The organism is Thalassobellus citreus, from assembly GCF_044385915.1.
Classification (GTDB): Bacteria; Bacteroidota; Bacteroidia; order Flavobacteriales; family Flavobacteriaceae; genus Thalassobellus; species Thalassobellus citreus.
Genome location: NZ_JBISCC010000126.1, coordinates 115,343 through 230,685, shown reverse-complemented (window position 1 = coordinate 230,685; position 115,343 = coordinate 115,343). Strand labels below are relative to the sequence as shown.

109 protein-coding genes and 1 tRNA gene (2 of these 110 running past the window's edge) are annotated in these 115,343 nt (G+C 30.4%); 33 read left to right on the top strand and 77 right to left on the bottom strand.

What is annotated here, in order from left to right; translation table 11 throughout:
* The 6 genes from hemE to hemB form a co-directional block, all read left to right on the top strand.
* Positions 1-482, top strand: the 3' portion of a protein-coding gene (gene hemE, locus ACH5TX_RS13475; protein ID WP_439340020.1) for a uroporphyrinogen decarboxylase. The gene continues 553 nt to the left of window position 1, outside the view; only the last 482 of its 1,035 coding nucleotides appear in the window; the start codon falls outside the window, past its left edge; its stop codon occupies positions 480-482.
* Positions 483-597: 115 nt separating this feature from the next.
* Positions 598-1,356 carry an EI24 domain-containing protein gene (locus ACH5TX_RS13470; RefSeq protein WP_439340019.1) on the top strand — a complete coding sequence of 253 codons (759 nt, stop codon included), beginning with the start codon at positions 598-600 and terminating at the stop codon, positions 1,354-1,356.
* Positions 1,346-1,888, top strand: coding sequence for a GNAT family N-acetyltransferase (locus ACH5TX_RS13465; RefSeq protein WP_439340018.1), 543 nt, complete (start codon positions 1,346-1,348; stop codon positions 1,886-1,888). Before ACH5TX_RS13470 ends, ACH5TX_RS13465 begins: the two co-directional genes overlap by 11 nt.
* A 6-nt stretch (positions 1,889-1,894) precedes the next feature.
* The gene (hemF, locus tag ACH5TX_RS13460) at positions 1,895-2,797 is read left to right on the top strand and encodes an oxygen-dependent coproporphyrinogen oxidase (protein ID WP_439340017.1); all 903 of its coding nucleotides are present in this window, start codon (positions 1,895-1,897) and stop codon (positions 2,795-2,797) included.
* A 9-nt stretch (positions 2,798-2,806) separates the two neighbouring features.
* The gene (locus ACH5TX_RS13455) at positions 2,807-3,193 is read left to right on the top strand and encodes a YchJ family protein (RefSeq protein ID WP_439340016.1); all 387 of its coding nucleotides are present in this window, start codon (positions 2,807-2,809) and stop codon (positions 3,191-3,193) included.
* Between the two features lie 94 nt (positions 3,194-3,287).
* Positions 3,288-4,277 carry a porphobilinogen synthase gene (gene hemB, locus ACH5TX_RS13450; protein ID WP_439340015.1) on the top strand — a complete coding sequence of 330 codons (990 nt, stop codon included), beginning with the start codon at positions 3,288-3,290 and terminating at the stop codon, positions 4,275-4,277.
* A gap of 6 nt (positions 4,278-4,283) precedes the next feature.
* Here hemB and ACH5TX_RS13445 read toward each other — a convergent pair whose 3' ends face one another.
* Complete coding sequence (locus ACH5TX_RS13445; protein ID WP_439340014.1) at positions 4,284-7,010, bottom strand: hypothetical protein; 2,727 nt, start codon at positions 7,008-7,010, stop codon at positions 4,284-4,286.
* Positions 7,011-7,149: 139 nt separating this feature from the next.
* Here ACH5TX_RS13445 and ACH5TX_RS13440 point away from each other — a divergent pair, with 139 nt between their 5' ends.
* From ACH5TX_RS13440 to ACH5TX_RS13415, 6 genes are all read left to right on the top strand, one after another.
* A complete protein-coding gene (locus ACH5TX_RS13440; protein ID WP_439340013.1) occupies positions 7,150-8,271 on the top strand; it encodes a CNNM domain-containing protein in 1,122 nt (373 codons plus the stop codon).
* Positions 8,271-8,744 (top strand): methylated-DNA--[protein]-cysteine S-methyltransferase, encoded by a 474-nt coding sequence (locus ACH5TX_RS13435; protein ID WP_439340012.1) that lies wholly within the window; start codon positions 8,271-8,273, stop codon positions 8,742-8,744. The genes ACH5TX_RS13440 and ACH5TX_RS13435 overlap by 1 nt, the downstream gene beginning before the upstream one ends.
* Positions 8,745-8,903: 159 nt before the next feature.
* On the top strand, positions 8,904-9,500 hold the full coding sequence (locus ACH5TX_RS13430; protein ID WP_439340011.1) for a TetR/AcrR family transcriptional regulator: 597 nt from the start codon (positions 8,904-8,906) through the stop codon (positions 9,498-9,500).
* 68 nt (positions 9,501-9,568) lie between these two features.
* Positions 9,569-10,714 carry a serine hydrolase domain-containing protein gene (locus ACH5TX_RS13425; RefSeq protein WP_439340010.1) on the top strand — a complete coding sequence of 382 codons (1,146 nt, stop codon included), beginning with the start codon at positions 9,569-9,571 and terminating at the stop codon, positions 10,712-10,714.
* Positions 10,711-11,430 (top strand): 3'-5' exonuclease, encoded by a 720-nt coding sequence (locus ACH5TX_RS13420; RefSeq protein WP_439340009.1) that lies wholly within the window; start codon positions 10,711-10,713, stop codon positions 11,428-11,430. The genes ACH5TX_RS13425 and ACH5TX_RS13420 overlap by 4 nt, the downstream gene beginning before the upstream one ends.
* Positions 11,427-13,106, top strand: coding sequence for an ABC transporter ATP-binding protein (locus ACH5TX_RS13415; protein WP_439340008.1), 1,680 nt, complete (start codon positions 11,427-11,429; stop codon positions 13,104-13,106). Before ACH5TX_RS13420 ends, ACH5TX_RS13415 begins: the two co-directional genes overlap by 4 nt.
* A gap of 301 nt (positions 13,107-13,407) precedes the next feature.
* Here the strand turns inward: ACH5TX_RS13415 and ACH5TX_RS13410 are convergent, their stop codons facing one another.
* The 8 genes from ACH5TX_RS13410 to trhO all read right to left on the bottom strand — a co-directional run bounded on the left by ACH5TX_RS13410 (position 13,408) and on the right by trhO (position 22,022).
* Positions 13,408-14,061, bottom strand: a complete 654-nt coding sequence (locus ACH5TX_RS13410) for a CoA transferase subunit B (RefSeq protein ID WP_439340007.1) — start codon at positions 14,059-14,061, stop codon at positions 13,408-13,410.
* A 98-nt stretch (positions 14,062-14,159) separates the two neighbouring features.
* Positions 14,160-14,861 (bottom strand): CoA transferase subunit A, encoded by a 702-nt coding sequence (locus ACH5TX_RS13405; RefSeq protein WP_439336393.1) that lies wholly within the window; start codon positions 14,859-14,861, stop codon positions 14,160-14,162.
* Positions 14,862-15,003: 142 nt separating this feature from the next.
* Positions 15,004-17,352 carry a penicillin-binding protein 1A gene (locus tag ACH5TX_RS13400; RefSeq protein WP_439340006.1) on the bottom strand — a complete coding sequence of 783 codons (2,349 nt, stop codon included), beginning with the start codon at positions 17,350-17,352 and terminating at the stop codon, positions 15,004-15,006.
* Between the two features lie 66 nt (positions 17,353-17,418).
* Positions 17,419-17,922: a gliding motility lipoprotein GldH gene (locus tag ACH5TX_RS13395; RefSeq protein WP_439340005.1), complete on the bottom strand. Its 504-nt coding sequence runs from the start codon at positions 17,920-17,922 to the stop codon at positions 17,419-17,421.
* Positions 17,909-19,231: a PSP1 domain-containing protein gene (locus tag ACH5TX_RS13390; protein ID WP_439340004.1), complete on the bottom strand. Its 1,323-nt coding sequence runs from the start codon at positions 19,229-19,231 to the stop codon at positions 17,909-17,911. The genes ACH5TX_RS13395 and ACH5TX_RS13390 overlap by 14 nt, the downstream gene beginning before the upstream one ends.
* Before the next feature lie 232 nt (positions 19,232-19,463).
* The gene (locus ACH5TX_RS13385; protein WP_439340003.1) at positions 19,464-19,694 is read right to left on the bottom strand and encodes a ferredoxin; all 231 of its coding nucleotides are present in this window, start codon (positions 19,692-19,694) and stop codon (positions 19,464-19,466) included.
* Positions 19,694-20,938, bottom strand: coding sequence for a peptidase U32 family protein (locus ACH5TX_RS13380; RefSeq protein ID WP_439340002.1), 1,245 nt, complete (start codon positions 20,936-20,938; stop codon positions 19,694-19,696). Before ACH5TX_RS13380 ends, ACH5TX_RS13385 begins: the two co-directional genes overlap by 1 nt.
* A gap of 1 nt (position 20,939) precedes the next feature.
* The gene (gene trhO, locus ACH5TX_RS13375; protein WP_439340001.1) at positions 20,940-22,022 is read right to left on the bottom strand and encodes an oxygen-dependent tRNA uridine(34) hydroxylase TrhO; all 1,083 of its coding nucleotides are present in this window, start codon (positions 22,020-22,022) and stop codon (positions 20,940-20,942) included.
* A 285-nt stretch (positions 22,023-22,307) separates the two neighbouring features.
* On the opposite strand from trhO, the gene recA reads away from it, so the two are divergent.
* The 4 genes from recA (at position 22,308) to ACH5TX_RS13355 (ending at position 25,885) form a co-directional block, all read left to right on the top strand.
* Complete coding sequence (gene recA / locus ACH5TX_RS13370; RefSeq protein ID WP_439340000.1) at positions 22,308-23,306, top strand: recombinase RecA; 999 nt, start codon at positions 22,308-22,310, stop codon at positions 23,304-23,306.
* 106 nt (positions 23,307-23,412) lie between these two features.
* Positions 23,413-23,820 carry a hypothetical protein gene (locus ACH5TX_RS13365; RefSeq protein ID WP_439339999.1) on the top strand — a complete coding sequence of 136 codons (408 nt, stop codon included), beginning with the start codon at positions 23,413-23,415 and terminating at the stop codon, positions 23,818-23,820.
* Between the two features lie 29 nt (positions 23,821-23,849).
* Positions 23,850-24,392 (top strand): RNA polymerase sigma factor, encoded by a 543-nt coding sequence (locus ACH5TX_RS13360; RefSeq protein WP_439339998.1) that lies wholly within the window; start codon positions 23,850-23,852, stop codon positions 24,390-24,392.
* The gene (locus tag ACH5TX_RS13355) at positions 24,392-25,885 is read left to right on the top strand and encodes a hypothetical protein (RefSeq protein ID WP_439339997.1); all 1,494 of its coding nucleotides are present in this window, start codon (positions 24,392-24,394) and stop codon (positions 25,883-25,885) included. The genes ACH5TX_RS13360 and ACH5TX_RS13355 overlap by 1 nt, the downstream gene beginning before the upstream one ends.
* Before the next feature lie 85 nt (positions 25,886-25,970).
* Here ACH5TX_RS13355 and ACH5TX_RS13350 read toward each other — a convergent pair whose 3' ends face one another.
* Positions 25,971-26,708, bottom strand: a complete 738-nt coding sequence (locus ACH5TX_RS13350) for a lysophospholipid acyltransferase family protein (protein WP_439339996.1) — start codon at positions 26,706-26,708, stop codon at positions 25,971-25,973.
* Between the two features lie 64 nt (positions 26,709-26,772).
* On the opposite strand from ACH5TX_RS13350, the gene ACH5TX_RS13345 reads away from it, so the two are divergent.
* Positions 26,773-27,015, top strand: coding sequence for a GlsB/YeaQ/YmgE family stress response membrane protein (locus tag ACH5TX_RS13345; RefSeq protein ID WP_439339995.1), 243 nt, complete (start codon positions 26,773-26,775; stop codon positions 27,013-27,015).
* A gap of 87 nt (positions 27,016-27,102) precedes the next feature.
* Positions 27,103-28,071, top strand: coding sequence for a tryptophan--tRNA ligase (gene trpS / locus ACH5TX_RS13340; protein WP_439339994.1), 969 nt, complete (start codon positions 27,103-27,105; stop codon positions 28,069-28,071).
* Here the strand turns inward: trpS and dprA are convergent.
* Positions 28,068-29,171, bottom strand: a complete 1,104-nt coding sequence (gene dprA, locus ACH5TX_RS13335) for a DNA-processing protein DprA (RefSeq protein WP_439339993.1) — start codon at positions 29,169-29,171, stop codon at positions 28,068-28,070. The genes trpS and dprA overlap by 4 nt on opposite strands.
* Before the next feature lie 193 nt (positions 29,172-29,364).
* On the opposite strand from dprA, the gene ACH5TX_RS13330 reads away from it, so the two are divergent.
* The 3 genes from ACH5TX_RS13330 (at position 29,365) to ACH5TX_RS13320 (ending at position 31,565) form a co-directional block, all read left to right on the top strand.
* A complete protein-coding gene (locus ACH5TX_RS13330; protein WP_439339992.1) occupies positions 29,365-30,702 on the top strand; it encodes an HU domain-containing protein in 1,338 nt (445 codons plus the stop codon).
* 89 nt (positions 30,703-30,791) lie between these two features.
* Positions 30,792-31,301, top strand: a complete 510-nt coding sequence (locus tag ACH5TX_RS13325; protein WP_439339991.1) for an acyl-CoA thioesterase — start codon at positions 30,792-30,794, stop codon at positions 31,299-31,301.
* Positions 31,302-31,355: 54 nt separating this feature from the next.
* Positions 31,356-31,565, top strand: coding sequence for a DUF6515 family protein (locus tag ACH5TX_RS13320; protein WP_439339990.1), 210 nt, complete (start codon positions 31,356-31,358; stop codon positions 31,563-31,565).
* Between the two features lie 49 nt (positions 31,566-31,614).
* Here ACH5TX_RS13320 and ACH5TX_RS13315 read toward each other — a convergent pair whose 3' ends face one another.
* From ACH5TX_RS13315 to ACH5TX_RS13205, 23 genes are all read right to left on the bottom strand, one after another.
* Positions 31,615-32,844: a murein hydrolase activator EnvC family protein gene (locus ACH5TX_RS13315; protein ID WP_439339989.1), complete on the bottom strand. Its 1,230-nt coding sequence runs from the start codon at positions 32,842-32,844 to the stop codon at positions 31,615-31,617.
* Positions 32,844-33,611, bottom strand: coding sequence for a lipoprotein insertase outer membrane protein LolB1 (lolB1, locus tag ACH5TX_RS13310; protein ID WP_439339988.1), 768 nt, complete (start codon positions 33,609-33,611; stop codon positions 32,844-32,846). Before lolB1 ends, ACH5TX_RS13315 begins: the two co-directional genes overlap by 1 nt.
* Positions 33,611-34,972 carry a tetratricopeptide repeat protein gene (locus ACH5TX_RS13305; RefSeq protein ID WP_439339987.1) on the bottom strand — a complete coding sequence of 454 codons (1,362 nt, stop codon included), beginning with the start codon at positions 34,970-34,972 and terminating at the stop codon, positions 33,611-33,613. Before ACH5TX_RS13305 ends, lolB1 begins: the two co-directional genes overlap by 1 nt.
* A gap of 185 nt (positions 34,973-35,157) precedes the next feature.
* Entirely contained in the window at positions 35,158-36,177 is a 1,020-nt protein-coding gene (locus tag ACH5TX_RS13300) for a sugar nucleotidyltransferase (RefSeq protein ID WP_439339986.1), read from the bottom strand.
* Positions 36,178-36,292: 115 nt separating this feature from the next.
* Positions 36,293-36,727 carry a dUTP diphosphatase gene (dut, locus tag ACH5TX_RS13295; RefSeq protein ID WP_439339985.1) on the bottom strand — a complete coding sequence of 145 codons (435 nt, stop codon included), beginning with the start codon at positions 36,725-36,727 and terminating at the stop codon, positions 36,293-36,295.
* Between the two features lies 1 nt (position 36,728).
* The gene (locus ACH5TX_RS13290; RefSeq protein ID WP_439339984.1) at positions 36,729-38,186 is read right to left on the bottom strand and encodes an oligosaccharide flippase family protein; all 1,458 of its coding nucleotides are present in this window, start codon (positions 38,184-38,186) and stop codon (positions 36,729-36,731) included.
* Positions 38,187-38,244: 58 nt separating this feature from the next.
* Positions 38,245-38,754: a hypothetical protein gene (locus ACH5TX_RS13285; protein ID WP_439339983.1), complete on the bottom strand. Its 510-nt coding sequence runs from the start codon at positions 38,752-38,754 to the stop codon at positions 38,245-38,247.
* 221 nt (positions 38,755-38,975) lie between these two features.
* On the bottom strand, positions 38,976-39,836 hold the full coding sequence (gene atpG, locus ACH5TX_RS13280) for an ATP synthase F1 subunit gamma (RefSeq protein ID WP_439339982.1): 861 nt from the start codon (positions 39,834-39,836) through the stop codon (positions 38,976-38,978).
* A gap of 88 nt (positions 39,837-39,924) precedes the next feature.
* Positions 39,925-41,505, bottom strand: a complete 1,581-nt coding sequence (gene atpA, locus ACH5TX_RS13275; protein WP_439336363.1) for a F0F1 ATP synthase subunit alpha — start codon at positions 41,503-41,505, stop codon at positions 39,925-39,927.
* Positions 41,506-41,532: 27 nt separating this feature from the next.
* Entirely contained in the window at positions 41,533-42,069 is a 537-nt protein-coding gene (gene atpH, locus ACH5TX_RS13270; protein WP_439339981.1) for an ATP synthase F1 subunit delta, read from the bottom strand.
* A 7-nt stretch (positions 42,070-42,076) separates the two neighbouring features.
* Complete coding sequence (locus ACH5TX_RS13265; protein WP_439336361.1) at positions 42,077-42,577, bottom strand: F0F1 ATP synthase subunit B; 501 nt, start codon at positions 42,575-42,577, stop codon at positions 42,077-42,079.
* Between the two features lie 70 nt (positions 42,578-42,647).
* A complete protein-coding gene (gene atpE / locus ACH5TX_RS13260; RefSeq protein WP_439339980.1) occupies positions 42,648-42,842 on the bottom strand; it encodes an ATP synthase F0 subunit C in 195 nt (64 codons plus the stop codon).
* Positions 42,843-42,874: 32 nt separating this feature from the next.
* Positions 42,875-43,981 (bottom strand): F0F1 ATP synthase subunit A, encoded by a 1,107-nt coding sequence (atpB, locus tag ACH5TX_RS13255; protein WP_439339979.1) that lies wholly within the window; start codon positions 43,979-43,981, stop codon positions 42,875-42,877.
* A 93-nt stretch (positions 43,982-44,074) separates the two neighbouring features.
* Positions 44,075-44,479, bottom strand: coding sequence for a DUF6168 family protein (locus tag ACH5TX_RS13250; RefSeq protein ID WP_439339978.1), 405 nt, complete (start codon positions 44,477-44,479; stop codon positions 44,075-44,077).
* Positions 44,476-44,700, bottom strand: coding sequence for an AtpZ/AtpI family protein (locus ACH5TX_RS13245; RefSeq protein WP_439339977.1), 225 nt, complete (start codon positions 44,698-44,700; stop codon positions 44,476-44,478). Before ACH5TX_RS13245 ends, ACH5TX_RS13250 begins: the two co-directional genes overlap by 4 nt.
* Positions 44,666-45,079, bottom strand: coding sequence for a bactofilin family protein (locus ACH5TX_RS13240; protein WP_439339976.1), 414 nt, complete (start codon positions 45,077-45,079; stop codon positions 44,666-44,668). The genes ACH5TX_RS13245 and ACH5TX_RS13240 overlap by 35 nt, the downstream gene beginning before the upstream one ends.
* Positions 45,080-45,092: 13 nt before the next feature.
* Positions 45,093-47,657 carry a type IX secretion system periplasmic lipoprotein PorW/SprE gene (gene porW / locus ACH5TX_RS13235; protein WP_439339975.1) on the bottom strand — a complete coding sequence of 855 codons (2,565 nt, stop codon included), beginning with the start codon at positions 47,655-47,657 and terminating at the stop codon, positions 45,093-45,095.
* 118 nt (positions 47,658-47,775) lie between these two features.
* Positions 47,776-48,471 (bottom strand): ABC transporter ATP-binding protein, encoded by a 696-nt coding sequence (locus tag ACH5TX_RS13230; protein WP_439339974.1) that lies wholly within the window; start codon positions 48,469-48,471, stop codon positions 47,776-47,778.
* A gap of 11 nt (positions 48,472-48,482) precedes the next feature.
* A complete protein-coding gene (locus ACH5TX_RS13225; RefSeq protein WP_439339973.1) occupies positions 48,483-49,961 on the bottom strand; it encodes a DUF5687 family protein in 1,479 nt (492 codons plus the stop codon).
* Between the two features lie 5 nt (positions 49,962-49,966).
* Positions 49,967-50,374, bottom strand: coding sequence for a DUF2059 domain-containing protein (locus tag ACH5TX_RS13220; RefSeq protein WP_439339972.1), 408 nt, complete (start codon positions 50,372-50,374; stop codon positions 49,967-49,969).
* 65 nt (positions 50,375-50,439) lie between these two features.
* On the bottom strand, positions 50,440-51,138 hold the full coding sequence (locus ACH5TX_RS13215) for a hypothetical protein (protein WP_439339971.1): 699 nt from the start codon (positions 51,136-51,138) through the stop codon (positions 50,440-50,442).
* A 1-nt stretch (position 51,139) separates the two neighbouring features.
* Positions 51,140-51,799, bottom strand: coding sequence for a hypothetical protein (locus ACH5TX_RS13210; protein ID WP_439339970.1), 660 nt, complete (start codon positions 51,797-51,799; stop codon positions 51,140-51,142).
* Entirely contained in the window at positions 51,799-52,137 is a 339-nt protein-coding gene (locus tag ACH5TX_RS13205) for a PadR family transcriptional regulator (RefSeq protein ID WP_439339969.1), read from the bottom strand. Before ACH5TX_RS13205 ends, ACH5TX_RS13210 begins: the two co-directional genes overlap by 1 nt.
* 111 nt (positions 52,138-52,248) lie before the next feature.
* Here ACH5TX_RS13205 and ACH5TX_RS13200 point away from each other — a divergent pair, with 111 nt between their 5' ends.
* On the top strand, positions 52,249-53,304 hold the full coding sequence (locus ACH5TX_RS13200) for a 2Fe-2S iron-sulfur cluster-binding protein (RefSeq protein WP_439339968.1): 1,056 nt from the start codon (positions 52,249-52,251) through the stop codon (positions 53,302-53,304).
* Positions 53,305-53,389: 85 nt separating this feature from the next.
* Here the strand turns inward: ACH5TX_RS13200 and ACH5TX_RS13195 are convergent, their stop codons facing one another.
* Together ACH5TX_RS13195 and ACH5TX_RS13190 are read right to left on the bottom strand one after the other, a co-directional pair.
* Entirely contained in the window at positions 53,390-54,409 is a 1,020-nt protein-coding gene (locus ACH5TX_RS13195; RefSeq protein ID WP_439339967.1) for a glycosyltransferase family 9 protein, read from the bottom strand.
* A gap of 62 nt (positions 54,410-54,471) precedes the next feature.
* Entirely contained in the window at positions 54,472-55,077 is a 606-nt protein-coding gene (locus ACH5TX_RS13190; protein ID WP_439339966.1) for a DUF4254 domain-containing protein, read from the bottom strand.
* A gap of 74 nt (positions 55,078-55,151) precedes the next feature.
* Here ACH5TX_RS13190 and upp point away from each other — a divergent pair, with 74 nt between their 5' ends.
* Complete coding sequence (gene upp, locus ACH5TX_RS13185; protein WP_439339965.1) at positions 55,152-55,811, top strand: uracil phosphoribosyltransferase; 660 nt, start codon at positions 55,152-55,154, stop codon at positions 55,809-55,811.
* Here upp and ACH5TX_RS13180 read toward each other — a convergent pair.
* A complete protein-coding gene (locus ACH5TX_RS13180; RefSeq protein ID WP_439339964.1) occupies positions 55,800-56,723 on the bottom strand; it encodes a DUF6427 family protein in 924 nt (307 codons plus the stop codon). The genes upp and ACH5TX_RS13180 overlap by 12 nt on opposite strands.
* Positions 56,724-56,795: 72 nt before the next feature.
* Here ACH5TX_RS13180 and ACH5TX_RS13175 point away from each other — a divergent pair, with 72 nt between their 5' ends.
* Positions 56,796-57,023 (top strand): DUF6341 family protein, encoded by a 228-nt coding sequence (locus ACH5TX_RS13175; protein WP_439339963.1) that lies wholly within the window; start codon positions 56,796-56,798, stop codon positions 57,021-57,023.
* Here the strand turns inward: ACH5TX_RS13175 and purD are convergent.
* Positions 57,018-58,289 carry a phosphoribosylamine--glycine ligase gene (gene purD / locus ACH5TX_RS13170; protein WP_439339962.1) on the bottom strand — a complete coding sequence of 424 codons (1,272 nt, stop codon included), beginning with the start codon at positions 58,287-58,289 and terminating at the stop codon, positions 57,018-57,020. The two genes, ACH5TX_RS13175 and purD, sit on opposite strands and share 6 nt — an antisense overlap.
* Positions 58,290-58,420: 131 nt before the next feature.
* On the opposite strand from purD, the gene ACH5TX_RS13165 reads away from it, so the two are divergent.
* A complete protein-coding gene (locus ACH5TX_RS13165; protein ID WP_439339961.1) occupies positions 58,421-59,728 on the top strand; it encodes a phenylacetate--CoA ligase family protein in 1,308 nt (435 codons plus the stop codon).
* On the opposite strand, the gene ACH5TX_RS13160 is transcribed toward ACH5TX_RS13165, so the two are convergent.
* From ACH5TX_RS13160 to ACH5TX_RS13035, 26 genes are all read right to left on the bottom strand, one after another.
* A complete protein-coding gene (locus ACH5TX_RS13160; protein WP_439339960.1) occupies positions 59,712-60,494 on the bottom strand; it encodes a glycosyltransferase family 2 protein in 783 nt (260 codons plus the stop codon). The two genes, ACH5TX_RS13165 and ACH5TX_RS13160, sit on opposite strands and share 17 nt — an antisense overlap.
* A 3-nt stretch (positions 60,495-60,497) precedes the next feature.
* On the bottom strand, positions 60,498-61,907 hold the full coding sequence (locus ACH5TX_RS13155; RefSeq protein ID WP_439339959.1) for an exopolysaccharide biosynthesis polyprenyl glycosylphosphotransferase: 1,410 nt from the start codon (positions 61,905-61,907) through the stop codon (positions 60,498-60,500).
* A gap of 6 nt (positions 61,908-61,913) precedes the next feature.
* The gene (locus tag ACH5TX_RS13150) at positions 61,914-62,900 is read right to left on the bottom strand and encodes a UDP-glucuronic acid decarboxylase family protein (RefSeq protein WP_439339958.1); all 987 of its coding nucleotides are present in this window, start codon (positions 62,898-62,900) and stop codon (positions 61,914-61,916) included.
* Positions 62,901-63,005: 105 nt separating this feature from the next.
* Positions 63,006-64,049 carry an MraY family glycosyltransferase gene (locus ACH5TX_RS13145; protein WP_439339957.1) on the bottom strand — a complete coding sequence of 348 codons (1,044 nt, stop codon included), beginning with the start codon at positions 64,047-64,049 and terminating at the stop codon, positions 63,006-63,008.
* 168 nt (positions 64,050-64,217) lie between these two features.
* Positions 64,218-65,411 carry a glycosyltransferase family 4 protein gene (locus tag ACH5TX_RS13140; protein WP_439339956.1) on the bottom strand — a complete coding sequence of 398 codons (1,194 nt, stop codon included), beginning with the start codon at positions 65,409-65,411 and terminating at the stop codon, positions 64,218-64,220.
* Positions 65,408-66,982, bottom strand: a complete 1,575-nt coding sequence (locus ACH5TX_RS13135) for a heparinase II/III domain-containing protein (RefSeq protein ID WP_439339955.1) — start codon at positions 66,980-66,982, stop codon at positions 65,408-65,410. The genes ACH5TX_RS13140 and ACH5TX_RS13135 overlap by 4 nt, the downstream gene beginning before the upstream one ends.
* Before the next feature lie 6 nt (positions 66,983-66,988).
* On the bottom strand, positions 66,989-68,245 hold the full coding sequence (locus tag ACH5TX_RS13130) for an O-antigen ligase family protein (protein ID WP_439339954.1): 1,257 nt from the start codon (positions 68,243-68,245) through the stop codon (positions 66,989-66,991).
* Entirely contained in the window at positions 68,227-70,347 is a 2,121-nt protein-coding gene (locus ACH5TX_RS13125) for a bi-domain-containing oxidoreductase (protein WP_439339953.1), read from the bottom strand. The genes ACH5TX_RS13130 and ACH5TX_RS13125 overlap by 19 nt, the downstream gene beginning before the upstream one ends.
* Positions 70,348-70,497: 150 nt before the next feature.
* Entirely contained in the window at positions 70,498-71,544 is a 1,047-nt protein-coding gene (locus ACH5TX_RS13120; RefSeq protein WP_439339952.1) for a glycosyltransferase family protein, read from the bottom strand.
* 111 nt (positions 71,545-71,655) lie between these two features.
* Entirely contained in the window at positions 71,656-72,777 is a 1,122-nt protein-coding gene (locus tag ACH5TX_RS13115) for an EpsG family protein (RefSeq protein WP_439339951.1), read from the bottom strand.
* A gap of 37 nt (positions 72,778-72,814) precedes the next feature.
* The gene (locus ACH5TX_RS13110; protein WP_439339950.1) at positions 72,815-73,981 is read right to left on the bottom strand and encodes a glycosyltransferase; all 1,167 of its coding nucleotides are present in this window, start codon (positions 73,979-73,981) and stop codon (positions 72,815-72,817) included.
* Entirely contained in the window at positions 73,981-75,045 is a 1,065-nt protein-coding gene (locus ACH5TX_RS13105) for a glycosyltransferase family 2 protein (protein ID WP_439339949.1), read from the bottom strand. The genes ACH5TX_RS13110 and ACH5TX_RS13105 overlap by 1 nt, the downstream gene beginning before the upstream one ends.
* 6 nt (positions 75,046-75,051) lie before the next feature.
* Positions 75,052-75,954 carry an SDR family oxidoreductase gene (locus ACH5TX_RS13100; RefSeq protein ID WP_439339948.1) on the bottom strand — a complete coding sequence of 301 codons (903 nt, stop codon included), beginning with the start codon at positions 75,952-75,954 and terminating at the stop codon, positions 75,052-75,054.
* A gap of 52 nt (positions 75,955-76,006) precedes the next feature.
* The gene (locus ACH5TX_RS13095; protein ID WP_439339947.1) at positions 76,007-77,263 is read right to left on the bottom strand and encodes an alkaline phosphatase family protein; all 1,257 of its coding nucleotides are present in this window, start codon (positions 77,261-77,263) and stop codon (positions 76,007-76,009) included.
* Complete coding sequence (locus tag ACH5TX_RS13090) at positions 77,260-78,360, bottom strand: hypothetical protein (protein WP_439339946.1); 1,101 nt, start codon at positions 78,358-78,360, stop codon at positions 77,260-77,262. The genes ACH5TX_RS13095 and ACH5TX_RS13090 overlap by 4 nt, the downstream gene beginning before the upstream one ends.
* Positions 78,361-78,363: 3 nt before the next feature.
* Positions 78,364-79,668, bottom strand: a complete 1,305-nt coding sequence (locus tag ACH5TX_RS13085) for an MOP flippase family protein (RefSeq protein ID WP_439339945.1) — start codon at positions 79,666-79,668, stop codon at positions 78,364-78,366.
* A gap of 3 nt (positions 79,669-79,671) precedes the next feature.
* Positions 79,672-80,526: a dTDP-4-dehydrorhamnose reductase gene (gene rfbD / locus ACH5TX_RS13080; protein WP_439339944.1), complete on the bottom strand. Its 855-nt coding sequence runs from the start codon at positions 80,524-80,526 to the stop codon at positions 79,672-79,674.
* The gene (gene rfbC, locus ACH5TX_RS13075; protein WP_439339943.1) at positions 80,523-81,068 is read right to left on the bottom strand and encodes a dTDP-4-dehydrorhamnose 3,5-epimerase; all 546 of its coding nucleotides are present in this window, start codon (positions 81,066-81,068) and stop codon (positions 80,523-80,525) included. The genes rfbD and rfbC overlap by 4 nt, the downstream gene beginning before the upstream one ends.
* On the bottom strand, positions 81,058-81,924 hold the full coding sequence (gene rfbA / locus ACH5TX_RS13070; protein ID WP_439339942.1) for a glucose-1-phosphate thymidylyltransferase RfbA: 867 nt from the start codon (positions 81,922-81,924) through the stop codon (positions 81,058-81,060). The genes rfbC and rfbA overlap by 11 nt, the downstream gene beginning before the upstream one ends.
* Before the next feature lies 1 nt (position 81,925).
* Positions 81,926-82,978, bottom strand: a complete 1,053-nt coding sequence (gene rfbB, locus ACH5TX_RS13065; RefSeq protein WP_439339941.1) for a dTDP-glucose 4,6-dehydratase — start codon at positions 82,976-82,978, stop codon at positions 81,926-81,928.
* Between the two features lie 56 nt (positions 82,979-83,034).
* A complete protein-coding gene (gene wecC / locus ACH5TX_RS13060; protein ID WP_439339940.1) occupies positions 83,035-84,249 on the bottom strand; it encodes a UDP-N-acetyl-D-mannosamine dehydrogenase in 1,215 nt (404 codons plus the stop codon).
* A 3-nt stretch (positions 84,250-84,252) separates the two neighbouring features.
* Positions 84,253-85,380, bottom strand: coding sequence for a non-hydrolyzing UDP-N-acetylglucosamine 2-epimerase (gene wecB, locus ACH5TX_RS13055; RefSeq protein ID WP_439339939.1), 1,128 nt, complete (start codon positions 85,378-85,380; stop codon positions 84,253-84,255).
* A 138-nt stretch (positions 85,381-85,518) separates the two neighbouring features.
* Complete coding sequence (locus ACH5TX_RS13050) at positions 85,519-86,592, bottom strand: hypothetical protein (protein ID WP_439339938.1); 1,074 nt, start codon at positions 86,590-86,592, stop codon at positions 85,519-85,521.
* Between the two features lie 8 nt (positions 86,593-86,600).
* Entirely contained in the window at positions 86,601-88,289 is a 1,689-nt protein-coding gene (locus ACH5TX_RS13045; RefSeq protein ID WP_439339937.1) for a DUF6909 family protein, read from the bottom strand.
* A 36-nt stretch (positions 88,290-88,325) separates the two neighbouring features.
* Positions 88,326-89,819 carry a GH3 auxin-responsive promoter family protein gene (locus ACH5TX_RS13040; RefSeq protein WP_439339936.1) on the bottom strand — a complete coding sequence of 498 codons (1,494 nt, stop codon included), beginning with the start codon at positions 89,817-89,819 and terminating at the stop codon, positions 88,326-88,328.
* On the bottom strand, positions 89,820-90,683 hold the full coding sequence (locus ACH5TX_RS13035) for a M23 family metallopeptidase (RefSeq protein ID WP_439339935.1): 864 nt from the start codon (positions 90,681-90,683) through the stop codon (positions 89,820-89,822). It abuts the gene before it with no gap.
* A 148-nt stretch (positions 90,684-90,831) separates the two neighbouring features.
* Between ACH5TX_RS13035 and ACH5TX_RS13030 the strand changes: the two genes are divergently transcribed.
* On the top strand, positions 90,832-91,020 hold the full coding sequence (locus ACH5TX_RS13030) for a twin-arginine translocase TatA/TatE family subunit (RefSeq protein ID WP_439339934.1): 189 nt from the start codon (positions 90,832-90,834) through the stop codon (positions 91,018-91,020).
* Between the two features lie 91 nt (positions 91,021-91,111).
* Here the strand turns inward: ACH5TX_RS13030 and ACH5TX_RS13025 are convergent, their stop codons facing one another.
* The 3 genes from ACH5TX_RS13025 to ACH5TX_RS13015 all read right to left on the bottom strand — a co-directional run bounded on the left by ACH5TX_RS13025 (position 91,112) and on the right by ACH5TX_RS13015 (position 94,957).
* Positions 91,112-92,101, bottom strand: coding sequence for a DUF4837 family protein (locus ACH5TX_RS13025; protein WP_439339933.1), 990 nt, complete (start codon positions 92,099-92,101; stop codon positions 91,112-91,114).
* 22 nt (positions 92,102-92,123) lie between these two features.
* The gene (locus ACH5TX_RS13020; protein WP_439339932.1) at positions 92,124-93,689 is read right to left on the bottom strand and encodes a LysM peptidoglycan-binding domain-containing protein; all 1,566 of its coding nucleotides are present in this window, start codon (positions 93,687-93,689) and stop codon (positions 92,124-92,126) included.
* An 80-nt stretch (positions 93,690-93,769) separates the two neighbouring features.
* On the bottom strand, positions 93,770-94,957 hold the full coding sequence (locus ACH5TX_RS13015) for a phosphoglycerate kinase (RefSeq protein ID WP_439339931.1): 1,188 nt from the start codon (positions 94,955-94,957) through the stop codon (positions 93,770-93,772).
* 266 nt (positions 94,958-95,223) lie between these two features.
* Between ACH5TX_RS13015 and ACH5TX_RS13010 the strand changes: the two genes are divergently transcribed.
* Positions 95,224-96,378 (top strand): DNA polymerase III subunit, encoded by a 1,155-nt coding sequence (locus tag ACH5TX_RS13010; protein ID WP_439339930.1) that lies wholly within the window; start codon positions 95,224-95,226, stop codon positions 96,376-96,378.
* Between the two features lie 71 nt (positions 96,379-96,449).
* On the opposite strand, the gene ACH5TX_RS13005 is transcribed toward ACH5TX_RS13010, so the two are convergent.
* The 5 genes from ACH5TX_RS13005 to ACH5TX_RS12985 form a co-directional block, all read right to left on the bottom strand.
* Positions 96,450-96,971, bottom strand: a complete 522-nt coding sequence (locus ACH5TX_RS13005) for an OmpH/Skp family outer membrane protein (RefSeq protein WP_439339929.1) — start codon at positions 96,969-96,971, stop codon at positions 96,450-96,452.
* Positions 96,972-97,343: 372 nt separating this feature from the next.
* Complete coding sequence (locus ACH5TX_RS13000) at positions 97,344-98,204, bottom strand: class I SAM-dependent methyltransferase (protein WP_439339928.1); 861 nt, start codon at positions 98,202-98,204, stop codon at positions 97,344-97,346.
* Between the two features lie 134 nt (positions 98,205-98,338).
* A complete protein-coding gene (gene mnmG / locus ACH5TX_RS12995) occupies positions 98,339-100,210 on the bottom strand; it encodes a tRNA uridine-5-carboxymethylaminomethyl(34) synthesis enzyme MnmG (protein WP_439339927.1) in 1,872 nt (623 codons plus the stop codon).
* Between the two features lie 131 nt (positions 100,211-100,341).
* Complete coding sequence (gene ybeY, locus ACH5TX_RS12990) at positions 100,342-100,752, bottom strand: rRNA maturation RNase YbeY (RefSeq protein WP_439336313.1); 411 nt, start codon at positions 100,750-100,752, stop codon at positions 100,342-100,344.
* Positions 100,745-104,188, bottom strand: a complete 3,444-nt coding sequence (locus ACH5TX_RS12985) for a DUF4175 family protein (protein WP_439339926.1) — start codon at positions 104,186-104,188, stop codon at positions 100,745-100,747. The genes ybeY and ACH5TX_RS12985 overlap by 8 nt, the downstream gene beginning before the upstream one ends.
* Before the next feature lie 191 nt (positions 104,189-104,379).
* Between ACH5TX_RS12985 and gltX the strand changes: the two genes are divergently transcribed.
* The 3 genes from gltX (at position 104,380) to ACH5TX_RS12970 (ending at position 108,620) form a co-directional block, all read left to right on the top strand.
* Positions 104,380-105,891, top strand: coding sequence for a glutamate--tRNA ligase (gene gltX / locus ACH5TX_RS12980; protein WP_439339925.1), 1,512 nt, complete (start codon positions 104,380-104,382; stop codon positions 105,889-105,891).
* 130 nt (positions 105,892-106,021) lie between these two features.
* Positions 106,022-107,932, top strand: coding sequence for a hypothetical protein (locus tag ACH5TX_RS12975; protein ID WP_439339924.1), 1,911 nt, complete (start codon positions 106,022-106,024; stop codon positions 107,930-107,932).
* Position 107,933: 1 nt separating this feature from the next.
* Positions 107,934-108,620 (top strand): hypothetical protein, encoded by a 687-nt coding sequence (locus ACH5TX_RS12970; protein WP_439339923.1) that lies wholly within the window; start codon positions 107,934-107,936, stop codon positions 108,618-108,620.
* An 81-nt stretch (positions 108,621-108,701) separates the two neighbouring features.
* Here ACH5TX_RS12970 and ACH5TX_RS12965 read toward each other — a convergent pair whose 3' ends face one another.
* A complete protein-coding gene (locus ACH5TX_RS12965; RefSeq protein WP_439339922.1) occupies positions 108,702-109,385 on the bottom strand; it encodes a hypothetical protein in 684 nt (227 codons plus the stop codon).
* 77 nt (positions 109,386-109,462) lie between these two features.
* Here ACH5TX_RS12965 and ACH5TX_RS12960 point away from each other — a divergent pair, with 77 nt between their 5' ends.
* Entirely contained in the window at positions 109,463-110,386 is a 924-nt protein-coding gene (locus ACH5TX_RS12960) for an SPFH domain-containing protein (protein WP_439339921.1), read from the top strand.
* A gap of 73 nt (positions 110,387-110,459) precedes the next feature.
* On the opposite strand, the gene ACH5TX_RS12955 is transcribed toward ACH5TX_RS12960, so the two are convergent.
* The 3 genes from ACH5TX_RS12955 to ACH5TX_RS12945 form a co-directional block, all read right to left on the bottom strand.
* The gene (locus ACH5TX_RS12955; RefSeq protein ID WP_439339920.1) at positions 110,460-111,623 is read right to left on the bottom strand and encodes a GNAT family N-acetyltransferase; all 1,164 of its coding nucleotides are present in this window, start codon (positions 111,621-111,623) and stop codon (positions 110,460-110,462) included.
* 65 nt (positions 111,624-111,688) lie between these two features.
* Positions 111,689-112,168 carry a DUF1761 domain-containing protein gene (locus ACH5TX_RS12950; RefSeq protein ID WP_439339919.1) on the bottom strand — a complete coding sequence of 160 codons (480 nt, stop codon included), beginning with the start codon at positions 112,166-112,168 and terminating at the stop codon, positions 111,689-111,691.
* 63 nt (positions 112,169-112,231) lie between these two features.
* Positions 112,232-114,229, bottom strand: coding sequence for a glutamine--tRNA ligase/YqeY domain fusion protein (locus ACH5TX_RS12945; protein ID WP_439339918.1), 1,998 nt, complete (start codon positions 114,227-114,229; stop codon positions 112,232-112,234).
* 80 nt (positions 114,230-114,309) lie between these two features.
* Here ACH5TX_RS12945 and folB point away from each other — a divergent pair, with 80 nt between their 5' ends.
* Together folB and ACH5TX_RS12935 are read left to right on the top strand one after the other, a co-directional pair.
* Positions 114,310-114,672, top strand: a complete 363-nt coding sequence (gene folB, locus ACH5TX_RS12940; protein ID WP_439339917.1) for a dihydroneopterin aldolase — start codon at positions 114,310-114,312, stop codon at positions 114,670-114,672.
* A gap of 53 nt (positions 114,673-114,725) precedes the next feature.
* Positions 114,726-114,796 (top strand) — tRNA-Cys (locus tag ACH5TX_RS12935).
* Positions 114,797-114,813: 17 nt separating this feature from the next.
* On the opposite strand, the gene ACH5TX_RS12930 is transcribed toward ACH5TX_RS12935, so the two are convergent.
* On the bottom strand, positions 114,814-115,343 hold the 3' portion of the coding sequence (locus tag ACH5TX_RS12930) for a LysE family translocator (protein WP_439339916.1). Its footprint extends 166 nt past the window's final position; 530 of the gene's 696 nt are visible here — the last part of the coding sequence; the start codon falls outside the window, past its right edge; it ends in the stop codon at positions 114,814-114,816.

Genomic DNA, 115,343 nt, shown 5'->3' with positions numbered 1-115,343 from the left:
ATACTACCATTGCCTATTTAAAAGAAAAAGTAAAAGCAGGTTGTAACGCCGTACAAGTATTCGATTCTTGGGGAGGCATGCTTTCTCCAGTCGATTATCAAGAATTTTCATGGCAATACATTCAGCAAATCATCGATGCTTTAAAAGATGATGCTCCCGTAATTGCTTTTGGTAAAGGTTGTTGGTTTGCTCTAGACGAAATGGCAAAATCTGGCGCTTCGGCTTTGGGTGTAGACTGGACCTGTTCAGCAAGAAACGCACGTTATTTAACTGGCGGAAACATTACGCTTCAAGGTAATTTCGATCCAACACGTTTGTTTTCTCCTCCAGCAGAAATAAAGAAAATGGTTCACCAAATGATTAACGAATTTGGTAAAGACAAATACATTGTAAACCTTGGTCATGGTATTTTACCTAACATCCCGTTAGATCATGCTAAAGCGTTTATTGATGCCGTTAAAGAATATAAAAGCCCCTCTTAATCTCCCCAAAAGGGAGAAACTCTTATAGAGGTATAAAACATTGAAAATATAAATAAATTTAATAGCTTTACGAAACAAATCTCCTCTCCTCTGGAGAGGGCTAGGGAGAGGCTTTATGATTAAAAACATCATTTCAGGAATTAAAGCATACTTCGGTGCTTTCAGTTTAATTTCAAAATTAAAACTCTGGAAGTATTTTGTAATTCCTATGATTATAAGTTTCGTAACAGCACTTCTTATCGGTGTTTCAGCCTATGGATTATCCGATAATATTGGAAGTTTCATTTCTAAAGCATGGCTTTGGAATTGGGGACACGACACATTCGCATCAATTAGTAATTTTATTGGCGGACTCATAGTTGTAATCATTGGCCTCATTCTTTTTAAACACATCATAATGGCTTTATCTGCACCTTTTATGAGCCCCGTTTCCGAAAAAATTGAAGCAGATTTAACAGGCATCACAAATCATAACCATAGAAACACCAGTTTTTCTCAACAGCTTATTCGAGGTATTCGCATTAATGGTAGGAACTTAATTATGGAATTATTTTTAACCATACCGTTACTACTACTTAAATTCATTCCCATAGTCAATATATTTTCAACCTTTCTACTGTTTATGCTACAGGCCTATTATGCAGGTTTTGGTAATATGGATTATACGCTAGAACGTCATTTTAAATACAAGCAAAGCCTACAATTTGTTCGTAAACATCGTGGTTTAGCTATTGGCAATGGTATTGTTTTTATTCTGTTTTTATTAATTCCAATAATTGGTGTAATTTTAGTGCTACCATTATCGGTTACTGCAGCAACATTAAAAACCGTTGATGCCCTTAAACTGAAAAACAATTTACCTAATGCAGCTTAATTTCGACAACTTCTACATAGAACCTATCCAGATTAAAGATGCTTGGAATCTCTGCAACTTTATAGTTTCAAATGAAGACCGATTAAAACGCTATTTTCCAAAAACATTAGAGCAAAATTTAACGCCAACCTTATCTAATCTTTTCGTTCAAAAAAAGGTGAAACAATTCAACTTAAAAGAAGAATTCTTATTCACCATAAAAGAAAACGAAACCAATGAACTGGTAGGCTTAGTCTATATTAAAGAACTAAACTGGACTAAAAAACAAGGGGAATTCGCATATTGTATTGGCTATCCTTATGAAGGCAAAGGCATCACAACAAATGCCATAAAAAAATTATCAGACTATGCTTTTGAAGTCCTTGGATTAAAAACACTTCAAATCATCGTTTATAAAACAAATATAGCAAGTGTAACCGTTGCTAAAAACTGTAATTTTATTTGGAAAAGAACATTAGAAAACGAATTTACGCCATCGGGAGAAAAAGCATTAGACATGGAATTATACGAATTGTATAATGAAATAGAATAAATAAAAATGAAAGACAAATTTTACCAATACATACAAAGTTTACAAGACAGCATTACCTCAAAAATTGAAGAAATTGACGGAAAAGCTACATTTCAAGAAGACCTTTGGAAACGACCAGAAGGCGGCGGCGGACGCACACGTGTGATTGAAAACGGCAACGTTTTTGAAAAAGGCGGTGTTAATATATCAGCGGTTCATGGCAAGTTACCAGATACCATGCAAAAAATGTTTAAAGTAGGCGAAGCCGATTTTTTTGCCTGTGGACTAAGTTTAGTCTTGCACCCTAAAAACCCAATGGTACCAACGGTTCATGCTAATTGGCGCTATTTTGAAATGTATGATGAAAACAAAAACATTATAAACCAATGGTTTGGTGGCGGACAAGATTTAACGCCCTATTATTTATTTGATGAAGATGCAAAACACTTTCATCAAACTTGTAAAACGGCTTGCGATAAGCACAATCCTGAATTCTACCCTAAATACAAAGCTCGTTGCGACGAATATTTTTATAATGCACACCGTAACGAAGGTAGAGGCTTAGGTGGTTTGTTTTTCGATTATTGCAAAGCATCAGAAGACATGACTATGCAGAATTGGTATAACTTTGTTACAGAAGTTGGAGATAGCTTCCTTGAAGCTTACGTACCAATTGTTGAAAAACGAAAAGCGTTACCATATACAGACGAACAACGTAAATGGCAAGAAATACGTCGTGGACGCTATGTTGAATTCAATTTAGTTCATGATAAAGGCACCTTATTTGGATTAAAAACCAACGGACGTATAGAAAGTATTTTAATGAGTTTACCACCGCATGTGCAGTGGGTTTACGATCATCACCCTGAAGCTGGTAGCGAAGAAGAACGTTTAATAAACATATTACAAAACCCTATTGATTGGGTTTAAAAACATAAAATGGATTGTTACTGCGGAAGCTTAAAACCCTTTACTAATTGTTGCGAAAAAGTGCATAAAAATTTAGCTGAAGCAAAAACAGCAGAACAACTCATGCGTTCTAGATATAGCGCATTTGTGGTAGCTAATGGCGATTATTTAATGACGAGTCATCATACCAAAACACGTACTTTAAAAGAGAAAAAATCTATTGTTGCATGGGCAAAATCTGTGCAATGGATAAAATTAGAAATACTAGAAACTAGCAAAGGAAAACAAAACGATTCCGAAGGCACGGTAACTTTTAACGCTTATTTTTATGAACATGGAACTATAGAAGTTATACATGAAAAATCGGCATTTGTAAAAGAAAATAATCACTGGAAATATTTAGGATTAAGCAAATAAATAACAAGTAGGAAACAAACGAAACCTAAAAACACTTTTCAAGTACGAGTTAAAACTTTTTAACTTTATACTTTTAACTTTTTAACTAATAAACATGTATCCAATAAAAAGAAATAGAAGATTAAGAACCAATGAAGCCATTCGTTCTTTAGTTCGAGAAACCATCATAACTCCAAACGATTTTTTAGTGCCACTTTTTGTTGTTGAAGGCAAAGGCATCAAAGATGAAATTGCATCTATGCCAAATTATTTTCGTTATAGTTTAGATTTATTAGAAGGTGAAGTAAAAGAACTTTGGAAACTGGGATTAAAATCTGTTTTATTATTTGTAAAAGTGCCTGATAACCTAAAAGACAATAAAGGTACTGAAGCTTTAAATCCAAACGGATTGATGCAACGCGCCATTAAAACCGTTAAAAATGTGTGCCCAGATATGATTGTTATGACCGACGTGGCTATGGATCCTTATTCTTCATACGGACATGATGGTATTATTGAAAACGGAAAGATTGTAAACGACGATACTGTTGAAGTTTTAACCGAAATGAGCTTATCTCATGCCGAAGCAGGAGCAAACTTTGTAGCACCTAGCGATATGATGGATGGTCGTATTCTATCTATTCGTGAAGCTTTAGAAGACGAAGATTTTACCGATACAGGTATTATGAGCTATTCTGCTAAATACGCATCGGCCTTCTATGGTCCTTTTCGCGATGCTTTAGATTCTGCTCCTGTAGATTTGGTTGATGTTCCAAAAGACAAAAAAACCTATCAAATGGATTATGGAAACCGTTTTGAAGCACTTAGAGAAACCGAATTAGACATTGATGAAGGTGCCGATATTGTTATGGTAAAACCAGGTATTTCATACCTTGATATTTTAAGAGATATTAAAAATGAAGTAGATGTACCTATTGCTGTTTATCAAGTTTCAGGTGAATATGCCATGATAAAAGCCGCTGCCGAAAAAGGCTGGCTAAATCACGATCAAGTGATGATGGAAACAACAACGGCATTTAAACGTGCTGGCGCAGATATTATAGCAAGTTACTTTGCTAAGGATGTTGTGAAATTGATTTCTTAAAACTACTTACCTTTCAAGTTTTTCTTCAACGGTATAAGTCGTTTCTTGATAGCCTATTTTTCCATCTGCTGTGATGGTTTCAATAACTACTAACATATCTCCTATATCGTCAGCATTATAGAATTCAGCAACAGCTTTACCATCTGTATTGGTTTGCAAATTAGCGTTCCAATAAACCAACGATCTTAAATCTGGTATTTTCCAATCTTGAGTTGTTAAGTTTTCGTATTTGGGTGCATAAAATTCTCGAGGTGTTGAAAATACGGGAATGGTCTTTTTTGAAATACCATGTGTTCTTTGTACACTAAACAACCCTTTACCTGCATAAGTGTAAATATTTATAAAAGAAATTGTTGCCATAGGATCTAAAGCCATAGGGTTACCTAACACTTCATTTACATATTTTAATGAATTCTTTGGATTTTTTATTATTTCTACACTTTTAATTTCCTCTGTAGGCAAACTTTCAATTAATGAATAATTCTCAATTTTTACTGGCACCCCATCTATAATAATGAAAGTGAAATTAGCTCCATGAACATTTGCGTATAAAAACCCGCCATTTCTACCGACTCTTCTTACACTCAATTCTCTAGGGTAATTAAAAAGAAGAATACTATATAACCCAAACGACCACTTTTTTATTTTACTCTGCAATTCTTTATCTTCAATTACAACATCTGGTGGCCCGTGTAGTTTCATCATTTTTTCTCGTTGCGGTGTCAATTTATAGCCATCTAATAAAACTTCATCAAGTTCTATGGTTCCTTCTGATTTTCTAAAAGCATCAATAACTTTTTCATGCGCTTTCGCTTTTTCCAAAAAGGCATCAATGATGGTATCTACAACTTCAATCTTTTTTTGAGGATTATACTGGATTTTAGGAACCTTTTTTTTATCCAATCTAATAGTATAATCTTTATTTTTTCCTTTTTTATTCTTAGACTGAATTACAACTTCTAAGTTGTCTTCATACACATCGTCTATATTAAAATTAAATAAGCCTGTACTATCTACTTGTTGTGTATAAAACTCTTTAGCGCCATCACCAAAAGTTATCATTATTAAATCAACTGATTTTTTTGATAGCTTAGTAGCATTTATGACTTCACCTATTCTACCTTTTACAGTAAGTCCTTTTTCTGGTTCATTAATAAATATACTTTTTGGGGTTTTATAATTATACTTTCTCCATCCTTGTGTAAGCATTAAAACATCAAGATCTTCAGATTTATTTTCATCTTTAAAATAATATCCTGAATCTTCAATTTCACCTTTTAATTCTGAAGATAACAAAAAGTAAGACCGTATGTTTTGACGTAATGCCTGCATATCGCCTAATTGATCTTTATTAATAACTAAAACAGATAAATTCCCATTTACAGGGACATCATTAAAATCTTTAATGTCTATGTTAAGCTTAATTTTATCTCGCTGTCCATAAACAGTTTGGTTTGGTTTAACTACAATGTTTAATTGTTCCTTTTTATTAATATTGAAAAATAAACGTTCGCAAACAGGAATTTGATTACTGTTAAAAATGGTAAATTCTATTATACCTTCGGGGAATAAGGCTTTTTCAAATTGTTTGTAAAAGGTCTTACCTTTTATTTTAATATTAGAATAATAATCTGTTACCCCTCTATGTCTTACTCGTAAAGAAATTGATTTATCTTCGAAAGAAGGATTGGAACTGACTAAAACATTTATATGTTTTTCATCTTCAGTAATATTTAATACCATTCCAACCGAAGAAGCCTTAGGGAAAGGATATTTAATAACGGCCCCTTGACTACCAGTTATAGTCCCATAATATTGTTTATTAAGTTGCGGTGTAAACGGCACTTTCCCCATACCTAAATGATTACTTTTAAAGGTAGAAATTATCTGCCCTTCTTCGTCTACGATGTTTCCTGTAACTTCTTTTCCCTTACCAGCATAATCAATAGCTTTAAAGCCTACAACACTTTTTAAGCCACTCACCAATACGCCTCCTTCAGGGAAAAACTGAAGATCTAATTCATCTTCATTTAATGCGATGGTTTTAGAAAAACTATTAAAATTATCCAAATTTAATTGTAAAGTAGCTTGCTTAGTTTCTTCAGGTAAAGGATGGTCAAAATTATAATAGCCTGTTTTATCTTTTTTTACTTCTAAAGAATCTGCTTTTCCATCTAAAGTTAAATAGACTTTAAGTTTTCCCTTGAATTTAGCATCTATCAATGACGGATTTAATTGTGCCGAAAGTTTAAACGTTTCACTATCTGTTTTGGTTAATGTTACTGCTTGTATCGGGTCTGCTTTCTCTTCTAATGTATGAATTTGGATATATTGATTGAATATAAAGTCTTGCTCGAAATTAGTATTCCACTTTGTATAAGCTCTAATTAAATATTGTCCAGATTCATAATTTTGAAGACTGAAAGAAGCGTCTGCTAGTCCATTGTTAAGCTTTAGTAAACGCTTGTCTATAATTTTTTTGTACGGATTAATTAACTCCACATACAATATACCGCTTAAATCGGTTGGTATATGGTTTGATGCTTTTGTAACGATAGCTTTAAACCAAATGGTTTCACTTGATGTATATACAGTTTTATCTAACTGTAAATACACTTTTTCGGCATACGACTCATGAGAAGGAATTATATGAGGATTATCTGGTGAAACCTGTGCATATAGAATGCTTCTAATAAAAAGGAAGAAAACTATATGAAGAAAAAATGGTTTCAAATTAATATTTTATATCTATTTTGTTAAAAGTAAAAAAATACTCACTAATGTAATATAAAAGTAGCAAAAAATCACAAATCACTTCTTCTAACTTTTTATGAAATTGATTTCGTAATTTAGCATAAATTTAAAATCTCTTATGGCATTATTACTTTTCTACGGAATCATTTCAATATTCTTTTCTTTTTTATGTTCCATTCTAGAAGCTGTTCTACTAAGCGTTACACCTACTTTTATAAATGTTAAGAAGAAAGAAAACAAAGGATACGCTACAGATTTAGAAACTTTAAAAAAAGACGTAGACAGACCGCTAATAGCAATTCTTACTCTTAACACTATTGCTCATACTGTTGGAGCGATACTAGTTGGTGTACAAGCAAAAGTGGCATATACAGAACTATACGGGTCTCAAACAACATCGTTTTTAGGTATTGAATTTACCGAAGAAATAATGGTTGGAGTGGTATCGTCAATTATGACGCTTTTAATATTAGTAGCATCAGAAATTATTCCTAAAACCATTGGAGCCACCTATTGGAAAAGCTTTGCGAACTTCACAACAAAAGCTTTAAAAATTTTAATATTCCCTTTAAAATGGACGGGTATTTTATGGCTTTTACAACTTACTACAAAATTAATTGGCGGTAAAGGACATCACGGAAGTGTATTAAGTCGTGAAGATTTTCATGTAATGACCGACATGGCTCATGAAGAAGGTGTGTTTTTAGAAAGCGAAAGTAAAGTAATTAAAAACTTACTAACCTTTAAAGATGTTATGGCTAAAAATGTTATGACACCTAGAACGGTTATGAAAGTTGAAGACGATAACACAACGGTAGAAGACTTTTTTAAAAGAAACCTCAACCTCCGTTTTTCAAGAATTCCTATTTATTCTGATAATCCAGATAATATAAAAGGTCTCGTTTTAAAAGATGAAGTTTTTAAAGAAATGGCACTTGGTAATGGCTCAAAAAAGCTATTAGATTTAAAACGCCATATCATTATAATAAATAGAGACTTACCCATTCCTAAACTGTTTGAACAACTTGTTGAAACAAGAAACCACATGGCTTTAGTTGTTGATGAATACGGAACAGTTAGTGGTTTAGTTACTATGGAAGATGTTATTGAAACATTACTTGGACTTGAAATTATGGACGAAAGTGATAATGTTAGTGATTTACAACACCAAGCAAGGAAAAACTGGGAAGCACGTGCGAAAAAATTAGGCATTATAGAAAATCCTAAAACTGAAGACTAATGGAAACTTGCATCATTAAATCTCCTTTAGGCTTTACTAAAATTCTTGGAGACATTAATGGTATTTCATCAGTTACTGTTCTTAACTCAGAAGAAAAAACTACAGATATAATTCCCATAGAATTAGAAGATTGTGTCATTCAGTTAAATGAATACTTTGAAGGTTCTAGAAAACAATTTGATTTAAATTTAAACCCGCAAGGAACCGATTTTCAAAAAAAAGTGTGGGATGCTTTATTAAATATTCCTTACGGCAAAACCACTTCTTATCTAGGACTTTCTAAACAGTTAGGCGATGTAAAAGCTATTAGAGCTGTTGCTAATGCCAATGGTAAAAACCCCCTTTGGATTATCATTCCCTGTCATCGAGTTATTGGTTCAAACGGTAGTTTAACCGGTTACGCAGGTGGTTTACATCGGAAAAAATGGTTATTAGACCACGAGAGTCCTTTCAAGCAACTATCGTTGTTTTAACGTTCAACAATCTTTTTCACAACTTCAATAAACACACAAAGTCCTTTATTTTCAAGTATTTAAAACCTAAATGCTTTGTTTTTTATTTCATGAGATATTTGTCTCACAAAAATTTTAATCGCTTTTTTGTATATTTATTTTTTATAAGACAAAAATCTCATGAGTGATCTCGCATTAAATTCAGGGCGTAAAGCACAAAAGGAAAAAACAAGACTTAAAATATTAAACACCACACAAGAGCTATTAAAACAAGGCCAAAACTTTAGTCTTGAAGATATAGCTAAAGCTTCTAATATTTCTAGAGCTACTATATATCGTTATTTTTCGAACATCGATATTTTATGTTCTGAGGCGAGTTTAGAAATTCTAACAAAATCTACAGAAAATACATTTCTAGAAACTAAACATCTTCCAATAATAGAACGCATATTATACATTCAAGATTATTTTAATGAATTAGCAATAAATAACGAAGCAGCATTCCGTAAATATTTAAGTATTTACTTAAAAGAAGACGATTCATATAAAACACAACTAACAAAAAGTTCCAAAAGAATGGCAGCATTAAAATTAGCGCTTATTCCTTATAGAAATCAAATTGAAAAGGATGTTTATAATAAACTATTATCTGTTTCAACAGCTTTAATGGGAATAGAATGTATTATTACTTCCAAAGACATTTGCAAATTAAATAATAGAGAAACAAAAGCATCTTTAGCATGGGGGTTAAGAATTATACTAAGCAGTATTTTTTAAAAAAGCATAGATGAATCGTTTCATGTTGGGTTTTATTATTATATTTAATTCAACTAAACATTAAGTAAATGAAATTTCTAAAAAAGTTCTTTAAATGGCTTATTATTACAATTATAGCACTTATAGCTTTACTTTATATTTTTGATTACGGCTACATAATTAGAGGTGCTAAAATTGTTTACTTTACAGGTCATAATACAGCTTTTATTGACGACTATCCTTATTTTGAAAACGACACAATAAAAACAGGAAACAACACGAGTCCTTGGTTAAACCATAAAGATTATAATACTGTAAAAGAAACTGAAAAACTTTCTACAGTTAATAAAGATTGGGGAACCATAGCGTATCTAATCATAAAAAATGACAGTATTTGGTTTGAAAACTACTATGATGAGTTTAATAAAAACTCTAAAACCAATTCGTTTTCTATGGCAAAAAGCATTGTAACGTCTTTACTAGGAAAAGCTATTATGGATGGGTACATTAAAAATTTAGACCAACCTATAAGCGATTTTTACCCACAATATAACTATGCAAAAACTACAGTTGGCGATTTAGCCTCCATGGCTTCTGGCCTCGATTGGGTAGAACATTACACAAGTCCGTTTTCAGTAACAGCAAGAGCTAATTATGATGATGATTTAGCTGAAACTATCTTAAATCAAAAGGTAGTTAAAACCCCAGGTGTAGAATTTGAATATTTAAGCGGAAGCACCCAATTACTTGGAATGATTATTCAAAAAGCAACAAAAAAATCGCTTTCAAATTATCTTTCTGAAAGCTTTTGGCAGCCTATGGGAGCAACCGATGATGCCCTTTGGCAATTAGATGATGAAGACCACAAACTAGCAAAAGCTTTCTGTTGTATTTCTAGTAATGCTAGAGATTTTGCGCGCTTTGGTAAACTATATAAAGACCATGGTAAATGGAATGGTAAACAAATTTTAGACTCTGCATTTGTAGCAAAATCTATAACGCCAAGATTTAAAGAAAGTCCAGAATATGGTTATGGATGGTGGCTAAAAAAAGTTGGAGATAAGCACTTTTTTATGATGCGTGGGCATCTAGGACAATACGTTATAGTAGAGCCTAATGACAATGTTATTATTGTTCGCTTAGGACATAGAAAATCACCAGATGAAGGTGTTGGTGAGTTTACAGATGACATTTCAATTTATATTGAAGAAGCTTATAAAATGTTAAATGAATGATTGCTAAATTACATCTTGAAAACATATTATTTCTAGATATTGAAACCGTACCAGAAGTACAGTATTTCTCTGAATTGGATGAAACCAAACAAGCACTTTGGGAACACAAATCTAAATACCAACGAAAAGATGAATTCACAGCTGAAGAGTTTTATGACAGAGCAGGTATTTGGGCAGAATTTGGTAAAATAGTATGCATATCTGTAGGGTACTTTATCTTTAAAGGTGATTCAAGACAGTTTAGAGTCACCTCCTTTTATGGCGATGAAATTACCATTTTAAAAGACTTTAAAAACCTATTAAGTTCTCATTTTAATCAAACCAAACATTTACTTTGTGCTCATAATGGTAAGGAATTCGACTTTCCATATATAGCACGTCGTATGATAATTCATAATATAGAATTACCATACAAACTAAATCTTTTTGGCAAAAAACCTTGGGAGGTGCCTCATTTAGACACCTTAGAATTATGGAAATTTGGAGATTATAAAAGTTACACCTCACTAAAACTATTAACTCATGTTTTAGGCATTCCATCACCAAAAGACGATATTGATGGTAGCGAAGTCTATCGTGTTTATTACGAAGAAAAGGAAGTGGACAGAATTATTATCTATTGCGAAAAAGATACTATTGCCGTAGCTCAAATATTTTTACGTTTACGAGGTGATGATTTATTAAGTAACGATGAAATTATGCATATATATAAATGACAAAAGAAACTATATTAAACGTTAAAAATTTATCTATTTCATTTGGAAAAAATGAAGTCATTCATAATATTTCATACAAATTAGAAAAGAATGAAATTTTAGGAATTGTTGGAGAGTCTGGTTCTGGAAAATCAGTATCTTCATTAGCTATACTAGGGCTTCTTCCTAAAAATATTTCAAAAATAAATTTTGGTAGCATTACATATAATGAAGAAGAACTAACCAAGATTTCACCAAAATTATTTCAAAAAATTAGAGGTAATAAAATTGCCATGATTTTTCAAGAACCTATGAGTTCTTTAAACCCATCTATGACTTGTGGAAAACAGGTTCAGGAAATATTATTACAACACACAAAACTCACAAAACAAGAAGCCAAAAATGAAACACTTTTACTTTTTGAAAAAGTTAAACTTCCCGAAGTAAAAACAACGTATCATAAATATCCACACGAAATTTCTGGTGGACAAAAGCAACGTGTCATGATTGCTATGGCTATTGCTTGTAAACCCGATATTTTAATAGCAGACGAACCTACTACCGCTCTTGATGTTACCGTACAAAAAGAGATTATTAAACTCATTAAAGATCTACAATCAGAAACCAAAATGAGCGTGATATTTATTACGCACGATTTATCTCTAATTTCTGAAATTGCTAATCGTGTGTTAGTAATGTACAAAGGTAATATTGTTGAAGAAGGAGCTGTAACAAACATTTTTAATAATCCGCAACATAATTACACCAAGGCACTTATAAACTCTCGTCCGTCTTTAGATACCAGACTAAAAACACTACCAACCATTGACGATTATTTAAATAATACGGTTTCAAACACAATTATAACCCCAGAAGAACGTAAACAAAATCACGAAAAATTATATAGTAAAACGCCTTTACTAGAAGTTGTTAATGTTGAAAAAGAATATATAACAAAAGGGAACTGGTTTAACAAAGCAAAGACTTTTAAAGCTGTAAACGATGTTAGTTTTAAATTATATGAAGGGGAAACTTTAGGTTTGGTAGGCGAATCTGGTTGCGGGAAATCAACCTTAGGAAATGCCATACTTCAACTAGATAAAGCGACTGCTGGACAAATTTTATATGATGGCATAGATATTACAAAGCTTTCTAAAACGGAGACTAGAAAACTTAGGAAAGACATTCAAATTATTTTTCAAGACCCTTATTCCTCTTTAAACCCTCGAATTCCTGTTGGTGAAGCCATTATGGAACCTATGAAAGTACATCAACTTTTTAATTCTGATAAAGAACGCAAAGAAAAAGTTATAGATATTTTAAATCGGGTTGGTTTATCTGAAGATTATTTTAACCGGTATCCTCATGAATTTTCTGGCGGACAAAGACAGCGTATTGGTATCGCAAGAACCATTGCACTACAACCTAAATTGATTGTTTGTGACGAATCGGTTTCTGCTTTAGACATATCAGTTCAAGCGCAAGTACTCAATTTATTAAACGAACTTAAAGACACTTTTGGATTTACTTATATATTTATTTCGCACGATCTAGCTGTGGTAAAATACATGAGCGATCAACTATTAGTAATGAATAAAGGTAAAATAGAAGAATTGGACGATGCTGATATTATATATAAGTCGCCTCAAAAAGAGTACACAAAAAAATTAATTCATGCTATCCCAAAAGGATTATAGCATGAATATTTTTTTTGTTAAATAGACTAAGCCTTTAAAAAACCGTAAATTTTCTTTTACAGTTTCTTTGAATTTGCTCTCGTCATTTGTAGGTTGTTCAGGTAGATTTGTTGCAATATTCATAAGCGTAAAATTCATGATAGATTTGGGGCAAATCTATAATTTAACTTGGTTTGTTTGGGAGTACTAATATCAGACATCTTTTTAATAAATCAGCTAAAAAACACAAAAAATCGATGAAATACGTATTTTTTTAACTTTTAATCGATTTCTTATGTTTGATTTATTTTTTTATGAAGCTTTAAAGACTCATTTCAGGAATATCACCTTCAATAATTAAAGTCCCTTCTGTAGCTCTTTTTATAGTTTCAACAGTAACACCTGGAGCACGTTCTAAAAGTTTAAACCCATCACTAGTTACCTCAAGCACTGCCAAATTAGTGACTATTTTTTTCACACAACCAACACCTGTAAGTGGTAATGAGCATTTTTTCAACAACTTAGATTCGCCTCTTTTATTGGTATGCGTCATGGCTACAATAATATTTTCGGCACTAGCTACTAAATCCATGGCACCTCCCATACCTTTTACCATGCGTCCTGGAATCTTCCAATTGGCTATATCGCCATTTTCAGCAACCTCCATGGCTCCTAAAATAGTTAAGTCTACATGTTGTCCACGAATCATAGAAAAGCTCATAGCTGAATCGAAAAAACTAGCACCTGGCAATGTTGTAATAGTTTGCTTTCCTGCGTTAATAACATCGGCATCTTCTTCTCCTTCAAAAGGAAAAGGCCCCATGCCTAAAACACCGTTTTCACTTTGAAATTCTACTTCTATATCGTTACGAACATAATTAGCGACTAAAGTTGGTATGCCAATACCTAGATTAACATAATAACCATCTTGCACTTCTTTTGCTATACGCTTTGCTATTCCTGTTTTATCTAACATCTATCTTTTCTTTTGTCATTCCTGCGAAAGCAGGAATCTTTTTAATTAAACCTTAATTTTTAAAAAGAGTATCCCTGTCTTCGCAGGAATAACAACCTCTATTCTTTTACTCTCACAGTACGTTGTTCAATACGCTTTTCATAGGTTTCTCCTTGAAAAATACGTTGAACAAAAATTCCTGGGATATGTATTTGATTAGGATCTAAAGTTCCTAATGGCACTAATTCTTCAACCTCAGCAACCGTTATTTTAGCTGCTCCACACATATTGGGATTAAAATTTCTAGCGGTTCCTTTAAAAATCAAGTTTCCTGCTGCATCACCTTTCCAAGCTTTTACAAAAGCAAAGTCCGCTTTAAAAGCATGCTCTAATACATACATTTTACCATCAAACTCTCTGGTTTCTTTACCTTCTGCAACTTCTGTTCCGTAACCTGCAGGCGTATAAATGGCTGGAAATCCTGCTTGAGCAGCTCGACAACGTTCGGCCAATGTTCCTTGAGGAATTAATTCTACATCTAATTCTCCCGAAAGCATTTGGCGCTCAAATTCGTCATTCTCACCTACATAAGAAGATACCATTTTTTTTATTTGCTTTTGTTGAAGTAATAATCCTAATCCAAAATCGTCTACACCTGCATTGTTAGAAATACAGGTTAAACCTTTTACGCCAAGTTTTACTAATTGCCCTATAGCATTTTCAGGAATACCACTAAGCCCAAAACCACCAAGCATAAAAGTCATGTTATCTGAAACGCCTTGAAGAGCCAATTCAACATTATTTACTTTTTTATTAATCATTATTATCAATTTTATGCATATAAAATTACGAATAATAGAATTATAATGAGTAATCAATGTCAAACAAAAACCATTCAAAATAAATGGTTTTTGTCTATTTCTATTTTAAAAGAGAATAAATTCTTGTTAGAAGAAGAAAATACTAAAAATCTAAATCGTCTGGCGTATCATCAGAATCATCATCAATAACCGTTGTATCATCATCAACTTTTGAACAATCTACATTTATTGATAGATCAGCAGGTTCTTCAAAATCTTCTTTAGAGATATTCAAAGCTTCATCAGCATAACAACTTTTCATATAAACACCCCAAATAGGTAATGCCATAGCAGCTCCTTGACCGTAAGTAATCGTTTTAAAATGCGCAGCTCTATCTTCGGCTCCAACCCATACACCTGTTACCAAATTAGGCACTATACCCATAAACCAACCATCACTTTGGTTTTGTGTAGTTCCAGTTTTTCCTGCTATAGGATTTGTAAAGTCATAAGGATAGCCTGTAATTATTTCTCTATAATCAACCCTGTAAGCGTCACGACCTTTTCCTCTTAACCTACCACCAGAACCAGATTGAGTAACCCCTTCCATAAGTTTTAAGGTAACATAAGCAGTTTCATCACTTAAAACATCGCGTGTTTCTGGTTTAAACTGATACAAAATAGTACCATTTTTATCTTCAATATTTGTAACCATTACAGGCTTCGTATACACTCCTTTATTAGCAAAAGCTGAATATGCTCCTACCATTTCGTAAACACTTAAATCGGGTGTTCCTAATGCTATAGATGGCACTGGTGGTATTTCAGACTCCACTCCTAGCTTTTCTGCTAAATCAGCTACTGTTTGCGGCCCCACTTTATCAATCAATCTTGCTGTTATAGTATTAACAGAATTCGCTAAAGCATTTTTTAAAGTTCTGTTACCTCCATAATCGTTATCTCCACCTGAATTTTTAGGGCACCACTCTTCAGGATTTCCATATTTATTTGCATCTATACAAAATGGTGTGTCTGGTAACTCATCGCATGGTGACAAATGAAGCTGATCAATCGCCGCAGTATAAACAAATGGCTTAAATGTAGAACCAACTTGACGTTTTCCTTGTTTAACCATATCGTACTGGAAATGGCGATAATTAATACCACCAACCCAAGCTTTCACATGCCCTGTTTGCGGATTCATAGACATCATGCCTGTGCGTAAAAATGACTTATAATAACGCATAGAATCTATAGGTTTCATAATCGTATCAACCTCACTAGCAACTCCTTTTTTCCAAGCAAAAACAGTCATTTTTGTTGGCTTATGAAAAGAAGCTATAATTTCTTTATTTGATTTACCTGCTTTTTTTAATATACGCCAGCGTTCCCCTTGTCTCATAGAACGATTTAATAAATCGTCAATTTCACTTTTATCTAACTCTAAAAACGGTGCTGTTGGATTACGTTTTGGGGTGTTTTGATTAAAGAACTCTGCTTGTAACCTTGACATATGTTGTTGTACAGCATTTTCAGCATATTGCTGCATACGAGAATCAATAGTTGTGTATATTTTTAAACCATCGCTATTAATATTCCATTTTGAGCCATCGGGCTTTGGGTTTTTCTTAATCCAATCCTTCATAAAACCTCTTAAATATTCTCTAAAATAAGTTGCCATACCCTCACGATGTGATTCTGGCGAATAATTTAAATCTAAATCGGTTTTTTGAAGTGAATCTTTTACAGCTTCAGTTATGTATTCATATTTATACATTTGAGCTAAAACAACATTACGCCTATTTTTAACCCCTACAGGATTCCTTCTAGGGTTATACAATGCAGAATTTTTAAACATACCTACTAACATCGCAGACTCTTTTAAATCAAGATCAATAGGTTCCTTACCAAAGTAGATTCTTGCTGCACTACGAATACCATCTGCATTATTTAAAAAATCATATATATTAAAATACTGAGCAATAATTTCTTCTTTGGTATATTGACGTTCTAAGCGAATAGCAATAATCCATTCTTTTATTTTTTGAGTAATTCTACCCAATGTGTTTTTAGATCCTTCACCGTGAAATAACTGTTTTGCAAGTTGTTGAGAAATAGTACTTGCCCCTCCACTACTTCCTAATTTAATGATAGCTCTTAATGTACCTCGAGCATCAATTCCTGAATGTTCTTGAAAACGCGCATCCTCGGTTGCAATTAAAGCATCTACTAAATCTGGTGATAAATCCTCATAGCTTACTGGTGTTCTATTATCATTAAAATAGAATTTACCAAGTGTTTTTCCATCCGAAGAAATAATTTCTGTCGCTAAGTTAGTTTCGGGGTTTTCTAATTGGGTGTGATCTGGCATATCACCAAAAACACCCCAAGATGCTAATAAAAAGATAAGAACCACCGATAGTATTCCTCCTAAAAATAAAATCCAAAACCAACGAATATATTTCGAAAAATCTTGAACTGGTGTTTTTGTGCTTTTTTTTGTTTTTGCCATGTACTTTATTTAATAAATACGTCTTAAAACTATTCTGATTATAATCAGAATAACGCGAAGTGACATTTAATTATTATTTATATGTTCTACTCTAAAACCAATATCTGTAATCCCCTCAAGCTCTGTTACACCATTTACTTTGCCGTTCTCACGCATAGCCTGCTGAATATTAACGGTATATTCTCCTGTTTCATTAAAAACAAATGGTGCATCTTGCCCCTTATACCAAAGTTTGTTTTCTTTAACATCGGTTAATCCAGTACCTAAAAGCTTTCCGCTAGGGTCTGCCATTCTGTATTCTAAAGTATCTTTTATAGTTTTCCCATGCGGATAAACCATTTCAACAATTAAAAACAAATTATTGTATTTGTAAGCATTTGTATTTCTTAAGTTTACAAACAAATTATAGTTTTTTATTGAATCTGGAGGTGTTACTTTAAACCCTATAATGGAATCTTTATGCCATACATTAGGCACTGATTTATATTCATCAAAAACACGATTTGAATCACAAGACACAAATACAAAAGAAAAAATTAAAAAAAATAACAAGACACTATTTCGCAACATTTTTATTGTTTTGAGGTTTAGGTTTTCTTTTATTATTGTTGTTTTTATTTCTATTATTTGGATTGGGCTTATTCTTTGGCGCCGCTTTTTTATTAGGTTGATTTCCTTGGTTACCCTGATTTGATTTTGGTTTGGGCTTCTGGTTAGGTTTCTGATTTCCTTTTTGATTACCTTTCTGATTAGGCTTTCTCCTATTGTTTCTACGTTTATTATTTGGTTTTGGACTATCAAAACGTGTTAAACTATCTTGACCAACAACGTTTTCAAACTCTGTTGCAGCTTCTTCTACAAGCTCTAACGCATATTCTTCAAGGCTTGCAATAGGTTTATTCTTTTTGTTAGCTTCAATAATTTCATTGGCTTGTTGTGTTGTTATTTTATGCCAATTCATCCATTCCCCCTCATAAGCATACCACATGTGTCCTTTAAAAATGTCTGTTTTTTGACAAACAGCCGTTCCTTTTTCAGTTTTAAGTTTAATATCTGTTTTAGGAAAACTTTTTAAAGCATCTAAATAAGAATCTAATTCATAATTTAAACAGCATTTTAACTTACCACATTGTCCAGCTAGTTTTTGAGGATTTAATGATAGTTGTTGGTAACGCGCTGCCGAAGTACTTACCGAACGGAAATCTGTTAACCAAGTAGAACAACATAATTCGCGTCCGCAAGAGCCAATACCTCCAAGCCTTGAAGCTTCTTGACGAAACCCTACTTGTTTCATTTCTATACGTGTTCTAAACTCACGCGCAAATACTTTAATAAGTTCACGAAAATCTACGCGTTCTTCTGCTGTATAGTAAAAGGTTGCTTTACTAGCATCACCTTGAAATTCAATATCTGAAATCTTCATTTGAAGTTTCAAATCAATTGCAAATTGACGCGCTTTAACCTTCATAGGCTCTTCTTTATCGCGTGCCGTTTGCCAAATATCAATATCTTTTTGACTTGCTTTTCTGTATATTTTTAATAATTCTTCTGGAGTTTCAGAAATATTTTTACGCTTCATTTGAACGCGCACCAATTCCCCCGTAAGGGTAACCATACCAATATCATGACCAGATTGTGCTTGTGTAGCAACAATATCGCCAATACTTAAGGTTAAATTTTCGGTGTTTTTATAGTAATTTTTTCTGCCGTTTTTAAAACGAACCTCAACCCAGTCGAATGGCTTTTCTCCATTAGGAAGCGACATGTTTGCTAGCCAATCAAAAACAGTTAATTTATTACAACTATCTGTACCACAAGTACCATTATTTTTGCAGCCTTTTGGAGAGCCGTCTTTAGTTGAGCAACTTGCGCAAGCCATATGTTATTATATATTGAATTCGTTAATAATTAGATTATTACGAATGAAGGTTTATAAATATTTTTAGTTTCCACTTTCACGAAAACAAGCATTAAAAAACAACTTTTTGAAATTAAATTTCTGAAAAAGCCGTTTGGATGTAAAGATAAGATTAAAATACCAACAAATAAAGAATTTCTTAAAACCAAAATTCTTATTTAGATTCCCGTTTTAATGGGAATGACAATTTCATTTAAACACTTTTAACATCTATAATCTTAACAGGACAAGCTTTTGAAGCATTCTCACAATCATCAAGAATAGCTTCTTCATTAGATTTTAATGTAAAAAACCCTTTTTTATCAACTCCATGTAACAAAACTGATTTCCCGTCCTTTTTTGACATTTGAAATTGTTTTGGCGCTAATTCTACGCAATAATTGCAGCCAATACATTTATTGCGCTGTAAAGTAATAACAACCATTATGCTTCTACTTTACTTTCAACAATTTTATACAACTTGTCGGATGGTCTAATTCTAAAACCTAACGGAATGGTTACCATATCGCCTTTTGTGCCTTTGGTACCTTTTTCATCATTCACCATCATTTCACCAACTTCAACTTCTTGAGCTCCGGTTGTTGGTCCTGTAATTAAAATAGTATCTCCAACAGAAATATCATAAGCTTCAATTTTAAACTCGCCAATTTGAGGTTTTGGAAAATAATGTGTTCCCTTTCCTAAATACACTTTCTTTTGAGTGGCGTGAGACCCTGAACCTGTTGCCCATTCACCTAATTTCTGCCCCAGATAATACCCATTCCAAAAACCTCGATTGTATACTTTTTCAAGTTCTTGCATCCAGGTAATTACCTTTTCTTTTTGATAGGTTCCTGCATTTAAACTATCAATAGCATCACGATAACAAGAAATGATTTTGGCAACGTATTCCGGCGCTCTTCCGCGACCTTCAATTTTTAAAACGGTAATACCCGCATTGACAACTTCATCTAAAATATCAATAGTACACAAATCTTTAGGAGACATAATATACTCATTATCAATTTCCATTTCAAAACCTGTTTCTTGCTCGATAACCGTATATTTTTTTCTACAATTTTGCTTGCAAGCTCCTCTATTTGCCGAAGAATTATAAGAATGCAAACTCATATAACATTTACCTGAAACAGCCATACAAAGTGCACCGTGTCCGAAAACTTCAATTTCTACAAGCTTTCCAGAGGGTCCTTTTATTTGGTCTTTTTCAATTTGTTCGGTTATCTTTTTTACCTGCCTTAAACTAAGCTCTCTACTTAACACCATCGTATCAGCAAACATGGCATAAAACTTTACCGTTTCTATATTAGTAATGTTTATTTGAGTAGAAATATGCACTTCCATGCCAATTTCTCTAGCCGCCATAATAACAGCTTGATCCATAGCAATTACAGCAGTAATTTTAGCTTCTTTAGCCTTATTTATTAAGGTCTTTACAATAGATAAATCGTGATCGTAAACAATGGTATTTAAAGTTAAATACGTTCTCACTTGCTTTAACTGACAACGTTTTGCTATTTCTGGTAAATCATCTAAAGTGAAATTAACAGAAGCTCTAGCACGCATATTTAATTGTTCAACACCAAAATACACAGAATCTGCACCATTATCTAAAGCAGCTTGCAAGGACTCAAAATTTCCTGCAGGCGCCATTAATTCTATTTTTTGCATACTAGTTGTTTTTTTGATCTTTAGTTTTGAATGTTTCGAAAATGTTTCTTAAATCTTTTTTATATGGCAAATGATCTGCACGTCCCTTTTTAAAGATATCGTTGCTATTACCTTGCCCTTTTCTTAAGGCTTTTTGCTCTTCGTGAGGCAATCTATTTATTTCCATACAAGTTGAAGAACAGCAATTCTCCATCTCTTCTTTACACTTAGGGCATTGAATAAATAATAAATGACACGCTTCGTTAGCGCAATTAGTATGCACATCGAAAGGATCTCCACATTGATGGCAATTAGCTATAACATCATCACTAATGCGTTCTGCTCGCCTATCATCGAATACAAAATTCTGCCCTAGAAATTTATTTTCTAACTCATTTTCATTTACCTGTCTTGTGTATTCTATAATACCGCCTTCTAATTGATAAACATTTTTAAAACCTTTATGTTTAAAATAAGCACTGGCTTTTTCGCAACGAATACCACCGGTGCAATACATAACCAGGTTTTTATCTTCTTTATGGTCTTTTAAATCTTCTTCAATAATATCTAAAGAATCTCTAAACGTATCTACATCTGGGGTTACGGCATTTTTAAAATGACCTATTTCGCTTTCATAATGATTTCTCATATCAACCAAAACAGTGTTTTCATCTTCAATAAACTGATTAAATTCTTCAGCTTTTAAATGAATACCTTTATTGGTAACATCAAAAGTATCATCGTTTAAACCATCGGCAACAATCTTTTTTCTAACTTTCACTTTAAGCTTTAAAAACGATTTATTGTCTTGTTCTACGGCAATATTTAATCGGATATCTTTTAAAAAATCAATAGAATCTAAATGATTTTTAAACTCATTAAAACGATCGGCAGGTAATGATAATTGCCCATTAATACCTTCGTGAGCTACATAAATTCTACCCAAAACGTCTAATGCGTCCCAAGTAAGAAACAAGTGGTCTCTAAAAATTTGTGGATTGCCAATTTTGGCATATTGATAAAAAGAAAGAGTTAATCGATTTTTTCCTGCTTTATCGATTAATTCCGCTCTTTCTTTTGCGCTTAACTTATTGTACAGTTGCATGCTATACTAATTTTTAAGGTTAAAGATTTTTTTTAAAGCGCAAAAGTACGGTTTTAAAAAAAAGTACCCAATTAAAATAAAAAAGCACCTAATAAATTAGATGCTTTAATAATTAGTTTGAGTTAATCAGCATGTAAAAATGCTCTAGTTAGTCAATTTCATAGCATAAAATCTTCCCACTTTATTTACTAGATGTAAAATGTGTAAAAAGGTTGCGTCATAAAATTGTATGATGATAAAAGATGTACTATTTTAGCATACTACTTCAGAAAAAAATAAATAAAAATGAGCAACGAAAAAGAAGCAAAATTAAAAGCACTTAAACTTACATTAGATAAATTAGATAAAGCTTACGGCAAAGGTACCGTAATGAAAATGAGCGATGCAGCTGTTGTTGATGTAGAATCTATTCCTTCTGGATCATTAGGTTTAGATATTGCTTTAGGCGTTGGTGGTTATCCACGTGGTCGTGTTATTGAAATATACGGACCTGAATCATCAGGTAAAACTACGCTTACACTACATGCTATAGCGGAAGCTCAAAAAGCTGGAGGCATTGCAGCTTTTATTGATGCAGAACATGCTTTTGACAGGTTTTATGCTGAAAATTTAGGCGTTGATATTGATAATTTAATTATCTCTCAACCAGACAATGGTGAACAAGCTTTAGAAATTGCAGATAACTTAATTAGATCGGGAGCAATTGATATTGTTGTAGTAGATTCTGTAGCTGCTTTAACACCAAAAAGCGAGATAGAAGGCGAAATGGGTGACTCTAAAATGGGACTTCACGCACGTTTAATGTCTCAAGCCTTAAGAAAACTTACAGGCTCTATTAGTAAAACCAATTGTACCGTAATATTTATTAACCAATTACGTGAAAAAATTGGTGTTATGTTTGGTAACCCAGAAACAACCACTGGTGGTAATGCCTTAAAATTTTACGCTTCTGTACGATTAGATATTAGACGTTCTACACAAATTAAAAATAGCAATGGCGATGTTTTAGGAAACAAAACCAGAGTAAAAGTGGTTAAAAACAAAGTAGCACCTCCTTTTAAAATGGCAGAATTTGACATTATGTATGGAGAAGGCGTTAGTAAAGTTGGAGAAATACTAGATGTTGCTGTTGAACTTGAAATTGTTAAGAAAAGTGGTTCTTGGTTTAGCTATGAAGAAACCAAACTAGGACAAGGTAGAGATGCTGTTAAAGCCATTATAAAAGATAACCCAGAACTTTTTGATGAACTAGAAGAAAAAATAAAAGTAGCCATTAAAGGCTAAACAATACATTAAAAATCCCGATTATTCGGGATTTTTTAGTTTTATACGCAACCTTTTTATTACAACTGCATCTACTAGATATATGTATTAATAATAAATTTTTGTTATGAAAAGATTACTTGTACTTTGCCTAACACTAATACTAGCCTCATGTAGTGTTGACGGTGATAGTACAAATTATAATTTTGAGGTTTTGCCGGTAGAAAGTGTAGATATTCCTGATGAATTTGTTTTAGGAGAAACATACCCTATAACCATTTCATATTTCAGACCATCTACTTGTCACTCTTTTAAAGAGTTTTACTATCTTAAGGAAAATAATGTCCGTACAGTTGCTCCAATAAACTTTGTTGTTGAAGAGAACAATTGTATAGAACTTCCTGCTGCATTAGTAGAAGAAACTTTTAATTTTACTGTAACAAGTAACGGGTCTTATATATTTAAATTTTGGCAAGGTGAAGATAGTAATGGAGACGATCAATATTTAACTATTGAAGTGCCTGTAATAGATTAATTTTAACTATTAATTAATACGTGTTTAATTTGAGTTTAGATCAACTCATAGAAAATTGTAAAATTGATGATACCAAAGCACAAGGAGAACTATATAAGCTCTTTTCGAGTAAACTGTTCTCTGTATGCTTGAAGTATTCAAAAAACTATGCAGAAGCAGAAGATAATTTGCAAGATGCATTTTTAACAATTTTTAACAAAATTGGGCAATATAAAAACAAAGGCTCTTTTGAAGGTTGGTTAAAACGTATTACTATAAACACTGTTTTACAACGATACAGAACCGAAAAAGTTTTTGATATAGTAAATGAAAATAGTATTGAAGATGTTGTACTAGAAATTGATGAAGACGAAATTTCAATTGATTATCTATTACAAATTATTCAAGAATTACCTGACAGATACAGAATGGTTTTTAACCTATATGTGCTTGACGGTTATTCACACAAAGAAATAGCAGACATGCTAAATATAAATATAGGAACTTCAAAATCTAATCTAGCACGCGCTAGACAAACTCTGAAGCAAACTATTGAAAATTATAAAACGACACAAAGTGCACAATCATTATAATGAAAGAAAAAAAGCATATAGATAGATTATTTCAGGAAGGTCTCAAAGATTTTGAAGCTACTCCAAGTGATGCTGTGTGGAAAAACATTGAGTCTAAACTTACGAAGAAAGAAAAGACTCGAATTATTCCTATTTGGTGGAGGTATGCAGGCGTAGCAGCTTTATTATTGCTTCTTTTAACTGTTGGTGGTTCTTATTTTATGAACACCGATAAACCAGAAACAAATACCATTGTAGATACTGAGACTAAAACAAATAGTGATTCTATTAATTTAAATCCAGATGACTTAAATAAAAACAATAGTGTTATTACAGTTAATCATAAAGAAAACACAGAAAAAAGTTCTCAAAACAAGACTAAACCATTAATTAATAAAATTAATAACTCAACTAATTCATCAATAGCAAAAACAACTGGTTCTAGAAACAGAAATAATAATACTAAATCTTTAAATAAAAAATCAAATATTTCTAATTCAATAATAAAAACAGAATCAGAAACAACAATTGCTTATAATCTTGAAGAAACTAATAAAAAAGAAAAGAATACGACTTTAATTGATGTTAATAGTGCTAAAAACATCATTAACAACAACACAGATAACAATAATACAGTTGCAAAATCTAATAATGAAGAAATAAACGCTTCTTTAGCAAACAACAAAACAACTAAAGAAAACTCGCTTACTATTGAAGAAGCAATAGATCAAACTAAAGATATTATTGAAAAAAAAGAAAAACTAAATAAATGGAGTGTTACTCCAAATGCTGCACCTGTATATTTCAATAGTTTTGGAGAAGGCTCTTCTATAGATCCTCAATTTAATCGTAACTCTAAAACAGGAGAAATTAACATGAGTTATGGTATTGCTACTAGTTATGCTGTAAATAAAAAGTTAAGTATTCGTTCTGGTATTAATAGAGTAAATCTAGGATATAATACAAATGACATTGTTATTTACAATTCTGTTGGAGTAAGTAGTAGTAAACGCTCGCTACAAAATGTAAGTGTTAACAACAACAATAATAACCTTGATGTGTCACCAAATATAAATACTTCGGAAAACTTATCACTTGTAAGTGGTGAAAATTTTGCTTCAAATGAAAGCCCCGAATCATTTGGCGCATCAAATACGTCTATTAATCAGTCTTTAGGATTTATTGAAGTTCCTATAGAAATTCAATATGCCTTATTAAATAAAAAACTAGGTATCAATGTTATTGGTGGCTTTAGCTCCTTCTTTTTAAATAATAATGAAATATCTTCTAAAACAGAAAGTGGTACTAGAATCATTTTGGGAGAAGCTACCAATTTAAATAAAATGAGTTATAGTGCTAATTTTGGTCTTGGATTAAACTATCAGGTTTCAAAAAAAATAGACTTTAATTTAGAGCCTATGTTTAAATATCAAATTAACACGTTTAATAATACATCTGGCGATTTTAAACCCTATTTTATAGGTGTTTATACCGGATTCGCCATTAAATTTTAGGTTTTTGGTTAGATCTATCAGATATTGATTTTCAGTAAGCTCGGAAATCAATATCGAAAAAACTGCTCTCCCCTGGGCAGTTTTTTTATTTATTAAAAGTTTGTAACTGATTCAAAATAATAGTCCTAGAACTTTCATTTAAAGATCGAGTATCTTCAATCGTTAAACTTTCAGTTGATAAAAATTTATGGATTTTAACACGCATCTTACCTGGGCTTCCACTAAAAAACGTATAAGAAAAACGTTTTTTATTATCGGCAAATGTTATGGGTACTATAGGAATGTGGTGATTAATAGCCAATCTAAAAGCGCCATCTTTAAATTCATCTAACTCAATATGCTCTTCTGGCACGCCACCTTCAGGAAAAATACAGATACTAACGCCTGTTTTTAATCGCCTTTGCGCTCTTAAAAAAACAGCCTTTCTACTTTTTGCCGAACTTCGATCTACCAAAATACAAGTACGTTTGTAGAAAAAACCAAATAGCGGAATTTTAGCCAATTCCTTTTTTCCAACAAATACAAAAGGATTTTTCACAGAAACCAACATAAGCATAATGTCTGCCATAGATGTATGGTTAGCAATAAACATATAGCTCTTATCTTTTTCTGGTTTTTGCTGACTTTCAATACGGTAATTAAACCCCATACCAATTAAAATAACTTTTGCCCAAATTCTTGCCATTTTAAAAAAATACGGGTACCAAGATTCCTTTAAAATAGATATTAAAAGAATAGGAAACATTATGAGTATAGGTAGGCCTACAAGAATATAGAACCAAATACGATATAATGTCCAAAAAAAATATTTTATAAATTTCATGCGTTTCAAAAATACTATTATAAATTGATTATCTTTAAAACATAACAACTTTAAATATTTAATTATGAGTTTACTTTATTCTTTACTAATTGGTGGTATTGCTGGTTGGTTAGCAGGCAAATTAATGAAAGGTGGTGGTTTTGGAATACTACTAAACATTGTTATTGGTATTATTGGTGGCATTGTTGGAAACTGGCTTTTTGGAGTATTAGGCATTTCGTTAATGGATGGTGTTATAGGTGATATTTTAACAGGAGCTATAGGCGCTTCGGCCATATTGTTTATTGCAGGATTAATCAAAAAATAATCTTTTTTTTAAATTTTACAAAAGTGGCTCACGCCACTTTTTTTTATTGAGTAACTTATCTTTAAATTTGCAGCTTATATAAAATTTATGGCACGCATACTTACAGGCATACAAAGTACAGGAACTCCACATTTAGGCAATATTTTAGGCGCTATTTTACCAGCTATCAAAATGGCTGAAAACCCAAAAAACGATTCTTTTCTATTTATTGCCAATTTACATACGCTAACTCAAATTAAAGAGGCTAGTGTATTAAGGGAAAATACATATTCTACAGCCGCTACATGGTTAGCTTTTGGTTTAGATATAGAAAAAACCGTATTTTACAGACAAAGTGATATTCCGCAAGTAACAGAATTGTCTTGGTATTTAAGCTGCTTTTTTCCGTACCAACGTTTAACATTGGCACATAGTTTTAAAGATAAAGCCGATAGACTAGAAGATGTAAACTCTGGTTTGTTTACGTACCCTATGCTTATGGCCGCCGACATTTTATTATATGATGCCGAAATTATTCCTGTTGGAAAAGACCAACTACAACATATTGAAATGACTAGAGATGTTGCGTCTCGTTTTCATGCTAAAGTAGGCGATACTTTTGTGATGCCAGAAGGAAAAATACAAGAAAACACCATGCTAATTCCTGGTACCGATGGTGAAAAAATGAGCAAAAGTAGAAATAACACGATTAATATATTTTTAGCCGATAAAAAATTGCGCAAGCAAATCATGTCTATCCAAACAGATAGCACGCCTCTTGAAGAAGCTAAAGACTGGAGTACTTGTAACTGTTTCGCTATTTATAGTTTATTAGCTTCTGAAGCAGACATAGCAACTATGAAAGCTAATTACGAAAACGGTAATTACGGTTACGGACATGCAAAACAGGCTTTATATGAATTAATTGTTGAAAAATTTGCAACCCAACGTGAGCGTTATAACTATTACATGAATAACCTCAACGAAATAGATAAAGCTTTAACACTTGGTGCAGAAAAAGCTGCGTTAGTTGCTAATGATGTTTTAGGAAGAGTTAGAGAAAAGGTTGGGTATTAAACAACCTCAAACAATTTACCTGGTAACGGCCTAATAACGCCTTTTAATTCCATATTTAATAAAATACTAGCTACTTTAAAAATAGGTAGATTACAACTTATTGCTATAATATCTAACTGCTGTTTATTATTATCTTTTAAGTAATTATAAATTACCTTTTCGGTCGCATCTAGCTCTACAAATAATTGTTTTTGGATAGCTGGTTTCTTATTGTCTTCTAATTGCCAATTCAGAATATAAGGCACATCTAATGGTGTAGTAAGTATATGTGCTTTTTGCTGTTTTATTAAATTATTACAGCCTACACTTTGACTATCTGTAGTACGCCCCGGAACTGCAAACACATCACGATTATAGGAGCTTGCTATATCTGCAGTTACTAAACTCCCGCCTTTTTCGGCAGATTCTATAACAATAGTAGCTTCACTTAACCCTGCAATAACTCTATTGCGTTTTAAAAAATTGTTTCTATCAAAATGATCGCTACTCCAAAAATCGGTAAAAAAACCACCATTTTTCTCTACATCAACCATATACTTTTTATGTCCTTTCGGGTAAATCTGATTAAGCCCATGCGCTAAACAACCTATTGTTTGTAAATTATGCTTTATAGCTGCTTTATGAGCTGTAATATCTGTTCCGTAAGCAAACCCAGACACTATAACTGGATTATAAATTGCTAACTTTTCAATTAAATCTTCGCAAAACGCTATACCACTCGTTGTAATTTTTCTAGCACCAACAATGCTAATAATTCGCTGCTCTTTCAAATTAACTTGCCCAGTTTCAAATAATAAAATAGGCCCATCAATGCAATGTTTTAGTTTTTCAGGATAATTATCATCTTCAAAATACGATACTTTAATATCATTTTCATTTATAAAATCTATTTCCTTTTCGGCTTCTTTCAAATGTATGTTTTCAAACAAATGACTTAAAATAGTCGTACCAATACCATCAATTTTAAGAAGATTTTGTTTTTTTTCTTTTAAAACCGCTTCAGCAGAGCCACAATTTGAAATTAATTTTTTGGCTGTTATATCTCCTATATTGGGCACATGTTGCAATGCTAACGTATAAAGCAAATCGTTTTCAGTCATTCTATTCATTTGATTTTGAAACCACAATAAAAAAAGTTACTCAATAATTGAGGTTTAAAATTTAAGTGTATATTTCAAATCTAAACAATTTCTTTCAACTGTTTTATAATCTAAAACAAAAGAATCTATTAGTTGTTAATAAATACTTCATCTTAAATTTTATCTACAAGTATAATTTTTTAACTTTGTTTTCATGCAATTAGAAACCTACATAAGCGACTTATTATATAGATATGAATGTGTTACTATCCCTGAGTTTGGTACATTTTTAACACAACCTGTATCTGCGACGGTAAATAGTAATACCAATGTTTTTTATCCGCCTAAAAAAGTCGTGTCATTTAATGAGCAAATTCAAAAAAATGATGGCTTATTGGCAAATTATATTGCTGATATAGAAAAAATTCCTTTTGAAATTGCAAATGAGAAAATTGCAAAACGTGTTAGCATCTTAAAAGACTTTTTAACACAAGGTGAAACTCTTACTTTTAAAAATATTGGAGAGATTGTTTTTAATACTGAAGGTAAAATTTTATTTGAACCTTCGTATCATTTAAATTATTTAACGGATGCTTTTGGGTTATCTCAATTTGTATCACCTTCAATTACAAGAGAAGATTATAAAGAAGAAGTTGAAGCTATTGAAAAAGTAACCCCGTTAACTATTACGCCTGAAAAACGTAAATCGAGACCTTACCTAAAATATGCAGCAGTTGCATTAATTGCTTTAACAATTGGTGGTTTTGCCGCTTCTAATTATTATGTTAATCAAATTGAAGAGCATAACCAATTAGCACAAGAAGAAGCTACACAACAATTAGACGCTAAAATTCAGCAAGCTACTTTTAATTTAAACCCGTTTCCTGCTATTAAACTTCCTGTTACTAAACAATCTGGAAATTTTCATATTGTTGCTGGTGCATTTAGAATAGAAGAAAACTGCGATAAAAAAATTAAGCAACTTAAAGCTGATGGTTTTAAGGCCAGAAAAATTGGAGTTAATAAATATGGCTTACACCAAGTTGTTTATGCTAGTTACGAAAACAGACTTGACGCTTTAAAAGCGCTGAGAGATATTAAAAAATCGCATAATAAAGATGCTTGGTTACTTGTAAACCATGATACAGAATCTAAAAACACTTTAAGTAAAGGAAATATTGAAAAAACACCTCCTACTCAAACAAAGGTCATTAAAAAGACACTAGCAAACCAACAAGATAGTGTTAGTGATTACGTTTTTGAAGAAAACAGAAACATCATTAAAATAATCCATAATGTTACTACTGTAGAAAGTGGCTATTATTTAATGTTAGGTGCTTTTAAAGATTCCGAAAAAAGAGATGCTTTTTTAAACAACCTAAGTTCTCAAGGACTATCTAACATTGGGTTTTTATTTGATGGAAAAAGTGCCATGTATTTTGTTTACAACAAAGAAAAATTTGACGATTTAGTATCAGCTAATAAATCCTTATCATTAAAAGGAAACCTATCTTATACAGGTAAGATGGCTGTAGTTAAAGTAGAAAATTAGATTTTATATCATCTAATTTATATTTAACTTGAACCTTCAATTTCCTAAAAAGCTTTTTTACCTTTACATCTTTCATTTAAAAAGTTAAGATGCAATCAAAAACACCCGAACAATCTAAAACAACACTTACCGATTTAGTTTTACCTAGTGAAACAAACCCTTTAGGCAATTTATTTGGAGGCGAACTTTTAGCACGTATGGATCGTGCTGCTAGTATTGCAGCGAGACGCCATAGCCGTCGTATTGTTGTAACAGCATCTGTAAATCATGTTGCTTTTAGTAGAGCGGTTCCTTTAGGAAGTGTAGTAACTGTTGAAGCTAAGGTTTCTAGAGCTTTTAAAACCTCAATGGAAGTATTTATTGATGTTTGGATTGAAGATAGAGAATCTGGCGAAAGAGCAAAAGCTAACGAAGCTATTTATACTTTTGTTGCCGTTGATGAAACTGGACGACCTATTGCTGTACCAGTAGTAACTCCTGAAACCGATTTAGAAAAAGAACGTTTTGATGCTGCTTTACGCCGTAAACAATTAAGCTTATTACTTGCCGGAAAAATAAAACCTAATGAAGCTTCTGAGTTAAAGGCTTTGTTTGACTAATTAAACTTTTACAATTTTAAAAAGTCTTATAGTAAAATCAAATCTTAAAAAACTATGAGACCTATTATTCTATTTTGTGTATTTTGTATAATTAGTTTATCATCATGTGCCACTCGTGTCGTTACAAGACCAGCACATGTAACTGTTGTTAAAACAGCACCCAGACATTATAAAACTGTTAAAGTAAAAGGTAAACGCTATTATTTTTGGAATGGAAATCATTACAGAAAAACACGTAATGGTTACGTAATTGCTAGAATTTAATTTTTATAAATTAGAAAACCATATAAAATGTAACGTCTAAAATATGATACTACATTTTATATATCCAATTAGCTGGGTTTTGAGTATTTCCGTTTTTAGAAATATTAAATCTTAAAGTCGTTTCTCCGTTTGACGGATTAGTGAAAACCTCTCCTATTTCTTGATTGGTTTTTACTTTATCTCCCTTTTTAACATAAACTTTTTTAAGATTATTATAAACCGTGAAATAATCACCATGACGAATAATAACGTACAAATTCGCATTTTTTATTTGTGCTATAATAAAAACTTCACCCTCAAAAATAGTTCTAACCTTAGCGCCTTTTGAAGTTGCTATTCTAACACCATTACTTTTAATAGTTAATGATTTATTAATAGGGTGCGGTTGTATGCCGTAACGTAACTTTACCAAACCTTTTTCAACTGGCCAACCTAATTTTCCTTTATTAGCTTCAAAATTTTTAGCTAAAGCTCTACCTGCTGGTGTTAAAGCAAACGTTTTTGAACTTGATGGCTTCCCCGCTTTTTTATTAGACTTTGCAATAGCAGCTCTAATTATATCATTAATCTGCCTGTCTATTCTATCTGCCTCACGTTGTTTCTTATTTATTTGGGCCGTGTATTTACTTAAATTACTTTTAATAGATTGCATTAAAGCTTGATGCTGTTTACGCTCTTGCTCTAACGATTTTTGTACCACTCTATTATCTGCTATCAACTTCTTTTTATCTTCTTGCTGCTTTTGTAAATCAATATTGGTCTTCTGTAATTCTTGCGTTTTAGCCTTTATAGTTTCGCCTTGTTCTTTCTGATGGTCTGAATATTGTTTAATGTACTGTAAGCGCTTATAAGCTTGTTTAAAATCGTCTGAAGACAATAAAAACATAATACGGCTTTGTTCGTTTTTACTTTTATAAGACTTAACAATCATAGCAGCATAATCGTTCTTAAGCTGCTTTAATTCATCTCTAAGACTGGTTATTTTCTTTTGATTGCTATTAATCTCACGGGTTAAAAAATTAGCTTGCTGATTAGTAACTTTAATTAAGTTATTTAATACATTTATCTTATAATTAAAGTCTTCAATTAAGGATAGTTGCGATTTCTGTTTTGATTTATTTTCAATACGTAACTCGTTTATTTTTTGAATTTCTCTGCGTAATTCTTGCCGGCGTGTTTCTAACGCTTTTTGCTTATTATTTTGGGCAAAAGCAAACGTAGTACACATTAAAAAGAGTACTAAAAAAAATGTTTTATATGTTAGGTTATATCCTTTCATTAAAGGGTAATCGCTTTAAACCCTGATGGTATTTTAAACGGAAATCTTAAGTCTTGATTTAAAGACACCGATTTAAACTCTAAATCAATTATAGTTTCTTCATTAGCCTCAACAGCTATTATTTTTAAACGCTCTGGAAGCATTTGTTTATCTACTTCTTGATACGATAAATAATCTATTTGTAAATGTCGTTGTTCTTTTGGTTGAGATATTTGCTGAGATTTCAACTTAAAATAAGAAGGGTCTAACAATAAAAAAAGCTCAAACAACTCACGCTGTTTTTTAGGTTGAAGAATATAAGTACCATCATCAACAGAGGCTTTATAAGAGGACTTTTCTAGATTAAACAATGATTCGCCCAATAATAAATTCTGAACCTTTGTAAAGTCTAATTCCGTACCTAACAACGCACTTAAATAAGCAAAATCACCTTCAAAATACGTATTATCTAACTTATTATAAAAACTAACTTTCTCAGGCGTAATTAATGCTTTTACAATTGAAAACGTAGCACTCATCCAAAGTTTTTCATCTTTTTTAACTCTAAAACTAACCGAATGTGTTTGAGTTTTATCGCCTTGTGTATAACTTATTTTAAGTTTAGACTGAAGTGTTTTAAAATCTGGTGTTTGTTTAGCATTTTCCTTTATAAGCTGCTTTGTAGATAAATTATAATTTGCTTGCCCACTAGTAACTGTTTTTGATGATTTACAATTAAATAGAAATAGCACTAATAAGCTTAATATAATATGTGGAAATTTGTTCATTAATTTTGAGGTTGTAATTGTTTTGCTTTATCACTAAACGTTTTTGCTTTAGCGGTATTGTTTAATAAAGCATAAGCCTTACTTAATTGATTATAAAAGTCGGCTTCCATTTTAAGGTCTTCAATAATATAATCGATGCCCATTTCTAAAGAATCTATAGCTTCTTTCGGCTTATTTAATTCATTTAAAGTCACACCATGTATTAAATATAAAATAGGTTGCGACGGGTACATTTCTAGTGCTTTACTACTTTTTTCTTCTGCTAATTTATACTGTTTTAAGTCTATTTGTAACAATAAAACGTTTCGTAAAATGGCGAAATTATTAGCATTTTGTTTCAATGCTAATTCAAAGTACTCTAAAGCTTTTGCTTTATTATTTTTTGATAAATAATATTGCCCTAATTCAGACAATGATTTTTCATTATCATTGTCGCTAACCATAGAAGTAGCTTCAACTAAATCTGTCTCATATTCAGGATGCGCTTTTACAAAATTCACAAAATCAGATAACACTTTCTGTTTTGCTGCGGGTTTTATTTGCGTGCTTTTAACCACTATTTTCATAGATTCAATAGATTTATCAGCATCATTTTTATCTAAATAAAACTTGTAAAGTGCTAAATGAACCAATTGCGATTCTGGATTTATCTTCAACAATTCTTTAGCCGTTTCAAAAGCCTTTTCCTTTTCATTGTTTTCACTATAACGAAAAATAAGCGCTAAGTAATTCGACTCTTTATCTGGATTACTTTCAACCCGTTCTTGTAAATTTTTAATTTGATCCTTTTTTCTACCCGTAGCCTTATAAATTTTATTACGCATAACATCTCGTGCCACCGAAACACCAAACGCAGCATCCAATTCATCTAAAAGCTCTAAAGCATCATCATACTTTTTGGTTCTAACATATAAAGAAGCTAAATCTTCTTTATAATCTGAATGATATTTAACAAGTTGTTTAACCGTTTTAATAGCCTTATCATAATCATTTTGAGATGCGTAATAACCATAAAGTTCATCTAAAAACCATTCGTTATCAGGATCTAAACTTACCGCCTTTTTTAAAGCATCTTCGGCAGCTCCAAAATTTTTAAGCTTTACATTATTTTTACCTAATTCAAAATATAAAACAGGTACCGAATCATCTAAATCAATACATTTTAAAAGCGCATCAACCGATCGGTCGTAATTCTCAATACCTTTTTGTTTTAAAGCTTCATAAAAGAGCTCTTGAAACTCATCTTCAAAATCACCTAAATCGTCATTTGGTTTTTTATTAAAATCGACTTGAGCATAGTTAATCTGCGGAAAAATTAACATTCCGAAGAGTAAAAAAAATATGTAAAACCTTTGTTTCATAAATTATGTTATGCTTTCAATTTTATTTGGGCGTTACCCCAAGGGTCGGGCTTTCCGCTATATCTTTTTTGCTTTTAATGGCAAAAAAGGATGCCGCATCAATCCCTAACGCAACTAAATCGTTTTCAAATAGTATTCCAAACTCTAATTAACCAGACTCCCTTCTTCAAAGGAATGAATAAAAATTACTCTAATACCGAATAATCACCTATACTTATTGATGTAAAATTGCCATCATATTTTACATGATTACCAATCATAGCATCATCTAAATTAGCATTCTTAATACTAGTATTCGTTTGAATTAAACTGTTCTTAATAGTAGAATTCTCAATAACAGAATCATTTCCAATAGATACAAACGGACCAACAGTACTGTTATTAAGCACCACATTTTCTCCAATAAAACAAGGTTCTATTATTTTAGAATCATTTAATTGCGCTGAAGATGCTACTAGTTGTTCTTCGGCATCTGCCTTTAAAAAGCCTAACATTCTTTGGTTTGTTTCAATAGTAATAGCTTTGTTTCCGCAGTCCATCCACTCATCTACAGTTCCTGTTTTAAACACTTTACCATCTGCCATCATACGTTTAATACCATCATTAATTTGGTATTCGCCGCCATTCATAATATTCTCATCAAGAATTTCTTGTAGTTTATCTTTTAAAACTGCAACATCTTTAAAGTAGTAAATACCAATAACAGCTTGGTCGCTAACAAAGGTTTCTGGTTTTTCTACCAGTTCAACAATTTCTTGATTGTCATTTAATTTTACAACACCGTAAGCTTCTGGGTTCTCAACTTGTTTTGTCCAAATAACACTATCTGCAGTAGGATCTAAATCAAACTCTGCACGAATTAACGTATCGGCATACGCAATAACCGCAGGCCCCGATAAAGATGGCTTAGCACACATAATAGCATGTCCTGTTCCTAATGGTTTATCTTGACGATAAATAGAGGCTTTCGCTCCTAAACTTTCGGCTAAGGCTTCTAAACTAGACACAACCTCGTCTCCAAACCAAGCAGGGTCACCCAATACAAAAGCAATTTCTTCAATAGGTTGTTTTAATACTTTAGCTATATCTTTTACCAGACGGTGTACAATTGGTTGTCCGGCAACAGGAATTAATGGTTTTGGTACGGTTAAACTATGTGGGCGTAAACGAGAACCTCGCCCTGCCATTGGTACTATTATTTTCATGCTTAATGTTTTTGCCATTCCCTCGAAAGAGGGAATCTTTTAATTTAAACTTTTATTTTGTTTTTAGCTGTGTTAATAAAAACACCCCTAAAGTCCCCTCAAGGGGACAATTCTATTATTTTACCCCAGTACTACCAAAACCACCTTCTCCTCTTTCCGTTTCAGAAAGTATTTCTACTTCTTCCCATTCGGCACGTTCGTGTTTAACAATAACTAATTGTGCAATACGCTCGCCGTTTTCTATTATAAAATCTTCGTTAGAAAGGTTTACTAATATCACACCTATTTCACCTCTATAATCGGCATCAACGGTTCCTGGTGCATTTAAAACTGTAACTCCTTTTTTTGCCGCTAATCCACTTCTAGGACGTACTTGCGCTTCAATACCTACTGGCAACTCTATAAACAAACCTGTTTTAACAATAGTTCTTTCTAAAGGCTTTAATGTTATAGCTTCAGAAATATTAGCTCTTAAATCCATGCCTGCCGATGCTATAGTTTCATAATGCGGCAACTCGTGGCTGGATTTGTTTATAATTTTTATATTCATTTTATCTATTTAATATCAGCTTAATTTGTTTTTTTTCAAACATAAATACAACTCCCAAAAATACGATTAACATAGAAATTCCAACAATATAATTCTCTCTAAATTTATAGAAGGATAATACAGATAAGACTACTGATAGAATTAAATATGTTACTATTTTTTTTATATCATAAGGTATTGGATAATATTTCCTTCCGTAATAGTATGATAAAAACATCATTACTCCATATGCAGAAAGTGTAGCTATAGCAGAACCTTTATACCCTATAATAGGAATTAAAACAAAATTTAAAACTAATGTAATTAATGCTCCTAGTAAAGAAATATAAGCCCCATATTTTGTTCTATCTGTAACCTTATACCATACAGATAGATTATGATAAATACCTAAACAAAAATTAGCCATAAGAATAAGAGGTACAATCCACATCGCCTCATAATAAGCTTCACTTCTAATAATGTATGGTTTTAAAATATCAGCAAAAACAACAACTCCTAAAAGTATAACAGACCCAAATGCTATAAAAAACTCTAATATCTTTGCATAATTTTTTTGAGGATCTACAGTTTTAGAATGACTAAAAAAATAAGGTTCAATACCTAATCGAAATGCGGTTGCAAATAATGTCATGAACAAAGCTAGTTTATAACACGCCGAATACATTCCTATTTGTTCATCTGCTATACCTATTGGTAATAATTTTTTTAATAAAATTCTATCAAAAGTTTCATTAACCGAAAAAGCAATACCTGCAATTAATACTGGTATGGCATATGTCATCATTTTTTTCCATAAGAAAGTATCAAAACTAAACTTAATTTTTGCATAAAAAGGAAGCAATAACAACAATGTTACAGCACTAGCAATTAAGCCCGATATGAAAATATAATTAATTTCAAAATTTGGTTTATATAAACCTTCGAAAAAAGAACTACCTCTTGCTAAATCTTTCAAATAAAGTAAAAAGAAAACATTTAAACTTAAATTAATTACAACGTTTAAAATCTTAATAAGAGCATACTTCATTGGTTTTGCTGTAGCCCTTAACCAAGCAAACGGTATAATAACCAAGGCGTCTAACAAAAGAATAATAAAAACTAAATTTAAATACTCTAGTTTTATATTTATTAATTCAGAAATTTGATTTCTAAATAAAAATGCAATTCCTAATATAATTAGTGAGCTAAATATTAATGATAAGGATGATGTACTAGTAACTTTCTCTTGGTTTTCTTCTTTATTAAAAAATCTGAAGAATGCAGTTTCCATGCCATATGCCAAAACAACATTGAATAAAACAAAATAGGCAAAGACAAAAGATACAATTCCGTATTCTGAAACAGAAAGAACATCTGGACTTGTATATAACGGCACTAATATAAAGCTTAACATTCTAGGAAGCACAGTAGCTAATCCATAAAGAAATGTCTGTTTAAAAAGTGTCTTAAGTCCGCTCAATGATAGTATATTTATCTTGCTAAAAATACGTTTTTAGCAAATGCTAACCAAAGATAATCTATTGCTTTCTAGGAGGAGCACTCATAAAATTTTGAGTTTCCTTTTTTATAATTTTATCAATTTTAAAATAATGCGTTTTATTATTTAATTTATAACTAACTACACATTCGTCTTCTTTAAGTTGAAAAGGTGATTTTTTTGGAAGATTTGGAACTTTATTTCCATATTCAGCCAAACGATCGCTACTCATAATTATATCCTCTTTTTGATTTATAGATGTTTTAAAACGTCCAATAAAAATGGAATTATTACGATATTCTAACTTTGCCTCTTTACCTTTAAAAAAGACACTGTCTAGCATAATATTATTTGGATTAGACTCCATTGGAATAAAAATATTAAACCCTGAACCTCCTCCTTTTAAACCTGAAACCCAAGATTGATAATAAACGTCTCCTAAATCTATTGGTAATGATTTATCTAGCTTTTGAGTACCTGCACAGTTTGAAAAAGTTATCGTTATGATAAACATTAGTAATAAGAATAATATATTTTTAAATCTTTTCATTTTTAAAATTTGAATTATATAAAGATACTATTTCAAAATTGATGCCATAAAAAAACCTCACAAAAAGTGAGGTTTAATATTATAATGAATTTCAACTTTCGCAAGAAAGACAAAATCTAATTGTTTAAAGCTTGTAATAATTTAAACTTTTGACTTCGCTAAGCTTCGTCTAATTGTTTAAAGCTTTCGCTTTTTAATAATTTGGCTACTCTAAGTTCCGCCTAATTATTAAGAGCTTCCGCACCACCAACAATTTCTAAAATTTCATTAGTAATTGCAGCTTGACGTGCTTTGTTATATGTTAATTTAAGCTGATCTCTTAATTCAGTTGCATTATCGGTTGCTTTATGCATTGCTGTCATACGCGCTCCGTGTTCGCTTGCAAAAGAATCTCTAATACCTTTATATAATTGCGTTTTTAACGACTTAGGGATTAACTGCTCTACAATTTCTATTTTTGATGGCTCAAAAATATAATCTGCATTATTGGTTGCATCACCTTCAACAGGAACAATAGGTAAAAACTGCTCAGTCATTACTTCTTGAGTCGCAGCATTTTTAAATTTATTGTAAACTATTTCAATTTTATCGAACTCGCCAGCAACAAACTTAGCCATTAATTCTTCAGCTATTTCTGCAACATTTTCAAAGGTTAAATCATCAAAAATGTCACTTTTATTAGCAATTACAATATCTTGTTTACCAAAAGCATCATTAGCTTTTTTACCAACTGCTAAAACAGATACATTTTTTCCAGCATACTCATTACTAATTAAGTGTTGTGTTTGCTTAATAATGTTAGAATTAAAAGCGCCACATAAACCTCTATTAGAGGTAATAGGAACTATTAAAACATTTTTAACGTCACGTTGTGCAGAAAATTTACTTCCAGAATCCTCATCTAAAGTAGCACTTAAGCTTTGTAAAAGCTCTGTTAACTTATCTGCATAAGGACGCATTGCTGTAATAGCATCTTGTGCCTTCTTTAACTTTGCAGCCGATACCATTTTCATGGCACTGGTAATTTGCATCGTTGAAGATACTGATGATATTCTGTTACGTATTTCTTTTAGATTAGCCATAATCTCTTTTTGTCATTCCGAAATTAATACGGAATCTATTTTAATTGAACTTCAAAACATGAGATTCCTGCTTGCGCAGGAATGACAATTATGCTCTATATTTTCCTGATAAATCTTTTGCTACAGCTGTTAATGTATCTGTAACTTCATCAGTTAATTTACCTGCTTTTAATGTTGCTAAAACACCTGCGTGTTTCGCTTTTAAGAACTCTAAAAATTCACCTTCAAATTCTTTTACTTTTTCTACAGGAACATCTCTTAATAAGTTTTTAGATCCTGCATAAATAATAGCAACTTGATCTTCTACTTTAAACGGATCGTTTTGAGCTTGTTTTAAGATCTCAACGTTACGTTTTCCTTTTTCAATTACATTTAAAGTAACAGCATCTAAATCTGATCCAAACTTAGCAAACGCTTCTAATTCACGGAACTGAGCTTGATCTAATTTTAAAGTACCAGATACTTTTTTCATTGATTTAATTTGTGCATTACCACCAACACGAGATACAGAAATACCTACGTTAATTGCTGGACGTACACCAGAGTTAAATAAATCTCCATCTAAGAAGATTTGCCCATCTGTAATAGAAATTACATTTGTTGGGATATATGCAGATACATCACCCGCTTGCGTTTCAATAATTGGTAAAGCAGTTAAAGAACCACCTCCTTTTACTAATGGTTTTAATGAATCTGGAAGATCATTCATATCCTTCGCAATTTCATCATTATTAATAACCTTTGCAGAACGCTCTAATAAACGAGAGTGTAAATAAAATACATCTCCAGGATACGCCTCACGTCCTGGTGGACGACGTAATAATAAAGATACCTCACGGTAAGCAACAGCTTGTTTAGATAAATCATCATAAACAATTAAAGCTGGACGACCAGTATCTCTAAAATATTCTCCAATTGCAGCACCTGCAAATGGCGCATAAACTTGCATTGGAGCAGGATCTGATGCATTTGCTGCAACAATAGTTGTATAAGCTAAAGCGCCTTTTTCTTCTAATGTTTTAGCAATTAAAGCTACTGTTGATGCTTTTTGACCAACGGCAACATATATACAATATACAGGCTCACCTGCATCGTAAAATTCTTTTTGATTTAAGATAGTATCAATACAAACCGCTGTTTTACCAGTTTGACGGTCACCAATAACCAACTCACGTTGACCACGTCCTACAGGAATCATGGCGTCAATAGATTTAATACCAGTTTGTAATGGCTCAGTTACTGGCTCACGGAATACAACACCAGGAGCTTTACGCTCTAAAGGCATTTCGTAAGTTTCACCAGAAATTGGTCCTTTACCATCAATAGGGTTACCTAAAGTATCTACAACACGACCAACAATACCTTCACCTACTTTAATAGATGCAATACGGTTAGTACGTTTTACAATAGAACCTTCTTTAACTCCTACTGAAGCTCCTAAAAGTACAATACCTACATTATCTTCTTCAAGATTAAGTACGATACCTTCTAATCCGCCTTCGAATTCTACTAACTCACCATATTGAGCGTTAGCCAATCCGTAAGCACGTACAATACCATCACCTACTGTTAATACTGTTCCAACTTCATCTAACGAAGCGCTAGCTTCGAAACCTGCTAGTTGTTGTTTTAAGATTGCTGATATTTCAGCTGGTTTTACTTCTGCCATCTTATTATTTATTTAGATCTAAGGATCTTAGTTTAATGTAAATTCTCTTTTTAATTTGCTTAGTTGATTTGCAATACTAGCATTGTATTGTATATCTCCTATGCGAAGGATGAAACCACCTAAAATGCTTTCATCTATAATGTTTTCTACTTCAATATCTTTTCCAGTAATCTCTTTAGCTTTTGCTAAAACTTTCTTTTCTAAATCGTCTGTTAATGCTACTGCTGTTGTTACAGTTGCTAACTCAATACCTTTAGATTGATCGAATAACTGGCTATACTTAAGTGCTACTTCACTTAAAATATTAATTCTGTTATTATTTATTAATACATCTATTAAGCTTAATGTAGCTTTGTCTGATGCTTTAAAAACTTCTAATAACACAGCTTTTTTAACTGTTGAATTAATTACAGGGCTTTGTAGCGTATCTCTTAAATCCTTACTTCCTGCAATAGTATTAGCAATTAGCTTCATATCATTATTTACAGCATCTACTGATTTTTGATCTGTTGCTAAACTTAATACCGCTTTTGCGTAACGTATTGCTGCTCTTGCTCCTGACATACTATTCTTAGTTTAATTTAGCTTCACCTAACATAGACTCAACTAATTCAAGTTGTTTTCCTTTGTCAGCTAATTCACCTCGCACTACTTTTTCAGCAATATCAATAGACAATCCTGCTACGTGATTTTTAAGTTCTGCCATAGCAGCTTTCTTTTCACTTTCAATAGCAGCTTGCGCTTGTTCTATCATTTTATTAGCTTGCTCTTGCGCTTCGCTTTTAGCGTCTTCAACCATTTTATTTTTGATATCACGCGCTTCTTTAAGCATAGTTTCACGCTCAGCTCTTGCTTCTTTTAATAACTTTTGGTTATCAGCTTGAAGGTTTTGCATTTCTAATTTTGCACTTTCAGCAGAATCTAATGCATCTTTAATTCCATCTTCTCTTTTTTCAACAGCTTCAAGAATTGGTTTCCAAGCAAATTTTCTTAAAAGTAATACTAATCCAACAAACAATACTAATTGCCAAAAGAACAATCCTATTGAAAACTCATTTATTAACTTTTCCATCTATATCTATTATTTTATAAATATTTAATTTAAAAAACAGCTTTAACCAACCGTTAAAGCTGTTTTAGTTTTAGTTACCTGCAAATAAAGCAGCAAATCCAATACCTTCAATTAAGGCTGCAGCAATTAACATTGCTGTTTGAATTTTTCCAGAAGCTTCTGGTTGACGTGCAATAGCGTCCATTGCTGAACCACCAATTTTACCGATACCTAAACCAGCACCGATTACGATTAAACCTGCTCCTACAATACTTGGAATTGTCATAATGTATATATATTAAAATTAAACATTCTTGTTTAGTGATCGTCGTGGTGTTCTTCCACAGCAGATCCAAAATACAAAGCAGATAACATAGTAAAGATATATGCTTGTAAAGCGGCTACTAAAAGTTCTAGTAATGATAAAGCGAACGCTAAACCAAATGATAAAGAACTTCCTAACCAGTTTTTAAATATGAACATTAAACCAATAATACTCATTAAAACGATATGTCCTGCAGTAATATTTGCATACAAACGAATCATTAAAGAGAATGGTTTAATTAACGTACCTAGCAACTCAATTGGCGCTAAAACAAATTTCATTGGTGTTGGTACACCTGGCATCCAAAAAATGTGACCCCAGTAATTTTTATTTGCCGTAAATGTTGTTAGCACATATGTAATTAATGCTAAAGCAAATGTTACAGCAATATTATTAGTTACATTAATTCCTAATGGCGTTAAACCTAATAAGTTTATAATCCAGATAAAGAAAAATACCGTTAACAAATATGGCATGTAACGCATGTAGTGCTTTTTACCAATATTAGGAATCGCAATATCATCTCTAATGTATAAGATAATTGGCTCTAAACCGCGCCCAATTCCTTTTGGTAAAGCACTTGTTTTATATTTTTTAGCCATTCTTCTAAAAACAACAAACATTAATAGCGCAATAATAAAAATTGTGAATACGTTTTTAGTAATAGAAAAATCTAAAGGCTTAGTATTTGTTGCATGATGATGTTCATCATGGTGTATTTCACCAGCAGCATCCGTTTTATATATTTTACCGTGATATAATTTGTAGTAATTACCATTAGATTCTGCAACAGCTTCTCCATGGTGTAATTTTGAAGAAGAAAATATTTGTAACCCACCATCCCAAAGAATAACAGGAAGAGGAAACCCAATGTATTTATGTTCTCCAGCTTCAGTTGTATATGAGGTTAAACTAAAATCATGCGAATCTAATAAGTGATGATTTATATATTCTTTTATTTCCTCTTTAACACCTTCATGACCTTCAACTTCAGGTGCAATTTCGTTTAGATGCATTTCTTCTTCTTGCGCTAACGCATTAATAGAAAATAGAATACTTAAAAAAAAGAATAGCAAGCTAGCAATTTGGTTTCTTTGCATGTTAAATGAAAATTATATCCTTAAAAATCGGTGCAAAGGTATGCTTTTATCTGAAAAGCAAAAAACAAAATTTTATATTATTTACAACTTCTATTATAACGAGCTAAAATTATCCAAATCATTGAGAAACTTAGAAAGAATAATCCCTTCTGTAATAAGGCAAACTACATAAGGAATAAAAAAAGTAAAAAACTCCAATCTAGTTAAATTACCGTCTGAATTATATTCAGGATAAAGAAGCAGAAAAAAGAACACAAATTTTAACATACTTGCCCCTAGAAAGACAAAACCTAATTGGTCTTTAAGCTTCTTTTTTAGCAAAAATAGCAGGAGAATAGCGCTACAAGCTAATAGCACATTAATACAGTAAGAGTAGATTAATTGATTTGTTTCTACAGATTGATTAATGGTATTATTTACAAGAAGATGAATAAAAAAAGTTACAGTAGCAACACCAACTACAATAAAACATTTTATAATACTATTTTTTAAAATCAAGGATTTAATTTATTTATCTGTTTTAGTACAGCGTATAAAGAAATGCCAACGCCAAATAACGTGCAAATAATTAAAAAGGCTTTACCTGAACTATTATAATTTGTATCTAACCACTTTCCTAACAATACAAAAAGGTATATAGTTATTCCCATTTGTATAGCTATTCCTGATAAAGCAGCAATTTGCTTAAGCTGTTTTTTCTGTTGATCTTTCTTGCCCACCTTTGCTTATTTCTTTTACTGCACCTTTCATAGCACAAGTAACATTAAATGTAGCTCCTGGTTCTACAGCTAGTTTACCAACAACCACCTCGCCTTCAACATGTGATGACGCCTTTAAAGTAAGCTTGCCAGATAAAGCTAATTTTCCAGAAAACTTACCTTCAAAATAAGCTTCTGCTGCCTGTAAAGTTCCTTTAACAAAACCTGATTTACCAATTACAACTTTACCTGAGGTTTTAATATTACCTTCAATAGCTCCATCAATACTAAAATCGCCTTCACTGTTAAAATCACCAACTATTTTAGTGCCTTGCGCAATGCTATTTAATTTAGATTTGACTTCAACCATTTTTTTGTTTTTTTTATTATCAGAAAACATAAAACTATTAATATTAGTTATTATCTCTATTCAAATAAGCATCCAAATTTTTATGAATTTGAATAATTTGATAATTTGTAGATGACACCGCAAAATAAGGTTCTTTTATTTTTTTCTTATTTTCCTTTGTTAATAATTGATCGAATGTTTGTGCTACTTGCCCGTTTTTTATACCATGAACAATTACAAAGGAAATTTCTGGACTATAAACATCAACCGATGACTTTAATTTATAATACTTAATACTTTTTAAAACGGTATCTAAGTCTTTTTGAAAAGCTAAAAGCGGTTCTTTTTCTGGATTTTTAAATTGAAAAACAACCTTGTAATTACTTACAATACTATCATTTACTTCTACAAAATCTGTACTCGTTAATTTTGGCAACACGTTAGTTTCTATATCTTGAGCACGTTTACCCTCTAGTGTATTAGCATAAGTAACCGCTAAATGGTTAATAGCTTTTTTGTATGGTTCATATCCATAAAGCCTTCCTATGGCTGTGGCTTTTAAAAGTTCTAATTTTGACACAATAGGCTCGCCATCAAACCTATTTATGTAATCTTCACTTTTAGAAATAACATCTGCATATTCCTGATTTTGATGTTGAACATAAAGTGCTTCATATAAACTTTCTGGGCTATTTTCATCTTTATCAGAGACCAATTCAGGGTTCTTTAAAATAACCGCATAACGAGATTCTGGATACTCTTTTATAATCTCATTTTTAGCTATTAAAGCCTCCCCATTTTCACCTAATAATTCATAAATTTTATATAAATTATATTTTGATGGCAATATTAATCGCTCCTCTGGATTGCTATTTAATAAGTCTTGAAACTTATGTTTTGCTAGTTCGTATTCTTTAAATTTCTCCTTATAAATTAAACCTAATTGATAATAAGCATAATTACGATCTTTAGAAATGCTATCAATTTCTTTTGCTTCAGTAGGAATTTTAGAAATATAAAATTGAGGATCGAATTTTTCTTCTTCGGTTGCTGATGCTACAATATCATTATTTGAAACATCGCCAATTGTTCCTGTTTGTCCTTTACTAGACCATCTCCAATCATCACTTAAAGCTCTATCTCCCCATATTTTTACAAATTCATTTTTACCATAAGCAACGGTTGTTGGATTGTAAAAATAAAATGTTGCAGCTTGACCAGGTATTCCTCGCCCACCGTTGTTAACGGCACCTCCAATAGTGTTATTTACTGTTGCTAAACCTTGACTTCGTTCTGCTGCTTCTGCCTTTTCTTTTTCTTCTTCGGCTTTAATTTTTAAGTTTTCAATAAAAGATTCAAAATAAGCTAACCTATCAGCTTCTGGTAAATTAACCAATTTTAAAATACTGTCATTTGCCTTTGCTATAGCTTCGTAGTAAATAACATCTTCTAAATTATCTCGCTTTCTTTTTATAACTCGATAGGGTTTTGAATTAAGCACCAAACTAGTCATGGTACTATCATAATATTGACCCGCTGTACTATAAATAGATTTATCGAAATTCATGTCTCCAAGAATTTCATAATTTTTAGCTTTTAGAAGCTTGTCTCTAGAATCTGTTCGTAACGACTTATTATAATAAGCAGTTGCAAGAGAATCTGATTTATTCATTAAATGATATGTTGCTATTTGATGATAGATTTTATCTAAAAACGGACGGTTTTCTCTGTTTTCTTCTAATTCATTTAGTAATTCTACAAGTTCTAATTTATTACCGTTTTCGTAATCGAAATTTTTAACTTTCTCTAAATACGCACTAATCATATAGATGCGTGGCGTTTTTCTATTAAGCTCTATAACTCTATCAAAAGTAATGTTTGCACTATCCTTTTTTCCTAATTGATTATATAATTGCCCTTGAATAAAACGATAACGACCGCGCTCATCATTGCTTTTTGTGGCATTTGATGCTATTTCTAATTGTGTAATAGCGCTATCTACAGACTTTGTATTTAAATATGCTTGCGCCAACATTGAAGTTGCATCGGCTAAATCTTGACCTTCTAAATCTTCTTGAAATAATAAACGTTTTAAGTTTTTTATAGCCAACTCATCATTATCTAAACGAATATTCGTTTTTTCTCGCCAAATTTTAGCTTGATTAATCTTATCACTCGCTGGATATTTATATAAAATATAATTGAAAGCTTCTAAAGCTGGTACAAATCGTTGATCAAAATATCTTGATTTACCTAAAAGCAAATAAGCTTCATCAATTTGCGGGTTTTTCTCTTTACCCTCAATATTCATACTATGCTTCTGAATCGTTTTTGCTGCTTTTTCTTCGGCTCTAGTAAAATTTTCATTTTTAGATTGACCAGGAAGCACCACCTCATCAAGTATTTGCATACGCTCTATAGGTAAAACATTCCAATAATTATCAAAATAACCATCATTAAGAGTGTTCCTTCCTTCTTCTAAAGCATTATAACCGTTATAAAGCGTATTAAATTCTGCTGTAACAGCATGAAAATTTCGGTTAATAAATTTATCCTTTTTTCTAGAACAACTTACTACCAAAAAAATAGAACAGATAATAAGAAGTATAACTTTAATAGGTGTTTTCAATGCTGGTGTTTTTTAGTCTAAATAATAACTATAAACTCTTGCTATTATTATATATAGACGTAAAAATAAGCATCTTTTTGGATTTAGCTATAAAATTAAAGTCTCTTTTAAAAAACTGTTAACTTGCAAAATGTAACTCCAATTCTTTTAAAGTAGCTTCGCTTGTTTCTAAGTCTTTTACTATTTCGCCTTTTTCAAGCACTACAATACGTTCGCATACATCTGTAACATGCATTAAATCGTGACTAGAAATTAAAACAGTAATACCTTGTTTTTGGGCTAAATCTTTAATAATTCCTTTTAATCGAATTTGAGTAGTAGGATCTAAATTAGCAAAAGGTTCATCTAAAATAATGACTTCAGGGTCACCAATTAAAGCCGCTACAATGCCTGCTTTTTTCTGATTTCCTTTACTTAAATCGCGTAAATACTTTTTTTGACCTAAAATTTCGCCATGAAAAAAGTCTTCAAATTGAGCTACCAATGTATCTACATCGGCTTTATTTTGTCCACGCAATTCGCCAATGAAATAAAAATATTCTTCGGCAGTTAAATAACCAATTAAAAAGCTTTCATCTATAAAAGCAGATGTAAAAGGTTTCCAATCTTCACTTTTATTTACTTGGACGTCATTATTATTAATAAACCCTGTAGTTGGTTGAATTAAATCAAGTAACAAACTAAAATAAGTTGTTTTACCTGCACCATTATTACCCACTAAACCAAAACTTTGCCCTTTAGGAATTTCTAATGATTCTATATTTAAAACTAAATTAGTATTATATTTTTTTGAAAGGTTTGATGTTGTTATCATAATTATATTTATTAATTATCTTGATCGAATGCATCAATCATTTTATACTTTGATTCTAAATATTTAGCTGTAATTATTTTCATTAATTTTTGATGAAATATAATACCTATAACACCTAGGATTGCCAATACTAAACAGGCTATTTCGAAACTAATTAAAAAGTAAAACAATGCAAATAACCCCATTGGTACTAATAACAATGGTATACCTATAAGCCACTGTACTGCTCCTGTGCCCTGATAATTAAACGCTGCCTTTTGACCTAAATCAATCTTTTTCCTATTAAAAGAACCACCATACAACATAACATGCGAATTAACACCTATATTATAAATTGCTGCCGCAAAATGTGCTAATAAAATTTTCCAACCAAAATAAACGTAGGGAATACCAAGCACAAATAAAATAACAACACTTAATGCCATTAAAGTGAATTTTGAATTCAAATATTGCTCATATTTAATATTCTGACTCATAAGCAGCTTATAATAACCGCTGTCCCAGGCCGGAATAAATTGCCCAAAATTGATTAAAAAAATACCTGTTGAAAAAACACCTATAAAAACGAAAAACCATGGCATATTTTGATAAGTAGGTTGCGGGTAGAAAAACAAGCCATAAAGCAAGCCTATTGCTAGCATAAAAACAGAAGACTTAGTTCGTTTATTACGCCAAATCAATTTTAAATCTAATTGCATAAAAGGTGCAATGTCTCCAAAGTTTTTTGTCCAATCTAAGTTTGATGTATTAACCTCTTTTATTTTTGTTTTTAATCCGCTATCTAAAAAAAGTTTTTGTTTTAAAATCTTAAAATTATAAGCATAAAGCAATATCAATATTGTAATTGGCACTAATATGAATAAAGGGTTTTCAGAAATTGATATAATTCCTTTAGAAATAGCTTCAGAGATATTTATAATTTCAAAATAATTTAAAGCATAAAGACCTCCTACTATAAGGATAATTGGTAAAATTGATAGTTCAGTTTCCGCAGATTTACTTTCAATAATAAAATTAAGAAAGTTATTAATTAAGATTAAAATTATAATAGTTACAAACCAAACTAAAACAGTTGTTGAGTTATAACCACCAGAAATGAGTTTAATACAAAAAGGAACAACTGCAAATAATGGCAAGAAATTAATAAATGACATCACCGATTTTCCTAAAACATAATTAACAATCCGTTTCCGTTTTACAGGAAGTGTAAGCAAAGGCATAACACTCATAACTGGAAGTTTTTGGAAAAAAAACCGAATCATTAAATCTCCTAAAATCCAAAAGAAAATGAAACTACTAAAAGCTACAAGCGGATCTAAATTAGGATAAAATTCATTTAAAATTTTATCCATAAAAAAACCCATAGATAAAAACATAACCATAAAATAAAGTGCAAAAAAGCCCATTAGTATTTTTACACCTAGACTTTTCCCAAAACTTGCTGACCTAAAAAAAGCTTTCCACTCTAAACTTAAAAATTGTTTAATCATAATGATTACTTATATTTTTGAGCAATTTGTCCTACTTCCATACCCCAAGATTGACCAAACATCATTGCTTTTTGTGTAAGCCCTAATTGTTTTTCTGCTAATTTTTTTCCTAAATCGGTATGATAAAAAGCTACTAGTTCTTTTATTTCGTCTTGAGTGAATTCTGCCATATACAACTCAGCCATTTTTATATATAAACCATCTAAAGTTCCGTTTGCTTCTTTAGTATACACTTCTTTATTGGCTTCAGAAACCATCGCACCAATTTGTGCTATGGCATTTTCAAAAGCAGCACCTGCGCCTGTAAGCTTAATAAATTCTACAGTTTCTTTTTGAAATTCTGAATTATCTTGTTCTTGAGCTTGTGTAGCAATAGCTACCATAAACATACATACTAGTAAAACTTTTTTCATTTTGATGATTTAATTATTAGGTAAATATTTAATTCTATGTGTTAGTAAGATTTTTATTCTATTTGTTACAAAATTATTGAAATATTATATTCGGGATGTTCTTTGGACATTTTATCTTTTAGTTTAGGAGAAACTACTTTAACAGACACAAAAAACAACAATATATACACAACAAAACATACAGAGAAAGACAACTGAGCTAGCGTATCCCATTGTCTGTCAAAATTTATAATAGGCATATATATGCCTATATTTAATAATTGAAGAAAACCTCCTAATTGACCAATAACACTTTCAAACAACCATTTTTTTCCTGTTTGTTTTTGGGCTTTCTTTATTCTTAAAGATTCTTTTGTTACATAAAATAAATAAAAGCAAAAAGCAGCTACTAGAAGAGAAACTACAACGTATTCTTTATTATCAAACAGTTTGAATATTTTAAAAACAAACCAAACACTAAAAGCGGTTAGTATTATTTTAGGAAGTTTAAAATACTCCTTAAGATATTTCCAAACTTCCTTTCTGTAAAACGACTCTAAGGCATTTGTTTTTTGCTCTACAACATCAGAAAAACCAAATACACCAAATTTTTTAAATTCCTGTTTTAAAGCTTCATCAAATGTTAAGTTGGGGTTTGATTCCCATTGCCCCTCAATACCATTTGCCAAATGATCTACCAACTCCGTTTGTACATCATACCATTCAACGAAATGTCTTTGCGTGAAAGTATAAATTTGCAGTATTTCAGTATCCGTCAATTTCATATTATAAAACCTTTTTATATTTTAACACATACTCATTTTTAAGTTCAAAAGAGATTTTAAGTAATAAAATTAAAACTAATACAAATATTGATGCACCAATTTTAAGCCAAGTTAAATCTAAACTTGTTACTAATTCAATCTTAATAAAACTTGGATTTGCCAAGATATTTATTAGTTGACCTATTACTACAAAATAAAAAGTAATTCGCTCAACTGATGAATAACGTTCCTCCTTTTTTTTAATGAATAAAAAATAAATCATTCCTATAATAATTAACAGAACAAAAGGAGTGTACTTAACAAAATGAAACATAGACTTGTTGTTATCTGTAAATTCATTTATTAGATTAAAACTAAAAAGTGTTAGACAAAAAATAATCATGCCTTGAAATGAAAAAAATTTTTTCAAAAGAATCCTAAATATTTTCTTATCGGAGGCTTTAAAATATTTCTTTCTGTCGTTTAGTAGCTTTCTTTTATTAGCTATCATATAATCTTTAAAAAGATAGTAAAAATCTCTACTGTCTCCATTATTGATTACATTCTCAATTTCTGAAGCTATGTGATCTACCATTTCAATCCTAATATCGGTGAAAATAATATCAGAATTTTTTAAATAAGTGTCTATAAATTGTATGTCTTCTTTTGTTAGCTTTTCCATTACTCTAAACTAAATTTAGGATTCACTAATGCCTGCATTGTAGCAATATATTGCTCTAACTCACTAAGTTTATTCACTGTTTCTTTTGTACCTTCTTCTGTAAGTTTGTAATACTTTCGCAACCTATTGTCAACCTTAGCTATTTCAACATCTAACAACCCTTTGGCTTCTAATTTGTGAAGTGAGGGATAAAGTGCCCCTTCGGTAATCTTAAGTTCTCCTTTCGTAAGTTCTTTTACTTTTTGAGTAATCTCATAACCATACATTTTATCATGCTCATTTAAAAGTTTTAAAATAATAGTGGTTAAACTACCTTTATATAATTTAGAATTTCCCATGTCCAAATATATACATAATTTTCTTATGCATAATAATCTTATGTATGTATTTTTTAAAAAATTATATGTACAAAATGTATTGGCTTCACTATTTTTGTAAAAAACATTCTTATGTCGTCATTTCATAAACTTACAATTCAAAATATTAAAAGAGAAACTAATAAAGCTATTAGTATTACGTTTAATCTTCCAGAAAATTTAAAAGATACTTTTGCTTTTAAAGCTGGACAGTACATTACTTTAAAAACTGAAATTGATGGCCATGAAGTAAGACGAGATTATTCACTTTGTTCTTCTCCAAAAAGTGGCGATTTAAAGGTGGCTGTAAAAGAAGTTACCGATGGAACCTTTTCGTCTTACGCTAACAACTCTTTAAAAGTTGGTGATGTTTTAGAAGTTGCACTTCCAAAAGGGCGTTTTGTTTTTACACCAAACGATTCTAAAACTAAAAACATTGCAGCTTTTACTGCTGGTAGTGGTATTACACCTGTTTTAAGTATTATAAAATGTGCTTTAGAAGAAGAAGTAAATAGCAAAGTCATTTTAGTTTACGGTAACAAAACGACTGAAGACACTATGTTTTTAAATGAAATTTTAGAACTTCAACACCAATATAAAGATAGATTTTCTGTTCAATTTGTATTTAGTCAAAAAGATGAAGACAACGCTATTTTTGGACGTATTGAAAAAAGCACTGTTAATTACGTCGTAAAAAACGAATACAAACATATTGAAGTAGATGCTTTTTATCTTTGCGGACCAGAAGCTATGATACATACTGTAAAAGATGTATTAACAGATCATGGTATTGATGAAGAACGTATTCATTTTGAACTTTTTAAAGCTGCCAAACCTGCCGAAGTTGAAGAAGAAATAACAACAACCGGTAACACAAAAATTACGATTACTGTTGATGATGAAACGACAACTTTTGAAATGGCACAAAAACAGACCATACTCGAAGCGGCTTTAGACGAAGATATTGATGCGCCGTATTCTTGTCAAGGTGGTATTTGTAGCAGTTGTTTAGCACGTATTACTGAAGGTGAAGCGACCATGCGTCAAAATAATATTTTAACCGAAAACGAAGTTGCCGAAGGTTTAATTCTTACTTGTCAAGCACATCCAACAACACCAACTCTTACTGTTGATTTTGATGATGTATAATGTCATTCCTGTGAATCCTGGAATCTCTTAAATTGAAGTAAATTATTAAAATAGATTCCTGCCTACACAGGAATGACAAGCGATACTATAATATCGCTTCAATCTTATCTACAATAATTTTAGGAGTTATACTTCCAGAAGCCTTTTCGTAGCCTTCTGGGTATTTATTACCATAAATAGATGTTGGTATTTTAGGGTATAGATTTCTATCAGGTAATAACGCATATTCTTCGGGCTGATTAAAAGGAGAAAAACCAGCATACGGATACGTAACACCCCAAACAGTCACTACTTTTACTCCCAACATAGCTGCTAAATGCGCATTGCCAGAATCCATAGAAAGCATAACGTCTAAATTAGAAATAACATCTAACTCTTCATCTAAAGAAAGCTTTCCTGCAACAGTAACAACATTGCTAATATCGTTTTCAAAATTATTTAGAATGTCAATTTCTTTTTTACCGCCTCCAAATAAAATAATTTGATGGTTTTTCGAAAGTGTTACAATAACATCTCTCATCAAATCTAATGGGTACATTTTTCCTTCATGGGCAGCAAAAGGAGCAACACCAATACGTTTGCCCTCTTTTTCTCCTAAAAGATTAATACATTTTGAGTTTAATTTTTTAGGTTCTAGAAATAATGGACTCTTTAAATCGATAGGATATCCTAAGGCTTCAAACACATCTGCGTAGCGTTGATGTGTTGTTTTTAATTGTTGAAAGTTTTTGCCTGAAACCAACGCTTTTTTTTCAGCGCGACCTTTATCTATTTGAACAATTTTCTTCCCAATTAAAAAGCACTTTAAAATATTGCTTCTTAATACATTGTGTAAATCGGCAACTGCATCAATTTTTTGTTTTCTAAGCTCTTTTGAAAGTTTATAGAGCCCAAAAACACCTTTATGCTTTCCTTTAACCTCAGCTGAAAAAACTGAAACGTTTGGTAAATCTCTAAAAAACGGAGTAAAAAAAGCACGCGTTAAAACAGTAATTTTTAAATCTGGATATTTTTGATTTAACGCGCTTAAAACAGGCGCCATCATAGCCACGTCTCCCATTGCTGAAAGACGAATAACTAGAATGTGTTTTTTTGGTTTTGACATCAATTTTTAACTATAAATATCATAGTTCTATCCAAAATAAAATTCAGTTTTTAACTGAGTAATTATTTATGCTCTCGTAGAACAGGATTGAGCTCATCGTCATTATACATTTTCATTTGCTTATACACTTTCATGTATTTATCACCATTTTCAATATCACTTAAAAGTGTATCAATTGCAGTAGACAAATCAACACGTTGTTCTAATAAAATATCTAATTTATTTTGGCAAGCAGCTTTATGAGATTCAGATGCATCTTCACGAGTTGCTTCTTCATTCATATGATATACTTTTAATGCTAAAATTGATAATCTATCAACACCCCAAGCAGGACTTTCTGTATTAATTGTAGCTCCTTCTTTAGCTGTTACATTTTTATATTGCTCAAGAAAATAACTATCAATATATTCTACCATATCTGTTCTATCTTGATTAGAAGCATCTATTTGGCGCTTTAATGTTAAAGCGGCAACAGGATCTATTTGTGGATCGCGAATAATATCTTCATAATGCCATTGCACTGTATCTATCCAACATTTTCTATATAATAAATGTTCTAATAAATCGGTTTTAGAATATGGATTTTCAAAAGGCTGATCAACCGTATTAATAATATGGTATTTTTCAATAACGTCTTGAAATATTTTGTTGGCTTTACTTGTAAACATAATGTATTATTTTAAAGTGTAAATATAAGTCTATTTAATTAACTTTACTACTGTAAAAACTCAATATAGACACTATGAATATTCATAATATTTCTGAAAAAAACTCCGTTTTAAATACTTTTATTTCTGAAATTAGAAACGTAACAATCCAAAAAGACAGTATGCGATTCAGAAGAAATATTGAGCGTATAGGTGAAGTTTTAGGTTATGAAATGAGCAAAACATTAAATTACAAAATCAACACTGTTGAAACACCTTTAGGTCATTCCGACATTAATTTAATAGATGATGAGATTGTTTTATGTTCTATTTTAAGAGCAGGCGTTCCGCTTCATAACGGTTTGCTCAACTATTTTGATACTGCCGAAAATGCTTTTATTTCTGCCTACAGACACCATAAACAGAACCCAGAAAATTTTGAAATTATTGTAGAATATTTAGCTTGCCCCAATTTAGAAAACAAAACACTTATTCTAGCAGACCCCATGTTGGCTACCGGACAATCTATGGTTGCCACGTTTGAAGCTTTAAAGCCTTTTGGAACACCAAAAGAGATTCACCTCGTTAGTGTTATTGGCGCGCAAAAAGGTATTGATTTTATTGAAACACATTTTAATATAAATACACATTTATGGATAGCTGCTATTGACGAAAAACTTAATGATAAAGGTTATATCATACCAGGACTGGGTGATGCAGGCGATTTAGCTTTTGGAGAAAAACTACAGAAATAACAAAACAAAAGGCACTAAAATTAAAACAGAAAGAAACACTTCTTTAAACCATTTTTCTTCAATAACCTCAATATAATTTGTAATAATTATTGATAATGGTGCAAACGCAAATAAAAATTCGCTGCCATCTTTTTTAGGTGCTAATATTATAATTACTAACGCAATTAAACCAGCAAAGAGAATGGTGTTAAAAGACGCTCGAAAAGCTTTCATTTTTTGTTTAATGCTCTTTATATAAAATATAGAAGACCAAATACCGAAGGACAAAAGCAATGTGATAGCAACTAAATATTGTGTTGAATTATAACTACTTAAATCATAACTCACCACTGGTAAACTTTTAAATAGACTGAAAAAACTATCATTAAAAATAATAGAAGTCGCTGTTGTTATTAAGAAAACAGTTATTATACCTGTAAAGGGAATAAACCAATGGTTTATTTTAGTTTCAGAATATAATATTAATGAAATAAGAATTAAAACAAAAAACAGAATGGCCCAAAAATAAAATAATGCAGCAATGGCAACCCAAAAAGCGGCGTCAAACAGCTTCTTTTTAACATTAATTTGAGAACGTAAACTTATTATTCTACGCAAGCCTAACATGATAAAAAAGTTAGACAAAATAATATTTACATTACTTGTAGAAGTAGTAATAGTTAACAAAAACAGACTAAACAAAAGAATTTCGTAGTTATTTTTATTCGTTAAATTATTCTTACTAGCAATAAAATTAAGTAGTAAAATAGAAATATAACAAATACCAAATAAGACAAGTTGTTTAAATACAAACAACATGGTAATAGGCATATTTATTAGCCCAATTCTTGCTGTTAAAAAAGCAATAAGCGCAATAAAAAATACAATGATAAAATTTATTGGTCTAGATTTACTAAAAATACTTGTAATCATTAACTGTTTTTGTATTTTTGCCTCGTAAATATACTAACTATCTAATCAGTTAGAAAATAATATATCAAACACATGAAAGATTTCTTTTACGCTATACAAGATTTATTTGTTAATGTACTTTTTTCTCCTTTAGATGCTTTAAGAGCATTAGAATTAGAAAACTGGTGGGCAGCAAATACTTTATCTTGGATTTTTATTGTTATAGGCATAGTTGCTATGGTTTATTGGATGAAGCAACTAAAAATATTTAGTGATAACAACGAAGAGGATAAAAGCATTTCTTCTCATTCATTTTTATAAATCGAATCCAATATCTTTACGATAATTCATCTTATCAAAATGTAGTTTTTCTATATTTTGATAAGATTTTTTTATGGCCTCTTGATACGTATCTCCGTAAGAAGTAATAGCCATAACACGCCCTCCAGAAGTAACTACTTTACCATCTTGTAATTGCGCTCCTGCATGAAAAGGGATAGAATCTTCAATGGCATTAATACCTGTAATTTCTTTTCCTTTTTCATAAGCTTCAGGATAACCTCCAGATACTAACATGATAGTTGTTGCGGCACGCTCATCAATTTCAATATTAATTTTATCTAACGTTCCATTAGCCATAGCTTGCAGAATTTCAACAAAATCGTTTTTAAGTCTTGGTAAAACAACCTCGGTTTCAGGGTCTCCCATTCTCACATTATACTCAATAACTTTAGGATCGTCTCCTACTTTTATAAGTCCGATAAACACAAAACCCACATATGGTAAGTTATCCTTTTTAAAACCGTTAATAGTTGGCTTTACAATGCGCTCTTCTATTTTATTTAAAAATTCATCGGTAGCAAAAGGTACTGGAGAAACTGCTCCCATACCTCCTGTATTTAATCCTGTATCGCCTTCACCAATACGTTTATAATCTTTAGCCGTTGGTAAAATTTTATAGTTTTCACCATCAGTTAATACAAAACAGCTTAATTCAATCCCATCTAAAAACTCTTCAATAACAACTTTCGTACTTGCTGCACCAAACTTAGCATCAACTAGCATGCTTTTTAATTCGGCTTTAGCTTCCTCTAAATCATTTAAAATAACAACACCTTTTCCTGCTGCTAATCCATCTGCTTTCAATACATAAGGTGCTTGCAATGTTTCTAAAAAAGCATATCCTTTTTCAACAGTTTCTTTCGTAAAACTCTCATAGGCTGCAGTTGGAATATTATGACGGTATAAAAATTCTTTAGCAAATTCTTTACTTCCTTCTAATTCAGCTGCGGCCTTTTCTGGACCAATAACAGACACATGCTTTATAGCATCATCATTTAAAAAATAATCGTGAACACCTTGCACTAAAGGATCTTCTGGTCCAACCACAACCATATCAATGCTTTCTTTTAAAACTAATGTTTTTATAGCATCAAAATCGGTTACACCAATATTTACATTGGTTGCTATTTCTGCAGTTCCTGAATTCCCAGGTGCAACAAATAATTGATTAGATAATGGACTTTGAGCAATTTTCCAAGCAAAAGTATGTTCTCTCCCGCCAGAACCAAGAATTAAAATATTCATTTTGATTATTTTTATTAGATTCCCATCTTCATGGGAATGACAAATTATCGTTTTATACGATTGCAAAAATAAAATTAATGCCACCAATTCACGAATATTTTTTATTTACTTTACAAAAATTATAATTTACTTTGAATTTGTTCGATTTTTCTTTAAAACTGAAAGGCTTCCCTATAGATGAAGCCAAACGTTTTTTGAAAACTATTCAGAATAAAAATGAAGCAGATTATACTGCTTATATTGAAACCAAAAAGCTAGAGATTGTTTCATATCATTTAAAACATAATCCGTTTTATAAAGCTTTTGCAAAAGACATCAATGCACAAGATTGGAATAGTATTCCTGTAATGACCAAACGCGATTTACAACAACCTTTACAACAAAGACTTTCAGACAATTTTACAACAAAAAATGTTTATACAAATAAAACATCTGGTTCATCTGGAGACCCATTTATTTTTGCTAAAGACAAATTTTGTCACGCCTTAACTTGGGCTGGTTTTATTGATAAATATAATTGGTTTAATTTAGATTTTAACAGCTCTAAACAAGCTCGATTTTACGGTATTCCGTTAAACAATACAGGCTATTATAAAGAGCGATTTAAAGATGTTTTAAGCAAGCGTTTTAGGTTTTCGGTTTTTGATTTAAGTGATGAACAACTTAAAGAAAATCTTCAAAAATTTAAATCGACTCGTTTCGATTATATTAATGGCTATACAAATTCTATTGTTCAATTTGCAAAATATTTAGAACGTAAAAATGTTGTTCTTAAAACTATTTGTCAGTCTCTTAAAGCTTGTATTGTAACTTCTGAAATGCTTTTTGAAGAAGATAAAATACTATTAGAAAACCAACTAGGAGTCGCTATTATTAATGAATATGGCGCAGCCGAATTGGGTTTGATTGCTTTTCCGAATAAAAGAAACGAATGGCTTATTAATAATGAAGATTTATTTATTGAAATTCTAAATGAAAAGAACAATACTTTGCCTTACGGCGAAGAAGGCCGTATAGTTATAACATCACTTTACAATAAAGCACATCCGTTTATTCGATACGACTTAGGTGATATTGGTACCTTATCGAGGCTAAGTACTCCTGAAAAACCTATCCTTAAAAAGTTAATTGGCAGAACCAATGACATTGCAGTTTTACCTAGTGGAAAAAAAGCTGCGGGTTTAACTTTTTATTATATCACTAAAACTATAATTGAAAATGATGGTAATGTAAAAGAGTTTATTATAGAACAACTTAAACTTGATACGTTTAAAATTAGCTATACAAGCCAAACTAATCTTTCTGAAGAAAATTTTAATAATATAAAAAGTGCTGTTTCTAAATATTTAGAACCTAACTTAATTGTTCTTTTTGAAAGAAAACAACTTTTAGAACGCTCAAAAAGTGGTAAGCTGAAACAGTTTAAATCTTATTTATAGAAATTGTTTGTTTCGATTTTACAAAGAAATGCTCTATTAAAAACACAAACATACAATAGACAGATTTTAATGTAGAAAACCCCAAGCCTTTTTTATAAACCCAATAATTATATTTTACTAAATTCAATTTGTTAGAAGACATTGAGTTTTCTCGAACACGATAATAAGCCAAAGACTCCTGAATGCTCAGAGCTTTTTTACCAGACTTTTTAATTGCGGCTAACCATAACAACCAATCTTGTCGTTTCCGTAAATCTGATGTCTTTATTTTACCTAATACCTTTGCATTATATATTCCTGTTAAATTACCAATGTAATTACTTTTTAAAAGCTTGTTATATGATAAATGAGGTAATGCTTTTACTTTTTTGTTTAAAAATTCTCCGTTTTCTTTTATTAATTCATAACTAGAATAACAAACATCGCAATTTTCAGTTTGCATAAATTTGATTTGGGATTCTAGCTTTTCTGGTTTCCATAAATCGTCTGCATCTAAAAAAGCAATATAGTTGCCTTTTGCAAAATCGATTCCTTTATTTCTTGATATAGCTGCACCTTGATTTGTATCGTTTTTAAGAAGCTTTATTTGAGGATAGTTTTTAATATATTCTTGAACGTTTGAGAGCGTTTTATCTTGTGAATTATCATCGATTAATACTAACTCCCAATTTTTATAGGTTTGCTTTAAAACGCTATTTATTGTTTCTGAAATAAAAGCTTCAGAATTAAACATGGGCGTTATGATAGACACCAAAGGGTTCATCATCTTTTAATATGCTTTTTCTTCACCTATAAGAATATTTATAACCGTTAAAAAAATAATTTTTAAATCTAAAATTAAAGACCAATTTTCAATATAAAAAATATCATATTTAACACGGTTTATAATATCTTTATCGTCTGCTACTTCTCCTCTATAACCTTTTATTTGAGCTAAACCAGTAATTCCAGGCTTAACACCATGCCTAAAAATAAAATTGAACTTATCTATTTTTTTTGAATACGCATCAGTGTATGATGGCATATGAGGTCTTGGTCCTACAACGCTCATCTCCCCTTTTAAAACATTAATAAATTGTGGAAGTTCATCTATGCTCGTTTTGCGTAAAAATTTACCAATCTTTGTTAGACGCTCATCATTTTGTTTAACATAAGTTCCTCCAACCTCCTTAGTGATATTTAACGACCTATATTTAAAACAATAAAACTCTTTATAATTTATTCCATTTCTTTTGTGCCTGTAAAATAATGGACCTTTAGATTCAATTTTAAGTAAAATAAATATAATTATTGAAAGCCAAGAAAGTATAAATACTATAATAATTAATGAAAATAAAATATCAAAAATTCTCTTTATTAGTTTATTAAAATTGTTATTTAATGAAACTTTTCGAATCGATAAAACAGGAAGGTAATTATAATAGTCTGTATGGAGTCTTTTATTAAATAACTTAGTTGAATTAGGAATAAACTTTATATTACAATGATTTATATTCGCAAATTTGACATACTCATTAACCTGTTTTTCAGTTAATTCATCAATTGCACAATATATTTCATCAACTATTAAATTGCTTTTAAGAAATTGAAAGCTATCCTTTATATTTCCTGTAACATTATCTTTTTCAGAATTACTAAAAGTTGCTAATAAATTGTAACCAAGATCTTTTTTATTATTAAAAACCCTTTGAAGGTCTTTAACATTTTCACCTTTCCCAATGATAACAACATTTCTTAAATTGCCTTTAAAAAATAATCGAAATGCTTTTAGAATATAAAAACTAATAAGCTTAATAATTCCTATAGCAAGAAAAGAAAATGTTAAATATTTTAAAGTTATAAATGCAGATACATTTATACTTCTAAAAGCTCCTTGAAAAGCATAAACAATTATTGCAAAAACAAAAAACTGTTTAAGTAAAAGGTATATTATACTTAAAGCAGAAGTATACCTGTATACCTCATAAAATTTTAAAATAAATGTTGATAATAGCCAAAATAATACTGAATAAATAAGATACAGTAAATACTTATTATTATAAACTTTTGATGAAAAAAAATATAACTCTTGATCGTTAAAATTTAATAAAAAATAGGCTCCAATATTTATAATGAATATATCACAAAGAATCAATCCCGGTCTTAAAAGCCATGAATATCTTCCTCGTATATATTCCATAAATATTTATTTGTTTATATAGCCCGAAAAGTCTTTATGCTCACTTTTATATAACTCTTCTTCTGTTAAACTTTTAAAATAATCAAAGGTAATTTTCATTCCTTCTGCTCTAGAAACTTTTGGTTCCCAATTTAAAAGTTTTTTTGCTAAAGAAATATCTGGTTGTCTTTGCATAGGATCATTAACAGGTAGATCTTTATAAATTACCTTTTGAGTTGTTCCTGTTAATTTTATTATTTCTTCAGCAAAATCGCTAATAGTTATTTCATGAGGGTTTCCAATGTTTACTGGTTCTGCATAGTTACTTAACAATAAACGATAAATACCTTCTACTTGATCGTCTACAAAACAAAACGATCGAGTTTGAGAACCATCTCCAAATATTGTTAAATCTTCTCCTCTCAATGCTTGCCCCATAAAAGCAGGAATAACACGTCCATCATTCAGTCGCATTCTAGGTCCATAGGTATTAAATATACGAACAATACGTGTTTCTAATCCATGAAACCTATGATATGCCATAGTAATGGATTCTTGAAAACGCTTAGCCTCATCATAAACGCCTCTAGGACCAATAGTATTTACGTTTCCGTAATAACTTTCCGCTTGTGGGTGTACTAAAGGGTCTCCATAGACTTCTGAAGTAGAAGCAATAAGCATTCTTGATTTTTTAGCAAAAGCTAACCCTAAAAGATTATGAGTCCCTAATGACCCTACTTTTAAGGTTTGGATAGGTATTTTAAGATAATCAATTGGACTTGCTGGTGATGCAAAATGTAAAATATAATCTAATTTACCTTCGAAATTTATATACTCAGTAACATCATGTTCTATAAATTTAAAATTAGAATGATCATTTAAATGTGCTATATTTTTTTTATCTCCCGTAATAAAGTTATCCATTCCAGTAACATGAAACCCTTCATTAATAAAACGATCGCATAAATGCGAACCTAAAAACCCAGCTGCACCTGTTATTAAAACTTTTTTCATTAATCGTTAATTGATTGTGATAAGAAAAATACTAAAACTATTAATCTTTTTAATAATCCTTTATAAAATTTTATTCTGTAAAAATATTTTAATAATAAACATATATTACTTATTCTTATTTATTATGTTTTTTCCTTTTTCTTTAACATTATCAACTTTTTTTCTAAACCGAATTTTCCTTCTAATATTAGTAAAACTATAATCAAAACGATAAAAAAAATAACCTAATATAATCACTGTAACACCTAAAATTGTTACTAACCAAAAATTATAAGACGCGCTTCCCAATATAATAAAGAGATAAACAAAAATTAGATTAAAACCTCCTATTATTAAACTTGCTTTTCTATGAGATATTTTAAAATAATCAATCAAAATATGATGTGTATGGTTTCGATCCGCAGAAAAAGGACTTTTCTTATTTGCTATTCTTATAGTAAACACCCTTGCTGTATCAAACAAAGGAACAATTAAAATACTAATTGCAATTAAAGGTATATTTTCTATTAAAAAAGGTAAACTATCATATTTTTCTGGAGTTAAAGACAAAAATTTCAATGTTAATATGCTAATAATAAAACCAACTATAAGCGATCCTGTATCTCCCATAAAAATCTTGTCATTATTTAGAGATAAATTATACTTTAAAAAAGCAATTAAACATCCGTTTAATGATAAACTAAGTAAAAGAAAAAAATATTCTTTTGTCATGTAAAATATAGTTGTATAGATTATTAGTATAATAACACCAACAATAGCTGCTAAACCATCTATTCCATCTATTAAATTGTAGGCATTAATAATTGTAAGCATTATAAAACCAGCCATTAAATAGTATATATAAATGGGTATTTCATTAATTCCTAAAAAGCCATTTAATGAATGGATAGTAAAACTTTCATTACTTATAATAAATGTTAAAGCTATTATTTGTGCAATTAATTTTGCATAAGGAGAAAGTACCACCAAATCATCTTTTAATCCTATAATAAAAAGAATTGTTAAGCCAGGTATTATAAATATAGATTCATCATATTCACACCAATTTCTAAGAAAAAAAAGAACAAAAATTAAAGTATAAAAAAAAGACACACCTCCCAAGGTTGGAGTTCTCTTAATATGTGAACTCCTTTTATTAGGCTCATCCATGAGCTTTTTGTACTCAACCAGACGTATAATTTTAGGAATTGTTAAATATGTGATAACATATGCTCCTACAAAAAAAAAAATGGGATAATAAAATGGCATTATATTATTATTTATAACAAAAATACAAAGATTGTTCTAGTTTATTACCAATAAACTAGAGACAAATCATTATTTGCTAATAAAATCTAACATTTTTTTTGCTAGATTTTTTCTGTTAAAATCTTTTTTCAAACATTTAAAGTTCTCCTTATCAAAGGATTTCACTTGTATCTCTTTAAGTTTTTTTATAAAATCTACTTCGTTTTCTGGAATAAAAGAGACTCCAACATTATAGCTTTCAATCAATTTTTTTGCCTCTCCTTCAACTCCCAATAAAATTGGTTTTTCCATAGCACCTAATTCAAAAATTTTAGATGGTAAAACGTGTTTAAACGTGTTTGTGTTTTTTAAATTCACTAAGGCTATATCTAAAATTGATATATAACTTGCAACCTCTGATTTTTTAACAGATGGTAACATTGTAACATTATGTAATTTTAGTACTTCTTTTAATTGCAATAATTCTTCTTTTTTGGCACCATCTCCTAAAAACAAAAAATGAATTCTATCATCTGTAATTTTCTTAGCGCATTTAAAAATAAAATCTAATCCATGAGCCATACCATGTGTCCCAATATACCCAACGATGAATTTATCTTCAAGATCCATTTTCTTTAATAACACAATATCTTTAATAGTAGGGGAAAATAAATCACTATTAACACCATTTTTAATAACTTTGATTTTTGTCTCAGCTACCCTGTGCTTAGCTATTAGTATCTCTTTAAACGAATCTGTAACCACGACTATCTTATGAGCACTTTTATACATCCTTTTTTCTAAGTGCTCGAAAAATTGAATTATAATACCTTTATTCATTGCTCCAACCGCTTTAATTGATTCAGGCCATAGATCACGAACTTCCATTATCCACTTCTTATGCTTCCAAAAAGACAGCCACCTACCTGATAATGCTGTAAAAAATTGTGGTGATGTTGCAATTATTATATCAGTTTTAACAAAAAGTCCAATAATAAAAGAAGATACCATAAAACTTAAATAATCTAAAATTCTTTTTACAAAACCTTTATTTTCTGAAATATACGTCCATACTCTAATTACTTTAATACCATCAATCTCTTCTGTTTGAAATAATTTATTTTTATACCCTTTAAACACTTTCCCTTTAGGAAAGTTTGGAGCACATGTAATTACTGTAACTTCCACTCCTTTTTTTACCCACTCTATACAATGCTCATAAGTCCGTGTTGCTGGAGCATTTACTTCTGGAGGAAAGTTATCTGTTAAAAATAATAATTTCATAAATCTATTTGTGTTGTTAATGAAGAATTAAAATATACCATAATTTTTTTTGCCTGACTTGTTTTATTAAATCCAATAGCATAGTTATAATATTCAATTTCAATTTTTTTAATGTTTTCACAAAAAAACATACTTATTTTTTCATCTAAAAGCCGTACTTTATTTTCAAAAATTTTTATGTTTTTTATATCTGGATGAAAATGAAAAAAAGCAATTTGTACTTCATTAATTTTTCTTGAAAAGGAATCATTTATAATGATACTTGTATTTTCTACCTTAAATTTTCTTGTATGAAAAATATTTAAAGACCTATACCCATTATGTGTTGCTTGTACTTCTTTTTTTCTTTCATTAAAATTGCTAATTATTGCTCGATTTGCTACTCTAAATCCTCCCCAAACCTGAGACTGTTCCTTTTTTCCAATTTTAACTGTATTATGCGATGCCGTTTCTCTTTCTAATTGACGAAGTTTATTTTTTTCATACGTCGAAGTACCCAAATCAACAATTATAGGTTTATTCTTTACATATAATTCAAAACTGAAAGTATCTGAATGTGCATGTCCTGGTTGATATGTTGGACCAATATTCCCAACATCTACAAAAAGTTCATAGTTCTTTTCTTTAAAGGTTCTATACCCAGAATCTGAAAGCTTGATTAATTGCCATTTTAAGTCAATACTTTTCGCATAATTAAATATCTCTTTAGAGCTTGGAGCTATCCCATAAGCAGAATCATTTACCATTGGGATATTTCCATTTTTATAAGTTATAGTTTGTAACCAAGAAAGCATTTTAATAGCTTTTTCCTTTAAAAAGGAAAATAATTCATCTTGCTTCCAATTATTTAATTGAATTAGATTGATACAATCTAATAAACGATATAATAAAATTTGATGATACATTGGTGATAACTCAAAATGTGCTCCATCATCTAATACCTGCTCGTTAAGCTCACCTATTAATATGTTTTTTGCTTTTTTATAAAAGATTTCATCTTTAAAATAATAAGCTCCAAAAAACAAAGAATAACTATTTTCTAACAAGTGATTACCGAGTAGATGATATTCTAAATTATGTATTAATATTTGATAATGATTATATAGAGTCTGATTAATTGATTCATTTAAAATTTTATTTCTTGATATAAACTTTATCCAATTAATACCTCTTAATGAAATTGGGTAAGGTTCTTTTCCATCTTTAAGAAGATGATCATTTTCAATAAAATTTTTAATTAAAAGAACTCCTTGTTCAACAGCTATATCTTTTTGATTTAAAAAATCAAAATAATTTAAGTTATAAGTCCATAGCTTACCATATTTAGGATAATTCCAATCAATTTTATCACTAAACTCTTTAATAATATTAAGAAAAGTGAATCCATTAGATCCTATAAAACTATTTGAATATAAAATAAAATCTGTCCATACTAAAGGCTCAATACTATTTTCTAATTTCTTATTATAATCCCATTTGAAAAACTTATTTCTTATAAAATAATATAGGCGATAATAAATTTGTTTAAATTTAACATATTTAAGAGTATTTAAAATCTTTTTAATATCCATAAAATCCTATTTAATTATGCTTCTTTCTTTATTTGAAATAATTCCTACAAAAAAAAGTACAGGCAATATTCCTGCCTGTCTACTTAAAAATGGTTCAATTAAACAGATAATAAAAACAAATCCAGTATAAAAAAAAAGAACAATATTTTTTTCTCGATAACTCTTATAAAAAAGGCAAATAAATATACTTACAAAAAGCACAAAACCTATTACCCCCATACCTATATATGACTTTAAAAATTCATTATGTGGATCATACACTCCTTTTTCTATTAGATATGAGTAGTTATATTTAATTAATTTTTCCTTTATTACATTATCAATATCACCAACTCCATAACCAAAAAAGGGTGACTCTCTAATTAGTTCTATTGAACATTTAGAGTATTGATAACGTTCAATTAAACTTCCTTCTCTATTTTCTGACACAACACTTATCTCATTAATAAAATGATTAAATCTAATTTTAGAAAGATAAAACCCTATACAAATTATTACAACTGAAATAAACAAAATTGAAACTCTCATCTTTATAGAGCTTTGTCTAAATTTTTTATAGAATTTATAAAATAATAGAATTATTAAAAGAATAACGGATATTTTAGACTGTAGCAAAAAAATCACAAAAACAAATATAAATGATAGTAAGTATTGATATTTAATAATGTTATTATAAAAAAAAATGAAGAGAAGACAAGATAAAAGAGAAAAAGAAAAATACAATCTATGAGCATCAAAAGGAAAAAAATTAACACTACTATGATAAGAAATATAACTAAAAGTTTCTAAGCTTATTCCTTTATTTATTGTCTTTTCAATAAAGTACATTTTTTCATTTACAAAAAATGATATTAAATTTCCAAAACATATCAGACACACTAAAAAATTACTAATAATAAAAATTTTAATTATTTTATCAGAAGGCCATTTTTTAAATAAAAGAAATAATAAAGGAGCTACAATAAAAAAGGCTCTGTGTCCTATACTTTTAATACCATTTGAAAAATCACTTGACCAAATTAATGATAACGATTGCCATATAAATAGAAAAACAAAAAACATAAAAGAGTATTTATATTTATAAATATTCTCTTGAATGTTTAATTTATTAAATTGAAATAATCCAACTAAGACCATTAGGCCAATAAAATACGATAAGACATAAAAATCTAATGGTAAAAAAAAGGTAAAAATACCGCTTACTAGTAAAACTACATGATCAATATATGTTTTTGATCCATTAATTATTTTAATGTAATCCATTCTTGCCTTTTTAAAGACTCTATAGCTGCGAAAGAGGCTCTTGTTGTATTTATTATTTCATCAAAAGAGATTATAGGAGTTCCTCCTATTTTTTGGTGCTTAATAAGCTCAGCAAACTGATTATAATGCCCTTTATCTTGTTTGCTTGATATATTATTCTTGGTTTTAAAACCAAATGACTTTAATTTTCTCCAATTGTCCATAACAAGTGTACGTTCTTGAGAATAAACTTCAACACGTTCCTTAGAATAAGACTTACTACCATTTGAAAAATAATTTATTACAGCATTAGATCCATTTTCATACTTTAAAAGGATACTAGCATTATCTGTATTTTCTTCAGGGCTAGTCCCCATAGCATTCATACAAACGGCTTTTACTTTACTACCAGTAAAATAAGAACATAAGTCTATATAATGGCAAGCTTCACCTATAATTCTTCCCCCACCAACTTCCATATCATGAACCCAAACCTCAGCTGGTATAAAACCAGCATTCATGGTTGCTACAATGTTAATAGGTGTATTATCACTTCCCAAAAGTTTTTTCATTTTCTTTGCAATGGGGGCAAAACGCCTATTAAAGCCTACCGAGACATTTACATTTTGTTTATTATATGCCTCAATAATTTCTTCTAATTCAACATTGGTGAGTGCCAATGGTTTTTCAACAAATACACTTTTATTTGCTTTTATAGTTTCTAAAACCATAGTAGCATGCATATTATGCTGTGTTGTAATTAAAACTAAATCAACATCTTCATCTTTTAAAATCTCCTGATAATTTGAAGTAGACTTAGCAATATTATGCTGCTTTGCCATAATAGTAGATGATAGCCCCCCAGAACTAGCAATATATTTTACATCTGCATTAATCTTTTTTAGACTAGGAAGGATAGTAGAACTCGTGAAGTTTCCTGATCCTACAATACCAATAACACCTTGTTTCCCTTCAAAGGATTTTTCTAAAATTTCAACTGTAGATTTTGGCTCTTCGGTTATATTATACTCTATAATAGAAGCTATAGATTTAGAGTTTTTCATGTCTCCATAAATCTTCTTATAATCCAGCAACGAAATACGCTCAGTAATTAAAGGTTCAACATCTAAAGTCCCTTTTGAAATAGCTGAAAGTACAGCTTCAAAATTTCTTTTCTCTGTCCACCTAACATGCCCTACTGGATAATCATGTCCTTTTTGCTCATACTCTTCATCATATCGTCCTGGACCATAAGAACAAGATACTTGAAAAGAAATTTCCTTTTTAAAAAAATCAGCCCTACTTATATCGAGCCCAATAACACCAACAAGAACAATTCTACCTCTTTGCCTACACATATTAGCAGATTGAGAAATAATTTCATTACTTTTATTAGAAGCCGTAATAATAACACCATCGGCACCAATACCGTTAGTATAAGATTCTACAAATTTAACTTGATCAGTTCCTTCTCCAGGGTTTACAGCTATTATTCCTTTAGCTTTAGCAATTTTTATTTTTTCTTTATCAAAATCAAACCCTATTACATTACAGCCATTTGCTAATAATAACTCAGCAGTTACTAAACCTATAAGTCCCAAACCAACAACCACAATGGTTTCTCCAAAAGTTGGATTTATCAACCTTATACCTTGTAAACCTATGGATCCTATTACTGTAAAACAAGCCTCTTCATTTGTTACATTATCTGGAATTTTTGCTGCTAAATTTTTCGGAACATTAACATATTCTACATGATTTCCATTAGATGCTACACGGTCGCCCACTTTAAACTCTAAAACACCTTTACCAACAGCGACAACCTCTCCTACATTACAATAACCTAATGGTAATGGTTGATTTAGTTTGTTAAAAACAGCATCTATAGTTGGTTTTAAACCATCTGTTTTCACCTTATCAAGAACCATTTTTACTTTATCTGGTTGCTGACGAGCTTTCTGAATGAAATTTGCTTTACCAAATTCAACCAGCATTCTTTCAGTCCCTAATGACACTAAAGATTTTGTAGTTTTAATAAGCACATGACCCGATTTTACCATAGGCACTGGTACTTCTTCCAAAATGGTTTCTCCGTTTTTAAGGTCTTGTATGATTTGTTTCATTTATTGATTTTCTAATTTTTATTACTGTTTCTTGTTCTTTCCTTTTTGCTAAAAATTGTATTCTAATCTTACGAGATTTCTTTTATATCTATCTAAAGCAAACCTAATTTATAAGAACAAATTAAATTTTGTATTGATTATATCACCTTTTCATTTATTATCTAATACTTCTAATAATGTGTTTTTAAGTTCTATATGCTCTTTTGAATAAACATAAATATTTTCAGGAAGTTTAAATACATTCTCAGTCCAAGTCCTAATTTCTTCTTGGTTTAAGTTGCTCAAAATATCTGCAACTTTTTCTATATTCTTCTCTAAAGGAATTATTTTTCCCAAATTATATTTCATTACAGAAGCTGAATCTCCACTATTTTCTAGACTAATCATAGGTTTTTTATAACATAAGCTTTCGTAATACCTATTTGTTCTAGCCCATTTCCAATTCCATTCTGTTTTTTTTGGAAATGGATAACATGCCCAAACAATATCTACTTTTCCGTATAACGAAGGAAGGTCTTCGGGAGATTTATATTCACCTAAATAATTAATGCTGTTTATTTCTTTAGATTCAGTAAATAAATCTATTGAATTAATTGGATAACCAGCAACAATAATTTCTATTTTATCTGAGTTTTCTTGAGCCAATTTTTTAAGAACTTGCCATGACCAATGACATCTTAATAAACCAAAATAACCTATTGTAATTTTGTTATTATTTGGTTTAATAGTATTGGCAAAATAATTATGCTCTAATTTGTTTTCTAAAATTAAAGAAGGAACATTGGTTTTCAACCATTTCCTATAATACTCATCTACAAACCCTTTTGCTGTTGCTATCAATAAAGAGCATCTACTTAAAAAAAACGCATCAATCTTTCTAATAAAAAAGCCTTTAATTCCACTCTTTACTTGAATTTTTCTTATATCTCCTGTTTCGAGAACTATCTTTTTTCTCAACCCAAAAGATGCAATTACTGCCATATAAGCCATATCTGAACCTGAAGCATAAATGATTTTGCAATCTTTTATTTCGGCTCTTAAAATTGGTAAAGCATAGATTATTTTGAAAATTCTTAAAAGAAATTTGCCATGAGATATTTTTCCAAGAATTTTAACTTCACAATCTGGCATTCGACCCTGATGGTAATCTCTTTGAAAGGCAGCAACTCTAACATTAAATCCCCCTTTTTTTAGCATCAAAATTCTTTTTGAATTTCTGGGTTGACCTAAAACAGGCAATACGCACAAAATATTGATTTTTTGTTTTTCCATATTTTTTATGAAACTAAATAATCTACTTTATAAATGTTAAAAGATAAACTGAAATGGTGAACATTGGTTTTCTCCTTTAAAAATTTTATACAAAAACATGATAATTTGCGTAATAATTATGACATATATTATCCAAAAATTTTTTGATTTACCAAAATAGTATGCTAAAGCTGCTAAACAAAAAATTTCAAACCAAAAAAACAAATATGTAACTCTCCCTAATATACTATATTTCCAAAAGAAATTAAACACGAAAGCTCCAATAAAAAACAAATTATAATAAATTTTCATCCTTGGTATTTTCTTAATAATATCATTAGAAAATAAGATAATAAGAAAGCCTACGGTAAAAGTGTAAAAATTACCTAACCCTCCTGATGTGGGATTACTGAAATCATCTAGAAACCATTCCGTATAATGCTGGTATTTAGGGAATAATTCAAGCCCAAAAACAATTAAATCTCTTATGTCAATTTTATTACCTAAAATATATGACAAAGTGTATACAATTAACCATCTTGGATTAGTAAAAGAAATTTTGTTAACAAAAAAATAAAATGGGTATATCAGTAATATGCTCGTATGAAAAGATGAAGCAAAAAGGATGTAAACAGTAAATTTAATAAGTGATTTTTCTTCAATGAACTTTATAGCATACATAAATATTACCAAAGCTATTGTTTGACGCATACCATTCATAGAAGCAAAGAAAAAACCTGTAGTAAAGGCAAAAAATAAACCCCATTTTAAAAGTAAAGGAAAAACTTTAAAGCTTTGAATGAAAAAATACCAAATAAATATTGCAATAATTGTGAAAAGCACCCAAGCGCTAATATTATAATGAATCAGAGTTCTCATAAGGGTTCTATACCCAAATTCGTATCTTTCAATTTTAATCCAACGAAGCTTTGCTGCATATTCAATATCCCCAAGGTAATCATTACGATAGCCCATATAATCTACTCCCACATCATACCTCAAACCAACTATTAAAACTAATAATAAAAAGCCAACTATTATAGGCCAACGCCAAAAAACAAATGACTTTTCATTAGTCTCTAAGTTATCATTTGAGCGCAAGAGTAATTTATTATTATGGGCTGCAGCTGTAAATAATAACACCAATAAGAAAATATATACACTATATGCTAATAACATAAAAATTTACTATTTTGCCTTAATATATTGTTTAATTTTAAGCAAGATTTAATTCCTCCATAATATCTAACAATTTTTTCTTTTCTTTTCCCCAATTAAAAACATTTCGGGCTTGTAAAGCATTTTCTATACATTCATTATAAAAGGGGAGGTCTTCAATTAATCTATCAATAGCCTTTGATATTTCAACAATATTTTCTGGGTTGACCAAAATTCCAGATTTTGATATATCATGAACGTGATTTATTTCAGGAAAATCACTTGCTATATAAGGCACTCCGACCATAATACTTTCATAAATTTTATTTGGAGCTGCTAAATAGAAGCTTATGGAAACGTTTTCTATAAGTACAATACTTACATCTGCACTTTTAGTCCAAAAAAGCAACTCTCTCCAAGGGACAGCTGGAATAATATATAGCCTTTTAAAATTGATTTTTTTTGCTAAATCAATTAGCTCTTTTTTGTAGGCAGGAGTAATAAAACCTAAAAGCACTAAACAAAAATTTTTTGATTTTGCTTTAGAGCAGGCCTCTATTGCTACCTCTATTCCCCGTCCATAATTTATTAACCCTTGATATAAAAGGATTTTTTGTTGTTTTGGTATTTGAAATTTTTCTCTAATTAGATTACTTCTAGGGATTTCTTCAAGTAAAGGCACATTTCGTATTACTTCTACTTTGCTAAGCTTATACCACTTTTCCATTAACTTTGCCCTTTCAACATCGGCAGCAATAACACTTTTTGCGCTTTTAAGTATCCCTCTCTCAATTCTTATTACAACATTGTTTAACTTTCTGTTTAATTTTTCATTACCTACTCGTTTTCTATCTCCTTCTAATTCATTTGCAGAATAAACTAATTTTGCTCCGGTGAGTTTTGAAATAATATAAGCAATAATTAAATCCTCAACACCAATTGCAATGTATATGTCTGCCTTTTGTTTTAGAGTTTTAAAAAACAACCTTGTTAAACCTTCAATGATTCTTAAAATTGAAAAAACGGAACTTTTTAAGACCCTTGATTTAATATCAATATAAATCATTTTATAAGTATAGTTCTCTCTTTTTGTTTTATCTCTTGGAGCTATACTTAAAACTGTAACGTAATAATTTCCTGTTTCCTGAAGAGCTAATGCTGTTCTGTGAATTCTTGATATATATGTAACATCGCCAGCTCGTAGAATACAAATCTTTTTTTTCATCAAGTAATAGGTTTTTTTTGCCAAATCACATCTTTAAATTTAGCATATCCTTTTATATAACCATAATCAGATTTATAGGTTCCAATAATAACTAAACATATTATCTCAATTATATCATTTAGGTTAGTTTTGTTATTTCTATTTTTTCTAAATTCTTTTAATGTGTCTTGAATAAGGTTATTCAATAAAAACTTCCGAAAAAATAAACCCAAACTAATCACTAACAAAATTAGAGCGGTTTTAAAAAAAACAACTATAAGAGGAATAGAAATTAAAAATAAGAATGGAGAAAGTATAAATAATATACTTTTAAACATTTTCATATAGATACTTGACATAGGCCTTTCAATAAAAAAATCTATTGCTATAGTAAAATAACCATTTTCAAATCTTGTATTTAACCATGCTTTTCTATTTGGAGGTTGAAAATGTTTTACTATCATTTGTTTAGATCTACCTTTAACCAATTTTTCTTTGGCCTTTGCAAACAAGGCTGTTTCATCCCCTCTATATGTAAACTCTGGTTGAAATCTTCCTATATCATTTAAAAATGATTTTCTGAATGCCATATTAGTCCCTATAACGGAACCTTCATCCTTCATATATAGAGAAAAAATACTATCCTGAATTAGTTTCGCAAATATCACGTTTTTATTATACAACTCAACCTCTCCTCCTAAACAATTAACTTTAGGGTTATTTTCAAAATAATGAACTATAGTACTCAGATAATCTCTATTAGCAGTTGCATCTTCATCTATATAAACAATTAAATCAGCAGTACTTTTTTCTATTCCAAAATTTCTAGCTATACTTAATCCTTCATTTTTTTTTCTAAAATATTTAAAAATTGAAGTCTCTGATGTTACTTTGGTTTTTATGAAATTATTAATAATTTGTGATGATTTATCTTTCGAACCATCATCAACTATAAGAACTTCAAAAAAATGCCTTTCTATATCTTGATTTAATAAACTTTCTAATGCCGCTGTAATCGTTTCTTCTCCTCCATAACAACAAATTATTACAGAAATTTTAGGTTTACTATAAGTAGTTGATTTCATAAAAAATTAATTATCTAAATAACCTGTATAATAATTTTCTAGATATTCTTTTAGCGAAACTTTCCAATCTCTCATTTTATTAACATTTCTAAGATCTAATTTTTTAGTAACCAAGCGTTCTGAAGCTGGTCTTTCAGCAAAATATTCTTGCTTAAAATAATCGGAAGTAACCGGAGTAATCTTAATTTCATAAGGCAAGTCAAGCATATCTACCAAACTCTTTGCCACATCAAATCTACTTGTTTGACCACCACAAACCATATTATATAGCCCCCAATACTCATGCTTCAATAATTCTTTAACAGTATTTGCAAAATCATGTGTATAAGTTGGAGTACCGTCTTTATCATTAACAATGAATAGTTCTTTTGAACCATTTTTTATCTGTTTCATTAGTTTCTGAATAAATTTTTTGTCTTTTTTGGGACCTGACCCCATCATCCAGCCTGCTCTACAAACCAAAAATCTATTTGCATTTTCACAAACAAACCTTTCTCCCATATATTTTGACCTAGCATAAACTCCTAATGGATTTGGTATATCCCAATCATCATACAAATCTTGCTTCCCATCAAAAATACCAGCTGTACTTATATACAGTAATGGAATATCTAATTCATTAGCTATTCTTACTGCATTCTCAACAGATAAGGTGTTTGTTACATATGTATCATCTGAATTTTCCTCACAATATTCCAAATCAGTATATGCCCCTAAATGGAATAAATAATCTGGTTTAAAATCTAATACATCATTTCTATAAGCTTCAAAATCTCTAAAATCTAAAAAAGATAACCAGTCTTCATTTACATCCTTATCTGTACATTTTATAAAATATTCGTCTTTAAAAATGTTATAAAATCCTTCTCCTAGCATTCCGCCAGAACCAGCAATGTAAATTTTCTTCATAATATTTAATTTAAATTAATATTTTCAATATAAGCTTCAAAAATAAGATGTTCTATGAAACTAATAACATTTTTTTTAGTAATAAATATATTTGACTTAACTCTAATTTATCAATTTTTTGTTTCTTACTTTCTTTACTCCATAGAACACATGTGCCATAAGTAGACTGAGTGTTTGGTTTGTAACCATGCATACCTTTGAAAGGTTTATCACTATGAAAAAAATCAGGAAAAATCAAAACGCCTTCATTTACCCACCAACAAATATCACCATATCTAATATCATTAATAGGAATATCATATTTAGATGCAATTTTTTCATCTAAAACATCTCCGTTTTGAGTAAAAAAATCGTTCGTTTTCAATTCTCTCTCAAATATTTCTCTTGAGTTACTAGTAAAAAACCACATTCTCATTAAAGTTGAATCTAAAAAAAATATAAAATCTTTTCCAATTTTTAAATTAAATTTTTTAGAAATATCTAAAACATGCATTTTTACATCAATACTCTTTTTTACTTCAGACATTCCATGGTCACCTAAAAAGACAAAAGATGTTTCTGGATCATTCTTTAAGAATTCACCAACACTATTTTCAATTAAATTATCCAATTCTTTTATTTCTCCCTTTATCTTTTTTGAGCTTGGACCGTGAGAATGCCCAATTGAATCTGCTGTATTAATATAAATTGGAATAAATAGATTGTTTTTTGATTTACTAGCTTCTAATGCAATCTTTATTCTTTCAAAATCATTCTTAGTAGAAACAGCACCTAAAGAAGTAAAAGCCTCCATAAAAGTGTCAAACCCCATATCTTTAACTATTTTAAAAAGAGATTCCTTTCCCTTAATAACACCTTGTTTGTGCAATTCAATGGCGTCTTCCGTTAAATTAAAATATTTCAAAAAAGATAATGGAATTTTATATGGTTTTAACTTCTCTGAGGATCCAATAAACTTAAAATAAATTTTATTTAATACTTTTTGAAGTAACGAATCAAAACTATTTTTATTTTTCTTATTAATTACATATACAAGAAGCGATAATTTTTGCTCAATCCACCCCAATAAACTTAAAAAAAACCTATTGTTATACGCTCCGTTTTCTTGATCAAACCCAATAGCAGTAAAAAAACCGGATTCATTAGGCTTTAGTCCAAAAAAAATCTCAGTTCTTTCGCAAAACCCAGCACTTGGTATAAGTTTTTTTATATACACACCTTCTTTAGATTTTTTATAAAGAAAAGGTGTTTGTTCTTTTGAAACATACTCTTCTTTAAAAGCATCTAATAAAAAAAAAACTACTCTCATATATCCATTCGTAATTTAGCTATTAACAACCTTAATTCATTCCAATTTAAATTATCAATATCTTCTGAATTGTTTAACTTCTTGATCAATTCTCTTGATTTTTTAATTAGATTTTCTTTTTCTTTACCTTCTCTTAAAAATGCATCGACTAAATAAGATTGTGCAATCTTTACTTTTGTTTGTTGAATATACTTAAAACTTCTAGTTTTAACTACCGATTTTAATAAAATTAACCATTCTGAAGTTGAAAATAATACTGATTTTTTAACGGTATAAGGCCCTGTAATTTTTTTATTATAATAAATACTTAAAACATTATACATCTCTTTTAAAAAAAGATTTGTTATTTCTAGATACATTTCTTTTAGTTCACTAACAGATATTATTTTATCTTTAGGGTTACATTTTTCTTCAATAGCCCATTTGGTCCATTTAATAAAATTCGTTTTATCATTAAATATTTCAATTACTTTTTTACACCTTTTTTTATAACTAGAATTATAATATTTTTTTTGTAATAATAAAACATCTACAACTGCTAGTATTGCTTTTGCCATTTGATTTCTAAAAAACCTTACCTCTTCTCCTTTCAATTCTCTTTCAAAACCATCAACAGGAAGAGACCCTAAAAAAGCCCATATTCTAGTAAAGTATAATGTTTCGGCTTCTTTTAAAGATAAGTTAGCACTATTATAATCTGGAATATTATCTAAAATATTTTTATCGCCATAAATAACACGACTTCCATTTTTTAAATCAAAATTAAAAATTGTTAGTTTTAACTCCCGAAGCTTTTTCTTTGTTTTTTGTGAAATATCAATCCATTTTACATCCAGCTTTTTATTTAACTCAATGGTTATTTTATTAATAATTGATTGATCCAGTAATTCATTAACAACTAAAACTAAATCAAAATCATTGTAAGTTCTAATGTTATTTTCAGCATCAAGAAAAAAAGCTCCTTCTCCTCTACCATAACTACCGTATAAAACAACTGAAATTATTTGTTTATTAGTAAATCTCAATATTTCACTATTAATAATAGTAATTTCACTATTTAATTTCTTTATTTTTTCATCTTCTTTCAAAACTCTCATTTACTACCTTTTTAATATATTTAGCATCAACCCTTTTAACACTTTAAGACTCATTACATGAGCTTTAATAAACTCCTTTAATTCAACGTGTATTAACGGGAAAATTAAAAATTTCCACATAGGTATAAAGTAAATAATCATTGTAGTACTCATAGCTATTGCTACTCCTTCAATATTGTATCTTGACCCTATTAAAATTGTAATAGGCATAATTATAAAAGTAATTAAAAACCAATAAAATTCCATATTAGTCTTTCCAGTAGCAATTATTAAACTACCTAAAGGAATTCTTATTGAAACAAAAAACATGTAAACAGCTAAGATTCTAACTAATATTATAATATTTTCATAACCTATACCATAAAATAAATTTACAATTGGGGCTGCAAAAACTATAAAAACAAAGTATATAGGAAAGCTTAGTGATGAAACAAGTTTTACGGTTTTTAAATAATTATCTCTTAAAGCTACTTTATCATTTTTAACTAATGATAAAACTGGAGCCATTACCTTCATTACGATAGGCCGAATAACCCTAAGAGGCCTATCAACTAATTGCTTTGCTAAACTATAGCCCCCTAGAATCTCCGTTCCAAAGATATTTCCGACAATAAGAATGTCAATTTCTTTATTAAAATAATTTATTATTTGACCACCAATATTAAAGATACCTATTTTTAAAAAAGGTCTAGTATCTGGTAAGTTAAAATAAAATTTAAAAACATTATTTTTTATGCCTTTTATGAAGTAAAATAATCCTCCAGATATAGTGTAAAAAAGGCTTGAATACACTAAAGCATATACCCCAAATTCTAAAAGAGCAAGTAATATTGCCAAAATTAATGAAAATGCTGAAGAGACAATATCAACTATCGCTAATAATTTAAAGTTTAATTTTTTCTGCTCTATTGTTCTAAACTGAGAACCAAGTGCATTAAAAACAAGGCCAGAGGCCATCAAGGGTATAAGAAGTTCCAATTCTGTTTCATTGTAGGCTAACGATACAAATGGTGAAATTAAAAGTAAAATAAGAAATAGAAGTATGCTAAAACCGATATTTAACCAAAATAAACTTGCATATTCTGATTTTGAAATTTTATCTACATGAAGTATTGCAGTGGTAAGACCTAAATCTATAAAAAGAGTTATAAAGCCTAAAATAAATGTAACAATTGCCATTAATCCAAAATCAGCAACATTAAGTAACCTCGTTAAAATAGAAGCCTTTAACACTGCAGAAACTGCAACAAAAATAGTTGAAACGGACATCCATTTTACACCAGAAACACTTTTACTTTTAAGATTCATTATTTATTCTAGGTTGCAAATTGCTTCTTTTAAACTATCTCTCCAATGAGGAATCTCTAATTCAAAAGTGTTTTTAATTTTTGTTTTATCTAGAACACTAAATTTTGGGCGTTTAGCTGGAGTTAAATAGTCTTCTGATTTTATTGGAGTTATCTTTATTTTTGTACTTGTCTCATCAAAAATTGCTTTTGCAAAATCATACCAACTAGCTACTCCTTCATTACTATAATGATATGTTCCAAACTTATCATTATTCCCTAATATAAACTGTAAAATAATTTTAGCTAAATCCTTTGCATACGTTGGTGTTCCTATTTGGTCAGAGACAATATTAAGAAAATCTCTTTCTTGCCCTAATGTAAGCATAGTTTTCATAAAGTTATTTCCGTATTCAGAATATAACCATGATGTTCTATATATAACATGTTTCTCTAAAGTTGAAATAGCTGCAATTTCCCCATTTAACTTCGTAAGTCCGTAAATACTTAAAGGATTTGTTATATCAGTTTCTTTATAGGATGTTGATTTATTTCCATCAAAAACAAAATCTGTAGATATTTGGATAAAAATTGCATTATACTTTTTACATGATTCTGCCAAATACCTAACTCCTTCCTCATTTACACTTACCGCCAATTCTTTATTAGATTCAGCTTTGTCTACATTCGTATATGCAGCGCAATTAATACAATAATCTATTTGTTTGCTTTCGAAAAAATTAATTACTTCTCCATTATTTGTAATATCAAGTTCATCAGAATCAACGAAAATAAAAGAAAAGCCATCTATTTTTTTAGCTAAATACTTTATACATGAAGCTAATTGCCCTTTACCTCCAGTTACTAATATATTTTTCAAAATATAGCATTTTTTAGAATTGGTAAAACAAGATCCTTATCAGAAACTATTAATTGATTTTCATTCATTCCCCAATCAATATTTAGTTCGGCATCATTATAAATAATTCCTCCCTCTGCTTTTTTATTATAAAAATTATCACATTTATATGAGAAAGTAACAGTATCACTTAATACTAAAAATCCATGAGCAAATCCACGAGGAACAAAAAGTTGTTTTTTATTACTTCCTGATAATTTTATTGCAATATACTGACCATATGTAGATGATTTTTTCCTAACATCAACAGCAACATCCAAAACCTCTCCTTTAATCACCCTAACTAACTTAGCTTGTGCATATTCACCTACTTGATAATGAAGCCCTCTTAAAACCCCTTTGGAAGAAAAAGATTCGTTATCTTGAATAAAAGACACCTCCTTTTTTATTAATGCATTAAATTTTTTTTGATTAAAACTTTCAAAAAAATAGCCTCTATCATCTTTGAAGATAGTTGGTTCTATAATAAAACAGTCTTTTAATTTAGTTTCTTTAATTATCATTTAATAGTCCTAATAAGCTCTTACCATATCCGCTTTTTAACAATGGTTTGGCAAGTGATTTAAATTCTGATTTTGTAATATAGCCCATTTCAAATGCAGCAACTTCAATTGAGCCTATTTTTAAGCCCTGTCTTTCCTCTATGACTTCAACAAACTGAGAAGCTTGCATAAGAGATTGAAATGTCCCAGTATCTAACCAAGCTGTTCCTTTATCTAAAATACTTACTTTTAACTTTTCTTGAATTAGAAATTCTTTATTAACATCTGTTATTTCAAGTTCTCCTCTTTTACTAGGCTTAATATTTTTTGCAACTTTTACTACAGAATTATCATAAAAATAGATACCTGGAACAGCGTAATTAGATTTAGGATTTTCAGGTTTTTCTTCAATAGAAATGGCTATATTATTTTCATCAAACTCAACAACACCATATCGTTCTGGGTCATTAACCCTATATGCATAAATAACTCCCCCGTTTGGGTCATTATTATTCTGCAAAAGTTTCGATAAACCTGTTCCATAAAAAATATTATCTCCTAATATAAGAGCAACTTTACTATCTCCAATGAAAGATTCTCCAATAATAAACGCTTCAGCTAAACCATTTGGAGCTTCTTGTACAGCGTAGTCAAATTTACATCCATACTTTTTACCATCTCCCAATAAATCCTTAAAGAGATCTAAGTCTTTAGGCGTTGATATAATTAATACTTCGTTTATACCTGAATACATTAATGTAGAAAGCGGGTAATAAATCATTGGTTTATCATAAATAGGCATTAATTGCTTACTTACTGACAACGTTAAAGGATGTAATCGTGTCCCAGAACCTCCTGCTAAAATAATTCCTTTCATATTAATTATATTGTTTTTTATAATATGATTGGTATTCTCCGCTAGTTACATTATTAAGCCAATCTTCATTATTCAAATACCAATCTATTGTAATAGAAAGGCCTTCCTCAAAAGTTACTGAAGGTTTCCATCCTAATTCTTTATTTATCTTAGATGCATCTATAGCATATCTTAAATCGTGTCCTGGTCGGTCTTTAACATAAGTTATTAGTTTTTCTGATGATCCTTGAGATTTATTTAGTTTAATATCCATTTGAGTGCATAATAACTTAACTAAATCAATATTTTTCCATTCATTAAACCCACCAATATTATACGTTTCTCCTACAATTCCTTGATGCAAAACCAAGTCAATAGCTCTAGCATGATCAATTACATATAACCAATCTCTTGTATAATTACCATCTCCATAAACAGGTAATGATTTATTATTAATTATATTATTTATAAAAAGAGGAATCAACTTTTCTGGAAATTGATTTTGTCCATAATTATTAGAACAATTTGTTATCACATAAGGTAATCCATATGTTTCACCATAAGCTCTTACAAAATGATCTGAACTAGCCTTTGATGCAGAATAAGGAGAATTCGGATCGTATGAAGTTGTCTCAGTAAATAACCCTGTGTCTCCTAAAGTTCCATATACTTCATCAGTACTAATATGGTAAAAAAGTTTGTTTGAAAAATCGTCTTTCCAATACTTGTTACAAGAATTTAATAAATTTATTGTTCCAATTACATTTGTTTCGACAAAAGCTAAAGGGTCTTTAATAGATCTATCTACATGAGATTCTGCCGCAAGATGTATTACATTATCAAATTTATATTTTTGAAAAAGCTCATTAACAAAACTTTTATTTCTAATATCTCCTTTTATAAATTTATAATTTGATTTTTGTTCAACGCTTTTTAGGTTTTCTAGATTTCCTGCATAAGTTAGAGCGTCTAGATTAATGACATTATATTGAGGATACTTATCGACAAATAATTTCACAACATGAGACCCAATAAACCCTGCGCCACCTGTAATTAAAATATTATATTTATTCATAATTTTATGATATCTGCAATTCTTTTAAACTAATGTCTTTTTTATATAAAACTAAGTTACTTTCTAACTCCACAAAAATCCAAAATAACTTTACTATCATCAATTTGTATAGTTTTAAACTCTTTATGTGCAACTAAAAACACAATAATATCTGCTACTTCTACAGCTTTTTGGTAATGAGTAAGTTTAAAAACAGTATGTGTTTCTATATTTGGCTCAACAATATAATACTCTTCATTATTCGCATTTTGAAGCACTCTTTGAGCAATATATTTAGCTGGGGATTCTCTTAAATCATCAATATCTGGCTTAAAAGCTAACCCCATGATAGCAACACTTGGTTTTCTACCTTTTTTTAACTCAAATTCTAACCTTGTAGTTTGAACTTTTTCTGCGCACCAAAATGACTTATAATTATTAATCTCTCTAGCTTTTCCAATTATTTTAGATTCCATTGGATAATCAGCTACAATAAAATAAGGGTCAACAGCTATACAATGACCACCTACACCACACCCCGGTTGTAGGATATTAACTCTAGGGTGTTTATTTGCTAAAGCAATTAATTCCCAAACATTAATACCAGCTTTATCACAAATAAGAGATAACTCATTAGCAAAGGCAATTTGAACGTCTCTAGAAGAGTTTTCTACTAGTTTACACATCTCTGCTGTTCTAGCATTAGTTTTGTGTAAATCACCTTTAATAAATTGGCTATAAAAAACAACAGCTTTTTCAGTTGACACCTCATCAACACCACCAATAACACGATCGTTATGAACAAGTTCATACATTACATTCCCAGGTAAAACACGTTCAGGACAATATGAAATATAAATTTTATTCTTTAATTCTGGTCGTTCTAAATAAATTAAATTCATCATCTTCTCTGTGGTTCCAATAGGAGATGTTGATTCAATTATATATAAATCATCTTCTTTTAATAATGGAATTATAGCTTTTGTAGCTGACTCAACAAATGAAATATCAGGTTCGTTTTTAGCCTTAAAAGGTGTAGGTACGACAATAAGATATACGTTAGCTTCAACAGGAGTGGTTGAAGCTTTTAGATAACCTTTTTTTACCGCGTTGGCAACAGCTAAATCTAATTCTGGTTCTACAATATGTATTTCTCCTGCATTAATAATATTAACCACTTTCGGATTGACATCAACTCCATGGACAAATATTTTATTTTGTGCAATTAATGCTGCAGTAGGTAGGCCAATATAACCTAATCCAACCATAACAACTTTTGGGTTATTATTCATATACTATAATTTCAATATAAAGTTAACTATTTTTTCACAAGCTTTACCGTCTCCATAGGGGTTGTGCAACTTAGACATAGAATTATAAAATGTATTACTTTTTAACAACTTATTTGTTTCGTTTACTATTTTAGTTGTATTTGTTCCTACTAGGAGCACTGTTCCTACCTCTACTGCTTCTGGTCTCTCTGTTGTATCTCTCATAACTAAAACTGGTTTCCCTAAACTTGGAGCCTCTTCTTGCACCCCTCCACTATCTGTAATAATTAGGTATGATTTATCCAATAACCAAACAAATGCGGGGTATGATAATGGGCTTATTAATTTAATGTTATTAATTTCGTTTAATAATTCATAAACGGGTTTTTGTACATTCGGATTTAGGTGAACAGGGTAGATAATTTGGATATCTTCATGCTCTTCTGCTATTTGTTTTAAAGCTTTACAAATATTAATAAACCCTTGTCCGTGATTTTCTCTTCTATGCCCTGTAACTAAAATTAATCGTTTAGAATCTTTAATTATCGCTTTAAGTCTTTCTATCTCTAAGTCTGAGTATTTAGGAGAATTAACCTTTTTATTACTAAATTGAAGCGCATCTATAACGGTATTACCAGTTACTAAAATTGACTCATTAGGGACATTTTCATTTAATAAATTATCTTTTGATGTTATAGTCGGAGCAAAATGATAATCAGAAATACGCCCAGCAATACTTCTATTTATTTCTTCAGGAAAGGGAGATAGCTTATTAAATGTTCTTAACCCTGCTTCAATATGACATACTTTGGCTCCAGAATAAAACGCAGCAATACTAGTCGCCATTGTTGTTGTTGTATCTCCATGAACATAAACAAAATCTGGTTTAAATTCTTCTAAAACAGGTTTAATATTCGTAATTATATCCGCTGTTAATGTATACAAATTTTGGTTTGGCTTCATTAAATCTAAATCGAAATCTGGCGTAATTTCAAAAAAAGAAAGCACCTGATCTAGCATTTCTCTGTGCTGAGCAGTTATACAAACTTTTGTGCTAAACTGATTAGAATACTTCAAGAATTCTTTGACCAAAGGAGCCATTTTTATAGCTTCTGGCCTAGTCCCAAAAACAATCAAGTTTCTCTTTTTCATTTACTCAAATTTAGATAAAACACTACCTTTTGGTTGCTCGTAAAACATATAATATTTCTGACATGTATTAAAATCTTAGATAAAATCAGGCTCAATAAATCCAATTCATCCAATTATAAAAAAATTTATAACTTCTATTTAAAGTTTTGATTGATTTTTTAAGAAATCCCCTAAGCCTACAACAGAAAAAACTAACAAAGTTATTACGGACAAAACTATTGGCAAAACAAACTTCTTTTTATCAGTCCATTCACTAATATCATAACCTGATTCAGGAAAATTAGCTAAAACATTAATGATGTTTTTCTGGATGGCTCTAGTGCTATCTATTTCTCTCCTAAGGTTTTCATACGTTAATCTTTGTTTTAATACTTTAGACTCATCAACAATTAAACTTCCTCCTGTTGATTCTGCATCTCCTAAATAAAGATTAGTTCCAGATCCAGGTGATTGTTCTTTTTGGGATTCATTTATCCTAATTTTCAAGTATTCAGTAGCTAAAGAATCTGTTTTTTCTACTTGTATACGGAGTGAATTCTCTTTCTTGTCTAATATTTCTAGATTAGATTTAAGCATATTATCTAAATAATCATTATTTGAAAGTCCCTTAACAAAAGATTCTTCAATTTTTTTATAGATATTTCTATCAGTAGACATCACTCCTATTCGATGTATAGAATAATTATATGGTGTTAACGATTCTTTATACCTCTTGTAATTCATTTCTAATCGAGAAATCGAATCTAATTTCAGATAAAACTCAGAATACATCGAAGCTATATTATTTTCATCTAAATCAGCTTCAATATAAAACCCTTTTAAATGAGAAGCTTCTTTTGAATTAATATTTAACCTTCTAGCTAACTCCATAGTGTCTTTATCTATATTAGCTAATTGATGAAATTGTTTTACATTTTCATAAACCTGTCTAGCAGATTTAAAATTAGTTTGAATATACATATTTGCTCCATATGATTTGTTAGAGTTTTTATCAATAAAAAACCCAACAACAACACCTATAATAACAGCACCTGCATACCAAACCAAACGTTTATATATATGTACTAATAGTAATAAAAAAACTTTATATATGCCACTAAAAATACTACCAATAAACTTAAAAAGCCTATCAAAAGCATTACCAATAAGTTTAAACAACTGTCCTAAATCTACTTCTTCAGATTGTTTCGGTTGTGGAGATTCTTTACTCATAATTTTATTTAATTAAATATTTGTTCTAGTATGGTTCTTGTTATTAAATATGTTGGTCTAACACCAGATGTTCCTAAGCCTCCAGAGGCTAATGTTGCTCCTGTTTCTAATGGGTTATCACTGGCATAATACGCATATCTTACTTTTACATTTTCACTGATACTTCCTCGTACTTTAGAGGCTGCTTGAATGGCTTTTTGGTAGTGAGCCCCTTCCATTTCTAAGCCAATTACATTCCATGTGGAATTATAAAAGAATTTCAAAATATCCTTATTTTGTAAAGACGTACCCAAAACAGTTATCATAGCACCTTCATAAATACCAACACCTTGGTTTTCTAAATGTTCTCTTTTTAATTCGTTCTCAAAAGGATAATTATCTGCAGTACCCTCAAAAATATGGGCTGATGGTATCATGATATCGCCTTTACCTCCTTCTAAAATGCCCGCTTTACCCATAATAGATAAAGACTCTACATTTAAATGAATTTTATTTCCTTTGGATTTGTATGGCTTCAACAACTCATCAATCGTTTCATAAGCCTGTTCTCCAAACGCATAATCCATGACTAATATAACAGGTTTGGTTTGATTTAAAACCGACTCTGTTGCTTTTATATCTATTTTAGAAAGGTCTAATTTACTTGTGTCAAAAATTTGAACATCTATATTTGCTCCAGATGAGTCTTTGATATAAATCATTCCGTTTACCAACGCTTCTTTGCTAACTTTATTGCGAAGATCTACATTTTCTTTTTTGCTTATAGATTCATAAACCTCAAAAATATCTTTTTTTGACACCAAAGATTTTAAAGCACTTGGAGCAAAAAGGGTATTCATAACACTATGCATATTGGCACTAATAATATGAATTGGCCTTTCTAGTAAATCGTGTTTAAAAAGCACTTCTTTTATACCATCTGCCCAAATTTCACCATGAATATGATGCCCAATACGCTCTCTTAATACGGGGCTAAATGTAATGGTTCGCTTATTATCGTTTACCAACTCTTCTATAGCTAATTTACCCAACCAATAAACAATATGAAGTAACCTTTCTGGTTGCTTTGTTGTAGCAAACTCATTATAAACAGTTTTTAACTCTTCAAAGGTTCGCCCTAAAATATTAGCTGTATGCGTAAGTGCTACTTCGCGTTCTTCGTTTGTAAGCTTCTTTTTTGATAAAACTGCTTTTTCTAATTTTATCCAATCTCTTGTAGTTGCTCCATCTTCATTAATTAAGACACGCGAGCTAATTTTATGAGACTCTACAAAAAGGAATGTTAGATGCGTTAAAATATCATAAATCTCAGATCGCCCTCGGGTAATCTCAATATTCATTTGTTCGTCATCAATTCTATAGCAATTACGACGTCTTTTTTCTGGAATAATAGGTTTAAAATGAGAATTCGAATACCCTTCATCACTTGTTAAATTAATAAAAGTACATTCCTCAATACCTACAGGAAGTCTATCAATCACATAAAGCAAACCTTCTAATTCTGCTTTTTCTTCACCTATAGAGCCATATATTTCTGGACGCAAAAGCAATAATGCTTCTCTAAGCGTTTCACCAGAGACCCCCATAGGCTTATAAAACCCACGGTTAAACAAATGGCGCATAGTAATATACATCCTTTCAATGGCATTGGAGCTTTCTTGAGCTCGTGTTCTTGCTTGATGTTTTTTATTACTCATACCTTTTATAACTGGTCAAAGATACTATTATTTGGCTTAATTATCGTGCGGAAAATCCTCAACAATTTTTCTGTCGTTTGATAATCTTGGAATTTTATTTTGCCCACCTAATTTACCAACAGATTTCATATAATTTTGAAATCCGCCTTTTTTCACCTTAGTAATTTTAAGAGGTTGTAATACCTTACCCTCTATTAAATCGAAATAATAAGAATTTTGTTTTTGTAGTGATTCGTCTATTTTTTTCGCTAAAGCGGAAAGATTTTCTGGTTCATTTTCAAATTCTACAAACCATTCATGATAAGGTAGACCTTCCTTTGGGTCTATTTGAGGCGCTACAGTAAACTCTGAAACTCGTATCTTTGTATTTAAAGTCGCTTCTTGCATCGCTTGCTCTACTTCTTTTCCAATTACATGTTCGCCAAAAGCAGAAATGAAATGTTTAATTCTGCCTGAAACAATAACACGGTATGGTTTAATAGAAGTAAACTCAACCGTATCACCAATATTATAAGCCCATAATCCAGCATTGGTTGAAATTATCATCACATAATTTACGCCAATTTCAACATCTTTAATTGTAATTCGTTTTGGGTTTTTATTAAAAAATGCATCGGCTTTAATAAACTCATAAAAAATGCCTGAATTTAATTGTAATAGCATCCCTTTATCACGCTGCTTATCTTGAAAAGCAAAAAAGCCTTCACTTGCAGGATACAATTCGATACTATCAACTTTTCTACCAATTAAATTTTCAAACTTGGCTCTGTAAGGCTCATAATTAACACCTCCGAAAATAAACAAATTAAAATTCTTAAAAATATCACCTACTTTTTTTCCTGTTTTTTGCTGAAGTTTTTCAAAATACATTTGCACCCACGAAGGAATACCAGAAATAATGGTCATATTTTCAGGAAGCGTTTCTTCAACTATAGCATCTACTTTAGTTTCCCAATCTTCAATACAATTGGTTTCCCAAGATGGTAATCTGTTTTTTTGAAGATATTTAGGTACATAATGCGCTACAATACCAGAAAGTCTACCTAATTGAACTCCATTTTGCTCATTAAGAATGGGGCTTCCTTGAAGAAAAATCATTTTTCCATCAACAAATTTGGCATTACCTGTTTCATGAATATACATTAAAATAGCATTTCTCGCCGCTTCAACATGAGTTGGCATGCTTTCTTTAGTAATAGGAATATATTTTGAGCCAGATGTTGTTCCAGATGTTTTTGCAAAGTAAATAGGCTTTCCTTTCCAAAGTATATTGTCTTGTCCTGCAACTACTTTTTCAACATACGGTTTTAAAGCTTCATAATCTCTTACGGGAACTCTTGAAATAAAATCCTCATAATTATTTATACTTATAAAATCATGATCTTTTCCAAATTCGGTTCCAGCAGCATTGGCTATTAAATCTTCAAATACTTTTTGCTGAATTTCAATAGGGTTATTTGCCCACTTTTGAATTTTTTTATAAACACGTTTTGCAAAAGGTTTTGCTAAAGCAGACTTTAATGAAATCATTTATTTAAAATCGATAAAATTTGTTGGGTTAATAGGGTAACCATCATTCCAAAGCTCAAAATGTAAATGAGGTCCTGTTGAAAGTTCTCCTGTATTTCCTGCGGTAGCAATAACTTCTCCTGCTTTTACTAAATCGCCTTGAGATTTTGTTAATGACGCATTGTGTTTATATACAGATATAAGTCCGTAACTATGCTCTATTAATATAACATTACCTGTGTTAGCTGTCCATTCTGCAAAAATAACAATACCATCTGCCGTGGCTTTTATAGGCGTATCTTTTGCAACAACAATATCAACAGCATAGTGTTTTTCTTTTAAATTATAAGGTTCACTAATGGTTCCACTTACCGGTGGGAATAATACAAAATTTGATGATGTTGCCGATTCAAATAAGTTATATTTATCTTCTTTATCTACTTTTTCTCGTAAAAGCGAATCTTGAGCTATAGGTTTTAAATCAACTTCACTAGCTTCTAATTTAACGGCTTCTACAATGGAATCTTTATTAAAATCGGCAGCACTTAAATCGCCTTTTAATACTTTTTTTATGGAGGCAAAATACCTATCATTCATAGCAATTACTTGCTGTAAAGAATCGGTTTTATAATTTAACTCTGTAGCTTTCTTTTTTAATGCTGTTGAAGAATACCCAGGAATATACTCTCTAAGTGGTGTAAAAGCTATTATAACATAAGTAATAGCTATTAAAAATATAGCCGATAAAGAACCTAATACAAACACATTTAAGCGCGTTAATTTAAGAGACAACCGCTCTTCAAAAGTGTTTTCGTTAAGTATAACAAGCTTATACTTATCAAGTAGTTTATGTTTTATTCTTTTTGGCTTCTTTTTCTCTTCCATCTTAAAAACAAAAATAAATAGAATTTATGAAAGACACCTCCCTTTAAACAAAGTATAACAATCTTGAAACTCTCTTTATGCTAAAGTTATACTTAAAACGGCATTATTGAACTTTAATTATTAACTTTGCACTACAAAATTAAAAATTATGATCTCATTAAGTATATTTTTAGGAATGGTTGGCCCTTGGCAATGGGTTATAATAGGATTAGCGATTTTACTTCTTTTTGGAGGAAAAAAAATACCTGAACTAATGAAAGGTTTAGGAAGCGGTATTAAAGAATTTAAAGATGCTAGCAAAGAAGAAGAAAGTAAAAAAGGCAATTCTAAAGAATAAGAGTTAAAGATATTTATCAAATAAAAAAAACCAACACAATGTGTTGGTTTTTTTTATGCTTAATTTTAAACATGTTCTTTATATAAAACCATTATTTTTCAATCTTAATAGATTTTATAATAGCTTCTAATTCGAATATATATTTACGTTTTTCTACAGACGGTGCATAAACAAAACCTTCGGCTACTACCCATCTATTGTTTATTTTATCTTCAATAGCATAGTTAATATAAGGCCCTGCCATAACTGCATTTTTAACTTCCCACATCCCTTTTGTTTCTAATGTAGGCTTATTGTCTAAAATAATTTCTGTATTGAAAGGCGTATATGCATTTTCAGTAATCATATACGAGCCTTCTACAGGACCTGGAATGTATTTCTTTCCAATAGAATCTCTAACTCTTACAACCTGCTCAATAATGCTTGAATCTTTTTTAATAGCATTTAAAGGTAATTCATAAAGTAAAATATTAACATACCCTGTTCTAATATCTCTTTTTAACCAATAAAACTTATCGTCTTTAGTGGCTATTGTTTTTCCTATTCTGTAAGCAGTTGGAAATTCAATATTTAAACCTAAGTTTTCTTTTATTTCTTTCGCATCATATAACGCTATTCTTGTTTGCTTTTGCTTTGCAAGTATTTCAGTATTCTTAAACGATTCTATTATTTTAGACGCGTTATCATTAAGTAGTTTAATAACCTCTTGCTTTGTTTTACCAGAAACTGTAATTACTTTTTGTGGTTGTGCATACACATTATTATTAAATGTTATGCCTGGTTTTTTACCCATTTCTATTTTTAAAATGGTTCTGTTTTGTGTAATAAAACCAGAAAATACATGTGTAGGTATTTGATTGATATTAAAAACAGGCTCTTCTTGTGGCAACCCATAAATAGGAGATGCTAATACATTCCTAATAGCTTCTCCAACGCTTCCTTCCCACATGTCGTTGCTTACTACAACCGAAACATCGTTTATTTTCCCACTTGAGTCTAAAAGAATTCTTTTATTTGGTTTTTTGTCGCCACAAGACATTACTAATAATAATGATAATGCAGCTATAAATAAATGACGCATAATAAAGTTAGGTTTTAAAGAATTATACTTTTGAAATTTTAAGTTTCATTCCTGGTTTTAATTTATTACCACTAATATCGTTCCAATCTTTAATATTTTGAACAGAAACTCCAGAAAATTTTTGAGAAATACTCCAAAGCGAATCTCCGCTTTGTACGGTATAGGTTGTTATGTTTCCTGAAAGTGGTTTTGATGTTGTTTTTTTTGTTGTCGTTTTAACTGTTGAAGTAGATGGAGCTACATAAGGTTTTCGAGGGTAAATAGTTAATCGTTGACCAATTTTTAAATTATTGCTACGTAGTCCATTCCATCTTTTTATATCACTAACTCTTACTCCGTAAATTCTAGAAATTCTCCCTAAATAATCGCCAGATTTTACTCTATACCTAATTCTATCATTAGCATTAAAAAACTTCGGTAATGGCTTTTCTCGCTTAGCAAATTCTGCTTTTGCAAAAGCATAAATACTATCTTCATTATTTACAAATTTACCAACAACTTCATTAGGCAATCGCAACGCATAATTTTCTCCTTTAATAAATGGAATGATATCTAATTTATACGATGGATTCAAAAATTGAAGTTGTTCAACTGGAGTTCCTGTAACTTCTGAAACTTGATCGAGCGTAATCATTTCTTTGACTCTTACGGTGTCGGTTTCAAAATATGCTACCTCAGGTTTCATTTTCTTAAATCCATGCTCTTCAGCATATTCAAAAATATACATATTTGCTAGAAACGCGGGTAAATACCCTGCCGTTTCCCTTGGTAAATTATGACGAATATTCCAGTAATTTTGATAGCCTCCAGAACGCCTGATAGCTTTTGAAACATTTCCTGGTCCAGAATTATACGCAGCTAAAGCCAAATCCCAATCGCCAAAAATTTCATATAGTTTAGACAAATATTTTGAAGCGGCTTCAGTAGATTTTATTGGGTCGCTTCGTTCATCTACATAACTACTAACATCCAAACCATACATTTTGCCTGTAGCAAACATAAATTGCCATAAACCTGTAGCTCCCACCCTAGATTTTGCTCTGGGCTTTAAAGCAGATTCTACAATTGCTAAATATTTTATTTCTAAAGGAATATTATAATTATCTAATTCCTTTTCAAATAGTGGGAAATAAAACGCACTTAAAGTTATTAGCTTTTGTAAATGCTTCCTTCTATGCTTTAAATACGATTTTATAACACTTTCTAATGCTGGATTATATTCCACATTAAAGGGTGTTCTGGCATCTAATTCTTTTAATCTTACTTTAAGTGTATCAGTTGGTAATTCTGGATAATCAATATCTTCAAAGGTAAGTTCTGTAACCGATTTATAAATAGTATCATACAACGCTGTACTGTATAATTCTTCATACCATTTTTCATCAAACTGAGCGGCTAATTTATTATCTTTTAAATTTTTAATTGAAAAACTATCCGTTTCAACTTCAAGAACCTTAATAAGATTAACCTTTCCATCTATTACGGAATCCTTAATGCTAATTGCTTGTGAAGAAATAGAATCTTGATTTTGAGAAAAACAAGTTCCAATATTGAGAAGAAATAATAGTATAAAAAAACGAAAAGCCATAAAATCAAGTTCAGTTTGTTATTGAACGATATTATGGCTAAAATCGTATTTTTTAAGGGAATTTGAAAACTAAATAGCGTTTATTCTAAAATAGCAGCAATTCCAGGAAGTGTTTTACCTTCTAAACTTTCTAACATAGCGCCTCCACCAGTACTTACATAACTTACTTTATCTTCAAAACCAAACTGTTTTACAGCAGCTACAGAATCGCCTCCACCAACAAGTGAAAAGGCTCCATTTTTAGTAGATTCGGCAATTGAATTACCTAACTCGATTGTTCCGTTTGCAAAACTTTCCATTTCGAAAACACCAAGAGGTCCGTTCCAAAGTATAGTTTTAGATTCCATAACAACATCATGAAATAATTTAATAGATTTTGGCCCCGCATCAACACCTTCCCAACCATCAGGAATTGCAGTAATATCTACTACTTGTGTATTTGCATCGTTACTAAAATCATCGGCAGCAACAACATCAACAGGTATATGAATTTGTACGTTTTTCTCTTTTGCTTGCTTTAAAATATCTAAAGCCAATTCCATTTTATCGTCTTCACAAATAGAATTTCCTATTTTTCCGCCTTGAGCTTTAATAAAAGTAAACGACATACCACCACCAATAATTAAGTGATCTACTTTATCTAGTATGTTTTCTATAATTGTAATTTTTGAAGACACCTTAGCGCCGCCAAGTACAGCTAAAACTGGCTTTTCACCCGTTTCCATTACTTTATTTATACTTTCTATTTCTTGTGCTAATAAATTTCCAAAGCATTTTTTACCTTCAAAAAATTGAGCAACAATAGTAGTTGAAGCGTGTGCTCTATGCGCAGTACCAAAAGCATCATTTACATAAACGTCTCCTAATTTAGAAAGTTTTTCAGCAAATGCTTTATCGCCAGCAGTTTCTTCTTTATAGTAACGTAAGTTTTCTAATAATAAAACTTGTCCTGGTTCTAAACTAGCAGCTGCAGCTTCAACATCTGCTCCAATACAATCTGCTACAAATTTTACTTCTACACCTAAAATATCTTCAACTTTAGCTGCAATATGCTTTAAAGAAAACTCCTCTTGAAATCCTTTTGGTCGCCCTAAGTGAGACATTAAAATACAGCTTCCACCATCTTCTAAAACCTTAATAATTGTTGGTTTTGCAGATACTATTCTTGTTGCGTCTGTTACTTCAAACTTGTCATTTAGTGGCACATTAAAATCTACACGAATTAATGCTTTTTTATTTTCAAAATTAAAATCATTAAGAGTTCTCATCTGGATATTGTTTTGTTTTATAAGTAATTATTTCACAAATGTAACTAATTAAACGCCCCTTTCAAATGTGTTTTTTTACGAAAACGATTGAACCTATTAAGAATTATAAAAAAACTTTATTTCTTTTCATATTTTTCATTTTAATGACGATGAAATAGCTTATCCACAATTTTTTTCGAATGATCTAAATTTTAAGCAAAACCAAAAAAATTATTTCGTTTCGTTTTTAAATTTCAAAATGAAAAAATTCATTTACTTTTGTTTTTATGCTTTTTCAAGATGTTTTAGGACAAGATCACATTAAAAACCATTTAACAACAAGTGTTGATAATGGTAGAATTCCTCATGCCCAATTATTTGTTGGTAACGAAGGTACAGGTACTTTGCCAATGGCTATTGCTTATGCGCAATATATTTTATGTAGTAACACCAATGGCGAAAATAACACAGGAAATGAAGCCTGTAACCTAAAGTTTAATAATGTTTCGCATCCCGATTTACACTTTGCTTTTCCGGTAACAACTACCGATAAAGCGAAGAGCCACCCTGTTTCTAGTCATTATTTAGAAGAATGGCGCCAACTTTTAAAAGAACAACCTTACGGTAATTTATTTGATTGGTACAAACTTTTAGGTGTTGACAATAAACAAGGGCAGATTGGTGTTGATGAAGCTCATGATATTGTAAAATCACTTGTTTTAAAGTCTTATGAAGGCGGTTATAAAGTGATGGTAATTTGGATGGCAGAAAAAATGAATATTGCCTGTGCCAACAAGCTTTTAAAACTTATTGAAGAGCCACCAAACAAAACCATTTTTATTCTTATTGCTGAAGACGAAGAGCAAATAATTAATACCATACGGTCGCGTTGTCAAATATTACATTTTCCTCCTTTAGCAGAAGACGTTATTAAAGACGCTTTAGTAAAACAGTATAATTTATATATGAATGTTGCTACTAAAATAGCACATCAATCTAACGGAAATTATAATAAAGCTTGCGATTTGGTATATCAAGATTCTGAAGATATTCAGTTTGAAACTTGGTTTATTTTCTGGATTCGAAGTGCTTTTAAAGCCAAAGGAAATAAAGCTGCAATACACGATTTAATATCTTGGAGTGAAGACATTGCTAAAACAGGGCGTGAAACTCAAAAGCAATTTCTTAATTTCTGTTTAGATTTTTTCCGTCAAGCCTTATTACTAAATTACAATGCAACAGATTTAGTGTATTTAGAACCTAAAACAGAAAAGTTTAAACTAGAAAACTTCGCTCCTTTTATTCATGGTAATAACATCATGGATATTTCTAACGAATTACAAGACGCTATATACCATATTGAGCGTAATGGAAATTCTAAAATTATTTTAACTGATTTGAGTATAAAACTGACTCGATTACTTCATAAAAAAGCGGAGTAAACAAAATAAAAAAACTTGCTAAAATCTCTTTTAACAAGTTTTTAATTATTTGATAATCAATTCAATACAATCTATTCTTCTTTTTTAGCCTCTGCATTTAATGCTTCTAAAATTGTCTTTGTTAAATCATTTTCATCGGCACCATACATAACCGTTGCAGCAGCATCACTAGTTCCTAAAATGTAAGTATAGCCATTTGTTTTACCGTAGTCTTTAACAAAATCTTTTACCTTAACTATTACTGAATCTATTTCTGCTTGAAAAGATTGTTGTAATTGTTGTTGCTCAAACTGCATTTGCTGTTGTAACTGTTGTTGCTTTTGTTGTAAACCCCCCATTAATTCTTGATATTTTTTCTGAGATGATTTTTGAGCTTTTGCTTGAGTATTTTGAGCTTCTACTTGAAATGCTCTACCAATACTATCTGCTCTTTTTCTAAAAGCTTCTTCCTTTTCTTTAAATCTAGCTTCTAAGTCTATCTTTTCTTGGTAATCATTAATAACGGTTCCATTATCTACAAAACCAATTTTATTTGGCTTTTCACAAGAAGCTAAAACTAACATAGCTAAGGCAACATAAATAATTTTTTTCATCTGTTTTATTTTATTCGTTTCTATTTGGTTGATTTTTTTTTAATTCCGAACAAATGTAATAAAGTAAACTATAATGTGAAACGGAATTATTTTGAAATATATAATTCTTAAAATAAATTAATGTTAAGTTCTACTTAAAAAACATTTTAGACAATTTTTAACTTGAAGCCTCTAAGCTTACAATTTAACCGAAAAGGAAAATACACTTCAAAAACGGCTTTATAATGATTTCTTATACCTTCAACACAAACAAATAGGCAAATCTTATTAAAAACAAGCTTAAATAAAGCGTTTTAAGACACTTTTAAAAAATCAGCTTACGTTTAGACAGATGCATTCAACAAAAGCTAACATCGTTTACAGAAATGTGTTTTACCTGTTTTTAATGATGTAAATTAAAGATGAAGCTTCTTTTGTCTTAAAAGATTTTAAATTTGAAAGTAACCCAATCCAAAACCCTTTAATAGGATTCATTTTTCCAGACTTATATTTTTCTGAAAGCAAGCTCACATAAAAAGCATCAAACAACATAGGTTTTACTTTTTCTACTTTCATAGATGCTTTTGAGACTAATTTAGAAATAGATTCTTTATTAAAATGCCAAAGGTGTCTTGGCACATCAAAAGCGGCCCAATAATTTTTATAATATAAAGCATCGTAACTTTTATAATTAGGAACCGCAATTATTAAAGTACCGTTTGGTTTTAGTAATTTTTTAATAATAGTTATTTGTTCTTCTAAATTTGGTAAATGCTCCAACACATGCCAAAGCGTAATAACATCAAAACTTTCCAATTCAAAAATTGAAAGCTGCTCTGTATTAAAAACTGAGTCGTTTGTTTTTTTATTTGCAATATTTCTTGCCTGTTCGTTTGGCTCAATTCCGGTAACATTCCAATTATTATCTTTCGCTGTTTGCAGAAAATCGCCTGTACCACATCCAATATCTAATAAGTTTTTAGTTTCTGAAGGAAAGGAATTAATTAGCTTTAATTTCTTTTTTAAAGAGATGGTTCTAACTAAATGATATACTTTTTCAAAAAGATTTCTTTGTGAATCTGTATGCGAAATATAATCTTCACTTTCGTAATATTCGGGTAATTTATCTAAAGATGGTTGCGGAGTAGTTTCAAGAAAACCATATTCTGAATTCTGAATTAATTCAAATTCTTCACCTGAAACAGAATAATCTTTTACTTTTAAATACGCTTGATTTGAGTTTTGTTTTGCCACGAATTCACGAATGTTATTTATAAAAAATATCTTTTAAATACAGATTCCTGTCTACGCAAGAACGACAATATTTTATCTAAAATGTTTTATGTTCCACGTGGAACGTTTATAAACAAAAACCATTTTTTTTAAATTTATCTTCCCATATAAACTAATAATACAGAAATATCGTTAGGAGAAACACCACTAATTCTTGATGCTTGAGACACCGTTGTTGGTTGTATTTTTTTAAGTTTTTCACGTGCTTCAAAACTCATAGATTTAATTTGTGAATAATCAAAATTCTCAGGAATTTTTACATATTCTAATCTAGTTAGTTTATCTGCATTGTTTTTTTCTTTAGCTATATATCCAGAATATTTAACTTGAATTTCTGCTTGCTCAATAACTTCGTTATCTAAATTATTATCTTGAATATACTGTTCTACAGCATTAAATTTCCTAACATCATCAATCGTAATATTAGGTCTAGAAAATATCTTAAACATCTTATCTGATTGTTTAACAGGAGAAGATCCTTTAGATTCTAAAACAGGATTAGCCTCTTCTGGTTTTACACTTGTATCAGCAAAAAACTTAACAAACTTTTTAGCATCATTATGTTTTTGCTCCATACGCTTAAGTCGCTTTTCGGTCGCTAAACCAATTTCAAAGCCTTTAGGAGTTAATCGTAAATCGGCATTATCTTGACGCAACAAGGTTCTATATTCAGCTCTTGAGGTAAACATTCTATAAGGCTCTTCTGTACCTTTAGTAATTAAATCGTCTATTAAAACACCTATATAAGCTTCATCCCTTCTTAGAGTAAAAGGTTCTTTTTCTTGAGTTTTTAAACTTGCATTTATACCCGCCATTAAACCTTGAGAAGCTGCCTCTTCATATCCTGTAGTGCCATTTATTTGACCAGCGAAATACAAACCTTCAACCAACTTAGTTTCTAACGTATGCTTTAATTGTGTAGGTGGAAAATAATCATATTCTATAGCATAACCAGGTCTAAAAAATTTAACGTTTTCAAAACCAACCACAGAACGCAAGGCCTTAAATTGAACATCTTCTGGAAGCGATGTTGAAAACCCATTCACATAAACCTCACAGGTTTTCCAACCTTCTGGTTCTATAAATAATTGATGCCTATCCTTATCTGCAAATCTATTAATCTTATCTTCAATAGACGGACAATAACGTGGACCTAAACTTTTAATTCTACCGTTAAACATTGGCGATCTATCAAAGCCTTCACGAAGTAAATCATGAACCTCAAGACTCGTATAAGTCATGTGACAAGAACGTTGATTTTCTAAAGATTTTGTAATATCTAAATAAGAGAACTTTTCAGGATTAACATCACCAGGTTGCTCAACCATTTTAGAATAATCTAAAGAACGTCCATCGACTCTTGGAGGTGTTCCTGTTTTCATTCTACCAGATTCAAAACCTAAATCAACTAGCTGCTCGGTAATTCCTGTTGCAGCTTTTTCACCTGCTCTACCTCCGCCAAAATTCTTATCTCCTATATGTATTAATCCATTTAAAAAAGTACCATTGGTAAGCACAACAGATTTAGATTTTATCTCAACACCTAAAGATGTTTTTACACCAACTACTTTATGATTTTCCACTAACAAACCAGACACCATTTCTTGATAGAAATCAAGATTAGGCGTGCCCTCTAAAAGCAATCTCCAGTCTTCTGCAAAACGCATTCTATCACTTTGCACCCTTGGACTCCACATGGCAGGTCCTTTTGATTTATTAAGCATTTTAAATTGAATAGCAGACGTATCAGAAACAATACCACTATATCCACCAAGTGCATCAATCTCTCTTACAATTTGTCCTTTAGCAATTCCACCCATAGCAGGATTACAAGACATTTGTGCAATGTTTTGCAAGCTCATGGTAACAAGCAGTGTTTTGCTTCCCATATTGGCAGCAGCAGCAGCAGCTTCACTTCCTGCATGACCTGCACCAACAACTATAACATCATAAACCTCGTTAAACATAAGTACTCTATTTTATATATTTCAAAGACGTTTCGACTGTGCTCAACGTTACATTTAAATTTCAATTTAACATGTTCCACGTGGAACATATTACTAATTTTAGTTTGCAAATATACGTTGTTTATTGAATACTAAACCAACTGACTCAGGTAGTGGTTTTCCTTTTCACGCATAACCTTAGCCTCTTCATCCGTTTTATCTTTATAACCACAATAATGAAGCACTCCGTGTATAATAACGCGCTTCAATTCGTCAGTAAAAGACACATTAAAATCTTTAGCATTATCGGCAACTCTTTCTACAGAAATAAAAATATCACCCTGTATTAATTTTCCCATGGAATAATCGAAGCTAATAATATCTGTTAATGTATCATGACTCAAAAACTCTACATTTAATTTATGCAGATAATCATCATCACAGAACACATAATTGATTTCTTCAAGTTTGTGTGATTCTGATGAAATAGTATTTGAAATCCATGAAGAAATAACAGACTCATCTTCTAATATAAAATCTGTTTCGTAATTAAAACTAATCATTTGCTTGCATAAAATATTCTTGCACTTTCTTTTTATAAACTTGCTGCAAAGGTAATGCTTGTCTATTCAATATTTCAGTAGTTTGGAAATATTGTTTAGCTGTTGGAATTTGATTATTAGAATTGTTATTAAACTCATTTATATTAGTTTCAGATTCCCTTTTATCATCTTCACCTTGCTCAAAAGCAGCATTCTCCATTTTTAATAATTGATGCTTTAACTCCATCATTTTTTGAAGTGTTTCATTAGTGAAACCTTTATTTAACAAATCAAGCTCTACCTCTTCCATTTTTTGCAATAAATCTTTACCATTTCCGGATTTACCTATTCCATCTTTGCCTTCTTTACCTTCTTTTGCTAATCTCTTTGCTAATGCATTTCTTAATTCTTGTTGTTGCTGATAAATTTTATATAATTCACCACTCATACCCTCATTAGATCCTTCGCCTTCTCCACCAGTACTTTTACCATCTTCCACTTCTTCACCTTTACCATCACCTCTTTTCTTTCCTTCTTTACCATCATTACCTTTATCTCCAGCCTTTTTTCCTTCTTTATCTCCTTTACCATCTTTAGGCTTGCCTTCCTCGCCTTTTTTCATGCCCTCTTTCATCATTTCATTAAGCTGTTCTTGACTCATAATTATATCTGGAAGTTGCATATCGCCGTCACCACCTTTACCTGGAGACATACTCATACTTTCTTGCATATTGTCTTGAACATCACTTAAAAAATCTGCTAAATTATTAGCAGCAGTAATAACAAATTGCTGATTAGACACACCTTGATATAATTGATTTTCTGCTAAAAGATTTAACGCTTTATCTATATTATAAAACACCTCTGTGATTTCTTTATTTACTTTTTCTGAAATTTTTGGCTGTCTTAAAGACAAAGCAAACAAGCTATCATCAACATGTTCAAAATGCTCTTTTAACTCATTTTGTTTTATTAAATACGATGAAAATTTATTATGGTTAACATCAACAGATTTAAAATGATTCATAAGCGCCTCCTGATCGAAAGAAAAAAGCACCAAATTATCTAGAACTTGTCGCAACATTTCCATATCTTCTTGCATTTGTTCGCCTCCAGAAGCTTGCATTGCACTAGACATTTTTGCACTCATTTTTTTCATTTTTTGAGCGGCTTTCTTCTGGCTTTTTTTAGCGTTTTGTAAACTTTCTTTGGGCTGATCTTGATTAGCATCTTGAGCTTGTTTTTCTTCCTCATTTTTTTCTAAGGAATCGGAAGCATTTTTTTGCTCATCATCAATTTCTTTTTCGTCTAATTTATCTCTAGGAATATCAATGGGCTTTTTTAATTCCTTGCTGTCTTTTTCTAAATCTTCAATTTGTTTTTTAAAATCTTCAAAAGCATTATTTAATTCATCTTGATTTTCTTTAGTGTTTTCTTCATCAGATTTATTAGAAAGTTTTTCTTGTTCGTCAGCTAATTTCTCTAAATCATCCTTAAGTTTTTCTAGTTTCTTTTCTACGTAAAAACGTTTTGTTAATTCTAATAACTGTTCTAAACTTCGTTTTTTGTTTTTATTTTGTTTAGCAAGTTCATCTAACTTTTTTACTAATTCTTCTTTCCCTATTTTCTCATGGAGTTTTTCAAGTTCCTCTAAAAGTTTTTCATCTTTTTGAAGTTTCTCTTCATTCTCTTTTAATCGTTCTTTTAAATCTTCTTTAAATTGATCGTCCTTTGGATTCTCTTTTTGAAATTCTTCTAAATTATTTTTCAGTTTTTTATTGAAACTTTTCATCATTTCGTCTTGCTCTTTTTGACGCTTGAAAAATGATTCTAATTTCTTTTTATCGTTAAAATTTAAAGTAGATTTCTCTTTACTAGTTTTTGTTAACTCTTCTAACTTTTTATCTTGTTCTTCAAATTTCTTTAAAGACTTATTCAAATCTTTTATAGACTCGCTTTGCTGTTTCAAATTCTTTTCAGCTTCTTCGTTTTTGGTTCGTTTTCTATAATTAAACGCATTACTCTTTACGCTTTTACGACCGTTAACTAAATCATTATCAAACACTTGAAAATATAAACTATAAGGAATTCCAGCTTCAATCTCTAAATTATTAGGAAAGGCTGTAATGAAATCTGAAATATTAGAATTGGAGAAGTCTAACGTTTTAAACGATTTATTACTCTCATTATCAGACGGATAATAAACCAATTGTAGTTTACTAAAACCATAATCGTCACTTATTTGACCGTAAAAATATAAGGTTTGCAAGTCTAAAGTATCCTTTTCTACTTTTATCTTAATCTCAGGATATTCATCCTTTATAACATCAATATTAAAATCTAAATTTTCATAGTTTTTTAAATTTTTATTACTCGTGCTTAAGGTATAATTGTAATTATTAAAAACTTGTTTCTTAGCTTCAAAAACACCTTCTTTATCAGCATTAAAACCAATAGTATCTTTGGCAAACAAATTAACCTCATCGGTTGCTTTTGTTTTAAGTTGCCAAATAATTTTAGTGCCTTCAGGAACAACAGCGTTACCCGTGCTTTTTAAAACGGCGTCTTTCTTTTTGGTATAATTAGGATAATCTAAAACCATTTCGAAACTTAACAAAGAAGGCACTTCTACGACACTAAGCGTATAAGGTTTAGAGGTTATATTATTTGCAGTTAATTCAAACTGAATATTCGTTTTAGGTTGTGTAAACACATATTCAAATTCACCAATGTTTTTCTGTTGTAAAAAGTAAGTTTCATTATTATAAACTATTTGAGCAGATTCAGGCATCACCTCGCCTGCTACTTTTACAATCAACTTAAAATCTTTATTTTCAATTGCATTTAAATCATCATTCACTACAAAAAACTGAAACGGTGCTGGCGGTTCGTAAGCCGTTTTGTAATGGACCACACGTTCGTAACTATTGCTAAACCAATTAGAATTTCCTGTTAAAAATGTAATCAATAAAATTAAAACGGGTATAATGGCGTATTTAAAATAGCTGATATTTTTCTTAAAATTAATAGCCAATTTAAAAGGAATTGGATTTAACTCTAAAGATTTCTGTTCGATACTAGCTAATAATAATTCCGACTTCGTTTCATTTTCATTTAGCTGAAGGACATTTAATAATTTATCGCTTACTTCAGGAAAATGTAAACCAATAATTTTAGAAGCATCTTTATAATTTATTCCTTTTTGAAGTTTAAATAATTTGGCTAACGGAAAAAAGATAAACTTAACAAGCAAACCAAATTCTACAATAATAAATAGCCAAAATAGAATGGTTCTCGCCGTTGTATTTAGCCATAAAACATGCTCGATAAATAAAGTGAAAAGAAAATATAGTAAGCCAATGGCAAAAAACAAAATAGCACCTTTAAACAATTCATTAGTATAATAACGCCTAATAAATGCTTCTAACTTACTTTGTATGTTTTCGAAATTATTCATGATTTGGGTAAATTTCCGCCTTCAGAGAAATGAAAAAAACTAATTTAATAGACTAAACTACAATTTTATTTTTTACAAGATTTATAATTGTGTGTTAATTAAGGATTATGCTTAATAAAAAGCAAAAACTTACGACTTCTAGTTTCGGTCTTCTGTCTTAATACATATCTTTGCAACAAATTTACAAAAACATGACTAAAAATGTTCGTGTGCGTTTTGCACCAAGCCCAACAGGACCACTTCATATAGGAGGTGTTCGTACAGCGTTATTCAATTATTTATTCGCTAAAAAACATAACGGAACTTTTATTTTAAGAATAGAAGATACAGACCAAAATCGTTATATTGAAGGTGCCGAAAAATATATTATTGATGCTTTAAATTGGTGCAACATGCCTTTTGATGAAGGCCCAGGAAAGAATGAGAAATTTGGACCATACAGACAAAGCGAACGTAAAGATTTATATAAGGCTTACGCCGATGAATTGATTGCTTCGGGCAACGCTTACTATGCGTTTGATACAGCTGAAACATTAGATTTTCATAGAAAAGACCACGAAGCAAAAGGAAAAACATTTATCTATAATTGGCACAACCGCTTAAAATTGAGTAATTCTTTATCGCTTAGCGCGGAAGAAGTACAAACTAAATTAGATGCTGGTGATGATTATGTGATTCGTTTTAAGAGTCCGCAAGATGAAACATTACATCTTACAGATATTATTCGTGGCGATATTAAAATTGATACAAATATTTTAGACGATAAAGTATTGTTTAAAAGTGATGGTATGCCAACCTACCATTTAGCAAATATTGTTGATGACCATTTAATGGAAATCTCGCATGTTATTCGTGGTGAAGAATGGTTACCATCTTTAGCATTACACTATCAATTATACAAAGCTTTTGGTTGGGAAGCTCCAGAATTTGCACATTTACCGCTTATTTTAAAACCTACAGGAAAAGGAAAACTAAGCAAACGTGATGGCGATAAATTAGGGTTCCCTGTTTTTCCATTACAATGGACAGATCCTAAAACCAACGAAGTGTCTAGAGGTTATAAAGAAGATGGTTATTTTGCCGATGCTATGGTTAATTTCTTATCATTTTTAGGATGGAACCCTGGAACGGAACAAGAAATTTTTAATCTTGATGAGCTTATTGAAGCTTTCGACTTAAAGAAAGTAAACAAATCGGGAGCACGTTTCGATCCTGATAAAATTAAATGGTTTAACCACCATTACATGCAAGAAAAATACAATGAGGATTTAGCTCAAACTTTTAAAAATAGCCAAGCAGAACTCTCTGAAATTGATGTTGAATACATAGCTTTAGTTATTGGCTTAATAAAAGAACGCGCCACTTTTGTCTCTGATTTTTGGAACTTAAGTCATTTCTTTTTTACCGCACCAACATCGTATGATGAAAAGGCTTCTAAAAAAGCCCTTAAAGAAGGTACTGATGTTATTATGGATCAAGTAATTTCTATTGTAAATACTATTGAAGATTTTACTGTAGAAAACCTTCAAACCGAAATTAAAGGTTGGATAACTTCCAACGAAATTAGCTTTGGAAAAGTTATGATGCCTTTACGTTTAGCATTAGTAGGTGCTTTACAAGGTCCTGATGTGTTTGATATTATATACATGATTGGTAAAAATGAAATGATTAAACGTATTGAGAATATTGTAAAAACACTATAATTATAACCAAAAGTATAGTATAAATTATAAAGCCTCTTCATAGAAATATGGAGAGGTTTTTTGTTGAACTACATCTCTAGTCAGAAAAAAGTTATAAATTTGTAAGCAAAGTATACAATACTTAAAATACATGAAATTAACATCTCTAAGATTCAATAAGATATTATTAATATTTACAATATTAATTACCTTATCAAATTGTAACTATGAATTCTCAGAAGACTCATTTATTGAAGTTTCCGAAAAAAATCCAACGGCAGCTATTAACCTAAAAGATCTAAGCGAAAACCAAATAATTTACGTCTCAACAAAAATCAATTTTAACTATATTGGAAATAACAAGCACCTACTTTATGAAATAAAAATTTATATCGATAACGTTGAAATACAAACTAGCACAATTAACACTGGAGATTTTATTATTGACGCAGAATCATTAGAAGATGGTAATCATATTTTAAAAATTGAGTATATTTTTTCTTCAGGGTCTGGTAGTTTAGCGGATGTAAGTGGTGTTGAGGCTTATATTAAAACTGAAGAATACAATTTTATCATTGACAAATCTCCTCCTGAGACTGTTGTTATGAAAAGTGCAGAAATTATTGATGGTTCACTTTATGTTACTTGGAATCCGATATCAAAAAGAAATTTTGATAAGGCTAAACTAATAATTTCTAATAATGATGTTGTTATTAGCTATTTAGATCTAAAAATTCAAGAACTCTTAGAACTAAGTTATAATGAAACAAATGTTATTAGGTATTCACAAAGCTACAAAAATGGTGATAACTTTAAATATCAAATCTATCTTGAAAATTCTAGGGGAAATACAATAAGTAACAAAGTAGGTGTTTTCATTAAACCTTTTAAGGTGCAAAAGATAATATTAAACGAAAATCAATATAAATTAATCATTCCTAAACATCCACTTTATAGTAATTTCGACTATTATTCTTTTGATGACATTTCCAATAATTTAATACATAAAGTAAGTTCACATGGAGGTGAAATTGTAGTAGATGAACCTATTAAATTTCCTAATTATGATGGTGGTTTTAGCTTTACCTTATATAAAGAATCTGAGAATGAAGATATCTATAAAGGGTCATTATTTATTCCTAATTCCTATAATAAAGAATTTGATTATGATAGTAGCAGTAGTCATGGAGAGTTTCTTTATAATCAATTTGATAATTTTATTTATGTTTTAAGAACGGGGTCAAGTAGAACTTCTACAGATTATATTACTATTGAAAAACTAGATTCCGAAACCTTAGCACTCGTTGAAACGAAATTCATTACCACAAAAGGTGTTAATTATGCCCGAGATTTAACAATTACTTCTACAGGTAACTTAATAATAGATGTACTAGATATTTCATATCTAGTCGAGGGTAATAGTCTTTCAATTATAAATCAATGGAAACTATCAGACTTTGGAGCACAAACTGGAAGTATCAAATATCGAAATAATATCATAGTTATCGAGCAAAATAATCAGATAAGCTTTTATGATTCAACAACTAAAGAATTATTTTATAATACCAGTAAATCAGGTTATTTTAAAATATCTGATGATGGTAGATATTTCTACATCAACAATGCTTTTTTCGAAATAAAGAATAAAGTTATAAATGAAATAGTTAAAACTAATACCAACTACGATGTCAATTTGGTTGAATTCATCGTAAATCAAAACAAATGTGTTTACAATTCATATGATGGAAACCCAATTATATTTGATTTGATTACTAGAACAAAATCAACTTTAAGTGATTTTACAAGAATTAACATTATGAATTATGACAATGCAACAAATAAGTTGTTATTTGTTAGAAGTGAATTTGGTCAAAGTAATACACAACCATCTTATGCATACGTTTATGATCTTACTACCACAAACTTCAAAAGAATTGAAGTGAAAAATGTTGTTTCTATATGGAGTCCAAATGAAATCCCTAGAGCTTATTGGTTACAAAGCGGTAAACTAATTTATACATATAGCATGGGGTTTTATTTAGATCATTACATAAACGAATAGAATGAAAAAGCAAATAATATTATTTTTGTTATCCTGTATAAGTTTAATAAGTTATAGCCAAAATGGAGGTGTTTTTATTGAGCTAAATTATAATACATTTTCACATGCTTCTTTAAAATCTTTTCAGCAAGAATTTATTAAAGACATCCCTGAAATACCTATAGAGGTTAATGATAATTTCCCTTCAAATATTGGTTTTACTCTAGGTTATAAACTAAGCAATATTAATACGTCCCTATTTTTTAGTTATAATTCAACAGGAGGAAAAATATCATATTCCGATTATTCTGGAGTTATAAGAATAACTCAGCCTTTGAATGCTTATGCATTTGGAGGCGAATATCAAATTAAATTATCTAACTCTAAAAAAGGTTTTAGTATAGCTATAAGAGGCTTTAGTATGTTGTCAAATTTAAAAATTGAAAATTACACTCAAATCTTAGAAGATATCACTAATGAAAATATAAAATTCCAATCTATGAATTTCGGCATTGGAGGAAGATTAATTTATGAATATCCTTTGTCGTTTTTTATTATTAAGGCCTCTCTAGGGTTTGATATTACATTTGGTGGCACATTAAAATTCAAAGAAAATAGCGATTATTATTTAGAGAATAATAATGAAGATAAAGTTAAAACTAATTGGTCAGGTTTAAGAACTGGTCTAGGTATAGAAATTCCAATTTAGTTTTTTTGATAAACTAATAGTCTCCCCATTTTTCAAATTACCAACAATAACGTGTCTTATAAAGTTAAAAAACTACAAACACTAAAACAAAACCATAGCACCCAAAACCAACATGGTTTGGTTTCCTTTAAAACGATCACTTCCACCAACTGTATCTAACTCTTGATTTTCTAATTTCTTTAAAATATTTGTAAAGCCATAAAGGTATTGAGCTTTTAACTTAAAATTCTTAATACCAACTGATGCACCAATGGCTCCATTTAAATTAAATTGAGAAATATCGGCAATGTCTTCAGCTGTTAAATTATTATAATTATTTATAAAATAAGCTTCTTGACCTTTCTCTTTAAATTCTAATTTACTATTGTATTGTAACATTGGGCCAACATCAATAGTAAAATGTTTTGGAATCACTTTTATATGCCCTAATAATGCTACTTGAGCAGCAAACATTTTGTAATCTATAAATTCATTAGAAGTACTAGAAATATTTGGTCTGCCTAAAATTCCTATAGTACTTTCAGATAGTTGCATACCAAAACTTATATTATACCAACGATGAGGAATATCAACGATTGCCAACAAACCACCCATAAAACCATCGCCTTGTTTTGTTGTAAAATTATTAGTTGTAATATCCAATTTTGTTATGCCTCCAAAAATGCCAATACCATTACTAATTCTATAATTTCCTTTTTGTGAAAAACTTTTTGTAACAAAACATAGCATTAGAACTACTAATAAGAGAAGTTGTACTTTTTTCATACTAATTTTAGGGTTAAATGGACAAATATAACTTAATTTAGTAAATCAATTTTCTTAACCATTTTAAATAACATATTATGAACTTCATTTACATTCCACTCATTCTTATTGGATTATTTATTTTAATCTCATTTGCTTTTACAGTTAAACAACAAACCGCTGCAATTATTGAACGTTTTGGAAGGTTTAACGCCATTCGTCATTCTGGTTTACGCTTTAAAATTCCTTTAATAGATAGAATTGCTGGTCGTATAAGTTTAAAAATTCAACAATTAGATGTTATTGTAGAAACCAAAACTAAAGATGATGTATTTGTAAAACTAAAAGTATCAGTACAATACAAAGTAATACGCGAAAAAGTATATGAAGCTTTTTATAAATTAGATTATCCGCACGAACAAATAACCTCTTATGTATTTGATGTAGTACGTGCCGAAGTTCCTAAAATGATTTTAGATGATGTATTCTTAAAAAAGGATGATATTGCCATTGCTGTAAAATCTGAATTAAATGATGCTATGATGGAATATGGTTACGATATTATTAAAACCTTAGTAACCGATATTGATCCTGATGCACAAGTAAAAGAAGCCATGAACCGTATTAATGCAGCCGATAGAGAAAAAACGGCGGCACAATATGAAGGTGATGCTGCTAGAATTTTAATTGTTGAAAAAGCAAAAGCTGAAGCAGAAAGCAAACGTTTACAAGGACAAGGTATTGCAGATCAACGTCGTGAAATTGCGCGTGGTTTAGAAGAATCTGTTGATGTATTAAATAGAGTTGGAATTAACTCTCAAGAAGCTTCTGCATTAATTGTTGTGACTCAACATTACGATACTTTACAGGCTATTGGACAAGAAACAAATAGTAACTTAATTTTGTTACCAAACTCGCCTCAAGCAGGAAGTAATATGTTAAACGATATGGTTGCCAGTTTTACAGCAAGTAACCAAATTGGAGAAGCCATGAAAGATGCTAAAAAGAAAAAAGAAGAGTAAATCTCATTTAAATAAATAACTGAAAGCCTTGAAATTAAATTTTCGAGGCTTTTACATTTATACTATGTATCAATTAATAACTGGAATTAAAAGTATGGCGTTCTTCCCAATCTTGTTTTGGGTGCATCAACTTAAAAATTTGCTTTAAAACAGCATTTACAAAACCATTGGTATGTTTTATATAAACACTCATAGGTTCTGGCTTAGCTCCTACCGAGCTTTTTATTTCCATAGCTGTTCGTGCATATACAATATTTGAAAACTTATTTTCAATAGCAAATTTCACCATATCATACAGCATATTTAGATACAGCTGATTCGGATATTGATGCAGCGTATCGTAACCTAAAAAATAAGTTTCTAAATCATCGCCATTTAAAATTAAAGTGTAAAACCCTATTAATTCATTATCTAAATAATAACCAAAAACTTTAAACGATTCTTTTAGCTGAAGTTTTAAATTATAAAAATGATTTTGAGGTAAAACAAACGTGTTGAACTTAGCATTATTAGAAACATTTAAATATAATTGATGAAGTCTTTCGGAATGTACTTCAACAGTTTTTAAATCTAATTCTGTACAAGTTATTACTCCTAGTTTCTTTTTTGCTCGTTTATAACGGTTTTTATACTTTTTTTTCAAACTAGCCAGATAATCTTCAATAGTTAACCAATTAGGATTAACACGCATCGTCATATTTGGCTGTACATACACATGATGTAATTTATGAGAAAGAAAAAACGCTTTACTTTCATGAATAGCATCTGCTTCAAAAAAATCTTTGAGCATGATGGCTCTAATTGTTTTCTTTTGAGTTGTTTTAATATTGATTTTAAGCGTATTTAAGGCATCGAAAACAATTTTTAAGTATTCTGATTGCGATATGCTATTTGTATCATAAAACACACCGTGTTGCCCCGTATGCATCATATTACCAACCACCAAAATGTTTCCTCTTACTATTTTAGAAACCAAACTTTTAAAAGCTTCTCTAAAACAAGAAACTTCTGTTTTTCGAAACATATCTTTTAAATACAATTGTACGCGTTGTACAACAGCAACTCCTACTAAAACATCGTTCTTAAAAATACCCACATAAAAAAACTGAATGTTTTCTGGAGACGCGTCTTCTAAAGCAGCAAAATAATTAGGTTGTAAAAAAACATCATGTTCGGTAATATGCTTCCAAGATTCTGGAAGTTCTTTATATGAATTATAAATATAATGTGTTTTCAATAGAAAATAAAAAGACTGAAGTTACACACTTCAGTCTTTATTTATGTTATAAAATTACAAAAATATTATCTCCAAGCACAAACTATTCCTCCCATAATGGCAATAGTTAGTGTCCAATATCCAACATTAATAAGAATATGTTTCCAGCTCTTACGTTCAAATAAAGCATTTGTTCCCATTATTGGTAAAACAAAAAATATTCCAACCAAAGCACCATGAAAAACACCGTGCTTAAAAGTTCTAAATTCATTTGAATAATCTGCCATAAAAGCATCATACGAAGGCAAAATACCTAAATCGCCTTGTACCAAACTAAAAGCTCCCATTTGATGAATAGTTACAGTAGGCAAAAAAAGCGCTAATAAAACTGCAAGAACAAATGATACGCCAAAAATAACAGCCATATTTCCGCTATTAATTTTCTCTTCTGTCATTCCTGATTCTCGCATCCAAGCCTTTTGAAAAAGCATTGGACCATACCATAAAAAACCTAAAGCCATGGGTACTAATGCAGCAACTAAAATTGCTAAAAAATTCATTTCCATAATAATATAGTATTTAGTTAGAAGTTAAATATAATACTTTTTAAAAAACTGATAATTAAATGTTTATTTAAGAGTATTAGCTTCATTAACTAAAAGATCATTTTTATCTTCAAGTACTTTTGCTATAAATTCGTTTACAGCATCATTCTTTTCTAGTCCGTTTTCTAATAAAACGCCTAAAGTAATAGCTACTGCAATACGTGTTCCTGCTTTTTTTACGGCTGTATTAAAAAGAGGTTGCAATTCATCATAAGTTACATTTTTAGCAAGTTCTTGAATTTCTTCTTTAACCTTTTGCTGTTTTATTTCTGGTAAATTGGTGTATTTTTTACCTAATTTTTGAATCACATCAATAGCTTTTCGTTGTGATTGCTGATTGTTATTTGGCTTTACCGCTTGTTGTTGAGGCTTAGGTTTTTGTTTTGCCCAAGTATCGCGTAAACCAACCGTTTTATTAAATACTAATTTATCTGAAGACGAATCATTATCTACATTAAAATAACCTAAACGTTGAAACTGGAACCGCTCTCCTACTTTAGCTTCTAATAAACTAGGCTCTACAAAAGCTTCAATAGTTTTTAAAGAATCAGGATTTATAAATTCCATAAAATCTTTGTCTTGATGGCTATCTGGTGCTTCATCAATAAACAAACGATCATATTCTCTAACTTCAGCTTTTACAGCATGTTTTATAGATACCCAATGCAAGGTACCTTTTACTCTTTTAGAAGTATCTTCGGAATACGTACAATGAATTTCTGTAATGTTTCCATTAGCATCTTTTTCAACACTTTCAGCTTTAATTATGTACGCGTTTTTAAGTCTTACTTCTCCACCTAACTTCAATCTAAAGAACTTATTACCAGCTTCTTCTTTAAAATCCTCTTTTTCAATATATAATTCTTTTGAAAACGGCACTTTTCTAAAGCCTGCACTATCATCTTCTTGATTGTTCTCTGCTTCTAACCACTCTTCTTTTCCTTCTGGATAATTAGTAATTACTAATTTCACAGAATCTAAAACAGCCATAACTCGTGGTGCTGTTTTATTTAAATCTTCACGAATACAAAACTCTAAAAGCGATACATCAATAACATTATCGCGCTTTGCAACACCAACAGTTTCTACAAATTTTCTAAGTGAATTAGGTGTATATCCTCTTCGGCGTAAGCCAGAAATAGTTGGCATTCTAGGGTCATCCCATCCAGCTACAATTTTATCTTCAACCAATTTAAGAAGCTTACGCTTACTCATAATGGTATAACTTAAATTTAAACGTGCAAATTCACGTTGTTTTGGTCTAATTAAATTGGTGTCTATAACTTGGTCTAAAAACCAATCGTAAAGTTCTCTGTGTGGTTTAAATTCTAAGGAACATAAAGAATGTGAAATTTGTTCAATATAATCGCTCTCTCCATGCGTCCAATCGTACATTGGGTAAATACACCAATCGTTTGCTGTTCTATGATGATGTTTCTTTAAAACACGATACATAATAGGATCACGCATCAACATATTTACATGTTGCATATCTATTTTAGCACGCAAAATGTGTTCACCTTCTTCAAACTCGCCCGCTTTCATGCGTTCAAATAAATCAAGGTTTTCAGCTACTGTTCTATTTCTATACGGACCATCAACTCCTGGTTGTGTGGGCGTTCCTTTTTGTTCTGCCATAGCTTCACTAGACTGCGAATCTACATAGGCTTTTCCTTCTTTTATAAAATGAATAGCCCAATCATACAGTTGTTGAAAATAATCTGATGAGAATAATTCTTTATCCCACTTATAACCTAACCAAGCAATATCTTCTTTGATAGCATCAACATATTCTTGCTCTTCTTTTGCAGGGTTTGTATCGTCAAAACGAAGGTTTACAGGTGCATTATATTTTTCTCCCAAACCAAAACTTATACCTATAGCTTTTGTATGACCTATATGCAAATAGCCATTAGGTTCTGGAGGAAAACGAAAACGTAAGTCATTTTTAGACATTCCGTTTGCCAAATCTTCTTCTATAATTTGCTCAATAAAATTGAGTGATTTTCTTTCTTCAGACATACTTAATATTTATTTCAACTAAATAAGCTTCAAAATTACGGAAATTCAAACTATTTTAGCTTAATAAGTTTAAGAAGCTAATGGGAAAAATAAAAGTTGAAAACATTCGGGTATTTGCATACCATGGTTGTTTAAAAGAAGAAACAAAAATAGGAAGTGATTATCGTGTAGATTTAGAAGTTGATGCCGATTTACAAAACTCGGCAAAGACAGATGATTTAAGTGACACTGTAGATTACGTGTTTTTAAACCGGATTATAAAAGAAGAAATGGATATTGCTTCTCAGCTACTTGAAACGGTTGCAAAACGTATTTTAAATAGAATTTTTAACGAAGATAAATTAGTAAAAAAAGCCACTGTTTGGGTTAGTAAATTAAACCCGCCTATAGGTGGTGATGTTGCAAAAGTGACTATAAAAATGACAGATAAGCGTAAAAAGTAAATTTATGTATTGAAAAGTCTTTATTTTTTTTACATTTGCACAACAAAAATTATGGCGTCGTGGCCGAGTGGCTAGGCAGAGGTCTGCAAAACCTTGTACAGCGGTTCGAATCCGCTCGACGCCTCAACAAAAGCTTTCAGTTTATTCTGGAAGCTTTTCTTTTATAGGATTTATTTGTTCTAATTTTTCTTTTAAAAGCTCTTTCTCTTTTGGAAAAAACCCTTGAACTAACAATAAAACGCCAAAACCTAAGATTAGAAGTGCTATTATTTTTTTAGTTTTAAATATTAATCGAGGTGTAAGCTTATTTTTTAATTTTTTTGCAATCAGTATTTTAATAAGATCTACTAAAAAATAAACGATTAAAATAGTACTTAAAAACACCACAATACCATCTTCTGATTTTGTTAACGAATTACCAAGTACAATAAAAGCAACCCACCCTAAAAGGACACCAATATTTATAAAGTTTAATAAAAAGCCTTTTAAAAAGAGTTTGCCATAACCTTTTTTAATTTCTACTTTATGGTATTCTCTAACAATCTCTCTAAAAGATTTTGAAGCTTTTACAAATGAAATGACCCCATAAACAGCCAACAATACACCTCCAAAAATTAAAAAATTAGGATCGTCTTTAATTTTTTCTAAAAGTTTATTGGTACTAAAAAATG

What these genes read in the sequence shown, in the direction of transcription:
- ACH5TX_RS13470 (WP_439340019.1), top strand. Translation starts at nt 598, where the DNA reads ATGATTAAAAACATCATTTCAGGAATTAAAGCATACTTCGGTGCTTTC.
- ACH5TX_RS13465 (WP_439340018.1), top strand. Translation starts at nt 1,346, where the DNA reads ATGCAGCTTAATTTCGACAACTTCTACATAGAACCTATCCAGATTAAA.
- hemF (WP_439340017.1), top strand. Translation starts at nt 1,895, where the DNA reads ATGAAAGACAAATTTTACCAATACATACAAAGTTTACAAGACAGCATT.
- ACH5TX_RS13455 (WP_439340016.1), top strand. Translation starts at nt 2,807, where the DNA reads ATGGATTGTTACTGCGGAAGCTTAAAACCCTTTACTAATTGTTGCGAA.
- hemB (WP_439340015.1), top strand. Translation starts at nt 3,288, where the DNA reads ATGTATCCAATAAAAAGAAATAGAAGATTAAGAACCAATGAAGCCATT.
- ACH5TX_RS13440 (WP_439340013.1), top strand. Translation starts at nt 7,150, where the DNA reads ATGGCATTATTACTTTTCTACGGAATCATTTCAATATTCTTTTCTTTT.
- ACH5TX_RS13435 (WP_439340012.1), top strand. Translation starts at nt 8,271, where the DNA reads ATGGAAACTTGCATCATTAAATCTCCTTTAGGCTTTACTAAAATTCTT.
- ACH5TX_RS13430 (WP_439340011.1), top strand. Translation starts at nt 8,904, where the DNA reads ATGAGTGATCTCGCATTAAATTCAGGGCGTAAAGCACAAAAGGAAAAA.
- ACH5TX_RS13425 (WP_439340010.1), top strand. Translation starts at nt 9,569, where the DNA reads ATGAAATTTCTAAAAAAGTTCTTTAAATGGCTTATTATTACAATTATA.
- ACH5TX_RS13420 (WP_439340009.1), top strand. Translation starts at nt 10,711, where the DNA reads ATGATTGCTAAATTACATCTTGAAAACATATTATTTCTAGATATTGAA.
- ACH5TX_RS13415 (WP_439340008.1), top strand. Translation starts at nt 11,427, where the DNA reads ATGACAAAAGAAACTATATTAAACGTTAAAAATTTATCTATTTCATTT.
- ACH5TX_RS13410 (WP_439340007.1), bottom strand. Translation starts at nt 14,061, where the DNA reads ATGTTAGATAAAACAGGAATAGCAAAGCGTATAGCAAAAGAAGTGCAA.
- ACH5TX_RS13405 (WP_439336393.1), bottom strand. Translation starts at nt 14,861, where the DNA reads ATGATTAATAAAAAAGTAAATAATGTTGAATTGGCTCTTCAAGGCGTT.
- ACH5TX_RS13400 (WP_439340006.1), bottom strand. Translation starts at nt 17,352, where the DNA reads ATGGCAAAAACAAAAAAAAGCACAAAAACACCAGTTCAAGATTTTTCG.
- ACH5TX_RS13395 (WP_439340005.1), bottom strand. Translation starts at nt 17,922, where the DNA reads ATGTTGCGAAATAGTGTCTTGTTATTTTTTTTAATTTTTTCTTTTGTA.
- ACH5TX_RS13390 (WP_439340004.1), bottom strand. Translation starts at nt 19,231, where the DNA reads ATGGCTTGCGCAAGTTGCTCAACTAAAGACGGCTCTCCAAAAGGCTGC.
- ACH5TX_RS13385 (WP_439340003.1), bottom strand. Translation starts at nt 19,694, where the DNA reads ATGGTTGTTATTACTTTACAGCGCAATAAATGTATTGGCTGCAATTAT.
- ACH5TX_RS13380 (WP_439340002.1), bottom strand. Translation starts at nt 20,938, where the DNA reads ATGCAAAAAATAGAATTAATGGCGCCTGCAGGAAATTTTGAGTCCTTG.
- trhO (WP_439340001.1), bottom strand. Translation starts at nt 22,022, where the DNA reads ATGCAACTGTACAATAAGTTAAGCGCAAAAGAAAGAGCGGAATTAATC.
- recA (WP_439340000.1), top strand. Translation starts at nt 22,308, where the DNA reads ATGAGCAACGAAAAAGAAGCAAAATTAAAAGCACTTAAACTTACATTA.
- ACH5TX_RS13365 (WP_439339999.1), top strand. Translation starts at nt 23,413, where the DNA reads ATGAAAAGATTACTTGTACTTTGCCTAACACTAATACTAGCCTCATGT.
- ACH5TX_RS13355 (WP_439339997.1), top strand. Translation starts at nt 24,392, where the DNA reads ATGAAAGAAAAAAAGCATATAGATAGATTATTTCAGGAAGGTCTCAAA.
- ACH5TX_RS13350 (WP_439339996.1), bottom strand. Translation starts at nt 26,708, where the DNA reads ATGAAATTTATAAAATATTTTTTTTGGACATTATATCGTATTTGGTTC.
- ACH5TX_RS13345 (WP_439339995.1), top strand. Translation starts at nt 26,773, where the DNA reads ATGAGTTTACTTTATTCTTTACTAATTGGTGGTATTGCTGGTTGGTTA.
- trpS (WP_439339994.1), top strand. Translation starts at nt 27,103, where the DNA reads ATGGCACGCATACTTACAGGCATACAAAGTACAGGAACTCCACATTTA.
- dprA (WP_439339993.1), bottom strand. Translation starts at nt 29,171, where the DNA reads ATGACTGAAAACGATTTGCTTTATACGTTAGCATTGCAACATGTGCCC.
- ACH5TX_RS13330 (WP_439339992.1), top strand. Translation starts at nt 29,365, where the DNA reads ATGCAATTAGAAACCTACATAAGCGACTTATTATATAGATATGAATGT.
- ACH5TX_RS13325 (WP_439339991.1), top strand. Translation starts at nt 30,792, where the DNA reads ATGCAATCAAAAACACCCGAACAATCTAAAACAACACTTACCGATTTA.
- ACH5TX_RS13320 (WP_439339990.1), top strand. Translation starts at nt 31,356, where the DNA reads ATGAGACCTATTATTCTATTTTGTGTATTTTGTATAATTAGTTTATCA.
- ACH5TX_RS13315 (WP_439339989.1), bottom strand. Translation starts at nt 32,844, where the DNA reads ATGAAAGGATATAACCTAACATATAAAACATTTTTTTTAGTACTCTTT.
- lolB1 (WP_439339988.1), bottom strand. Translation starts at nt 33,611, where the DNA reads ATGAACAAATTTCCACATATTATATTAAGCTTATTAGTGCTATTTCTA.
- ACH5TX_RS13305 (WP_439339987.1), bottom strand. Translation starts at nt 34,972, where the DNA reads ATGAAACAAAGGTTTTACATATTTTTTTTACTCTTCGGAATGTTAATT.
- ACH5TX_RS13300 (WP_439339986.1), bottom strand. Translation starts at nt 36,177, where the DNA reads ATGAAAATAATAGTACCAATGGCAGGGCGAGGTTCTCGTTTACGCCCA.
- dut (WP_439339985.1), bottom strand. Translation starts at nt 36,727, where the DNA reads ATGAATATAAAAATTATAAACAAATCCAGCCACGAGTTGCCGCATTAT.
- ACH5TX_RS13285 (WP_439339983.1), bottom strand. Translation starts at nt 38,754, where the DNA reads ATGAAAAGATTTAAAAATATATTATTCTTATTACTAATGTTTATCATA.
- atpG (WP_439339982.1), bottom strand. Translation starts at nt 39,836, where the DNA reads ATGGCTAATCTAAAAGAAATACGTAACAGAATATCATCAGTATCTTCA.
- atpA (WP_439336363.1), bottom strand. Translation starts at nt 41,505, where the DNA reads ATGGCAGAAGTAAAACCAGCTGAAATATCAGCAATCTTAAAACAACAA.
- atpH (WP_439339981.1), bottom strand. Translation starts at nt 42,069, where the DNA reads ATGTCAGGAGCAAGAGCAGCAATACGTTACGCAAAAGCGGTATTAAGT.
- ACH5TX_RS13265 (WP_439336361.1), bottom strand. Translation starts at nt 42,577, where the DNA reads ATGGAAAAGTTAATAAATGAGTTTTCAATAGGATTGTTCTTTTGGCAA.
- atpE (WP_439339980.1), bottom strand. Translation starts at nt 42,842, where the DNA reads ATGACAATTCCAAGTATTGTAGGAGCAGGTTTAATCGTAATCGGTGCT.
- atpB (WP_439339979.1), bottom strand. Translation starts at nt 43,981, where the DNA reads ATGCAAAGAAACCAAATTGCTAGCTTGCTATTCTTTTTTTTAAGTATT.
- ACH5TX_RS13240 (WP_439339976.1), bottom strand. Translation starts at nt 45,079, where the DNA reads ATGTTTTCTGATAATAAAAAAAACAAAAAAATGGTTGAAGTCAAATCT.
- ACH5TX_RS13230 (WP_439339974.1), bottom strand. Translation starts at nt 48,471, where the DNA reads ATGATAACAACATCAAACCTTTCAAAAAAATATAATACTAATTTAGTT.
- ACH5TX_RS13225 (WP_439339973.1), bottom strand. Translation starts at nt 49,961, where the DNA reads ATGATTAAACAATTTTTAAGTTTAGAGTGGAAAGCTTTTTTTAGGTCA.
- ACH5TX_RS13220 (WP_439339972.1), bottom strand. Translation starts at nt 50,374, where the DNA reads ATGAAAAAAGTTTTACTAGTATGTATGTTTATGGTAGCTATTGCTACA.
- ACH5TX_RS13215 (WP_439339971.1), bottom strand. Translation starts at nt 51,138, where the DNA reads ATGAAATTGACGGATACTGAAATACTGCAAATTTATACTTTCACGCAA.
- ACH5TX_RS13210 (WP_439339970.1), bottom strand. Translation starts at nt 51,799, where the DNA reads ATGGAAAAGCTAACAAAAGAAGACATACAATTTATAGACACTTATTTA.
- ACH5TX_RS13205 (WP_439339969.1), bottom strand. Translation starts at nt 52,137, where the DNA reads ATGGGAAATTCTAAATTATATAAAGGTAGTTTAACCACTATTATTTTA.
- ACH5TX_RS13200 (WP_439339968.1), top strand. Translation starts at nt 52,249, where the DNA reads ATGTCGTCATTTCATAAACTTACAATTCAAAATATTAAAAGAGAAACT.
- ACH5TX_RS13195 (WP_439339967.1), bottom strand. Translation starts at nt 54,409, where the DNA reads ATGTCAAAACCAAAAAAACACATTCTAGTTATTCGTCTTTCAGCAATG.
- ACH5TX_RS13190 (WP_439339966.1), bottom strand. Translation starts at nt 55,077, where the DNA reads ATGTTTACAAGTAAAGCCAACAAAATATTTCAAGACGTTATTGAAAAA.
- upp (WP_439339965.1), top strand. Translation starts at nt 55,152, where the DNA reads ATGAATATTCATAATATTTCTGAAAAAAACTCCGTTTTAAATACTTTT.
- ACH5TX_RS13180 (WP_439339964.1), bottom strand. Translation starts at nt 56,723, where the DNA reads ATGATTACAAGTATTTTTAGTAAATCTAGACCAATAAATTTTATCATT.
- ACH5TX_RS13175 (WP_439339963.1), top strand. Translation starts at nt 56,796, where the DNA reads ATGAAAGATTTCTTTTACGCTATACAAGATTTATTTGTTAATGTACTT.
- purD (WP_439339962.1), bottom strand. Translation starts at nt 58,289, where the DNA reads ATGAATATTTTAATTCTTGGTTCTGGCGGGAGAGAACATACTTTTGCT.
- ACH5TX_RS13160 (WP_439339960.1), bottom strand. Translation starts at nt 60,494, where the DNA reads ATGATGAACCCTTTGGTGTCTATCATAACGCCCATGTTTAATTCTGAA.
- ACH5TX_RS13155 (WP_439339959.1), bottom strand. Translation starts at nt 61,907, where the DNA reads ATGGAATATATACGAGGAAGATATTCATGGCTTTTAAGACCGGGATTG.
- ACH5TX_RS13150 (WP_439339958.1), bottom strand. Translation starts at nt 62,900, where the DNA reads ATGAAAAAAGTTTTAATAACAGGTGCAGCTGGGTTTTTAGGTTCGCAT.
- ACH5TX_RS13145 (WP_439339957.1), bottom strand. Translation starts at nt 64,049, where the DNA reads ATGGATGAGCCTAATAAAAGGAGTTCACATATTAAGAGAACTCCAACC.
- ACH5TX_RS13140 (WP_439339956.1), bottom strand. Translation starts at nt 65,411, where the DNA reads ATGAAATTATTATTTTTAACAGATAACTTTCCTCCAGAAGTAAATGCT.
- ACH5TX_RS13135 (WP_439339955.1), bottom strand. Translation starts at nt 66,982, where the DNA reads ATGGATATTAAAAAGATTTTAAATACTCTTAAATATGTTAAATTTAAA.
- ACH5TX_RS13130 (WP_439339954.1), bottom strand. Translation starts at nt 68,245, where the DNA reads ATGGATTACATTAAAATAATTAATGGATCAAAAACATATATTGATCAT.
- ACH5TX_RS13125 (WP_439339953.1), bottom strand. Translation starts at nt 70,347, where the DNA reads ATGAAACAAATCATACAAGACCTTAAAAACGGAGAAACCATTTTGGAA.
- ACH5TX_RS13120 (WP_439339952.1), bottom strand. Translation starts at nt 71,544, where the DNA reads ATGCTAAAAAAAGGGGGATTTAATGTTAGAGTTGCTGCCTTTCAAAGA.
- ACH5TX_RS13115 (WP_439339951.1), bottom strand. Translation starts at nt 72,777, where the DNA reads ATGTTATTAGCATATAGTGTATATATTTTCTTATTGGTGTTATTATTT.
- ACH5TX_RS13110 (WP_439339950.1), bottom strand. Translation starts at nt 73,981, where the DNA reads ATGAAAAAAAAGATTTGTATTCTACGAGCTGGCGATGTTACATATATA.
- ACH5TX_RS13105 (WP_439339949.1), bottom strand. Translation starts at nt 75,045, where the DNA reads ATGAAATCAACTACTTATAGTAAACCTAAAATTTCTGTAATAATTTGT.
- ACH5TX_RS13100 (WP_439339948.1), bottom strand. Translation starts at nt 75,954, where the DNA reads ATGAAGAAAATTTACATTGCTGGTTCTGGCGGAATGCTAGGAGAAGGA.
- ACH5TX_RS13095 (WP_439339947.1), bottom strand. Translation starts at nt 77,263, where the DNA reads ATGAGAGTAGTTTTTTTTTTATTAGATGCTTTTAAAGAAGAGTATGTT.
- ACH5TX_RS13090 (WP_439339946.1), bottom strand. Translation starts at nt 78,360, where the DNA reads ATGAGAGTTTTGAAAGAAGATGAAAAAATAAAGAAATTAAATAGTGAA.
- ACH5TX_RS13085 (WP_439339945.1), bottom strand. Translation starts at nt 79,668, where the DNA reads ATGAATCTTAAAAGTAAAAGTGTTTCTGGTGTAAAATGGATGTCCGTT.
- rfbC (WP_439339943.1), bottom strand. Translation starts at nt 81,068, where the DNA reads ATGATAATTAAAGAAACTAAATTAAAAGACTGTTTTATTATAGAACCA.
- rfbA (WP_439339942.1), bottom strand. Translation starts at nt 81,924, where the DNA reads ATGAAAGGAATTATTTTAGCAGGAGGTTCTGGGACACGATTACATCCT.
- rfbB (WP_439339941.1), bottom strand. Translation starts at nt 82,978, where the DNA reads ATGAATAAATATAATATTTTAATTACAGGTGGCGCAGGGTTTATTGGG.
- wecC (WP_439339940.1), bottom strand. Translation starts at nt 84,249, where the DNA reads ATGAATAATAACCCAAAAGTTGTTATGGTTGGATTAGGTTATATTGGC.
- wecB (WP_439339939.1), bottom strand. Translation starts at nt 85,380, where the DNA reads ATGAAAAAGAGAAACTTGATTGTTTTTGGGACTAGGCCAGAAGCTATA.
- ACH5TX_RS13050 (WP_439339938.1), bottom strand. Translation starts at nt 86,592, where the DNA reads ATGAGTAAAGAATCTCCACAACCGAAACAATCTGAAGAAGTAGATTTA.
- ACH5TX_RS13045 (WP_439339937.1), bottom strand. Translation starts at nt 88,289, where the DNA reads ATGAGTAATAAAAAACATCAAGCAAGAACACGAGCTCAAGAAAGCTCC.
- ACH5TX_RS13040 (WP_439339936.1), bottom strand. Translation starts at nt 89,819, where the DNA reads ATGATTTCATTAAAGTCTGCTTTAGCAAAACCTTTTGCAAAACGTGTT.
- ACH5TX_RS13035 (WP_439339935.1), bottom strand. Translation starts at nt 90,683, where the DNA reads ATGGAAGAGAAAAAGAAGCCAAAAAGAATAAAACATAAACTACTTGAT.
- ACH5TX_RS13030 (WP_439339934.1), top strand. Translation starts at nt 90,832, where the DNA reads ATGATCTCATTAAGTATATTTTTAGGAATGGTTGGCCCTTGGCAATGG.
- ACH5TX_RS13025 (WP_439339933.1), bottom strand. Translation starts at nt 92,101, where the DNA reads ATGCGTCATTTATTTATAGCTGCATTATCATTATTATTAGTAATGTCT.
- ACH5TX_RS13020 (WP_439339932.1), bottom strand. Translation starts at nt 93,689, where the DNA reads ATGGCTTTTCGTTTTTTTATACTATTATTTCTTCTCAATATTGGAACT.
- ACH5TX_RS13015 (WP_439339931.1), bottom strand. Translation starts at nt 94,957, where the DNA reads ATGAGAACTCTTAATGATTTTAATTTTGAAAATAAAAAAGCATTAATT.
- ACH5TX_RS13010 (WP_439339930.1), top strand. Translation starts at nt 95,224, where the DNA reads ATGCTTTTTCAAGATGTTTTAGGACAAGATCACATTAAAAACCATTTA.
- ACH5TX_RS13005 (WP_439339929.1), bottom strand. Translation starts at nt 96,971, where the DNA reads ATGAAAAAAATTATTTATGTTGCCTTAGCTATGTTAGTTTTAGCTTCT.
- mnmG (WP_439339927.1), bottom strand. Translation starts at nt 100,210, where the DNA reads ATGTTTAACGAGGTTTATGATGTTATAGTTGTTGGTGCAGGTCATGCA.
- ybeY (WP_439336313.1), bottom strand. Translation starts at nt 100,752, where the DNA reads ATGATTAGTTTTAATTACGAAACAGATTTTATATTAGAAGATGAGTCT.
- ACH5TX_RS12985 (WP_439339926.1), bottom strand. Translation starts at nt 104,188, where the DNA reads ATGAATAATTTCGAAAACATACAAAGTAAGTTAGAAGCATTTATTAGG.
- gltX (WP_439339925.1), top strand. Translation starts at nt 104,380, where the DNA reads ATGACTAAAAATGTTCGTGTGCGTTTTGCACCAAGCCCAACAGGACCA.
- ACH5TX_RS12975 (WP_439339924.1), top strand. Translation starts at nt 106,022, where the DNA reads ATGAAATTAACATCTCTAAGATTCAATAAGATATTATTAATATTTACA.
- ACH5TX_RS12970 (WP_439339923.1), top strand. Translation starts at nt 107,934, where the DNA reads ATGAAAAAGCAAATAATATTATTTTTGTTATCCTGTATAAGTTTAATA.
- ACH5TX_RS12965 (WP_439339922.1), bottom strand. Translation starts at nt 109,385, where the DNA reads ATGAAAAAAGTACAACTTCTCTTATTAGTAGTTCTAATGCTATGTTTT.
- ACH5TX_RS12960 (WP_439339921.1), top strand. Translation starts at nt 109,463, where the DNA reads ATGAACTTCATTTACATTCCACTCATTCTTATTGGATTATTTATTTTA.
- ACH5TX_RS12950 (WP_439339919.1), bottom strand. Translation starts at nt 112,168, where the DNA reads ATGGAAATGAATTTTTTAGCAATTTTAGTTGCTGCATTAGTACCCATG.
- ACH5TX_RS12945 (WP_439339918.1), bottom strand. Translation starts at nt 114,229, where the DNA reads ATGTCTGAAGAAAGAAAATCACTCAATTTTATTGAGCAAATTATAGAA.
- folB (WP_439339917.1), top strand. Translation starts at nt 114,310, where the DNA reads ATGGGAAAAATAAAAGTTGAAAACATTCGGGTATTTGCATACCATGGT.